We start from the raw sequence: 112,722 nt of genomic DNA on the forward strand, positions 1-112,722 counted from the left end.
AGCGGCAACAAGAACTGCGTCGGCCGGATGACCGGTCCCCCGAACGGCGGCTACGGCCTGCTGGAGGACCTCCCGGCGACCCTGACGGGCTACGAGACCTTCCTGCGCACAACGACGCAGGTCACCCACTCAGAGCGCGCCTGGTCCCGCCGAGGCACCGACAGCATCGTCTCCGTCCTCGTCACCCACACCACCACCGACCTCGCCGCCGACCCGGTCGAAGCCCTCCCCGCCGACGCCAAGGCCCTCACCCAGAAGGCGGCCGCCGAGTAGACAGCAAAAGACCCGGCTCGGTGCCACCGAGCCGGGTCCCGTTGCCTGGATCAACGAGCGACGGCCTGAACCTCCAGCACGCCGATGTTGGTGGTGTTGCTCTGCGGCGCCGGCTGCTGCGGGATCGCGCCCATGTTGGTGCCCTGGTACGACCAGGTCGCGTGCCATGTGGTGGTCGCCGTGACCGGTGTTGTCCCGCCGAGCGGGCTGGCCTTGGTGAACTGGATCGTGCACGGGTTGGACGCGCCCGGGGCGTACGGCGTACCCGGGCCGTTGCACGTGGTCGATCCGGCGCTCGGGGCCGACACGGTCAGGCTGGACAGCGCGGCGTCGACGCGGGCGGTCAGCGCACCTGCGGCGCTGTTCGCGGTCGCCTCGACGTACAGGTCCTTCTGCTGGTCCTTCAGCCAGACCCAGGTGTCCATGTTGACCAGCGTGGACGCGTCGCCGGCCCGCTTCGGGTTCCAGTCGAGCACCGGCTCGGGGATCGTCATCTCATCGGCGGCGACGTCGCGCAGCAGCTCCGGCGGAACCGGCGGCGCCGGCGGGGCCTGGCCGGCCGGGACGTAGACCGACTTGTGAGCGGCGAACCACTTGTCGGCGTACTCGAAGAACGAATCCAGGTCGTCGCCGAACGTCTCCGAGGAACACGAGCCGCCGTACCAGTGGCCCTTGTCGTCGTCCTTGTGCTGCTCGTATCCCGGGTACGGCGTGAAGGGTCCGTCGAGGTCACCACCGGTGTGATGCCAGTCTGCGTTGGCCTTCCCGCTGCTGACCCACTCGTAGTACTCCTTGCCGGTCATCCCGGGCGACATGTAGCACGGCGAGGGCACCGACACGGTCCGCGAGGCGGCGTGCCCGGCGCTCCCGCCCTTGACCCCGGTCCCCGTCACCGTGACGGTGATGGTCCCGCCCTCGGTGTGCGTCGTCGTCGGCGTGTGGCCGTACGCGAAGGCCGTGACCGGCGCGGCCAGGGCGAATCCCGCACCGCATCCGGCGATCGCGATCAGTGTGCGTAGCCTCAACATGATCCCTCACTCAGCGTGTATTCGGTGACTCTCCAGGTGCCGCCGGTCGCGGAGACGGTCGCGCGGGCCAGCATGGTCGGCATCTGTTGGACAGTGGCATCGACGTACTTGGTTCCGTCCGGCCGGATCATCACGACCTTGCGTTGGTCGAAGCACCCCTCGACCACCGCGGTGCTGGCACCTGCCTCGGCCTTGACGACCCGGACCACCAACGTGCCGCCGCCGCGTTCCTTCTTCTGCCGCTGTGTCTTGAGCAGGTCGCCCAGGGTCTTGACCACGGCCGGCGACGCCGTCGTGGACAGATCCGACGGCGCATTCTTCCCGCCCGCCATCGCCCCGAACGCCGCGTGCAGCTTGAGGAACTTGGTGACCGCGGGCTCCGTCTTGGCGTTGATCGTGGCGGATCGGCGCAGTACGAGAGTGAGGTCTCGGTACTTCGCCGACGCCTGCGTCGGTGCACTGGTCGGCTTCGACGCCGGAGCGGTGGGCGTCCCGGACGGGGTCGCCGTCGGCGTCGTGCTGGCCGGTGCGGTTTCGGTGACGGTCGGCAGGCCGCTGGTGTCGTCTCCGCCTCCACAGGCTGCCGGGAGCACCGCGAGCGGGGCCAGCAGCAGTACGGCCAGACGCGAGCGGACCACAGAAACCTCCGTCGATAGGCACAGAGCCGGGAACACGGTACCCGCTCAACGGTTCACCACGACGTGGGGGTTCAGCGGGCCGAACAGCCTCAGCGGTTGGGGACCTGGACCTCGATGACGCGGATGTTGGTGGTGCCGGGGGCCGGGTCGAGTTGTTCGGGGGTGTCGCCCCGGGGACCGCCGGGGTTGGAGGACCAGGTGGTGTGCCAGTTGGTCTTCGCGGTCACGGGGCTGGTGCCACCGCCGGCACTGGCCTGGTGGAAGGTGATGGCGCACTGGCCGGTGGCGCCGGGCGCGTACGGTACGCCGGCGTTCGGGCACGTGACGGTGTCGGCGTTCGGGGCCGAGACGGTCATGCCGGTCAGGTCCGCGTCCACTCGGGCCGAGATCCGGCCGACCATCGAGTTGACCGAGGCCTCGACGTAGTAGTTGGTGGTGCGGTCCGCGAGCCAGACCCAGGTGTCGAGGTTGACGAGGGTCGCGGCATCGCCGCTGTGCTTCGGGTTCCAGTCCAGCCGCGGTGCCGGCACGGTCAGGGCGTCGAAGGCGACGTTGCGCAGGATCTCCGGCGGCACCGGCGGGATCGGGGGCGTGCCACCGGCCGGTACGTAGACGCCGCGGTGCTCGGCGAACCAGGCGTCGGAGTACTTGAAGAAGGCGTCCAGGTCGTCACCGAAGGACTCCGACGAGCACATGCCGCCGTACCAGTGGCCCTTGTCGTCGTCCTTGTACTTCTCGTACCCCGGGTACGGATCGATCGTGTCACCGTTGGGTCCGCGGCCCATGGTGCCGCCGTTCTTGACCCATTCGTAGTAACCCTTGCCGGTCAGGCTCTGGATGTACGTGCACGGGACCGGCGTCGACACCGTCTGTGTCCCGCCCTGTCCGCCCGAACCACTACGGACCCCGGTCCCGGTGATCGTGATGCTGATGGTGTTGCCGCCGGCACCCGGTGTCGGCGTCGTGCGGTCGGCGAAGGCCGGCTGCGCCGCGGTCGCCACGCCCGCCACTCCGAGTGCGGTCAGGATCGCCAGTCGTCGGATCAACATGGTTCCGCCTTGAGGTTGTACTCGGTCACCTTCCAGACACCGGCGATGTTGCCCAGGATCACGCTCGCGCTGAGCTTGGGATCCTTCTTGGCGCCAGGTCCCATGTACGTCGTCCCGTTGGCCCGGACCAGCAGCGACTTCGACTGGTCGTAGCAGGTGTCCAATGCTGCGGCGGCAGCGCTCGTCCTGACCACCTTGGTGGTGACAGTGATCGCGCCACCGGCGCGCACCTTCTGGGTCTTCTGGCTCTGCAGGATGCTCCGGATGTCCTGCAGCGCGGCAGCCGCGCCCCAGGTCGCCAGGGCCGGATCCTCGACGTTCGTCGCCTGGGTCTTGTGCGAGGCACGCTCGAAGGCGTCGTACGCCTGCAGCGCCTGGGCGGCGGCGGCCGGCGGGGCCGGCTTGTGGTTGATGACGAGGGTCAGTGCACCGTACTTCTGGGTGCTGGTGGTCGGCACCGGCGTGGGCGTCGCAGCCGAGGCCGGTGTCGTGGCCGGGGTACTGCTCGAGGGACCGCTCGAATCCGCGCCCGCCTCCGGCAGGCCACCTGTGTCGTCCGATCCACCACAGGCTGCGGGCAGCACCATCATCGGCACCAGCAGCAGGGCAGCAAGCCGTGCGCGAACCACAGACACCTCCGACTATCCGGTCGCTCCGGACACCTTACCGTCGGAGAGGGCCAGCTCACTCGCCGATGCGGTCGATCACCAGTGGGGGCCGGTCGTACGACGCTGCGACCTCGATCGCGTCCGTCAGGGACTCGAGGGCGCGGTCGAAGCGGGTCGGGTCGTCGGTGTGGAGGGTGAGGAGCGGCTGCCCCTCGGTCACCTGGTCGCCGGGTTTGGCGTGGAGTTCGACACCGGCGACCGGGGAGACGGGGTCCTCCTTGCGGGCGCGGCCGGCACCGAGGCGCCACGCGGCCACGCCGATGCCGAGGGCATCGAGTTTGGACAGTACGCCGGTGGCCGGAGCCGGTACGACGTGTTGCTCGGGGGCGACCGGGAGTACGGCGGACGGGTCGCCGCCCTGGGCCGCGATCATCGTGCGCCAGACGTCCATCGCCGTACCGTCGCGGAGCTTCTCGGCCGGGTCCACGTCCGTGACGCCGGCCGCCGCGAGCATCTCGGCCGCCAGCGCGATCGTCAGCTCGACCACGTCCGATGGTCCGCCACCGGCGAGGACCTCGACGGACTCGCGGACCTCCAGCGCGTTGCCCGCGGTCAATCCGAGCGGCACCGACATGTCGGTGATCAGGGCAACGGTCCTCACACCGGCGTCCGTGCCCAGGGCAACCATGGTCTCGGCCAGCTCGCGGGCGTCGGCGAGCTCTTTCATGAAAGCACCGGAGCCGACCTTCACGTCCAGCACCAACGCACCGGTGCCTTCGGCGATCTTCTTGCTCATGATCGAGCTGGCGATCAGCGGGATCGCCTCCACCGTGCCGGTCACGTCCCGCAGCGCATACAGCTTCTTGTCCGCGGGCGCGAGGCCGTCTCCGGCGGCGCAGATCACCGCACCGACCTCGTCCAGCTGGCGCATCAGTTCGTCGTTCGACAGGGCCGCACGCCAGCCCGGGATGGACTCGAGCTTGTCCAGGGTGCCGCCGGTGTGGCCGAGGCCACGGCCGGACAGCTGCGGTACGGCGACGCCACACGCGGCCACGACAGGTGCCAGCGGCAACGTGATCTTGTCGCCCACGCCACCGGTCGAGTGCTTGTCCGCGGTCGGCCGGGAGAGTTTGGCGAAGTCCATCCGCTCGCCGGAGGCGATCATCGCGGCGGTCCAGCGGGCGATCTCGCGGCGGTTCATGCCGTTCAGCAGGATCGCCATCGCCAGCGCCGACATCTGCTCGTCCGCGACGTCGCCCCGGGTGTAGGCGTCGATCACCCAGTCGATCTGGCCGTCGCTCAGCTCGCCCTTGTCCCGCTTGGTGCGGATGACATCCACCGCGTCGAAGCTCACTACTTCTCCAGGTCCTCGGGCCCGAACGCGTCGGGCAACAGCTCACGCAGCGGCCGCGGCCCGGTCGGCGTCTCCAGCAACAGGTCGGGCCCGCCGTTCTCGTGCAGCAACTGGCGGCACCGTCCGCACGGCGTCAGCAGGTCGCCGTGCTGGTCCACGCAGGTGAACGCGACCAGCCGGCCGCCGCCGGTGCGGTGCAGCTCGGACACCAGCCCGCATTCGGCGCACAGGGCCAGTCCGTACGACGCGTTCTCGACGTTGCACCCGGCAACGATGCGCCCGTCGTCGACGTACGCCGCCGCTCCGACCGCGAAGCCGGAGTACGGCGCATAGGCACGGCCCATCACCTCGACAGCGATCGCCCGCAGCGCCGGCCAGTCGACATCCCCCGGCACGGCGCTAACCTGCCTGCCCGCGTCGATATCTCAACCCGTCGGCGGCCGGCATCCGGAGCCGCTGGGCGGCCAGCCCGAGCACCAGCAGGGTCGTCACGTACGGCGTCATCCGGGTGAAGTCGGCCGGCACCGTGTCGGTGGTGAAGAACCAGACCGCGAAGCCGACCCCGATCACCAGCGAGGTGGTGGCGGCGATCTTGAGCCCACGCCGGAACTGCAGGATCGCCACACCCAGCAGGATGATCGCGACCAGGATCAGCAGCGCGTGCACGGCCTCGCCACCGGCCCGGAGCTGGAGGGCGTCGGTGTAGCCGAACAGCACCGAACCCATCACCAGACCCCCGGGCCGCCAGTTGCCGAAGATCATCGCGGCCAGGCCGATGTAGCCACGGCCACCGGTCTGCCCGTTCTGGTAGATCCCGGACGAGACGAGCGCGATGAACGCACCGCCGGCCCCGGCGATCGCACCCGACGTCAGGACGGCGATGACCTTGTACCGGTAGACGTTGACGCCCAGGCTCTCCGCCGCCACCGGGCTCTCACCGCAGGACCGCAGCCGCAGGCCGAACCCCGTCCGCCACAGCAGCAGCGCGCTGCCGACGATCAGGATCACCGCCAGCACCGTCATGCTCGACAGCTCGGTGGTGACGGCGGCCACGAGTGAGGCCAGGTCGGAAATGATGAACCAGTGCTTGTCCTGCAGCGTGATCATCGCATCGGAGATCCCGGGCAGCGTGATCGACAGCGGGGCGTCCAGTGGTGGTGACTGGGTCGGGCCACCGCCGCGCAGGCCGGAGAACCAGGTATCGGCGAGGAAGGCGGCCGCGCCGAGCGCGATGATGTTGATCGCCACGCCGGATACGATGTGGTCGACCCCGAAGTACACCGTCGCGAGCGCGTGCAGGGCGGCCCCGATCATGCCGAAGACCATCGCGCCGACGATCCCGGCCCACGGGCCGTACCAGTAGCCGAAGTACCCGGCGCCGATGGTGCCCAGGATCATCATGCCCTCGAGGCCGATGTTGACCACGCCCGCGCGTTCCGACCACAGACCGGCCAGCGCCGCGAGCGCGATCGGGACCGATGCGTTGACCGTCTCGCGCATGGTGCCGGCCGAGTCGACCTCATTGGCGCCGGTGAGGACGCGGACCGCGGAGATCAGGACCAGGCCGACGAGCAGCCAGACCCAGATGCTGATCCGCCGCCGCGGCACGAGGGCCGCGGACGGGGCTCCGGCGGGCCGGAGCTCTTCGGGAGCCATCGTCATCGGGTCGCCTCCGGGGTCGCCTCGGACGGAGCCGAGGTACTGAGTTCCGCTGCCACCTGCCGCTGTTCCAGCGCGTTGCGGTACCGGCGGACCACCTCGTAGGCGATGACGACGGCGAGCACGATGACGCCCTGGCTGATCGCGACGATGTCCGGCGAGACCTGCGCATTGATCTCGAGCAGGTTGCTCTGCTCGGTCAGGTAGGAGAACAGCAGTGCGCCGAACGCGATGCCGATCGGGTTGTTCCGGCCGAGCAGTGCGACCGCGATGCCGGCGAAGCCGATCCCGGCCTGGAACGTGGTGCCGTAGCTGTGCGAGTTGCCGAACAGCAGCGGCAGCCCGATCAGGCCGGCCACCGCGCCCGAGATCATCAGCGAGACGACCACCATCCGCCGTACGTCGATGCCGCTGGCAACCGCCGCGCTGGCCGACGTACCGGTGGCCCGGAGAGCGAAGCCGAACTTCGACCGGTTCAGCAGGATGGCGTAGCCGATCCCGCCGAGGACGGCCAGCAGGGACAGGCCGAGCAGCTCGTTCGGGGCCCCGGACAACAGCTTGATGCCGCCCACCCAGCTGTCCCGCGGGATCTCCTCGGTGGCCAGGTTGCTACCGGTCGACACCCCGACTTTTCGGAGCATGTACGCCGTCAGCGAGACGGCGATCGCATTCAGCATGATCGTCGAGATCACTTCGCTGACGCCCCGGGTGACCTTCAGGACACCGGCGATGGACGCCCAGATCGCGCCGACCAGCATCGCCAGGATGATGGAGACGATCACGTTGATCGGCCCCGGCAACCAGCCCTGGGCGGCGAACACGGCGGCGGTGAAGACCGCCATCTGGTACTGGCCCTCGACGCCGATGTTGAACAGGTTCATCCGGAAGCCGATCGCGGCGGCCAGGCCGGACAGGTACAGGATCGAGGCGTTGTTCAGGATGTTGATGACGTTGCGCTCGGCCGGCACCGAGAAGATCGTGCTGAGGAAGCCGGAGACCGAACTGCCGGCCGCCAGCAGGATCAGGCAGGTGATCACCAGCGCGACGACGATCGCGAGCACCGGCGCGGCCAGCGCCAACGCGATCCGGCGCAGATCGAGCTTGCCCATCACTCCTCTTCTCCGGCACCGGTCATGGCCGAGCCGAGCTGCTCCGGGGTGACCGTGTCAGGATCGAATTCGCCGACCAGCCGGCCGCGCAGGATGACCTGGATCTGGTCCGACAGGCCGATCAGCTCGTCCAGGTCGGCGGAGATCAGCAGCACGGCCAGCCCCAGCCGGCGGGCGTCGCGGATGTGGTCCCAGATCGCCGCCTGCGCGCCGACGTCCACGCCCCGGGTGGGATGGGACGCGATCAGCAGGACCGGGTCGCCACTCATCTCCCGGCCGACGATGAACTTCTGCTGGTTGCCGCCGGACAGCGCCCGGGCGGTGGTCTCGATCGACGGCGTCCGGACGTCGAACTGGTCGACGATGCGCTGGCTGTCCTTGCGTGCGCCGCTCTTGTTGATCCACGGTCCGCGCACGGTCGGCGGCCGGTCCTGGTGACCGAGGATCCGGTTCTCCCAGAGCGGGAAGTCGAGCAGCAGGCCGTGCCGGTGGCGGTCCTCGGGGATGTATCCGATGCCGGCGTTGCGGCGGGCCGCCGTGGACCAGGTGGTGATGTCCTCGGTCCCGAGCAGGACCCGGCCCGAGGTGGCCGGACGGATTCCCATCACCAGCTCGACCAGTTCGGTCTGGCCGTTGCCCTCGACACCGGCGATGCCGAGCACCTCGCCGCGGTGGATCCGCAACGACACGTCATCGAGCAGGTTCCGCTCGCCCGCTCCGGCCAGCGTCACGTTCTCGACCGAGAGCTCGACGTCGTCGGTGACGGTCGAGTCCTCGGTGCTGGGTGAGGGCAGCTCCGAACCCACCATCAGCTCGGCCAACTGGCGGGCGGTCACGTCCTTCGGCTGGACGGCGGCGACCGTCGTACCGCGCCGCATCACAGTGACGCCGTCGGCGACCGCGAGGACCTCGTCCAGCTTGTGCGAAATGAACAGCAGCGTGTAGCCCTGCGCCTTCAGCTCGCGCAGGTTGCCGAACAGCGACTCGACCTCCTGCGGGACGAGGACGGCGGTCGGCTCGTCCAGGATGATGATCTTCGCGCCGCGGTACAGGACCTTGAGGATCTCGATCCGTTGCCGCTGGCCCACACCGAGGTCCTCGACCATGTCGTCGGGCGACAGGCCGAAGCCGTACGAGTCGGACAGTTCCTTGATCTTGGCCCGGGCCTTGTCGCCGATCCCGTACAGCTTCTCGCCGCCGAGGACAACGTTCTCCAGGACGGTCAGGTTGTCGGCCAGCATGAAGTGCTGGAACACCATCCCAACGCCGTGCTGGATGGCGTCGGCCGGCGAGTGCAGCACGACCTGGTCGCCGGCGATCTCGATCGTGCCCTCGTCCGGCTTCTGCACGCCGTACAGGATCTTCATCAACGTCGACTTGCCGGCGCCGTTCTCGCCCACCAGGGCGTGCACCGTGCCGGACCGGACCTCGATGTCGACGTCGTGATTGGCCACCACACCGGGAAAACTCTTGCCGATTCCCCTCAGCCGGACGGCCATCGTCTGAGTCATGGTGTCGATGTCACACGCTCCCAGGTCTTGCGGCGACCTCGTTGTCGCCGGGACGAGCCTCGGGCCCGGGCCGCAACGCTACCGCGTCACCGGCCCGAGCCCGAGGGTTTGACTCGTCAGAGTTTCGACGGCGCCTTGAGGTCTCCGGAGACCAGCTTCGCCTTGTACTCGTCGATCTTGGACGTCACGTCGTCGAGGAAGCCACCACTGGTCGCGTAGCCGACACCGTCGCGCTTGATGTCGTACAGGTCGTAGCCGGGCTTGGTGGTGCCGTCCTTGAACGCCTTAGCGAAGTCGAAGACGGCCACGTCGACCTTCTTCAGCGACGACGTCAGGATGTGCTTCTGCTGCTCCGGCGTCGCGGTCTGGTACTGGTCGGAGTCGACACCGATCGCCCAGATGCCGTCGGGCTTGGTGCTGACGACGTCGAACAGGCCGCCGCCGGACAGTCCGGAGGCGTGGAAGACGATGTCCGCTCCGGCGTCGTACAGCGCGGTGGCAGCGGTCTTCGCCCCACTCGGGTTCGCGAACGCCTTGTCGTCGCCCTTGTCGGACAGCCACTTCATGTCGACCTTGATGCTCGGGTCGACCGCGGCCACACCGGCCTTGTAACCGGCCGCGAACGGGTCGATGATCGGTCCCCGGGCACCGCCGATGAAGCCGACGTGCTTCGCCTTGGTCTTGAGACCGGCGGCGACACCGACCAGGAACGAGCCCTGCTCGACCGAGAACACCAGGTTGGTGATGTTCGGGCCCTCGGCGAAGCCGTCGACGACCGCGAACTTCTTGTCCGGGTACTCCTTGGCGACCTTGTTCACCTCTTCGGTGTAGACGAAGCCCACCGCCACGATCGGGTTGAAGCCCGCCTCGGCCAGGGTGCGCAGCCGCTCCTCCTTCGCGGAGTCGGGCTCCTGTGCGGACGCCTCGGACTCCTCACAGGTGGCGTCCAACTCGTCCAGGGACTTCTTCACACCGGCCGCGGCCAGGTCGTTGAAGGAGTGGTCGCCGCGGCCGCCGATGTCATACGCCAGGCCGATCTTGGGTCCCGCCCCCGACTTGTCGGCGCACAGCTCGTCACTGGTGGCAGCACCGCCGGTGTCTTCCTTCTTCGCGCAGCCCGCCACCAACAGCGCCACGGTGACGGCGAGCGCCGCCAGCTTCGTCGTGTGCCGCAAGATGCCTCCTCGATCCCTGATCGCCCCGTGCAGGCGTTCGCAGCGAAACGATAGACCCGGCGAGACCCCCCAGCCACTGACGATGCGTCACTGAAATGCTCGTTACTCAATCGTAGTTTCGGCTGTGACGCTGAGCCAGAACGCCGACGCGGCGGGTGAGGTGACGCTGACCGGATCGGTCCGGTGTCCGAGCCCGGGCCGTTGTTCCGCCGCTGCGATGCGAGAATTCGCCAATGACCATTTCGCAGCAGCTGCTGCTCAGCGACCTGCAGAGCCGTGTTGCCGCCGTTCGGGACGAGATCGTGACCGTGCGTCGCGACCTGCACGCGCATCCCGAACTCGGCTGGCACGAGGTGCGGACCACTGAGCTGATCCGGCAGCGGCTGGTGGCGGCCGGGCTGTCCCCGCAGGTGCTGCCGACGGGCACCGGTCTGATCTGCGACATCGGCTCCGGCGACACCTGTGTGGCGCTCCGCGCCGATATCGACGCACTGCCGGTGACGGAGGGTGTCGATTCCCCTTTTCGGTCGACGTACGAAGGCGTGGCGCACGCCTGCGGTCATGACGTCCACACCGCGATCCTGATCGGCGCTGCCGAGGTGCTCGCGCGGATGGCCGCCGACGGACTGCTGCCGCACCGCGTCCGGCTGATCTTCCAGCCGGCCGAGGAGGTCATGCCTGGCGGCGCGCTCGGTGTGATCGCGGCCGGCGGTCTGGAAGGGGTACGACGGATCTACGGCCTGCACTGTGATCCCCGGCTGCAGGTCGGACAGGTCGGACTCAGGGTCGGTGCGCTGACGGCAGCGTCCGACCGGGTGCTGGTCCGGCTGACCGGCGACGGCGGCCACACCTCCCGCCCGCACCTCACCGGCGATCTGGTCTACGCCTTGTCCACCCTGGTCACCGAGCTACCGGCCGCGTTGTCGCGCCGCGTCGACCCGCGGGCCGGCCTGTCGTTGGTCTGGGGCCGCATCACCGCCGGCTCGGCCGCGAACGCCATACCGTCCCGCGGTGAGGCCGAAGGCACCGTGCGGTGCCTGGACGTCAGCGCCTGGAAGCTGGCCGCCGACCTCATCCCCATCCTGGCCGAGCAGTTGATCGCTCCGTACGGCGTCGAGGTCAGCACCGAGGTCACGCACGGCGTACCCCCGGTCATGAACGACGCGGAAGCGATCGCGGTGTTCCAGCGCGCGGTCAGCGAAGCGGTCACGCCCGACGCGGTGGCCGCGACCGATCAGAGCCTGGGCGGCGAGGACTTCGCGTGGTACCTCGAGCATGTTCCGGGCGCGATGGCCCGGCTGGGAGTCCGTCCCCTCGGGGTCGACACGGCCGCCGACCTGCACACACCTGGGTTCACCGCGGACGAGGACGCCATCACCGTCGGGATGACGGTGCTGGCGTCCTGCGCCCTCTTGGACTGAAGGGTCAGCGGTTCGGAACCTGCACCTCGACAACCGGCACGTTGACGGTGGTCGAGTGATAGACCTCCGGCAGCGCTGCGCCGGAGCCGTCGTTGCCGGACCAGGTGCCGCCCCAGGTCGTGCTGGCGGTCACCGGCCAGCCGGCGCTCGACCGGTCGAACGAGATCGTGCAGGCCGAGCCCTCCGAAGCGCCCGCGCCGTACGCGTACTTGGCCTGGTTGACCGAGCACGACGTGGACCCGGCCGGCGAGGTGAACGCGACACCGTTGCTCTGCGCGTCGAGCGTCACCGTCGTGTTCCCGGCGGTGGCGGTCAGGTGCAGCTTGCCGTCGTCGGCGAGCGCGGTCGCCGGGTTGGTCACCCAGAACCAGGTCGGCACGTTCACCAGCGTGGCGCCGCCGTTGCGGCTGACCTTCGGGTTGCGGTCGATCGCCGGGTCGGTCAGCCCCTGCTGGGCAACGTCCCACAGCGACGTGGCGAGGTCCTCCGGCGCGACGTAAGGCTCCGGCACCTCCCCATCGACGAAGGCGGCCCAGCCGATACCGATCTCGGTGCCGTAGTAGTTGCCGCCGGACTTGGTGTAGCCCTCCTTGACGCCGCTGACACCCTCCTTGCACTGCAGCTGGTACCAGCGGTACTTCGCGCCGCCCTTGGCGGCGTCGGCCACCCGCTTCACCTCATCGGCCGACGGCATCGACAGCCGGCCGGCCGCGGCGTGGCCGCTCAGCAGCGGGATCGACTCGTCGTAGAACTTCTGGAAGCCGTCGGGCGTGGTCGCGTCGTTGCCGCCGATGTCCGGGTTGTGCAGCCGCCACCAGCAGGTGGGCTGTACGGCGATCGACGTACCGCCGCTCGGCACCACGGCACCGGAGTCGCTGGTGATCGTGACGCTGACGGAGATCTTGTAGCCACCGTCACCGGACTGCTCGAGTCCACCGCCGGCATGCGCCGGCGCGGCCGTGACCGCCGCCGCAGCAAGTCCCGCCAGGGCGGTGGCGAATACTGTGCGCTTCATGGCAAAACTCTCCCCAGTTCTGGTGGTACCACGCTATCGAGACGTGGGTTCAGACGTTCTATGACGCGGTTCGGTTGCGTCAACGGCACGGGTTGTCGCCACCGAACTTGATGGTCTTGACCAGCCAGACCTTCCCGCCGCCCAGTTGGAGCGTGCTGGTGATGTTGTAGAAGGGCTTCGGCGCGCCGATCGGCTTGCCCTTCGCATCCACGTCGACCGTGGTGTTCACCATGCAGGAGGTCAGCGTCGCGGCCGACCCGCGCGCGGTCACCTTGGGGACGTCCACCCACACCTCGCCGACAGTGTGCTGGCCGCGGCTGCGCAGTCCCGCGACGTCGGAGCGAACGGCGTTCAGCGCGTCGCCAGTGGCCGTCTTGCCCAGCGCGTCGAGGTCGACCTGGACCTTGTGGTACGCCGTCAGCCGGACCTCGATGTACTTGATGAACGCGTCCGCGGCCGCCTTGTCCGAGGTCGACGCGGCCACGACCTTGCGCCGGTGCACCGCGATCGTGTTCGGCGGCCCGCCGGTGGAAGACCCTGCGGTCGGGGAAGCAGTCGTGTCTTCCGGGGTCGTGCTTGCGCTGGTCGGCTGCCCGCTCGACTCGGGCCCCAAGGTCGGCAACCCGCCACCCTCGTCGTCGCTGGGTCCACAACCGGCGGACACCAGCAGTCCCAGCACCACCCCGACGACCGCCATACCTCGACGCCCCATCCCCAACCCCTCTCGACCCGCAGGTCCACTCAACGCTAGCGTTCGAGCGGACCTTATCGGCTCGGGTCAGAAAGTGTCAGCGGGGACGTAGACACCCCACACATCCCTGAGGGTGTTGCAGACCTCGCCCACGGTCGCTCGTGCCTTGAGCGCCTGTTTCATCGGGTAAAGGCAGTTGGCCTTGCCTTCGGCCGCCGTCTTCAGCGCGGCCAGGGCCTCGTCGACGGCCGGCTGGTCGCGTTCGGCCCGGAGCTTGGCCAGGCGTTCGACCTGCTGGGCCTCGATCGCGGGGTCGACCCGGAGCGGTTCGTACGGCTCTTCCTCGGCGATCCGGAACTTGTTCATCCCGACGACGACACGCTCGGCCGAGTCGATCTCCTGTGCGATCGCGTACGCCGACCGCTCGATCTCCTGTTTCTGGAAGCCCTTCTCGATCGCGGCGACCGCACCGCCGTACTCCTCGACCTGATCCATCAACTCGACCGCGGCCGCCTCCACCTCGTCGGTGAGCGACTCGACGACGTACGAGCCGGCGAACGGGTCGACGGTGGCGGTCACGTCGGTCTCGTAGGCGAGCACCTGCTGGGTGCGCAGCGCGAGCCGGGCCGCCTTCTCGGTCGGCAGCGCGATCGCCTCGTCGTACGAATTGGTGTGCAGAGACTGCGTCCCACCGAGTACGGCGGCCAGCCCCTGGATCGCCACCCGGACGAGATTCACCTCCGGCTGCTGCGCGGTCAGCTGTACGCCGGCCGTCTGGGTGTGGAACCGCAGCATCAGCGACTTGGGATTCTTGGCACCAAAGGAATCGCGCATCACCCGGGCCCAGATCCGCCGGGCGGCGCGGAACTTCGCCACCTCCTCGAGCAGCGTGGTCCGGGCGACGAAGAAGAACGACAGCCGGGGCGCGAACTCGTCCACGTCGAGGCCCGACGCGACCGCGGCCCGGACGTACTCGATCCCGTCCGCCAGCGTGAAGCCGATCTCCTGCGCGGGCGTCGCGCCGGCCTCGGCCATGTGGTAGCCGGAGATCGAGATCGTGTTCCAGCGCGGCAGTTCCGCCTTGCAGTAGGCGAAGATGTCGCTGATCAGCCGCAGCGACTCCTTCGGCGGATAGATGTAGGTGCCGCGGGCGATGTACTCCTTCAGTACGTCGTTCTGGATCGTGCCGGTGAGCTTGTCACCGGCGACCCCCTGCTCCTCGGCGACGAGTTGGTACAGCAGCAGGAGCACCGAGCCGGGGGCGTTGATGGTCATCGAGGTGGACACCTGGTCCAGCGGGATCCGGTCGAACAGCACCCGCATGTCGTCGATCGAGTCGATCGCCACCCCGACCTTGCCGACCTCGCCGTGCGCGATCGGAGCGTCGGAGTCGTAGCCCATCTGAGTGGGCAGGTCGAACGCGACCGACAGGCCCATGGTGCCGTGGTCGATCAGCTGGTGGTACCGCTGGTTCGACTCCGCCGCGGTGCCGAACCCGGCGTACTGGCGCATGGTCCACGGCCGCTCGGTGTACATCGTCGGGTACACACCCCGGGTGAACGGGTACTTCCCCGGCTCCCCCAGCTTGCCGCCCGGCTCGAACCCGTCCAGCACCTCCGGCCCGTACACCGGCGCGAACTCGAACCCCGACTCGCTGCGATGACTCATGCCCCCCACGGTAGGCCGAACCACGCTCCCACTGGTATGCACCGCGTGGGTGACATCGAGCACGACCTGTGACGACTCCCACAGTTGGCCGGGGCCGCACCGAACACCGCCGGCCGTCAACCTGAAGGACACTTCAAATCCGCGAACGCGTCGACAGGGAATCGACGCGGTGTCACGAAGGTGTCGCCGAGGGTTCATGCGCGATGGGGAACCTCACAGCTGTGAGGATCGTGATGGTGGCTGAAACCTTCCTGCCGCAGATCAATGGCGTGGCGAACACGGCTCGCCACGTCGCCGATCGGCTGCGCGCCCGCGGGCACGAGCTGCTGATCATTGCCCCCGGCCCCGGTCCGGACAGTTACGCCGACGTGCCCGTGATCCGGGCCCGCAGCTTCCGGACGCCCGGGTACAAGGAGTTCCCGGTCGGGCTGCCCGATCCGTCGATCGAGCGGGCGATGGCCGACTTCGACCCGGACCTGGTCCACCTCGCCTCGCCGTTCATCATCGGCGCCTACGGGCTGCGCGCGGCGCGCCGGCTCGGGCTGCCGACGGTGGCGATCTTCCAGACCGACATCGCCGGGTTCGCCCGCCAGTACCCCTGGTTCGCCGCCGCGGATCGTGGGATCTGGCGCTGGGTACGGCGTACCCACTCGCGAGCCGATCGCACCCTGGCACCGTCCACCGCGTCGGTGGAGGCGCTGGTACAGGGCGGCGTACCGCGGGTCCATCTGTGGGGTCGCGGCGTGAACCTGGACCTCTTCGACCCCGGTCACCGCGACGACAACTGGCGCCGGGAGATCTCTCCGGACGGCAAGCCGATCGTCGGGTACGTCGGCCGGCTGGCCGCGGAGAAGAAGGTCCGCCGGCTCGCCGAACTGACCGACCTGGACTGCCGGATCGTCGTCGTCGGCGACGGACCGGACCGCGCGTCGCTGGAACACTCCTTGCCCAGCGCAACCTTCCTCGGGATGCGCCGGGGCGCCGACCTGGCCTCGATCTTCGCCGGGCTGGACGTCTTCGTGCACACGGGGGAACACGAGACGTTCTGCCAGACGATCCAGGAGGCGCAGGCCTCCGGGGTGGCCACCGTCGGCCCGGCCGCGGGCGGCCCGCTCGATCTGATCCACCCGGGCGAGAACGGCCTGTTGTTCGAGCCCGGCCGGCCCGGATCGCTGCGGCAGGCGGTCAAGACGCTGCTCGATCACCCGACGGCTCGCGGCCGGATGGCCGCCGGCGGCCTCGAACGCGTGCAGTCCCGGACCTGGCCGGCGGTGGTCGACGATCTGGTCGACCGGCACTACGCCGAGGTCCTGCGCGAGGCGGCAGCCGTACGGCGGGTCGCATGAGCTCGCTGCGGATCGCCCAGCTGGCCAACTTCGTCGGGCCGACGTCCGGTGGAATGCGGACCGCGATCGAGCATCTCGGTCAGGGGTACGTCGAGGCCGGCGCCGAGCGGATCGTGATCACCCCGGGCGAACGGGACGTGGCGATCGACACCGAGTTCGGCACCGTGGTCCGGACCAAGGCCCTGAAGATCGCCGGCGGGTACCGGCTCATCACCGACCCGTGGAAGGTGATCGAGACGCTCGAGCGGTTCCGGCCGACCAGCGTGGAGATCTCGGACAAATCCACGCTGCTGCCGGTCGCCCGCTGGGCCCGCAAGAACGACATCGGCTCGGTTCTGTTCAGCCACGAACGCCTGGACGCGATGCTGTCGCTGTACACCGCCCGGCCACGGCGGCTCGGCGGCGAAGGGGCGCAGTACCGCCAAGGCGTCATCGCCGGCGTCGGCGCGCTCTACAAGATCCTCAGCCGCACATACGACGCGGTCGTGGTGACGTCGCGGTACGCCGCGGCCGAGTTCGACGAGGTGACGACGCCGCTGGTCCGGATCCCGCTCGGAGTCGACCTGGACACGTTCCACCCGTCCTTGGCCGAGCCGGTGGACGACGGCGTACTCAAGCTGGTCCACGCCGGCCGGCTGTCCCGTGAGAAGAGCCCGCACCTGGCAGTCGCCACCGCGGCCGAGCTGCATCGCCGCGGGGTGGACCTACGCATGGACGTCTACGGCTCGGGACCCCACCTGGACGAGCTGGTCGCGATCGCCGGTGACGCCCCGGTCGTCTTCCACGGGTACGTCGACGGCCGCCGGCGCCTGGCGACGCACCTGGCCGCGGCGGACATCGCATTGTCGGTCTGCCCCGGCGAGACCTTCGGCCTGGCTGTGCTAGAAGCCCTCGCCGCCGGTACGCCGGTCGTCACGGCGAACACCGGTGGAGCGCGCGAACTGGTCGACGAGTCCTGCGGTCGCTGGGCCTCGGCGAACCCGGTCGCCCTGGCGGACGCCGTACTCGAACTGGCGAAGCTGCCCGGCCGCAGAGCCGCGGCCCGTCGCCGGGCCGAGCTCTACGACTGGGACTCCTGCATCCGCCACATGCTGGCCCTCCACACCCGGCTGGGCCAGGGGCGCCTGGCCGCTTAGGTCAGGTGGTCGTAGTCGCCGCGGACCCAGGCGGCGTGGCGATCGGCCGATCGGCGTACGACGGCCTTCGCGTCGACCGGGATCGACGCGCCGAAGTTGTTGTAGAGCCGGTCGTACTCGAACGGGTCGAGCGCGCGGGCGACCCGGTCCACGACCGCGCCCGACAGCGGGATCCGGTTCGGGTAGCTGCGCATGAAGCTGACCGAGGTCCGGTCCGGGTTGGCGAAGATCGTGTCCCCGGACAGGATCACACCCTTGCCCTCGGCACCTTCCGTCCAGTGCACCACCGCGCTGCCCGGGAAATGCCCGCCCGGCTGGATCACGGTCACCCCGGGCAACGGGTTCAGCTTGCCCGACCAGGTCCGGATCACCGGGTCCTGCCGGGCCACCCACTCAGCGTCGGCCTCGGACACGTACACCGGCACGTCACCGAGCCGGTGGCTCCACTCGACCTGGACGCCGTACATGTGCGGGTGACTCGCGATGATCCCGGCCACCTCGCCCCGTTCGCGGATCCGCCGGACCGCGTCGTCGTCGACGTACCCGATCGGGTCCCAGAGAAGGCTGCCGTCCGGCGTCACCACCAGCATCGACTGCTGGCCGATCCCGGCCGGCGGCTTCGAGCGGACGCCGTACAGGTTCGGCTCCACCTCCTCGATGGTCACCTCGGTGCAGGCCGCGGCCAGTTCCTCCAGCGTGGTCCACTGCTGGCCGTCGGCCGGTACCCACTGCCGCTCGTCGGCGCAGATCGCGCAGACCTCCACTTGTTCGGAGTGCTCCACCGCACAGGTCGCGCAGATCCAGAAACTCACCGTGTTCTCCCCTCAGTCGGCCGACGCGACCGATCTCACACGCATCGCGATCGATGTCACATCTGTCAGTACATTTCACCTCAGGGACCGGGTCTAGCATCAAGAAGACCTGGTGTTCGCGACAAGGAGGATCTGGTGCCCAGCAAACCAGCCGGCACGCTGTATCGCGGCCGGGAGGGCATGTGGTCGTGGGTGGCGCACCGGATCACCGGCGTGGGGATCTTCCTCTTCCTGCTGGTGCACGTGCTCGACACCGCGCTGGTGCGGGTCTCCCCGGAGGCCTACAACGAGGTCATCGGCACCTACAAGAACCCGATCGTCGGCCTGCTCGAGGTCGGTCTGGTGGCGGCGATCCTGTTCCACGCGTTCAACGGCATCCGGCTGATCCTGGTGGACTTCTGGGCCAAGGGCCCGCGCTACCAGCGGCAGCTGATGATCGGCGTCGGGGTGATCTGGGTGGTGCTGTTCGTGCCGTTCGTGATCCGGCACCTGACCCACGTGTTCGGAGGCTGAGATGTCGGAGATCGCCGCACCCCGGTCCAGCTCGCGCTCCCGCTCGCTGAAGGGCGGCGGCCGCAACCGCTCCGGTCAGACCAACTTCGAGCTGTACAGCTGGCTGTTCATGCGGCTGTCCGGCCTGGCCCTGGTCGTCCTCGTGCTCGGCCACCTGTTCGTGAACCTGATGCTCGGCGGCGGCATCACCGCGCTGGACTTCGGGTTCGTGGCCGGCAAGTGGGCCAACCCGCTGTGGCAGGTCTGGGACCTGCTGATGCTGTGGCTGGCGATGTTGCACGGCACCAACGGGCTGCGCACGATCATCAACGACTACGCCGAGAAGGACCAGACCCGGTTCTGGCTCAAGGCCTTGCTGATCACGGCGGCGATCGTCATCGTCGTCCTCGGCACCCTGGTGATCTTCACGTTCGACCCCTGCCTCGACCCCAGCAGCACGCTGTCGGTCTGTAAGTAAGGACGTTATGCAACAGCATCGGTACGACGTGATCATCGTCGGCGCGGGTGGAGCGGGCATGCGCGCCGCCCTGGAGTCCAGCAAGCGGACCCGGACCGCGGTGCTCACCAAGCTCTATCCGACCCGGTCGCACACCGGCGCGGCCCAGGGCGGCATGTGCGCCGCGCTGGCCAACGTCGAGGAGGACAACTGGGAGTGGCACACCTTCGACACGGTCAAGGGTGGCGACTTCCTGGTCGACCAGGACGCGGCCGAGGTGATGTGCCGCGAGGCGGTCGACGCCGTACTCGACCTGGAGAAGATGGGCCTGCCGTTCAACCGGACCGCCGAGGGCAAGATCGACCAGCGGTTCTTCGGCGGCCACACCCGCAACCACGGTGAGGCCGTCGTCCGCCGGTCCTGCTTCGCGGCGGACCGCACCGGCCACATGATCCTGCAGACGCTGTACCAGCAGTGCATCAAGCAGAACGTCGAATTCTTCAACGAGTACTACGTTCTCGACCTGCTGATGACCGACGGCAAGGCCAGCGGTGTGGTCGCCTACGAGCTGGCCACCGGCGAGCTGCACGTGTTCTCGGGCAAGTCGGTGATCTTCGCCTCCGGTGGCTTCGGCAAGGTGTTCCGGACCACGTCCAACGCGCACACGCTGACCGGCGACGGAATGGGCATCGTCTGGCGCAAGGGCCTGCCGCTGGAAGACATGGAGTTCTTCCAGTTCCACCCGACCGGCCTGGCCGGCCTCGGCGTACTGCTGTCCGAGGCTGCGCGTGGCGAGGGCGGGATCCTGCGGAACAAGGACAACGAGCGGTTCATGGAGCGGTACGCCCCGACCGTGAAGGACCTGGCCCCGCGGGACATGGTCGCCCGGGCGATGGCCAACGAGGTCCGCGAGGGCCGCGGCTGCGGTCCGGACGGCGCGTACGTGATGCTCGACCTGACCCACCTGGAGCCCGCGCACATCGACGCGAAGCTGCCCGACATCACGGAGTTCGCCCGGACGTACCTGGGCGTCGAGCCGTACACCGAGCAGATCCCGGTGTTCCCGACCGCGCACTACGCGATGGGCGGCATCCCGACCAACATCAAGGGCGAGGCGCTGGCCACCAACGACGACGTGATCCCGGGTCTGTACGCCGCGGGTGAGGTCGCCTGCGTGTCCGTGCACGGCGCGAACCGCCTGGGCACGAACTCGCTGCTCGACATCAACGTGTTCGGCCGGCGGGCGGGTATCGCGGCCGCGGAGTACGCCGCCACCGCCGTCTTCGAGGAGTTGCCGGACAGCCCCTCGGCGTACGTCGTCGAACTGGTCGAAGGGCTGCGCAACTCCACCGGCGAGGAGCGGATCGCGGCGATCCGGTCCGACCTGCAGGCGACGATGGACCTGAACGCGCAGGTGTACCGGACCGAGGGTTCGCTGAAGCAGGCGCTGGTCGACATCGAGGCGCTCAAGCTGCGGTTCGCCTCGGTCGGCGTGCAGGACAAGGGCAAGCGGTTCAACACCGACCTGCTCGAGGCGGTCGAGCTCGGCTTCCTGCTCGACCTGGCCGAGGTGCTGGTGGTGTCCGCGCTGGCCCGCAAGGAGTCCCGCGGCGGTCACTTCCGGGAGGACTACGCCACCCGCGACGACGTCAACTTCATGCGGCACACGATGGCCTACCGCGAGCTCGATGCCGAAGGCAACGTGAACATCCGGCTGGACTACAAGCCGGTCGTGCAGACCCGCTACAAGCCGATGGAGCGCAAGTACTGATGGACGTCAAGGTCAAGATCCTGCGGTACAACCCGGAGGTCGTCGACGAGGCCGAGTGGAAGACCTACTCGGTCACGCTGCAGCCGACCGACCGGGTGCTGGACGCGCTGCACAAGATCAAGTGGGAGCAGGACGGCACGCTGACCTTCCGGCGGTCCTGTGGGCACGGCGTCTGCGGCTCGGACGCGATGCGGATCAACGGCCGCAACCGGCTGGCCTGCAAGACGCTGATCAAGGACCTGAACCCGGAGAAGGAGATCACCGTCGAGCCGATCAAGGGCCTGCCGGTGCTGAAGGACCTGGTCGTCGACATGGAGCCGTTCTTCGACGCGTACCGCGCGGTGATGCCGTTCCTGGTCACCAGCGGCCACGAGCCGACCCGGGAGCGGATCCAGTCGCAGGCCGACCGGGACCGCTTCGACGACACCACCAAGTGCATCCTCTGCGCCGCCTGTACGACGTCCTGCCCGGTGTTCTGGTCCGACGGCCAGTACTTCGGCCCGCAGGCGATCGTCGGCGCGCACCGGTTCATCTTCGACAGCCGCGACGAGGGCACCGAGCAGCGGCTGGAGATCCTGAACGACAAGGAAGGCGTCTGGCGCTGCCGGACCACCTTCAACTGCACCGACGCCTGCCCGCGCGGCATCGAGGTCACCAAGGCGATCCAGGAGGTCAAGCGCGCGCTGATCTTCCGCCGGGTGTGAGCTAGCTCACATTCACCAACCAACCTCTGTCCCCCATCCGTCGTGCTAGCTCACGGGTGCATGTGGGCGCCCTTGAGGGTCTTGTCGACGGCGTTCTTCGGCCCGTAGAGGGCGATCCCGACCAGGTCGAGTTCCTCGGTCGCAACCGCCTTCACGGCCGCCCGGTTGTCCCGATCGTTGCCAGTAGCAAACAGTTCCTGAGTGAACACCGAATGCTCGATCCCACGCTGCAACGCCCGCCGGTGTGCGGTCGCCATGAACTCCTTGGACCCCTCGAACACCAACACCGGCTGCCGAAACATCGGCAAGTACTTCACCCCATCGGCATCCTCATAAGGCTCCCCCACCACCTCAGCCCGAGTCCCCGCAATCCCGCTCACCAGGAACGCGGCCACATTCAACCGCTGCCAGACCGCCAAATCCTCCCGCAACAACACCGCAATCTTCGTCTCGAACCTGATCGGCTCATTCGCACTGTCCACACCCCCACAGTCCCGCCCCACCCGTCCCCCGGTCTTGTACGTTCTTCACCTGTACGACCGGCCCTGGCGCACTCGGTACGGCGAGCACGGCGCACTTCAGGTGGATCTCCAACCCTTGGAGTTGTCACGTCCTGCTGTTGCGGACACTCGTTGCCTAACGTCGACACATGCGCTGGTTGTCCCCTCGCATCACCTCGGTCGTGTGGACAGAGGGGGATGCGCCGCCGGAGACGGTGTCCTTTCGCGGGTGGTCAGCAGTACGGGGGGTTGGAGGTTACTGCGGTGGCTACTCGGAGGAAGAGGTTGAAGAGGCGGTAGAGGGTGAGCATGTCGGCTTCGACTGTGACGGTGCGGTCGTCGCGCCGGGCCACGCCGGGGAGGCCGGTCAGGTGAGAGGCGACGGACGCGGACTGCCAGCGGACGGTCAGGCGGCGGGTTGGGGACGGTGCGGCGACGGTTGGGAGAGCACGGAGCGCCTCGGTGGTGGTGGATTCGATCGCGGCGCGGGCCTCGAGGACCGGGACCAGTTGGGCGGCGAAGCGGTCCTTGGCTTGTTTGACGGCGACCGTGCGTACGCCGGCATCCCAAGCACTCATCTCCGCGCAGGCAGTGTCGTCACCAGTCAGCATCGCGACCGGTACGCCGTACGCCGCAGCCCCGGCGTGGAAGAGGCCGATCTCACCGGTGACCTGATCGTCGAGCCAGATGTCCTCGATCTCGTGGCCCATGAAGCTGTGGCTGAGAACGCCGAGCACCCCGGCTCGCGCGTGATACCCGACGCAGAGGACAGCGTCGTACGCGCTGGTGAGGCCCTCCATCATGCCCATCGGCTTCGGGCGGCCCTTGATCAGCGTGGCGCGCGGGTCGAGCAGGTCCGGCAGCAGGTTGCGCATCGGGCCGTGGGCGTCGTTGACCAGTACGGCGGTCGCACCGGCGGCGTACGCACCACGGATGGCGGCATTCACGTCCTCGGTCATCATCACCCGGCCACGCTCGTAGTCCCGGCCCGGCGGCTGGACGTCCTCCGCGTCGACCAGTCCGGTGATGCCCTCCATGTCCGCGCTGATGTAAGCCTTCACGGGACGCAAGCGTATGTTCTTGACTGTGAGCGGTGGCGCCGAGGTCAAGGCGTGGCGGCCCGAGCTGAGCGGCGTCGTCGAGGTCCTGCACGCGCACTTCCCCTCCCATGCGTACCCGAGCCACACGCACGACGCGTGGACCGTGCTGATCGTGGACGAGGGCGTCGTGAGGTACGACCTGGACCACCGCGAGCACGGGCTGGCCCAGGCACAGGTCTCACTGCTGCCGCCGAACGTCCCGCACGACGGCCGCTCGGTCCGGCCCGAGGGCTTCCGCAAGCGCGTGCTGTACCTGAAGCCCGAGCGGCTCGGCCGCGACCTGATCGGTGCGGCCGTGGACCAGCCCGAGTACGTCGACCCGCTGCTGCGGCACCGTTTGCACCAGTTGCACGGCGTACTGCTGGACGGACGGGAGGACCTGGAGGCGCAGAGCCGGCTGACGCTGATCGAGGAGCGGCTGCGGCAGCACCTGCAGCGGAACGTGCTCGACCCACCCGATCAGCGGGATCCGGGGATCGCGGCGCGGCTCCGCGACGTACTGGACGCGAACGTGCCGGCCGGGATCACGCTGGACGACGCGTCGAAGTTGGTGCATGCACATCCGGCGCATCTGGTCCGGGCGTTCAGCCGGGAGTTCGGGATGCCACCGCATCGATACCTGACCGGGCGGCGGGTCGACCTGGCCCGGCGCTACCTGCTCGATGGGCATCCGCCCGCGGACGTGGCGACGCTGGCCGGGTTCTACGACCAGTCCCACCTGAACCGGCACTTCCGCAAGATGCTCGGAGTGACGCCGGCGAGCTTCGTCAGGCGTTGACCTTCTGCTCCGCGCGGGAGGCCTTGTAGGCGCGGACACCCCAGGTGCCGAGCAGGGCGGCGATCAGCAGGTTGACCACGATCAGGATGGTGTGGGCGACGTAGTACCCGGTCGGACGGCCCTCGGTGGCGGCCAGGTTCTTGATGAACGTCACGTAGGTGACGACGTTCCAGACCGCGATGCCGAGCAGGACCAGCGCGTGCTTGCGTTCGAGTTTCACCGGTCCATTGTCCCTGGTCGTCGACAGTCCCCGAAGTCCGCCTTCGGCGAAGCGGGGCGGCCGCGCCTCACTCGGCCGCCCCGCCCGAGGGGCGAGCTCCTGTCATCGACCTTGGTTCATGGCCGGCGCGGCGGCAAGCGATCCAACTTACCCACGGGTCACATCAAGGGTTTCCCTGCGGGAGGCGGACCTGGGGCACTCATCAACCCGCCGAGAAGAGCGCAGATCCCACCTCGCTGAGCGTGGAGCCTCCGATGTCGCGAGCGTTGGTGAGTGCTGCGCGTCCGGCCGTGGCAGGCGACCATGCGGAGGAGCTGAGCCGGGCGGGCGGACTCAGCCGTGCGGGCGGTCCACCATGCGGAGGAGTTGGGTGCGGTTGGCGACGCCGAATCGGCGGTAGAGGCGGGTCAGTTGGGACTCGACGGCCTTGACCGACAGGTAGAGCGCGGCGGCGATCTCGCGGTTGGTGGAGCCGTCGCGGACCATGGCGACGATCTGCTGCTCGTTGTCGGTGAGTTCGGACGGCTGGCGGCTGCGGCTCGGGACGTCGAGGCGGGCCAGCTCGGTCTCGGCCACCTCGCGCCACGCGGGGGCGCCGTACGCCTCGAACTGCTCGATCGCGTCCAGGAACGCCGTCCGCGCGACCGATCGCCGGCGCGCCTGCCGGGCCACCCGCCCGCGGGTGAGCTCACACCGGGCCAGGTCCAGCGGGTAGACGCGATCGCCCGCCGTACCGATCGTCTCCTCGAGCAGATCGAGCGCCGCCGCCGGATCGCCCTGCTTCGCGACCAGCAACGCCTCCGACCGCGCCAGGCCGACCCGGATCACCGCACGATCCAGCGTCTCGGCCCGCGCCCGGATGTCCGCGATCAGCGCCGCCGCATCGTCCAACCGGCCCGCCGCGACCAGCGCCTCGGCGTAGTCCGCGTGCCACGGGATCACCGCCGGGTCGAACGGCATCGCCGCCTCACCCGAGTCCGCGATCGCGTCGAACGCCTCCACCGCCCGCTGCGGATCACCCGTCAGTACGCCGATCAGCCCGAGACTGGCCAGCGCCGGCCCGGTCCATTCGTCGTTGCCGACCAGGCGGACACCTTCCAGCGCCGCCTCCGCGAGCTGTCGGCCCATGGCCGCCGTACCGCCGGCCCACTCCGCGCGGCTGGCGATGATCATGCCGACCTCGGCCTCTTCGCCGATGTCCTGCATCAGCTGGTAGCACTCGTGACCGGCCGCGAGCGCATCCGCTCCACGCCCGCTGCGCTCGTAGATCGCGGTGGCTGAGATCAGCACCGACGCCAGCCACCGAATCGCGCCGCCGTCGCGCACCTCGTCGACGAGCGAGCTGATCGCCGTGATCGCCTCGTCGGTGCGGCCGCAGAACAACTCCCGCATCGCCGCCATCTGCCGGGCATTCACCACGGTCTTGGTGAGCGGCAGGTCGAGGGCAAGCTCGGCGGCCTGCTGCAGTAAAGCGTCCGCGGTCTGCTTCGCGTCCCGCGACATCAGCACCGAACTGGCCGCGCTCAACGCGTCCACCAGCGCCTCGGTGTCGCCGCTCTCCCGCGCCAGGCCCTCCGCAACCCGTGCGTCCTCCTGTGCCTCGTCCAGCCGGCGGTCGAAGTACTTGCTGTGGCTGCGCATGATCCGCACCCGAGCCTCGAGCCGCTGGTCCCCGACCGAGGCCTCGAACGCCTCGGTGAGGATCTCGCCGCGCCGATCCGGATCAGGCCACGCGGCATCCACGAGCAGCAACAGCGCCGGCACCTTGGTCTCCGGCGCAGTAGCAACCTGTACGGCGATACGCGCCATCTCAGCCGACTCCGCGAGATGCCCGGCGGCCGCGGCATCATCAGCGGCCCGGGTCAGGCGGCGAGCACGCTCGTCCGGCAGGCTGGACGGCGTGCGCTCGGCCGCCAGTCGCCACAGCGTCGCGGCGGCTCCCGGCGCACCCCGACCGGCAGCGACGGCAGCGGCCTCTTCGATGGCACCAGCCAGCTCCGCGTCGGCCTCCTGGGTGGCCAGGGCGCGGTGGGTCGCGTTCTCGACCGGCTCGCCGACCACTGCGGCCAGCTGAGCGTGGGCCTGACGACGAGCTGCCGAGGTGGCTTCGGCGTACACGAACTCCCGCAGCAACGGGTGCGCGAACCGCAGTCGCTCGGAAGACACGTCGATCAGCCCGAGCGACTCGGCCTCTGCCAGCTCGGTGTCGATCGGCCGACCGAGGGACTGCGCCAGCTGAGCCGTGGTCGGCCGCGGCGACGAGGCCGCGTGCAGCAAGAGCTCGTGCGCGGAGGCAGTCAGGTCGGACAGCCGGTCGCCGAGCAGTGTCTTGAGCCGGCTCGACACCGGAAGCGGATCGTTCGGCGAGACGCCTTGCGGATGCCGCAGTACGGCCCGGCCGAGCTCCAGCGCCATGAACGGGTTGCCGGCGCTCGCGGTGAAGATGCGGCGAGCCGTACGCACAGGCAGCGGGCTGGAGAGCCTCTGACGCAGCAGACCGAGCACATCCGGCTCGGTCAGCGGCGGAACCTCCAGCTGGAGCACCGGCTCCGGACAGGCCTCGGCCATCATCGGCAGGTCGCCGTCGGCCACCTGCTCGGTGGCGAGCATGTGTACGCCCTCGGACAGCCGGCGGGCGCAGAACGTCAGCACCTCCAGGCTGGACGGGTCCACCCACTGGATGTCGTCGACGACCAGCAGCACGGGCCCATTGGCCGCGAGGCGGCGCAGCACATGCAGTACGGCGAGGCGCACGGCCAGCTCGTCACGAACCGTGTCGGGGGCGCTGGCCTTCAGCAGGGCGACCTCGAGCGGCTGGCGGAGGTGGTCGGGCAGCACAGTCCAGGCCAGCTCGAGCTGGTTGGACAGCAGGTCGAGGAGGGTGACGTACGGGAGCCCGGCTTCGCTCTGGGATGGGGCGGCGCTCAGGACACGGCACCCAGCGCGGGTGCGGTCGGCGACCAAAGCGCGGCCGAGGGCTGACTTGCCGATCCCGGTCGGGCCGTAGAGCAGCACGCTGCCGCTGGTCTCGAGCTGCTTCTTCGCACGCTCGACCAGCCCGGCGCGCCCGACCAGCTCGTCGTCAGTCATCGATCCCACATACTCCTCGAAGGATTACCCTCGCCGATTATCACAGTCAATGACCGGACGACACGGCGAGTGTCACATGAGGAAACCATCCCGTCACCATCCTGTCACCCGACGCTGCCCAGATCCGAGCAGTCAGGCGGCACGATGGTGCCGGGGCACGGATCGCCCACCCCGACGTTGTAGACAAAGGACACGCCTGCGGCTGAGTACCTGGTCCGGTACCCAGCCGCAGGCGTGTCCAGCCGACGATCAGATCGATTCGAGGTCGCGCTCGATGGCGGCGAGCTCCTCCTCGGTGCCCTGGACCTTCGGCCCGGTGAACCAGTGCCGGGCCGAGGCGAACCAGTAGATCGCGGCGAAACCGAGCACGACCAGGACTGCGATCGGCGTGTAGTTGAACGTGCTGCCGCTGACCGGACTGACCTGGGGCAGCATGAACAGGATCGTGATGAACGCGACCCAGACGATCGCGATGATGCCGATCGGCTTGCTCCAGCGGCCCAGCGTCCACGGCCCGGGCTGGAAGCGGTCGCCCTGCAGCAGCCGGAGCAGCGTGGGCAGCACGTACGCGATGTACAGACCGATCACGGCGATCGAGGTCACGGCGGCGTACGCCGTCGCGTTCCACAGGTACGGCAGCCCGAGCACGAAGGCGCCGCCGGCCGCGAGCCAGATCGCGTTCGTGGGTGTCCGGGTCCGGTGGTTGATCCGGTGCCAGAACCTCGACCCGGGCAGCGCGCCGTCGCGGGAGAACGCGTAGATCATCCGCGAGTTCGCGGTCACCGACGACATCCCGCAGAACAACTGCGCACCGATCACGACCAGCAGCAGGATCTTCCCGAGCACCACGCCGGCCGCGTCGATGAAGATCTGCGCGGGCGGTACGCCGGTGCTGCTGTCGAGCGCACCGTCATAGCTCTGGATCGCGAACGTCAGCCCGATCAGCAGCACCCACCCGGCCGCGAGCGACACCAGGATCGACATCACGATGCCGCGCGGACCCGACCGGGCCGCGTCGTGGGTCTCCTCGGTCATGTGCGCGGAGGCGTCGTACCCGGTGAAGGTGTACTGCGCCAGCAGCAGGCCGAGGATGGCGACGTAGAAGGTGGAACTCCAGCCGGTGTTGTTGACGAAATGACCGAACACGAAGCTGGCCGACTGGTGGTGGTCCGGCGCGATCGCCAGCGCGCCGACGATGAACAGCACGCCGACGATGTGCCACCAGACGCTGATGTCGTTCAACCGCGCGACCAGCCGTACGCCGAACGAGTTCAGCAGCCCGTGCACGAGCAGGATCAGGCCGAACAGCAGGATGGTGTGGCCGGGTGTCGCGCTGAAGCCGAACTGTAGGTCGAGGAACGCGTTCAGGAAGAAGGCCGCACCGAAGTCGATGCCGGCGGTCACCGCGACCTGGCCGAGGAAGTTGAACCAGCCGGTGAACCAGGACCAGGCCGGGCCGTTCGACGGCGCGAGCTTGGCGGCCCAGTAGTACAGCCCGCCGGCGGTCGGGTAACTCGAGCACACCTCCGCCATCGCCAGTCCGACGAACAGGGTCATCAGTCCGACGAACGGCCAGCCCCAGACGATCATCACCGGGCCGCCGGTGTTCATCCCGAACCCGTACAGGGTCAGGCAGCCGGACAGGATCGAGATGATCGTGAACGACACCGCGAAGTTGGAGAACCCGGACATGGTCCGGGACAGTTCCTGGGCGTAGCCCAGTTGGTGCAGGCGTTGCTCGTCGTCGGTCGTGCCGGCGGGCTCGGTCTTGTCCTGGCTCACGGGGTCCTCCTCGGCGACGCGGCGGGCAGAACTCGAGAGGGCTAATGGTCTTCCCCTGGACCTTTGCCCAAGGTGACATCGGCACCACCGGCTGTCAAGGAGTCAGGCGAGAAACGCGCGCAGCAAGGTGGCGGTGCCGGACAGGTGCTCCTGCATGGCCTGCCGGGCGGCCGGCGGGTCGCCGGCCAGGATGGCCGCGACGATCGCCTCGTGCTGTTCGTTGGAGTGCCGCAGATTGCGTTCCAGCAAAGGGATCGCGTCGAGCAACTCGTTCAGCCGCATCCGGACGTCCGCGGTCGCCGACGTCAGTGACGGCGAGCCGGAGACCTCCGCGATCGCGAGATGCAGCCGCGAGTCGAAGCGGCGGTAGTCGGACAACTTGGCGCCCGATGTCTCCGCAAGACAACGCCGGAGGTGCTCCTGCTCGGCCTCGCTCAACGCACGCTCCGCCGCCGCTTCCGCTGCCCCGGTCTCCAAGGCGGAGCGCAGTACCAGGGCGTCCTCCAGCCCGTCGCCCAGTTCGCGGGCGAGCCGTTTGGCCGGCGTACGACGGGGTTTCGGCAACTGTGCGTTGACGAACGTGCCGCCGTACCGTCCGCGCCGGGACTCGACGTACCCGGCCTCGGTGAGCGCGTGGATCGCCTCGCGCAGGGTGACCCGGCTGACGTTCAGCCGGGCGGCCAGGTCGCGCTCGGACGGGAGCCGGTCGCCAGGCACGACGACGCCGAGCTTGATTGCCTGTAGCAACCTCTCGACGGTCTCCTCGAACGGGTTGCCGGTCCGGACCGGCCGGAACACCGCGTCGTCTGCCTGGGCAACCATGAGCACACCCTAGAGCGGAGTGACGTAGGCGGCCGAGATTCCGCCGTCCACGAGGAACGTGTTGGCGGTGATGAACGAAGAGTCGTCGCTGGCCAGGAAGGCGACCGCGGCCGCGATCTCCTCCGGCTCACCGAACCGGCCCATCGGCACGTGCACCAACCGCCGCTGCGCCCGCTCCGGGTCCTTCGCGAACAACTCGGTCAGCAGCGGTGTGTTCACCGGCCCCGGGCAGAGCGCGTTGACCCGGATCCCCTGCCGCGCGAACTCGACCCCGAGCTCACGGCTCATCGCCAGTACGCCGCCCTTCGACGCGGAGTACGAGATCTGCGAGGTCGCCGCGCCCATCACGGCGACGAACGACGCGGTGTTGATGATCGAGCCGCGGCCCTGTCGTTGCATATAAGGGATCGCGGCCTTGCAGCACAGGTACGCCGAGGTCAGGTTGACCTCCTGCACCCTGCGCCACGCCTCCAGTCCGGTGTCCAGGATCGACGCGTCCTCGGGCGGCGAGATGCCCGCGTTGTTGAACGCGATGTCCACGCTGCCGTACGTGTCGTAGGCCTGGCGGAACAGGTTCTCGACCGCGACCTGGTCGGTCACGTCGGTGGCCACGAACAGCCCGCCGACCTCGTCCGCGGCGGCCTTCCCGGCGGCCGGGTCGACATCGCCGATCACGACCTTGGCCCCTTCGGCGGCAAGGCGTCGTACCGTGGCCAGGCCGATCCCGCTCGCACCGCCGGTGACCACCGCGACCCGGCCCTCCAGCCGGTGTGCCTTGACATCCATTCAGTCCTCCGTGGAGATGAAAATGTTCTTGGTCTCGGTGAACGCGTCGAGCGCGTCCGGGCCGAGCTCACGGCCGAGCCCGGACTGCTTGTAGCCGCCGAACGGTGTGGAGTACCGCACCGACGAGTTCGAGTTGATCGAGAGGTTGCCCGCCTCGACACCACGGCCGACGCGCAGCGCACGACCGGTGTCACGCGTCCAGATCGAGCCGGACAGTCCGTACTCCGAATCGTTCGCGATCCGCACCGCGTCGGCCTCGTCCTCGAACGGGATCACCGCCACCACCGGCCCGAAGATCTCCTCCCGCACGGCCCGATCACTCGCGGGCGCAAGAACAGTCGGCGGAAACCAGAACCCAGGCCCGGTCGGCGCGGTCCCCTGGATCGCAGGATTGTCGACGTACGACGCGACCTGCTCGAGCTGAGCCCTGGAGATCAAAGGCCCCATCTCTGTCTGTGGATCGCTGGGGTCACCGACGCGGAACCCCTTCACCGCCGGCTCCAGCAACTCCAGGAACCGGTCGTACGCCGACCGCTCGACCAGGATCCGCGATCGCGCGCAGCAGTCCTGGCCGGCGTTGTCGAACACGCCGTACGGCGCCTGGGCCGCGGCCTTGTCCAGATCCGCATCCGCGAACACGATGTTGGCCGACTTCCCGCCGAGCTCCAGCGTCACCCGCTTCACCTGGTCCGCACAGCCGGCCATGATCTGCTTGCCGACCACGGTCGACCCGGTGAAGACCACCTTGCGAACGGCGGGATGCGTGACGAACCGTTGCCCGACCACCGTTCCCTTGCCCGGCACGACTTCGAACACGCCCGGGGGCAGTCCCGCCTCGAGCGCGAGCTCGCCGAGCCGGATCGCGGTCAGCGGGGTCAGCTCGGCCGGCTTCAGTACGACGGTGTTTCCGGCGGCCAAGGCGGGAGCGAAACCCCAGCCGGCGATCGGCATCGGAAAGTTCCACGGCACGATCACGCCGACCACGCCGAGCGGTTCCTGGAAAGTGATATCGATGCCTCCGGCAACGGGAATCTGCTGGCCGAACAGGCGTTCCGGGGCTGCCGAGTAGTAGGTCAGCACGTCGCGGACGTTGCCCGCTTCCCAGCGGGCGTTGCCGATGGTGTGACCGGCGTTCTCGATCTCCAACGCGGCAAGGTTCTCCAGGTCGGCGTCCACCGCGTCGGCGAAGCGGCGCAGCAGCCGGCCGCGATCCGCCGGGGCGACGTTTCGCCAAGTGTGGAAGGCCTCCGCGGCTCTGGCGATCGCCGCGTCCGTCTCCTGCTCAGTGGCCAAGGCGATGGTGCGAACCACTTTCTCGGTGGCCGGGTTGATCACGTCGTACGTCATGAACGGCTCCTCGCGGCGGCGATCAGGGCGGCGAACAGCCGCAGGTCGTCGAGGTTCTCCTCCGGGTGCGACTGCACGCCGACGACGAAACTGTGGTCCGGCGCCTCGGCCGCTTCGACGGTTCCGTCGCCGGCGCGGGCCGTGGGCGTGAGGCTCGGCGCCAGTACGTCGATGGCCTGGTGGTGGTAGCAGCGGACCTCGGTCTGCTCGCCCAGGATGCCGGCGGTGAGAGTGTCAGGCTCGACCTTGACCTCGGTGGTGCCGAACACCGCCGCCTCCGGTCGATGCGCCTCGTGCGCGACGACGTCCGGCAGGTGCTGATGCAGCGTCCCACCCAGCGTGACATTGAGCATCTGCAGGCCGCGGCAGATCGCCAGCAGCGGCAGATCCCGGTCGAGTGCGGCCTGGATCAGGACACGCTCGTGCTCATCCCGGCCCGGCCTGGTGTCGACCGTCTCCGGATGCGGCGTGGCGTCGTACGAGGCAGGGTCGACGTCGCAGCCACCGGAGACGATCAGGCCGTCGAGAACGTCGAGGACGCTCGGGTCGGTACCGACCGGCGGCAACAGCAGCGGTACGCCTCCGGCCGCGACGACGCCGTCGAGGTAGGCGCGCGGGAGGAGGGCGGCTTCGCGCTGCCAGATCCCCCAGGCGGCAGGCTCGAGGTACGTCGTGATGCCGATGCGGGGTCGTGACCTACAGGCGTTCGAAGCCACGGATGCGCTCCCAGTCGGTGACGGCGGCGTCGTACGCGTCGAGCTCGACGCGAGCGGCGTTGGCGTAGTGGTCGACCATCTCCTCGCCGAACGCGTCGCGGGCGATCTTCGAGCCGGTGAACAGCGCGGCCGCCTCGCGCAACGTGGCCGGCACGTGCTGCTTGCCGGAGTCGTACGCGTTGCCCTCCAGCAAGGGCTCGAGCTCCAGTTCGTTCTCGATCCCGTGCAGGCCGGCGGCGATGATCGCGGCGACGGCCAGGTACGGGTTCACGTCGCCGCCGGGGAGGCGGTTCTCCACCCGGAGCGAGTCGCCGTGGCCGACCACGCGGAGCGAGCAGGTCCGGTTGTCCAGGCCCCAGGCGACCGCCGTCGGCGCGAAACTGCCACGGACGAAGCGCTTGTAGGAGTTGATGTTCGGCGCGAGCAGGTAGGTGAACTCGGACAGGCAGGCGAGCTGACCGGCGATGAAGCGCTCCATCAACTCGGAGAACCCGTGCTCCCGATCACCCGCCAGTACGGCGTCTCCCGCGGCGGACCGGAAGCTCAGGTGGATGTGGCACGAGTTGCCCTCGCGTTCGTCGTACTTCGCCATGAACGTGAGGCTTTTGCCGTGTTTCGCCGCGATCTCCTTCGCACCCGTCTTGTAGATCGAGTGGTTGTCGCAGGTGACGAGCGCCTCGTCGTACCGGAAGGCGATCTCGTGCTGGCCGAAGTTGCATTCGCCCTTGGCGGACTCGACGTACAGGCCGGCGCCGGTCATGCCGTTGCGGATGTCGCGCAGCAGCGGTTCGACCCGGGAGGTGCCGAGGAGGGAGTAGTCGACGTTGTACTGGTTGCCCGGGACCAGGTCGCGGTAGCGCTTGTCCCAGGCCGATTCGAAGGTGTCGTCGAAGACCATGAACTCGAGCTCGGTGCCGACGTACGCCTTGAGACCCATGGCGGCGAGGCGGTCGAGTTGCGCGCGGAGGACCTGGCGTGGTGATGCGACCACCGGAGTGCCGTCGAGCCATTGCACGTCGCAGAGGACCATCGCGGTCCCTTCCAGCCACGGGATGAGTCTCAGCGTGTCCAGGTCGGGAGCCATCATCAGGTCGCCGTACCCACGCTCCCAGGACGACATGGCGTACCCGTCCACGGTGTTCATGTCGACGTCGACCGCCAGCAGGTAGTTGCACCCCTCGGTCCCGTGCCTCAGCACCTCCTCCAGGAAGTACCGCGCGCCACAGCGCTTCCCCTGCAACCGCCCCTGCATGTCCGTGATCGCCACCAGCACCGTGTCGACCCGCCCGGACCCGACCAGGTCCCGCAACTCCTGCACCCGAATCCTGCCAGCAGCCACGTCCACTCCTCGGATCTATTGGTCTGCCCCCAGTCCATTGACTCAAGCCCATGCGATCCTGTCAATGCTGTGGCCTGGCTGCGGCGCGGTGGTGCCGTGACACTTCGGGGTCTGGGCAGATGGCAGGACCGTGCGGAAAATCGGGGAATTCGGCCGCACCGCCCAAGCGGCCCGATCCTGGAGGACCGCTATGCGATCTTCGATACCTTCCCTGCCCCACCGCCCCGGTCGGTTCGTCACCCGCCCCCGCGCCCTGGCCGTTCTGCTGGCCGGTACGGCGCTCGCGTTCAGCCCACTCGGAGGTCAGGCGACCGCCCAACTGCCGGTCGACCAGGTCGGCAACCCGTGTCTCACCCCGGCCGACGGTCCCGCGGCCCGTGGTGGGTTCGGTGCCGACCACCGCGACCTGTCCGCGGCCGAGCAGCAGTCGATCGAGGCCAAGACCGCGCAGATCCTGAAGGCCAAGGCCGCCCGCGGCCTGACGCCGAAGGCCGGCACCCTGGCCGCGGCGAGCGTTCCGGTCTACTTCCACGTGATGCGCAGCAGCACCGGCGCCGGCGACGTCACCGCGACCCAGATCAACCAGCAGATTGCCGAACTGAACCAGGACTTCGCCGGTGGCGAGTCGTCGCAGGCCGCGAACACCGGCTTCACGTTCTACCTGGCCGGCACCGACCGGTTCAACAACAACACCTGGCATCGCGACGGCCAGAGCACGACGTACCGGTCACAAACGCGCAAGGGTGGCAAGAACGCCCTGAACATCTGGCTGGTCGACTTCTCCTACCTCGGCATCGCGACGTTCCCGTGGGACTACCAGAGCAGCCCGTCGATCGACGGCATCCGGGTGCAGTACAGCTCGCTGCCGGGTGGTTCGGCGACGAACTTCAACCTCGGCAAGACCGCGTCGCACGAGGCGGGCCACTGGTTCGGGCTGTACCACACCTTCCAGGGCGGCTGCACGAGCACGAACGACTCGGTGTCCGACACGCCGGCCCAGAGCAGCGCCAGCAGCGGCTGCCCGACCGGCCGGAACTCGTGTTCGCTGCCCGGTCTCGACCCGATCCACAACTACATGGATTACTCCTACGACTCCTGCTACAACCAGTTCACTCCCGGCCAGAGCAGCCGCATCAGCACCATGTGGACGGCCTACCGGGCGTGACGCAGGGACCCCAAGCCGTCTAGAGTGCCGCCGATGCGTTTGCTTCTGTCGGCCTGCGCAACCACCGCACTGGTGGTCGCCGGACCTCTGACAGCGACCGCCGCCGGCCAGGGCCCACAAGCCCCGGTCGGCGGCGACCTGCTGACCGCGAAGCCGACGGTCGTCGCCGACGGGGCGGCACCGCCGGCTGTCCAGGCATCGGCGTACGTGGTGGCCGACATCGATACCGGCGACGTACTGGTCGCGAAGGCGCCGCACGCGAAGCTGCGGCCCGCGAGCACGCTGAAGACCCTCACCGCCCTGGTTCTGCTGCCGCGGCTGAAGAAGACCGATCCGGTCGTCGGCACGGATGCCGACGCGGGCATCATCGGCAGCAAGGTCGGCGTCTATCCCGGACTGCGCTACACGGTCGACCTGCTGTTCCAGGGCATGTTCCTGGCCTCCGGGAACGACGCCGTGCACGCGCTGGCCGCCCATGACCAGGGCGGCATCCCGGCGACGATCCAGCGGATGAACCAGAAGGCCAAGGAGATCGGCGCGGACGACACCCACGTGACCGACCCGACCGGTCTGGACGCGGACGGTCAGTTCTCCAGCGCGTACGACCTGGCCCTGTTCGCCCAGGCGGGCCTGGCCCGGCCGGACTTCGCCAAGTACGCCTCGACCAAGTACACGGCCTTCCCGAACGCCGGGAAGGGCGGCACATACCAGGTCGCGAACCAGAACAAACTGCTGTTCAGCTACGACGGCGCCCTGGGCGTCAAGACCGGCTACACGACGCTGGCCCGCAACACGTTCATCGGCGCGGCCCGCCGCAACGGCCACACGCTGGTGGTGACGCTGATGAACGCACCGCACGGCGTCACCGAGGACGCGAGCAACCTGCTCACCTGGACCTTCAGGAACTACACCAAGCTCAACCCGGTCGGCACGCTGGTCAAACCGGCCGCGGCGGTGCCTCCGAAGGCCGAGACCGGCACCACCGAGGGCAAGATCACCACAGGGACCAGTACGGCGCACCCGCCGCGCAGCCGGACCGTGCTCAACCCCGGCCAGGCGGTCCAGTCGATCGCCTTCCGCGTCCCGGCCTGGGTGTACGCCGCCCCGCCCGTTCTCCTGCTCGGCCTGTTCCTCAGACGCCCCAAAGCACTCCGCAGACGCCGACATTAGCTAGCGGCGAAGCGTACGGGCCGCCTTGGCGAGCTGACTCACCAGAGTCACCGCGGTAATGCCCAGCACGGCCCCTGCGGCGACAGAGACCGTGTCCGCCTTCTTCTGAGGCACTGGCACTACCTTGTAGCGCTTCCCAGGCGGTCCGGGCAGGAGAGGCTCCTGCACGGACACCTCAGGCGGCAGTGGCTCCTCGGCGATCCTGAGGCGGCCCTCCTCGGACACCTCCCTGGCAGCGATGTCGAGGGTGGCTTCCTTCGCCCACGCCGCGACGACCATCAGGGCCCGGGTCATCAGGTAGATCCACACCAACAGCGCCAGCGGCAACGCCAGAGCGCCGTACGCCGCGTTGGTGCCGATGACATGGGTGACGTAGAGGTTGCCGAGCTTCTGGGCGAGGTAGTACAGGATGCCGCCGGCCAGCGCCGCGATCAGAGCGACCTTGCGCGGCAGCAGGATGCGCGGCAGCGCGGTCTGCAGATAGAGGAACAGGACCGCGCCGGCTCCGATGCCGACCACGATGCTGACCCCGTCGATGCCCCAGCTCGCCAGCCAGGACCCCTCCAGACCGGCGGCGTCCACGATGCGCGCCGACAGTCCGGTCAGGATCGAGGACGCGCTGGTGCTGATCAGGCCGATCACGCCGAGGCCGACGAGCGCGCCGACGTCCGCGAGCTTCAGCTTGACGAAGTTGCCGGGCTGGTCGTCCAACTCGTGCATGGACCGGATCGAGGCGCGCAGCGAGTCGATCCAGCCGAGCCCGGTGAACAGCAGACCGACGGCCGAGATGAGACCGATGGTGCCGGCGTGCGAGATCAGGGCCTCGACGTCGATCCGGTCGGCGATCCCGGGCAGGCTGTGCTCGAGGGTGTTCTTCAGCGCCTCGATCGCCTTCGGGCCGAGGAACGAGCCGACGATCGCCCCGGCCAGCACGATCAGTGGGAACAGCGACAGGAACGCGAAGAAACTCGTTGCCCCCGCCAACCGGTTGCCCCGGCGGTCGCCGTACCGCTGCCAGGCCCGCCAGACCTGCGTCCGGCTGAACCAGCGCCAGGCCTTCTTGATGCCGCCCATACTTCTCCTGTACCCCGGTAACGGAGTCTCAGCCTGCCAGGGGGAACGACCGTTGCGGGCGCCACACGCCGTCCGCGCCGTGTTCATACCGGCTGAAGGCGTCCACGTCGAACGCACAGTCGTACTCCGCCAGAGCGTCGTACGCGCGGTCCAGTGCGTCCTTGTCCAGGTCATGCGCCACCGTGACGTGCGGGTGGTACGGGAACCGCAGGTCCACCTGCAACGGCCCGGACCGGACCTGCGACTGCAGCACCTCGCAGGACGAGATGCCCTCGGCCAGTGGGACGAACACGACCGGGGAGATCGGCCGGAACGTCGCCGTACCGCGGAGCCGGATCCGGAAGCTCGGGAACCGGGCCGCGACCTCGAGCAGGTGGTCGTCGATGAGGGCGAGATCGGCCGCTTCCACCTCGGTCGGCGGCAGCAGGGTCACATGGGTGGGGATCGACGCGGCCATCGGATCACCGAACTCGGCGCGGAACTTCTGCAGCTCCGTGCCGTACGGCTCCGCGATCGGGATCGCGACACCGATCGTCGCCATCCGTGGCCCTACCGGCCCGACTCGCGGAGTGCCGGTCCGGGCACGAAGCCCAGCCGGTCGTACACCCGCTGCAGGGTCGGCTCGGTGACGGCGCGCGCCCGCTCCGCCCCGGCGGCCAGGATCGCGTCCAGCTGCGCCTTGTCGTCGAGATAGCCGAGTGTCTTCTCCCGGAACGGGGTGACGAACTCGACCACCACCTCGGCCAGGTCCTTCTTGAAGTCGCCGTACCCGCGGCCGGAGTACTCGTCCTCGAGCTCGCTGATCTTGCGGCCGGTGAGGGCGGAGTAGATGGTCAGCAGGTTGGCCACGCCGGCCTTGTTCTCCGGGTCGAAGACCACGTCCCGGCCGGAGTCGGTGACCGCGGAGCGGATCTTCTTCGCGCTCACCTTGGGGTCGTCCAGCAGGTCGATGATGCCGGCCGCCGACGAGCTCGACTTGCTCATCTTCGCGGTCGGGTCCTGCAGGTCCGCGATCTTCGCGGTCTCCTTGACGATGTGCGGCTCGGGCAGCCGGAAGGTCTTGCCGAAGCGGTGGTTGAACCGCTGCGCCAGGTCCCGGGTCAGCTCCAGGTGCTGGCGCTGGTCCTCGCCGACCGGGACCCGGTCGGCCTGGTAGATCAGGATGTCCGCGGCCTGCAGGATCGGGTACGTGAACAGGCCGACGGTCGCGCGGTCGGCGCCGCCCTTGGCGGACTTGTCCTTGAACTGCGTCATCCGGCTGGCCTCACCGAATCCGGTGATGCAGCCCAGCACCCAGCTCAGCTGGGAGTGCTCGGGCACGTGTGACTGGACGAACAGCGTCGACCGCTCCGGGTCGATCCCGGCCGCCAGCAACTGGGCGACCGAGCGGCGGGTCCGCTCCCGCAGTTGCTTCGGGTCGTACTCCACCGTGATCGCGTGCAGGTCCACCACGCAGTAGAACGCGTCGTGGTCGTCCTGCAGGGCCACCCACTGCCGCAACGCCCCGAGGTAGTTGCCGAAATGGAAGGAGTCCGCCGTCGGCTGGATCCCGGACAGCACCCGAGGGCGACGCTGGGAACCGGCTGCGGAGGGGTCAGACGCAGCAACAGACATACCCACGATTCTGCCAGCGCCCTCAGTCCACCCGGCACCGGGGCGGGTCTGCGGACTCATATACTCGCGACTATGACTTCGCGCACAGTGGTCGTCCTGCCCGGCGGCCAGTTCGGTCCCGCCTCGCCCCTTCCCATGTACGCCGGCGACGCCGCCGAGCAGCGGGGCGCAGACGTGATCCGCGTGTGGTGGGACGAGCCTGATCGGACTTTGACGCTGACCGACGACGAGCGCGGGCCGTGGGTCCTGCCGCAGGCGACGCGGGCGCTGGAAGGCACCGAGGGTGAGGTCCTGCTGATCGGGAAGTCACTCGGCAGTTATGCCTGTCACCTAGCCGCCGAGCGCGCTCTTCCGGCGGTGTGGCTGACTCCGAACCTGGGCAGCCCCTGGATGGTCGACGGGTTGCGCCGGTCCACTGCGCCGTTCCTGCTGGTCGGCGGTACGGCGGACAAGCTGTGGGATCCCGTCCTCGCGCGCGAACTCACGCCGTACCTGCTGGAGGTGCCGGACGCGGACCACGGGATGTACGTCCCGGGCCGGCTCGCCGCATCGGCCGCCGTCCTCGGGCAGGTGGCGACGGCGGTGGAGGACTTCCTCGACCAGGTCGTCTGGCGCTAGCCGTACCCGGCCAGGAGGTTGGTGCGAACTATTCCGTGCCAGACCTGCATCACTGACCCGTCACCGCCGTAGACCCACGACGTTGTGCACCGGCCGGCCACCGGCCACCAGTTGTAGCGGTCGAGTCGCCCGCCACCGTGTTGTTGTGGTCGGTCCGTGCCCGAGGTCGCGGCGGCATGGTGGCTACCTGGCGTCGGGGGGTCGGGGCGTCGGGGGCGGGGCGTTGGGGCGGTGAACAGGATCTGGGGGCCGTGAACAGGGCACGACCTGTTCACTGTCACGACAAGCTGTTCACGGGCCCGCCCCGAACACGCAAACCCCGACCGCAGCCCGTCGCGTCACGGGCGGACCCGCAGCACTCACCAACCACCCGCGAGCCAAGATCGCCACACTCACCCGGGACATGGAGATCGCCCGACAGGCAGGTTGGTGAGTGCGCCACGTCCGCACCCCGGCGAGTTCGCGCACCTCCCCAACCAGACCATCCCCGCATCGACCTGGCGGTCCCTGCTACCAACCTCATAATCGAGTACAGCCAGCGCGTCACCAGGACCAGCCGCGCGAGGCCAGCTCCCGCTCCTCGAGCCAGCGCTTCTCCTCGCTGCGCTCCAGCTCTGCCTCCCCCTGCACGCCGGCCAGCCGGCAGGCCTCGTCGAGCAGGTCGTCGTACGCCGCTTCCGCGGCCTTCAACCGGTGGGCTCGCGCGTAGATCCGGGGCGCGGTCTCGATCCGCCTGATCTCGCCGGCCAGATGGCCGAGCCGGGTCTGCAACCACAAGGTGTCGAACGGGTCGGCCTCAACACACGGGGGACGGCGAAGACGCCCGATCAAGCGCTCGATCGACAGCTGCAGCCACCGCCGCAGGCGCGACGGCCGTGGGTGCGGCAGCAAGGCGTCGAGCAGCGCACACAGAAACAAGAACAAGAACAGAACAGCCAACCACTCCATCACCCTCACTCCCTCTTCGAGGCTACGGCGAGCCACCGACAAGGGCGAGAGCTTTTTTGGTAGCCATCCCGGCTTCTTCGGGCGGGCGCTCCTCGTCTTCGAGGAGCGCCGCCCGGTCAGCACCAGGGCTGTGACTACTTCACGCCTCCGGCGGTGACGGAGACCTGCAGTTGGCGCTGGAAGATGATGTAGACCACCAGAACCGGCGCCACCGTGATGACCACGGCCGCGAACAGGGCGCCGAAGTCCACCGCGTAACCGGCTTGCGATGCGAACGAGGCCATGCCCTGCGAGAGCACGTAGTTCTTCGAGTCGGTGTTCAGGGCCACGGGGAGCAGGAACTGGTTCCACAACCCCAGGAAGTTGAAGATGGCGACCGACGCCATCCCCGGCCGCGCCATCGGCAACATCACCGAGAAGAACGAGCGCCACTCACCTGCCCCGTCGATCTGCGCCGCCTCGTAGACCTCGCCCGGCAGCGCCTTGAAGAAGCTGTGCAGGAAGAAGACGGTGAACGGCAGCGCGAACGCGACGTAGGTGATGATCAACCCGGGCAGGGTGTTGAGCAGCGCGAAGTTCTTCAGCACGAAGAACAGCGGCACGATCGCCAGGAAGACCGGGAACGTCAGCCCGGCCAGCATGGAGTAGTAGATCAGCCGGTTGCCGGGGAACGAGAACCTGGCCAGCACGTACGCACACATGGCACCGAGGATCATCACCAGCACCAGCGCGCAGCCGACGACGACCACCGTGTTCAGGAAGTACCGACCGATGCCGGCCGTCGTCCAGGCGCTGGCGTAGTTGCCGAAGCGCAGCTTGCCCGGCAGCGACAGTGGGTTGCCCAGGATCTCCTGTGTCGACTTGAACGAGGACAGCAGCGTCCACAGCAGCGGCAGGATCACCAGCAGCGACCACAGGATCAGCGCGATGTGGGCGGTCGTGGCCACGCCCTTGCCCTCCCGCGACCGCTTGCCGGGCGCGCGGGACGCGGCGACGAACTCGGCGCGATCGGCGGTTGTGGTTGTCATCGGCGTACCTTCCGCTCACGTCCGCCGGTCAGGGTGTTCACCAGGAAGACCAGGAACGCGAAGAGCATCGTCACCACGGCCAGGATCACGCCCATCGCCGTCGAGTAACCGAACTGCCCCTTGGTGAAGGCTGTGGTGAACAGTTGCTGGGGCATGACCAGGGTCGAGTTCTGCGGGCCGCCGCCGGGGTTCAGCGCCTGCATGTAGACGAAGGCGTCGAGGGCGGCGATGCCGAGATAGATGTACGCCGTCTGCACGTTGTCCCGGATCAGCGGCAGGATCAGCGACACCGCCGTACGGAACCGGCCGGCGCCGTCGATCCGGGCCGCCTCGAACACCTCGGGGTCGATCCCCCGGATGGCGGCGATGAACAGCACCATGTAGAAACCGACGAAGCCCCAGATCATCACGAACATCGACGCCGGCATCGCTGTCCGCGCGTCACCGAGCCACGCGTAGTTCTCGAACTGGTGCAGCCCGATCTTCGACAGTACGGCGTCCAGGATGCCGGAGCCCGGCGTGAAGACCTGGGCCCAGATCAGGCCGATCACGATCGCGGGGATCACGTACGGGAAGAACGAGACGATCCGGTAGAAGCCGGAGTTGCGCAGGCCGCGGACGGTCCCGGTGCCGGCGCCGCCGACCGTCACCAGCGTGGCCAGCGTCAGCGCCAGCACAATCGTCACCAGCGGCACGACGATCGCGAGCTCGACGTTGTTGCGGACGGCCTTCAGGAAGATGTCGTCGTGAAACAGCTTGACGTAGTTGTCGAAGCCCACGAAGTTCATCCCCGAGGTGAACCCGGACCAGTCGGTCAGCGAGTACCACAGCGCCTGCACGAACGGGGAGACCACGAAGATCACGAAGACCGCCAGCGGCAGGCCGAGGAACACGACCATGAAGCTGACCCGGTCGAAGGTCAGCGGCCGGCGCCGCCGGGGGGCGGGCCGTTTGGGCCCGCCCTCCGTCACGACATCTTGTGTCACGGTCACTTCGTGACCGGGATCTTCTTGACGGAGCTGTCGTTGCGCACCTTGTCGGTGATCTGCTGCAGGGCCTTCGTCAGTCCGGCCGCGTCGAGCTTGCCGGACAGGAACGAGTTCCAGACGACCAGCTGGTCGGGGTTCGTGCCGTACAGGGTGATGAACTGGTAGTCGAAGACGTTGGTGCCGGCCGCGTCCAGCATTGCGGTCTGCGACTGCAGGGCGGTGGAACCGAAGCCGTCCGCGGGCACCAGGCCCTTGACGATCGTCGGCGCCAGCCGCGTCTTGGCGAAGTTGGTCGCCGCCTCCTTGGACAGCATGGCCCGCAGGAGCTCCTTGCCGCCCGCGACGTTCTTGCCCTTCGCCGGGACGATGAACGGCTCGCCGGCCGCGCTGCGCAGCGCCTCGTACGGCAGCTTCGAGTCGGCGCTCAGCGTGGGCTCCGGGATGCCCTTCATGTCAAAACCCGCCTTGGTGGCCTTCTTCATCTCGTTCTCGATCCACGAGCCCGACGGGTAGAGGACGGCCTGCTGGTCGTTGCTCCACTTCGCCTGCGCCGCGGTGAACTGGGTGCCGGCGCCGCCGGGGACGAAGTACCCGTTCTTCACCATGGTCTCCATGGCCTTGAAGACGCCCTGGACCTGCGGCTTCGACCAGCAGTCGCCCTCGAGGTTGCCCAGCGACAGCCGGACGTCGTCGCCACCTTCCTTGATCGCCGAGTCGATGGCCAGCGTCTGGTAGTAGGTCGCGGCCTCCTTGCCCCAGACGAACAGGTACTTGCCCTTCGCCTTGGCCTTGGCGCCGAGGTCGAGCAGCTCGTCGTACGTCTTCGGCGGCGTCCACCCGTTCGCCTTGAACAGGCTGTCGGAGTACCACAGGCCGTAGAGGGTGAGCACGTAGTTGATCGCGAGGAACTTGTCGCCGTAGGTGCCGGGGGTCTTGACGCCCGCGTACAGCGTGTCGGCGATCTTCGTGCCCTCGTAGTTGTTGGCCTCGAAGACGTCGTCCAGCGGCGCCAGCTGGTCCAGGATCGTGTTGAAGCCGATCTGGTTCGCGCCGGAGTTGTCGATCAGGTCCGGCGGGTTGCCACCGACGAAGCGCGGCTGCAGCTGCTGGGCGATCTGGGTGGACGGGGCGACCTTGACCGTCGAACCCGCGTGCTTCTGCTGCACGATGTTGGCCGCGAACGTCACATAGTCGTAGCCGTACCCACCGTTGAAGATCACCGCGTCAACGGTGGACTTGTCCGTCATACCGAACGGGTTGTCCGCGGTCTTGTCGGCGCTCCCACTGCCGGAACCGCTGTCGTCGCTGCCGCCGGTGGCACAGGCGGCCAGCAGCGTGCTGCCGCCGGTCGCCAGCAAGGTGCCCACCGCTGCGCGCTGCAGGAACAGTCGCCGCGACAGGTTGTTGGGAGTAGTCATTGTCCCGCCTTCCAAGGAGTGTTTCACGCAGTACGCCGGATACGACCGGCGTACCTTGCTTCAAGGGCGTGGTTGTGTTCGTCGCCGCCCGGGATGTTCGCCGACAGGTACACCGGTGGAGTCTCACCGGCGTCGGTGAGCCTACGGAGCACCTCGGCCACCAGCATCTGCGCAATCAGGGCGGCTGTGATGGAGGACACGGCGCAGACCTTGCCCCCACCGCCGGGAAGGTCGAGCACGGAGTCGCCGAACGGCGCGTGGTTGTCGAGCACCACGTCCGCGCAGTCGATCAGCTTCTGGCCGGACGGATGGCGCGAGTCCATCCCACCGGTGTGCTGCAGCGAGGTGATCGCGATCAGCGGGTGGCCCTTCTCCTTCACCACGGTGGCGAACTCGACGATCGAGCCGTTCACCCCCGAGTTGGAGGCGATCACGAACAGGTCGTCTGGGTGCGGCTCGGCCAGGTCGTAGAGGCGGCGCGCGATCGACGGATCGCGCTCCAGTTCGCCGCCGCGCAGGACCTCGATCGATTCGCCGCCGAGCAGGACCAGATCGCGCAGCGCGATCCGGTTGGTCGCGATCAGGCCACCGGCGCGGCCGGCGATCTCCATCGCGAGCGCTTCGGAGTGGCCGGAGCCGAAGGCCTGGATCACCCCGTTCGCGCGTAATGCCTTGGTCATCAGGTCCGCGGCCTGCTGGATCGGGCCGTCGATCTGCTCGGTGACCGCGGTCATGATCGGCGTCAGCGCGCGAACATAGTCCTGCGCGCTCACTCCGCCGGTCTCCCCCGGGTTACTGCTGGCCATCAGCGGCCCCACCCCTCCACTAATGTGTTCGCTGCGACACTCCGGATGCCGACAAGTGCGCAAGTTTGCGGTTTGCTGGACAGAACTTTTCTCAACTGGCAGCTAAAGTCAAGGCTCATCTCCGTCTTCTCCTCAGATCGGGACCGTTGCGTGACCTTGTTCTCTTGTGCTTGCTAAAGGGCTCTTTTGAGCAGTTTGGAGCATTGCGTATGTCGGTCGAACGCCCGCTGCCAGAACCTGCGGACTCGGTGGTCCTGATGCCAGCTTCGGCACTGGTCCTGGGCGGCGACCTCGGCGGCACCTCCACCCGCATCGTCATCGCTGACCATGATGGCAACGTAGTGGGAAGAGGGGCCGCGGCCGGCGGGAATCCGACCAGCCACCCCGCAAGTGCGGCGGCCAACTTCGGCCAGGCACTTCACGCGGCACTGTCCGGCCTGGATCCGACCGCGGTCAAGGCCGCAGTGGTCGGCGCGGCGGGCGGATCGGCGCTGGGACGCCCGGATGTGAAGGCGCAGTTCGACGCCGCCTGGTCCGGCGTGGGGCTGGTCGTGGAGCCGGACTTCATCGGCGACCTGGAGGTCGCGTTCGCCTCCGGTACGGCTGAGCCTGACGGCACCGTGCTGATCGTCGGCACCGGCAGCAACGCCGGTCTGGTCCGCGATCACCAACTGGTCCGCACCGCGGGCGGCCATGGCTGGCTGCTGGGTGATGAGGGGTCCGGATTCTGGCTGGGCCGGGAGGCTGTGCGCAGTGTGCTGCTCGCTCTCGATCTCGGCGAGCCGATCGGGCTGCTCGGCGAGGCTGTGGTCCGGGCGATCCTGCCGGACCGCGACGAACAAACGATCACCTTGCGTGAGGGGTACGACGTACTGCGTGACGACCTGATCAGGACGGTGAACAGCAGGCCACCCGTCCTGCTCGCTGAGTTGGCGCGGACCGTGGTGACGGCGTACGAACGCAATGACGACACCGCACGGGCTCTGGTGAAACGCGCAGCCGAATTGCTCATTGAAACAGTGAGCCGGCTCACGACAACGTCGGACAAAGGCCCGATGGTCCTCGCGGGAAGTGTGGCCGGAGAAACATCACCGGTCGGCAAATTGATCCGGGAAAACATCCATCGGCAGTTCTCGGGTGAGGTCCTGACCGCTCGGGACGGGGTCGGCGGCGCCACCTGGCTGGCCCTCGGCGCCCTCGACCCCGCTCTCGCGACCCGGGAGAACCACACCCGGCTGGTCAGCTAGGGCGTGTCTGATGGTCCCGCGCCGAGTGCCGCACAGTAGGCGGGGGACCATCAGACACGCCCTTTAGTCGAAGACCGACACCGGGCGGACCTCGACCGCGCAGAACTCGGCCTCCGGGATGGTGGCGGCGATCTCCTCGGCGCGTTCCGGCGTGGCCACGTCGACGAGGAAGACGCCGGCGAGCTGTTCCTTGGCCTCGGAGTAGGGCCCGTCGGTGGTGGCGCGGACGCCCTTGCGGACCCGGACCACCTTGGTGGTGGCCGGTGGGTCGAGCGGGACGGCGTTGACCAGCTCGCCGGACTTGCCGAGCTCCTCGAGGAGGTTCTCGAGCTGCGCGGCCAGCGCGTCGCGGGCCTTCTTCGGCAGCGCCCGGCCTTCCTCGGTGTGCAGGAAGGACGGGTGCCCCCAGGTGATCGGGTTGCTGTGAATCAGCAGCAGGTACTTCATGACGGTTCCTTTCGGAGTCTGGGTGGATCTTCGCAGCAGAGGTCGGAGGCGGCCCGGAAGACTCGACATTTCGCGTTCGGGGCAGAGTTGCTGCCCCGAAATGTCGAGTCCTCCCGCGGCCCTCCGACGTACCGCTCGCCAAACCTCCACGGATCTAAGGTGAGCGACATGGACGAGATGGACTTCCGGCTGGCCGACGGGCGCACGCTGCATGTGTATGACAGCGCGCCTGGCGACGACGCCCGGCTGGCGGTGTTCTGGCACCACGGCACGCCGAACCTCGGTGTCCCGCCGGCGCCGCTGGCCGAAGCGGGCGAGTGGCTCGGGATCCGGTGGATCTCGTTCGACCGGCCCGGGTACGGCGGTTCGACCGCTGCGCCAGGGCGGACGATGGCGTCGGTCACCGCCGACCTGACCGCGGTAGCGGACTCCCTCGGCATCGGGACTTTCGCGCTGATGGGCTACTCGGGCGGCGGTTCGTACGCCCTCGGTGCCGCCGCGATCCTCGGCGACCGGGTAGAGGCAGTCACCACATTCGCCGCCATCGCGCCGTACGACGCCGCCGGGCTCGACTGGTACGACGGGATGATCCCGTCCGGTCTGGCGTCACTCCATGCCGCGGCGGCCGGCCGGGACGCAAAGGTGCGGCACGAGGCTTCCGGAGTCGAGTACGACCCGGAGTTCACCGCCAAGGACCTCGCGATGTTCGAGGGACCGTGGGGCTGGCTGGGCTCGGTGGCCGGCGACAAGTCGATGCCCAACGGTCCCGACGGCCTGATCGACGATGACTGCTCTTATGTAGTGCCCTGGGGGTGCGACCCGACCACCATCAGCGCGCCCACGCTGCTCTTCCACGGCCAGACCGACGGCATCATCCCCAGCTCACACGGTGCCTGGCTGGCCCGGCACATCCGCCCGGCCGCCCTCCGTCTCCTCCCCGGCGACGGCCACGTCTCTGTCCTGGCCCAGGCTGAGACCGGCCTGGAGTGGATCCGCGAACAGACCGGCTGACCCAGCTATTCCAAGCAATGGCTTGACATCTCATTCAGCTCGGCGCATATTCCAAGCATGTCTTTGGAGAATGAGCCGCGGCGGACGCGGCTGCTCGACGATCCGCTGGCGATCCGGGCGATGGCGCACCCGGTGCGGCTGGATCTGCAGGGGTTGCTGGGCCGGGAGGGGCCGATGACCGCGGCCGACGCGGCCCGGCGGCTCGGAATCAGCCAGGCACTGGCCTCACACCACCTGCGGCAACTGGCGAAGTACGACTTCGTCGAGCCCGCTCCCGGCAAGGACAACCGGGAGCGGCCGTGGCGGCTGGTGTCGACGTCACAGTCATGGCGCGAGGCAGCCCAGACTCCGGAAGGCGCTGCGGCGGCCGACGTACTCGAGCAACTGCTGGCCGAGCGTGCGCTGGAGTCACTCAGCAGGTGGCAGCAGCAGCGGCCGGTCGAGGACCCGATCTGGCGCGACCACTCCGGCATCGGGCAGAGCGGTGTCTACCTGACCGGCGAGGAGTTGGCCGAGCTCGTCGAGCAGATCAACGCCCTCGTGCAGCGGTACATCGACGAGCGGCCGATCGACGACAAGTCCACCCGTCCGGCCGGGAGCCGGCACGTCGCCATCACCCAGATCGTCACGATCACCCCCGAACCGACCGGTTCCGAAGAGGAGTAGCGATGAAGGACCTGTGGGGCGTCCTCGCGCGGCAACGCGACTATCGGCTGATGCTGAGCGCCGGGCTGATCTCTCTCACCGGCGACTGGCTGCTCCGCACCGGCCTGTCGTTCCAGGTGTACGTGCTGACCGGATCCACGCTCGCATCCGGCGGCCTGCTGCTGGCGTCGTTCGTACCACCGGTCCTGCTCGGCTCGCTGGCCGGCGTCTTCGTCGACCGCTGGGACCGGCGTACGACGATGATCGTGACGAACATCCTGAACGCCGTGGTCCTGCTTCCGCTCCTCGCGGTCCGCGACGAGGGCGCGATCTGGATCGTGTACTGCGTCGTGCTCGCACAGAGTTGCCTGCAACAGTTCTTCACCCCGGCCGAGCAGTCCCTCGTCCCGGCCCTGGTCGAGTCAGAGCAACTCGTGACCGCGAATGCCCTGAACAATCAGATCCGTGACATCGCCCGGCTCGTCGGCGCCGCACTCGGCGGTGTGCTCGCGGCCGTCGGCGGCCTGCCCCTGCTGGCGATCGCGGACGCGGTGACCTTCCTGGTCGCGGTCGCTCTCGTCGCCGGCATTCGCCACCGCACCACACGCCATCAAGAAGAACAGTCCGCGGAGGAAGCCGCCGAAGGAGCGATCAAGCGGCTGAAAGCGGAATGGACCGAAGGGCTCCGGCTGTGCGTCGGCAGTGCGGGGATGCGGCTGCTGTTCGGCTTCTGCGTCGTCACCGGTGTCGGCGAAGGCGTGATGAGCACACTGTTCGCGCCGTTCGTCAGTGCCGAGCTGGGCGGCGACGGGAAGGCGTACGGCCTGATCGTCTCGTCGCAGGCGATCGGCGGCATCATCGGCGGCCTGGTCGCCGCATCGGTCGGCTCACGGTTGCCTGCAGCAACAATGCTCGGGATCGGATCGCTGCTGTTCGGCCTGATCGACCTGATCCTGTTCTGCTACCCGCTCGTCTCGGACAGCCTGATCCCGGCGTTCGTCTGCATGATCGTCGTCGGCGTACCTGGTGCGTTCGCGATCGCCGGCCTGATGACGGTGCTGCAACGCCTCACCGAGGACCGCATCCGCGGCCGGGTCTTCGGCGCGATCGCCGCCGCCGAAGGCGTCGCCGTACTGGTCGGCATCGTGGCCGCCGGTGTCCTCGGTGACGCGGTCGGCATCATCCCGGTCCTCGTCTTCCAGGGACTCGGGTACGTCGTCGGCGGTCTGGTGATCGTCAGTCGGCGGCGGACGCTGGCTCCGCATCCGGAACCGGCTCACCGTCTGTCGGCTTGATCAGGTGCACCCGGACCCGGGCGACCCGGCGTCCGTCCATCGCCATCACGATCAGGTTGTGGTCGCCAACCTGGACCTCCTCGCCCGCGGCCGGCACCTTGCCGAGCCGCGCGGCGAGGAAGCCACCGACCGTCTCGTACGGGCCGTCCGGGAGCTCGAGGCCGGTCTCGTCGGCGAAGTCGTCCAGGTTGAGCAGGCCGTCGACCTCGATGTCGCCGCTGCGCAACCGGGTCGTCTCGACGGACTCCTCGTCGTACTCGTCCCGGATGTCGCCGATCAGCTCCTCGACCAGGTCCTCCAGCGTGACGATGCCCGCCGTACCGCCGTACTCGTCCAGCACGATCGCCAGGTGAGTACTGCGGCGGCGCATCTCCGTCAGCGTGGGCAGCAGTTTCGCGGTGTCCGGCAGCATCAGCACCTCACGCGCCAGGTCGCCGACCCGGACCGAGCGGGACGCGACCGCGGGGTCGAACAGGTCCCGGACGTGGACGAACCCGACGATGTCGTCGGCGGACCCGTTCATCACCGGGTACCGCGAGTGCGGCCGCTCGGCCGCGAACTTCACCGCCTTGTACGCCGGCATCTCCGCGTCCACGAAGTCCACCTCGGTGCGCGGGAGCATCAGCTCGCGCAACTGCCGGCCGCCGGCCTCGAACACGTCGTCGACGATCCGGCGTTCCTCCTCGCCGAGTGACTCGTGCCCGGAGACCAGGTCGCGCAACTCCTCGTCGGACATCACCTCACGGTTCGCGTTCGGGTCGCCGCCGAGCGCGCGGACCACCAGGTCGGTGGACTTGGACAGCAGCCAGATCACCGGGCGGGCGATCGAGGCGATCCGGTCGACCAGCGGGGCGAGGCCGAGGGCGAACGTCTCCGCCCGCTGGAGCGCGAGCCGCTTGGCCGCGAGCTCGCCGAGCACGATCGAGACGTAGGAGATGGCGATGGTGATCAGCACCAGGGCGGCCGTGTTCGCGACCGACTCGGGCAGGCCCAGCTTCTGCAGGTGCGGGGAGAGTGAGTCGGCCAGCGTCGCGCCACCGAAGGCGGCGGACAGGAAGCCCATCAGGGTCACGCCGATCTGGACCGCGGACAGGAACCGGTTCGGATTGGCGGCCACCTTGGCCACGATCTCGCCGCGCCGGCCGCGGTGCGACAGCGACTTGAGCTGACTCTCGCGCAGGGAGACCAGGGCCATCTCGGCTGCGGCGAAGACCCCACCGATCAGCACGAAGACAAGAATCAGGACGATATTGAGCAGCGTGTCGTTCATGGGTGGGAGTTCCTAGCGCCCTCTCGTCAGCTGCCGAGAGGGCGTTCGTTGGGCGTAGTCGTCCATTTACCTACCCTAGGGCATAACCCTCCACCCCCTGCGTGCTGCGCGGCACCCGGTGGCGCACCTCGCTGCACTGGAGCAACGGCCATGATGGCACCACATCAACGCCTTCGCTCCAGCACACCGAGCTACACCACCGGGCACCTGCTCGCGACTGCAGGGAATGGAGGGTTATGCCCACCGGTGGCAGGTCCAACGATGCATGTTCGAGTTTGTTGGTTTACGATGATTCCTGGCTGACCAGTGTCGGGGCGGCCGGGAGGGTCAATCGATGAACACACCGCGTGGCGCGCGCCGGACGGACACCAAGCTGTCCGACGGACGCGAGCTCATCTACTACGACCCGGCCGATGCGCCGGTGCGGGTTCCGCTGGCGGACACCCGCGGGCTGCCGGCACCACAGCCCCAGGTCGAGATGCGGACCGACCCGTTGACCGGCGACGTGATCACGTACGCGACCCACCGCAACACCCGGACCTACCTGCCGCCGGCCGACCAGTGCCCGCTGTGCGCGAGCAAGCCGGGCAACCCGACCGAGATCCCGGACCACGACTACAACGTCGCGGTGTTCGAGAACCGGTTCCCGTCCTTCGCCGGCCCGGGCCGCACCGAGGTGGTCTGCTTCACCAGCGACCACAACCAGTCCTTCACCAACCTGTCCCAGGGCCAGGCCCGGCTGGTCGTCGACACCTGGGCCGACCGGACCGCCGAGCTCGGCGCCCGCGACGACGTCGAACTGGTCTTCCCGTTCGAGAACCGCGGCCGCGAGATCGGCGTGACGCTGAGCCACCCGCACGGCCAGATCTACGCCTACCCGTTCCTGCCGCCGCGGATGCGCACCCTGATGACGCAGGCCCGCCGCCACCAGGAAGTTGCCGGCAGCAACCTGTTCGCCGACGTCCTGGCGGCCGAGCGCAAGGAGGGCACCCGGGTCATCGCCGAGAACGGCAACTGGACCGCGTTCGTGCCCGAGGCGGCCCGCTGGCCGGTCGAGGTGCACCTGTACCCGCACCGCCAGGTGGCCGGGATCGACGAGCTGTCGGTCGGCGAGCGCGACGACTTCGCCGAGCTGTACCTCGACGTACTGAGCCGCCTCGACGGTCTGTACGGCGACCCGCTGCCCTACATCGCCGCGTGGCACCAGGCCCCGGTCCGGATCGACCGCGAGCTCGGCTACCTTCACCTCGAGCTGTTGTCGATCCGCCGGGCCGCGGACAAGATCAAGTACCTGGCCGGCTCGGAGTCCGGGATGGGCGCGTTCATCAGCGACACCCGGCCCGAGGACGTGGCCGAGACCCTGCGGAAGGTTGGTTCGTGAGCTCGTTCGAGGACGTCTTCGGCACCACGCCGGACGGAAGCTGGCGCGCGCCGGGCCGGGTCAACCTGATCGGCGAACACACCGACTACAACGACGGTCTGGTGCTGCCGATCGCCCTGCCGAACCGGATCCTGGTGACCGCGTCGAAACGCGACGACGGCCGGATCCGGGTCGCCTCCACCGGGCATCGCGGCGTGATCCAGTTCGCCGTCGACGAGCTGGGACCGGGCTCGGTCGGCGACTGGGCGGCGTACCCGGCGGGTGCTGCTTGGATCCTGCGGGAGTCCGGTTACGCGATCGGCGGCGCGAACCTGCTGGTCGACTCCGACCTCCCTTCGGGCGCCGGTCTCTCCTCCTCCGCGGCACTGCTGTGTGCGACATCCGTCGCGCTCCTCGGCTTGCGCGACATCGACGTCGACCCCGGCGAGGTCGCGCGGCTGGCACAACGCGCCGAGAACCAGTACGTCGGTGCGCCGGTCGGACTGATGGACCAAATGGCGTCGATGTGCTGCACGGCCGGTCATGCCCTGTACTTCGACATCCGCGCGATGTCGACCGAGCAGATCCCGTTCGACCCGGCCGCCGACGACCTCGCCCTGCTGGTCGTGGATGTGAAGGCACCGCATCGGCACGTCGACGGTGAGTACGCCGCCCGCCGGAAGAGCTGCGAGCAGGCCGCGGCAGAACTCGGCGTACCGGCGTTGCGATCGATCGCGTTCGAGGAGCTCGCTGCGGCACTCGATCGTTTGCCCGACGACGTCGTACGGCGCCGCGTACGCCACGTGGTCACGGAGATCCGCCGCGTCGAGGACGCGGTCGCGCTGATGCACGCCGGCCGGTTGCGCGACGTCGGACCGTTGTTCACCGCATCGCACGCGTCACTGCGGGACGACTTCGAGATCACCGTGCCTGAGTTGGACGTCGCGGTCGACACTGCTCTCGCGGCCGGTGCGCTCGGTGCGCGGATGACCGGCGGCGGTTTCGGCGGCTGCATCATCGCGCTGACCGAGGCCGGTACGGCCGACTCGGTCCTGGCCGCGATCGAGAAAGCCTTTGCGGAGCACGGTTTCAACACCCCCAACGCCCTCGCCGCGACACCGTCGGCGGGAGCCTCGCGGGTCGGCTGAGGTGCCCGTTCGGGCATAAGGGCTGGGCAGCCGCCGCCCCCAGGCGTACGTTCTCGATAAGGGGAAATACACAGGGGGAAGTGAGGTGGGGGCAATGGCTCAGCCTTTGCCTGCGGGGAAGCTCAAGGTGGGGACCGGATGGCGTTACTCCAAAGGCGGTAAGCACGCCGCGTTCGACTACCCGGTCCCGACCGGTACGTCGGTCACCGCGGTGGCCGACGGCGTCGTACTGGCCTGTCACGACGGCGCGTCGAACGTGCCGAGCAGCAAGGTCGGCGCGGAATCCAACTGGGTGCTGCTCGGGATCGTCCACGGCGGCCGGAAGGCGTCGGTGCTGTTCCAGCACCTGTCTCCGGGGATCAACGTGAAGAAAGGCCAGAAGATCAAGGCCGGCGACCTGCTCGGCAAGTCGGGCAGCTCGGGCCATGCGACCGGTCCGCATCTGCACGTGGCGGCGATGTGGGGTCACCGGACCGCCGCCACCAGATACGACTATCTCCAAGACATCGGCGCCAGGGAGAAGGAGCCGAAGGGTACGGCGGCCAACGGGATCTGCATCTACCCGCCGTCACAGGTCTACACAGCGAGTAAGGAGGGGCCGCTGGCCTCGGGCGAAGTGTTCGTGAGCAAGCTGCACTTCGGTACGACGAACTCCGACAGCGTCAAGCGGCTCCAGTTCGTGCTGAACAACATCAAGCTCAAGGACGGCAAGAACCTCGGGCTGTCCGGGAACTACGACCTGGCCACGAAGAACGAGGCGACCAAGTGGCAGATCCAGAAGGACGGATGCCTGCCCGGCAGCGCGGCCGCCGACGGGAACATCGGTCCGAAGCAGGCCGGCAAGCTGTTCGGCCCGAAGTACACCATCAAGGCGTAGCCGTCGCCGCTCGCACCTCGCGCCGGATCAACGGCGCGGAGACGGCAGTGGCCGCCAGTTGGATCAGACCCATCACCAGGTAAGGAGTGCGCAGGTCGGTGCGGTGGGCGAGGAACCCCGCACCGACCGCACCCAGCGGTGCCGCGCAGAACGCGACCATCCGATAGACCGCGGTCACCCGGCCGAGCAGTTCCGCCGGTACGATGCGCTGCCGCACAGTGATCGAGACGACGTTCCACCAACTGCTGCCGAAGCCGAGGGCGACCGCGGCCACGGCGACCGGGGCCAGGCCGGACAGGACGCCGAAGCACACGATCGCCACGCCGCTGAGGAACAACGCCCCGATCAGGCTGGCGGAGGTCGAGAGCCGGCGGGACAACCGCGGCGCGACGAACGCACCGAGCACACCGCCGATCGCGTAGATGGCGACCAGCCAGCCGAAGCCGGCCTGCGGCAGGTGCAGTACTTCCAGGACGTACAGCACCAGGATCGCGACGATGCCGGCGCCGACCGCGTTCACGATCGTGAGCACCAGGCACAGTGTTCGCAGCAACTTGTGCTGCCAGAGATAGACGAGTCCTTCCTTCAGTTCGCGGCCGAGGTGGCGGTCGGCGTCGATGACGCGAGCCGGCGCGGACTTCCGGATGATCCAGACGAGTACCGCCGCGCCGGCGAACGAGACGGCGTTCAGCAGGATCGGCAGCCCGCGGCTGAGCACGAACAACGCCGCGCCCAGCGGCGGACCGATCAGGCTCGAAAGCAGCACGAGCGAGGCCTGGCTGTAGCCGTTCGCCCGTTCGAGTGAGGCCGGTACGACGACGTCGGTCACCACCACCGACGCGGCGTTGTCGAAGAACGGTGCGAGCAGACCGAGCAGGAACGCGGTCAGCAGCAGGAGCGGGATCGTCCCGAGGTCGAGCAGTACCACGACCGCGAACGCGCCGGCGACCACCGCCCGGATCGCGTCGACGATCCACATCGTCGTTGTCCGCCGCCAGCGGTCCACCATCACGCCGGAGATCAGGCCGAGCAGCAGCCAGCCGACGTTCGTGACCGCCTCGGTGAGCGAGACGATGCGGGGATCGCGGGTGATCGATGCGGCCAGCAACGGCAGCGCGCCGAACATGATCCCGTCACCGGCGAACGAGACGGCGCCAGCGGTCCAGAGAACCCAGTACGGCCTACCGAGCGGAGCCTCTCGGCTCCTTCTCATGACCTCACGAGGCGATGACCAGATCGCAGCCTGTGTCGCGCATGGCTTTGCGGGCTGCGGTGGACAGGCCGGAGTCGGTGACGATGACGTCCAGGTCCGACCAGGTGGCGAACGTACTCAGGCCGACGGTCCCCCACTTGGTGTGGTCCGCGACCACGACCACCTCGCGGCTCGCGCCGATGAAGGAGCGGTTGGTCTCGGCCTCCATCAGGTTCGGCGTACTCAGACCGTGCTCCGCGTCGACGCCGTGCGCGCCGAGGAACAGCAGGTCGAGATGCAACGACGCCAGCGCCGCCGTCGCGATCGGTCCGACCAGCGCATCGGACGGCGTACGAATGCCGCCGATCAGTACGACGGTGCGGTCGGAGCGGCTGTTGCCATGGAACACATCCGCGATCCGCGCCGAGTTCGTCACGACTGTGAGGTTCTCCACCCGGAGCAACTGACGGGCCAGCGCGTACGTCGTCGTACCAGCACCGATGCCGATCGCACTGTCCGGCTGCACCCGGCCGGCTGCCTCGGCCGCGATCGCCTGCTTGGCCGCGGACTCCTGCGTCAGCTTGGCGTCGAACCCGGGCTCGTGTGCACTCCGCAGCCCCACCGAGGTGGCGCCGCCGTGCACCTTGTGCAGCAGACCGCTCGAGTCGAGTGCGTCCAGATCGCGCCGGATCGTCATGTCGGACACGCCGAACCGGTCCACCAGCTCGGCCACGGTGATCGCGCCACGACTGTTGACCTCGGCAACGATCGTGGCCTGTCGCTGGGCGGCCAGCTGCCCTCCCCGGCCCTTCGGAGCCTCTGTTCCAGCTGCGTTCACCCCCACAGACTAGACGGAGAACGTGCCGCTGTCAGGGAAATGGCATTGCCGCGGCGATGCCACCTTGTCACCCTGAAGTATGCGATTTCCCGAGGATGTTCCGGTCCTGACCGATGGCGTGGTGACCCTGCGCGCGCACACGGCCGACGACATCGACTCCGTCTATCAGATGTGCCAGGACCCGGTGATGCAGCGGTGGACCACGATCCCGGTCCCCTACCTGCGCGAGCACGCGGTCAACTTCCTGACCGAACTCATCCCGGACGGCTGGCGTGAGGGCACCATGTGGGCCTGGGCGATCGAGTACGACGGCCGGTACGCCGGGACGATCGACCTGCGCGACGGTGAGGGCGGGGTCGGCGAGGTCGGGTTCGGTGTGACACCGGAGGTCCGCGGCGCCGGGGTGATGACCCGGGCACTGAAGCTGACCGTCCGGCACGCGTTCGACGTGCTCGGCTGGGACCGGGTGATCTGGCGGGCGTTCACCGGCAACTGGGCCTCGCGCCGGGTCGCCTGGAAGGCCGGCTTCCACGGCGTGGTCGTCGTACCAGGCGGTGGGAGGTCGCGTGGTGTCCGCGAGAACGAGTGGATCGCCTCGGTCGGGCGCGACGACGCGCTGGAGCCGCACGGCACCTGGTGGGATGTCGCCGTACTCGAAGGCAACGGTCTGCGGTTGCGCCCGTTCCAGCCGACGGACGCCGAGCGGATCGTCGAGGCGTGCAGCGACGAGCGGACGCAGTACTGGCTGGCCGACCTGCCGTCGCCGTACACGCTCGGGGACGCCCACGGATTCATGCGGAACCGGCGGGACAACCTGGCGTCCGGCGACGGGATCTCGTGGGCGATCGCCGACCAGGAGACCGACGAACTGCTGGGTTGCGTCAGCATGTTCGGGATGAGCACCCGGATGGACAAGACCGTGGGCGAGATCGGGTACTGGATGCATCCGTCCGCGCGCGGACGGAAGGTGATGTCGACCGCGGTCGGATTGCTGATCGACCACGCCTTCAAGCCCGTGGCCGAAGGCGGTCTGGGCCGGCGACGGCTGGTCCTGTTGGCTGCCGAGGGCAACAGCGCGTCGGCGCACGTTGCCGAGGTCAACGGCTTCACCCAGTTCGGCCGGATGCGGGAGGCAGCGGCACGCCGGGACGGGACGTACGTCGACCACCTCGGCTTCGACCTGCTGGCGTCCGAGCGGCTGCCGGACTGACCGCCGTACGGCCGGAATCGGACGGACCCAGGACTTGCGGACTCACCAGTCCGGACGGTAGTGGTCACCGCCCGAAATCGGCGGAGTACGGCCAGTTGGTGCCAGACCACACCGTTTCCCCTCGCCGTCTCGGCATCTGGCTGGTTGAATCGACGGGTGAGAGATCGTGAGGAGCTGGTCCGCCGCTGGCAGGCCGGGTGGTCCGTCTCGCGGGGCTGGACCACAGTGGAGGACGACAACGACGGCATTTTGACCGTCCGTGCGGGTGAGGAGAACCGCGCGATGGAGTACGTCGTCCTGGATGCCGACGACAAACCGGAACGCGTCGAACGCGCGGCCGAGCTGGCTCTGGCCGAGGGCGGTGGTCGCGGGGCCGGCTGGATCACGCTGGCCACCGACGACAAAGAGGCCCGGATCGAGCAGCTGGAGGATCTCGGGCTCGAGGTCCAGCAGGACCAGGACTGGCTGATGACGATCCAGTTGTCGGAGCAGCCGGCGCTGAAGCTGCACGAACGCTATGCCCTGCACACCGAGCTCGAGTCCGACCTGATCATCACCCGCGCCACGCTGCACGGCGGCGTGGTGTCGAGCGGGCGGATGGCAGTGGTCGGCGAGGACGCGGTCGCGGACCGGATCGAGACGGATCCGGCGCATCGGCGGCGTGGTCTCGGCAGTGCGGTGATGGCGTCGCTGGTCGAGACGGCCGCGGCCCAGGGAGCCAAACGCGGCATCCTGATCGCGTCCATCGACGGTCTGCGGCTGTACCGCAGCCTGGGCTGGAAGGTCGTGGCGGACATCATCATCGCCCGCTCTCGCTGACGTCGCGTTCAAACGCATGAGTTTGTCAAAGCTTCGTGAAGTGCGGCTCGGGCGAGGAGTCATGCCGTCGTGCCGTGGGCAAGGCTGCACACCATGACGAACCACAAACGGTCACTCGGTAGCGGAGTGGTCGGTCCCGTCCTCGCGTCTCTGTCCGCCCTGGTCCTGCTGATGGGTATCGGGTGGTTCGTGCTGCGGGACACCGGTTCGGGCAGGCCGACCAGCCAGGAGCAGCCGATCACCTCGGTCACCGACGACGCCTCGTCGACGCCGATCAGCCCGAGCACTCCGGCGTACACCCCGAGTCCGACGCCGACACCGCCGAAAGCGACACCGACGCGGCCGAAGACCAAGAGCCCGACGCCGACGCCGACCCGGAAGAGTACGGCGCCCAGCCGCGACGCCACCCGGAAGCCGTCGCCGAAACCGAGCCACACCTCTACTCCGAGGCCGACCAAGACGACGACGAAGCCGCCGTCCGGTGGGTCGGGCACCGCCGAGGCACAGGTGCTGTCGCTCACGAACAACGAGCGGGCGAAGGCCGGCTGCGGACCGCTGCGGATGAACAGCGCGCTGACGAAGGCCGCCGAGGCACACGCGTCCGACATGGTCGACAAGCACTACTTCGCGCATGACAGCCTGGACGGCCGCAGCCCGTTCGACCGGATGAAGGCGGCCGGCTACAGCGGTGGCGCGATGGCCGAGAACATTGCCGTCGGCTACTCCAGCGCCTCGGCCGTGGTGGAGGGCTGGATGAACAGCCCCGGCCACCGGCAGAACATCCTCAACTGCACCTACAAGTGGCTCGGCGTCGGGTATGACTCCGGGCAGGTCAAACCGGACTGGTCCAACGGCTCCTGGGTACAGGATTTCGGCGGCTGATCCGCGCTGTTCACATCGTTGCCACCGGCCCGTGGGCGAGCCGGTGGTAAATCGGTTTCCGTCAACCTTCAGGAATCGTTAAGAGGGATCGCGGATCTGTAACGGTGACCTATCCCATCGGTTAAGGTCACTGCCTGACACCAGGGGGGACCTGGCTGGACCCGAGGGGAACGACGAAGTACTCGGTACGACGGAAAAACGAAGAGGACTCGCCCACCCATGACGGATTCGCCTCCCCCCCGGCGACACCGCGGAACCCGACGCGCGCCCCGGCGTAGTCGCGGCCTGATCGGCCCGATCGTCAGCGCCCTGTCGGTTCTGCTCGCGATCGGCCCGGTGGTCTGGCTGATGTCTCGCGACAACTCCACGGTCCAGGACGCGACGAAGGTTCTGAACGTCTCCGAGGACACCCGGCAGGACTCCACCGGCGACGACGCCCGGCCGAAGACGCCGGGTCCTACCGTGACGAAGACCCTGCCGAACGGCGCCACCACCATCGTCACCCCGACTCTCGGTGCGGCCGCGTCGACCACGACGTCGTCGGACACGCCGCAGACCAGCGGCACCCCGAGCACTACCCCCACGGACGGCCTCACCACGCCGGCCGACCCGGTCACGACGGTGACGGTGACCCCGGCACCACCGCGGACCACGGGCCGACCGAAGCCGCGGCCGAGCCGCAGTATTCCGACCAGGACAGTCACCAAGGACCCGACGCCGAGCGACCCGTCGCGGCCGCCGTCCGGAGGTGGCGGCACCAACTCGCAGGAGCGTGATGTGCTCGACCTGACCAACCAGATCCGGCAGCAGCAGGGCTGCGGTCCGCTCCGGCTGGACAGTGCACTGGTCGAGGCGGCCGGTCGGCACGCATCCGACATGGTTCGCCGGCACTACATGGACCACACCACCCCCGACGGCCAGGATCCGGGCGACCGGATGGCGGCCGCCGGGTACCGCGGTTCCAGCTGGGGCGAGAACATCGCGGCCGGCTACTCCACCGCACAGAAGGTCGTCGCTGCGTGGATGCAGAGCGACGGGCACCGCAAGAACATCCTGAACTGCCGGTTCACCTCGATCGGCATCGGCTACGACTCGGGTCAGGTCCGGTCCGACTGGGGCCCGGGCAGCTGGGTCCAGGACTTCGGCCGGAGCTGAGGATTGTCATTGTGTGGAAAACACCGAGTGTGACGGAGATGTTGTCTCACAGTCACAATGTCCGGCCGGTTCACGGCCGGTCACTGCGGGTAGGTCCGTCCTTGTCATATCGCCGGTCCGTCCTGGGGGGATCCGGTGAGACGACTGACGAGGCACGTCTTGGGGACGAGACAGTGAAGGGAACAACGACATAATGTCCGAGTCCGGCGACAGCGGCCGGTACAAGCCACGCAGGAAGGCGACCCGCGCCTCCTCGCGAGCAGCCCGGTCCAACCGGTCCACCCCGGCGGAGAACACCACCCCGCCGGCCCCTCCCGAACCACCGCGCTACGCACCACGCCCGACCGACGACGCACCACTGTGGTCGGGCCCCGACACCACCCCGCAGTACGCCCCGCGCTCCTCCGGCTTCAACTCGCCCGAGTCGGGTTTCGGCGGGTCGTCACAGTCGGGGTTCGGCGGGTCGGGTACGCGCGCGGCCGGCGGCTCGCCTTCGTGGGTCACCCAGTCGACGGCCGGTGCGCCGGAGGACGAGGCGGCCGAGAGTGGAGCGCGACGTGCGGCCCGGCGGCCGGCGTCCTCGGACTCCCCGCAGTACAACGCGCGCCGGGTGGCAGCCCCCAGGGCCTCGTCCGAATCCAGCGGACGCACGGCCGGGACCGCCGCATCCGCCTGGGACTTCACCGCACCGGCGGAGTCCCGCGACCGCGGACAAGCCTCGGGTACTCCGGCCTCGGCGTGGGACTTCGCGTCGCAGGCCGAAGCGCGCGCCTCCGAACCGCCCGCGAGCACGGCCGCGTCCGCCTGGGACTTCACCAACCCCCACGAAGACCGGTCCGGAGGAACCCCCGCATCTGCCTGGGACTTCACGTCCCTAGCGGACTCGGCCAGCCCGAAGCCCACCGGTTCCAACGACACGACTGGCACGGACCCCAACGCGTGGCCCAGCACGACCGGGACGGAGTACAGCTCCCGCACGGCCGAACCCGGGACGGAGTACGGCTCTCGTACTGCGGGTCCTACCGGGATCGGGAACGAGTTCGGGACGCTGACCGCGACCGGGACCGCTCACCTCGGCACCAGCCCGCGGACCGGCTCCACCGCACTCGGCGGGTCGCGGACCGGGGCGACCGGACTTGGCGGTGCTACTGGGACTGCGGACACCACGAGCCGGCTGGGAGCCGGCGAGTCTGCGGGCCTTGGTACGACGGGAGCTGAGCTCGGCGCTCAGAGTGCGGCGGGGAGCAAGCGGACCGCCGACCGGGACGCGAGTCGTTCCGGCAGCGGGCGTCGTCTCGGCGGCGCCGCTTCCGGTGGTTCCGGTGGCGGGCGCGGCGGATCGCGGAGTGCGGCTCGTGCGGCGGCGGCCGGAAAGGCTTCGCGAGGACGGCGTTCGTTGATCGCGGTCGCGTCCGTGATCCTGGTGATCACCCCGATCTCCTGGATCCTGCTGCACCAGCCGCAGAACGACCAGGCCGACGCCTCGATCCCGATCGTCACCCGGACCGACGACACCTACATCACACCGACAACCAAACCGGTCGTCGCACCACCCACCCCATCGGCCAAGCCAACGGTCCCGCCCTCCGCGACCCCCACTCCGACGGATTCGACGACCCCCAGCACCACGCCGTCGACTACCAAGCCCACCGACCGGCCGACCGCGAGCCCGACCGAGGGCCGTACAACCACGGACCCCACCGCCACCCCCGACGATCGCCCCACCACGACGTCCCCGTCCAGCCCGCCCACGTCGACCCCGCCGCCACCGCCGGCGGATGACGGCAGCATGACCTCGGACGAGCTGGCGCTGTTCACGATGATCGACAACGCCCGCCAGAACAACGGTTGTGCGCCGCTCAAGCGCGACAGCAACATCACCAGCGGCGCTCGGAACGACGCGGAGAACAACGCCGACTCGGGTTCGGTCAACGACAGCAGCGGCTCGAAGAGCGAGGCAGGCGGCGATCGGTGGAGCGTCCAGGACGCCTATAACCAGATGATGTCGCAGAGCTCGAACACGGTCCTGAACTGCGGTCACAAGACGCTGGGTGTCGGCTACGGCTCGTCGCCGCACTGCACCAGCTTGCTGTGCGCCATCACCGGCAAGACCCCCCGGAACGCCTGGGTGGCTGACTTCTCGTAAGACGTACGCGTGCTTCCTGGGTGGTTGGTGCGACCATGTAAGAACGACTCATGGTCCACCAACCCTGCGGGAGGCCGGATGTACGGGGAACGTGATGATCTGGACCCAGCCCGGCCCGCGCACTTCGGAATCCCGCCGGATGCGCTCGCGGACGAGCGCCCGGATCCGCGGCCCGAGGAGGCACGGCGGATGGGCCTGAGCCGGCACACCGAGGAAGGCGCCGTCCTCTACTTCGCCTCGTCGCTGGACCGTGACAAGCCCCGGCACCGGATGATCGCCTGGATCCTCCTCATCACCTTCGCCGCCCCCGCCCTCTACATGCTCCTCCTCATCCTCTAGCCCGTCCGTCCGCTCGCCGACAACACGACCGAGGCGCTCGCCCGCGGCGGCGACCCCCTGAACATTTGAGGGGATATCCACCGATGTTGCCCCTTCTCCAGCCGTAATACGACGGGAGAAGGGGCAACTACAGGGGTTGTCCGTTCAAATGATCGGCGCGCGGGCAGGGCGGTGGTGCGTGCGGGGCAGGCGGGACAAGGCGGGGCAAGGCCGCGGGAAGGCGGGGCGGGAGCGTGGTGTCAGGCGGCGAAGTCCTGGCGGTGACGTTGGGGGGTTGTGCCGAGGATGGTGTGGAAGTGGTGGCGGAGGGCCGCGCTGCTGCCGAAGCCGCTCTCGGTGGCGATTCGTTCGACCGGGTGATCCGTGGTCTCAAGCAACAACCTGGCCCGGTCCAGCCGCTGCCTCAGTAGCCACGCCTGCCCGGAGCTACCGGTCCGCGCCCGGAACTGCCTGGTGAAGGTACGCCGCGACAGCGCAACCGCACCGGCCCATTCATCCAGCGACACCGGCTGATCCAGCCGCGCGCGAGCCCACAGCATCGCCTTCTCGATCACGTCGTCGCTCGGATCCGGCGGCACCGGGACCGGGATGTACTGCGCCTGTGAACCACTCCGATGCGGCGCGACCACAATGCTCCGCGCCAACTGCTCGGCCAACTCGACACCGTGGTGGCTGCGCACGAGATGCAGGCAGCAGTCGAGCGACGCGGCCGTCCCCGCCGACGTCAGCAGATCCCCCAGATCCGACCACAACACATCCGCGCGCACCCTGATCCCCGGGTACCGCTCCTGCAGCCGATCCGCCCACCCCCAGTGCGTCACGATCTCCCGCCCGTCCGCGATCCCACTGGCCGCAACCAGGAACGCACCGATGCACAGCCCGACCACAGTCGCCCCCCGCGCGTGCGCCCGCCGGATGGAGTCGAGCAGTACGGCGGAAGGTTCGCGATCCGGATCCCAGCTCGGCAGGATCACTACATCCGCCCGATCCATCACCTCGAGCCCGCGATCGACGGTGACCCCGAAGCCCGCGTTGGTCCGCAGCGGCCCCGGCTCCTCAGCACAGACCAGTACGTCGTACTGACCCTTCGCACCGTGGCGATCGCCGAGGACCAGGCAGGGCACGGACAGGTGGAACGGGCTCATCCCGTCGTACGCGAGGACGGCGACTGTACGCATGGAACCAGTATGGCCCGATCTTCAGGAACTGTGGCTCTCGGGCCAATGGTGGACCAGGCCGCCCCGCCGGAAAATCGAGGTATGAAGATCACGCACGTCGGCGGCCCGACCGCCCTGATCAGCCTCGGCGGGCTGAACCTGCTGACCGATCCCGCCTTCGACGAGCCGCAGGACTACGAGCTGCCAGGCGGGCGAGTGATGACCAAGCTGACCGGTCCGGCGGTGCCGGCCGCGGAGCTCGGGACGATCGATGCGGTCCTGTTGTCGCACGACCAGCACAAGGACAACCTGGACGACGCCGGCCGCGCGTTGCTGCCGTCGATCCCCACGGTCCTGTCGACTCCGGGCGCGGCCACCCGGATCCCCGGTGTCCACGGTCTCGCGAACTGGGAGCCGTTCGACCTGCAGCGACCGGACGGCGGCGTGCTGACGGTGACCGGCGTACCCGCGTTGCACGGTCCCGAGGGCGCGGAAGCGGTCACGGGAGTCGTCACCGGCTTCGTGCTCAGCGGCGAGGGTCTGCCGACCGCCTACGTGTCCGGCGACAACGCCTCGGTGGACTTGGTGAAGCAGATCGCCGATCGCTTCGGCCCGTTCGACGTCGCCGTCCTCTTCGCCGGCGGAGCGCGTACGACGCTCCTGGATGGAGCACCCCTGACGCTGACGACGGAGGCCGCGGTCGAGGCCGCGCACCTCCTCGACCCTGCGGTCATCGTGCCGGTCCACACCGAGGGCTGGGCACACTTCTCCGAAGGCCCCGACACGGTGATCGCGGCGTTCGCGGCCGCGGGACTGACCGATCGTCTGCGCGTCCTGGACCACGGCGTCGCGACAGCACTAACCGACGGCGTGTGATCTCCAGAACGACGTCAGGTCGGTCGAACTGACGGCCTGCGCCGCAGCCTTGAACTCGGCCGGGGTCGACACTCCGAACCAATGGTCGCGCGCGTAGGTCGTCAGCAGCCGCGCCATCGCCGGCGCCCCGACCAGCCGCTCCAGCTCATGCAACATGCACGAGCCGTAGGTGTAGACATAGGTCGCGTACGACGACCGATGCGCTCCCCAATAGGCCATCGAGCTACTGATTGCCACCGGCAACGGTCCGGGCCAGCACCCGGCCTGCTGATCGCCCGCGTGCAGATCAGTCGCGTACGTCGCGAAAGCCTCGTCCAGCCAGGGATCCGCGTACTCGTTGTTGCCGACGATCCCGTACCACCACTGGTGCGCCACCTCATGCACCGCCGGACTCGCGGGCGAGATCAGGAACACGAACCCGGGGTACTCCATCCCGCTGAAGCTCGTCCAGTGGTCGTTCAGCACCAGGTCGATCTCGCCGTACGGATACTCGCCGAACCGGCGCCCGAAGTCGTCGATCGCCGCGACTGCTTCGGTCCGGGTCTCCGCCACCGCCTCAGGACTGAGCAAGTCCGTCGCCCACGTGCGCACCTTGATGCCGCCGGGCGAGGTGGCCTCAGCGGTCCGGAACGGCCCGGCCGCCCAGGCGAAATCCCTGACCTGCTTGGCGATCGCGACACCGTCAATCAGCTCGCCGGTCGACGGTACGCCCAGCTGCCCCGGGTGCAGCAGCCGGACCTCGAAGTCCGCCGCCACCGTGTAGAAGCTCTCACCGATCCCGACATCCGGATCGAGATGCCAGCCGTCAGCGTCGCGCACGGCAAGCACCGGCAGCGCGTTGCCGAAGAAGCTGTACGCGCCCGACCGGCCGAACCGATCCTCGCGGTCCGGCGCAGTCATGGTGACGTCGAATCCGATCGTCGTCCGCTTCCCCGGCGCCAACGGCTCGGCCGGAACCACCTTGACCACAGTGCAGTCGGTCGTCGCCGTACCGCCGGAGAAGTTGCTCACGACAACCGAAGAGCATCCCCCGGCATTGCCCCACAGCCGCAGGTAGATCTCGGCCATCGGATCCGCCGACGTGTTCGTGAAGGTGACGCTCTCCCGCCCGGACCACGTCCTGCCCTCGGCGTTGCTGGTCAGCTCCACCTGGTACGACGGCGTCCGCGGAACCTCGGCATTCGCCGGGACCAGCAACGAAGCAGGGGCCAACAGCAACAACAGGATCCGGTACACGACTCCCCCTCGGGTCGGGTGGAGTCTCGGACGCTACCGCTCGGTCTGCGCCGGGTCCGTGCCTGCCGGGATCCATTCGTGTACCAAGATCTCATCACCCACGTGAAGGGTGCCCTCGGCAAGCACCGCGGCCTTCATGCCGAAGCTGACGCCGCCACCGTAGTCGGGCTGCCGCCGGTACGACGCCAGCGTCCGGGTCGGCTCCGGCCCGCGCTTCTCGCCGGTCGCCTGGTCCACGGTCGGAACCGCGCACCGGATCGAGCGGGCCGAGTACCCGATCTCGACCGAGCCCGCCGACATCCGCAGCACCTTGTCCTCGGTGTGCGGTTCGGACCAGCCGGCCACCACGACGTTCGGGCGGAAGCGGTTCATCGGGATCGCGTCGCCACCGCGCTCGACGACCCGCGCGTTCAGGCCGTCGAGTGACGACAGCGAGGTGATCATCAGCGCGTGCGCATCGCCGAACCCGGTCTGCCCCTGATGCACACCCCAGCCCGGCCGCTCGTGTTCGGGCGTGACCCGGACCAGCGCCGCCGGCTTGCCGAGCCGTTCGGTGAACCACTTGTCCGCGGCCGGGTCCTGGACGACGCCCTGGCCGAACCACTTCCCGAACAGGCTGACGTCACGCCGCTTGCCGTCGTACCGGACCCGGATCTCGAGGTCCGGTACGCCCGGGCCGGACAACCGGAGCGCGTCACCGTCGCTCAGGATCTCGGCCCGCAGCGATGCCATCGCGGGCAGGCTGCGCTGACTCAGGAAGGTGCCATCCGGCTCGACCAGCATGAAGTTCCGGTCGTGCCGGAGCCCGGTCGGCCCCACCTCGGCGTGCTCCACCGGCACACCGGACAGACCCTTCACCGGGTAGTACGCCAGAGCGGCGACCTTCGCAACGGACATTGGCCAAGCCTACCTTGACCCCTGTCACTTGCTCTGTTTGTTCATGTTGGATTATGTTTGATCGCGAGGAGGTCGCAATGCAGGATGTGGAAGCCTTCGCCGCGGCACTGCAGCGGGTACGACGACATGCCGGGCTGACGTACCGCGAACTGGCCGAGCGAGCACACTACTCACACGCGCACCTGGTCCGCGCGTCCGGCGGCAAGCAGCTGCCGACCTGGGAGGTGACGGCCGCCTTCCTGACCGGCTGTGGCGTACCGCCCGACCTGATGCCCGTCTGGCGGCGTCACTGGGAGACCGCGTGCCGCGATCCGCAAGACGTCCTCGGTCTGCTGCAGCTCGCCACCACACTCGAGGAGTTGGGCAGCGCTCTGGCCACGCTGGCTCGGCCACGATCGCTGCGGACTCTGGCCCGACTGACCGGTATCCCGCGCACCACTATCCAGGGTTGGCTGCAAGGCACCCGCCTGGCCGGCCGCGATCGACTCGACCACCTGGTGCGCGTGATCGGCGCGACGCCCGCCGAGCGCGCGGCGGTCGCGCAGGCCCTCGACCGGATCAGCTCCGGAAGGTCCCCGGCGGTGCCGGCGGCGTGACGAACCCCTCGGCGTCGACGAGTAGCGCCGCCTTCCCGGCCAGCTCGCTCAGCGGCATCACGTCGTACGGCGGCTGAGCCTTCCGGCCGGCCGCGGTCAGATCGGGCACGGACTGCGGTGACGCGACCAGAATGACGTTGCCGAACCCCTTGCCCCGCAGGACTTTCCGCTCGGCGAGCACGACGCCGTCGCCGAGGACCCCGCGGACGGTCGCGACGACCCGGCGGATGAACGGCAGGCCGGCCGACCCGTCGATCAAGTTCGCGACCAGTACGCCGGTCGGCCGCAGCACGCGCGCACATTCGGTGAAGAACTCGCTGGTGACCAGGTTCGCCGGGACCGCTTCGCGTTCGAACGCGTCCAGGATCAGCAGGTCCATCGAATCGTCGTACAACTGGGTGATCCCGGCCCGGCCGGTGACGGCGCGCACCTTGATACCGGAGCGCTTGGGCAGCGGCAGCGCCTCCCGGACGAACTCGGTCAGATCCTCGTCGGGTTCGAGGACGATCTGCCGCGACCGCGCCCGGGTGCCGGCGACGTACCTCGGCAGGCTCAGCGCCGCCCCACCGATATGGACGACCGCGACCGGCTGGCGCCGTGGCGCGACGGCGTCGACCACGTCGCCGATCCGGCGCATGTACTCGAACGACAGGTTGGTGGGGTCCGCAAGGTCGACCTGCGACTGCAGCGACCCGTCGACCCGCAGCACGAACGTCCCATCGGCGTCCGCCTCGACGGTCGCAATCCCGGATCCAACCTTGCGCTCCACCCACCCACCTTTTCACCCGAATGTGAGGAAGTCGGTCCCGCCCCAGCGTTGGTACCGAGCGCGTGGCTTGCTAGCGTCCGAAGCACACAGTCAAATCAGTTCGAGGAGCGTGTCGTGAGCACTACACCGGTGAAGGTGGCCGTTACCGGAGCCGCCGGGAATATCGGCTACAGCCTGCTGTTCCGGATCGCGAGCGGCGCGCTGCTCGGGCCGGACACTCCGGTCGAGCTGCGGCTGCTGGAGATCACCCCGGCCCTGAAGGCGCTCGAGGGTGTGGTGATGGAGCTCGACGACTCGGCGTTCCCGACCCTGGCCGGCATCGAGATCGGCGACGACCCGAACGCCGTCTTCGACGGCGTCAACGTCGCGCTGCTGGTGGGCGCGCGACCGCGCACCAAGGGGATGGAGCGCGGTGACCTGCTGGAGGCCAACGGCGCGATCTTCACCGTCCAGGGCAAGGCCCTGAACGACCACGCCGCGGACGACATCCGGATCACCGTGACCGGCAACCCGGCCAACACCAACGCGCTGATCGCGAAGAGCAACGCGCCGGACATCCCGGCCGAGCGGTTCTCGGCGCTGACCCGGCTGGACCACAACCGCGCGCTGGCGCAGCTGGCGAAGAAGACCGGTGCGCACACCACCGACATCAAGAAGCTGACGATCTGGGGCAACCACTCCGCGACGCAGTACCCGGACATCTTCCACGCCGAGGTGAGCGGCAAGAACGCGGTCGAGGTCGTCAACGACCAGGCGTGGCTGGAGAACGACTTCATCCCGACCACGCAGAAGCGCGGTGCGGCGATCATCGAGGCCCGCGGCGCGTCCTCGGCGGCGTCAGCGGCGGCCGCCACCATCGATCACACCCGCGACTGGCTGCGCGGCTCGGCCGACGGCGACTGGCTGTCGATGGCGGTCGTGTCCGACGGCTCGTACGGCGTCCCCGAGGGCCTGATCTCGTCGTTCCCCGTGACCACCAAGGACGGCAACTGGGAGATCGTCCAGGGCCTGGAGATCAACGACTTCTCCCGCGCCCGGATCGACGCCAGCACCACCGAGCTGGCCGAAGAGCGCGACGCGGTCCAGGCGCTCAACCTGCTCGGCTGACCCCCAGCACACAGAAGGCCCCCGGGAGCACGCATCTCCCGGGGGCCTTCCGCTGTCGTCAGCGCAGCGGGTACGCGCCGATCACGGTCTGGTCCGTAACGTTGCCTCCGGCATCGACCACGTGTGCCTTCAGCGACACGGACTTCGCACCGGCCGGCGTCGCGAAGATCGCCTTGTAGGTGCCCTTCCCGGTCGGTACGACGCCGGTCTGCTGCCAGGTCTTGCCGTCGTCACCGGACACCTGCAGCTCCAGCCTGCGGATCCCCGGCAGGTTCGCGCCGGCCTGTGCGTCGACGACCACCGGCAGCACCGTCACCGGCCTGCGCTCGGCCACGTTGTGACTGTCGACCGTCGGCTGGTACCGCACTCCGATCAGCGGCAGCAGCGTCTCCTTGGTCGTCGCGGCCGAGGAGAACGTCCAGCTGAAGTCCATCCGGGTCGTGAAGGTGGACCACGTCTGCCGCGTCAGCGACGACTCCAGCGTGTACGTCGCCTTGCCCGCGGGCAATCCGGTCACCTCGGCCGAGCCGAAGTACTGCGACTCGGCAACGACCTGACCGTCCCGGGTCAGCTTGCTGGACTCGGTGTCCGTCCGGGTGGCGCCGTTGTTGCCGTCGGCATCGGCCAGCGAGTACGCCGCGACCACCAGGTCGTTCTCGAACCGGCCGGCGTACGACGGACTGGTCGAGAAGGCCGCCGAGTTCAACCGCTGCTGGTACGACTTGCCGGCCTTGTACTCCTTGGCCGGCGACGTCAGCCGGGTGACCGTGACCGGGAACGGGTCCTCCGGATCCGTGCTCGGCACGACCTCGCTGATCTCCGAGCTCCAACTGGAAGGCTTGTCGTCGAGCAGGAGCTTCGTCGTCGCCGGGCTGTCGTACGGCAGCACGACCGCCCAGCCCCCGCTCGAGTGCGGCGCCGTACCGAACACGGCCCGGTCGACTTCGCGATCACTGGTGGCGTTGAAGGACTGGTTGACCACGGCCAGGTCCTTCGCCTCGACCTTGCGATCCAGCCCGGTCGGGTATCCGCCCGGCGTCGTGTCCATCACGCCGTACATGTACGGCGACTTGGCGAACGACCCGTCCGCGGACGGCTTCGCCCATTGCGAGGACACGTGGCCCGTCATCTGCTCCGGCGGCAGCGATTCACCCACCTGCGCGGTGTGCACTCCGTTGAAGTCCAGCAGCAGCACCGACGAGAGGAGGCTGCGCACCCCGTCAGCAGCCGTCCGGTCGTACCCGATGTCGGCTACCGCAACGGCCGCATCCGCTTGCGGGACAGTGACCTTGATGTCCCTGGTCGTCCGGGCATCCAGCACAACCGTGGTGGCCTTGGTCAGCTGAACGCTCGGCTGGACGAGGGCGTAGTAGTCACCGGTGTCACCACCCGGCTTCGGGACGAACTGGTCGCCCTGCACCGCGTACTCGCCCTTCTGCAACCGGATCTTCGCCGTACCGCTCGCGTCGTCGAGGAAGGTGAAGACATCGGTCTCGAGCCCGAACACCAGTCCGCTGACCGGCGCCGGCTTGCCGTCCGGACCGATCGCGTTGACCGTCAGGTCGTAGCTCTCCTTCTCCTTGTTGACACCGATCGCGGACACGACCGAGCTGTCGCCGGCGGTCGCGGTGACCCGGCCGGAGTAGCCGCCGTCGGGGCCGCTGTGGTTCGTGTTCGAGGTGGCCTGGACCGACGCGGTGCCGCCGGCGGCCACGGTGACGCTGTCCGCGCTGAGCTCGAGCGCACTCGCCGGGGCCGGGCTCCCGTCCGGACCGACCAGGGTCGAGGTCAGGGCGAGGGTCACCGGCTTGTCACCGAGGTTGCGGTAGGTCAGCGTCTTGGTGACCGGGGAGTCGTCGTTGTGCGGCCAGACCGCCGTACCGAACGAGAGGCTGCCAGGCTCGGAGATCACGCTCTGCTTGATGCCCTTGGCAACATCGATCCGGCCCGCGCCCTGCTCGAACGCGGTCTGGTCGGCGGCCGGCTTCGCGGACGCCATCAGCGCGCCCTTGAGCTCGGCGGCCTTCCAGTCCGGGTGTTGCTGCGCCAGCAGTGCGGCCGCGCCCGCGGTGTGCGGGGTGGCCATCGACGTACCGTCGAGCATCAGGTACTGGTCGCCGACCGGCGTACCGATGATCGCCTTCTTCGCCTTCGCCGCGACGATCGCGACACCGGGCGCGGTGACGTCGGGCTTGACCGCGCCGTCTCCGACCCGCGGACCGCGGCTGGAGAACTCGGCCAACTTGTCCTGCTTGTCGACCGCTCCGACGGTCAGCGCGGCGTCCGCACTGCCCGGCGAACCGACCGTGCTCTCAGTGGGGCCTTCGTTGCCTGCGGCAATGACGAACAGACTGCCGGTCTGCGCGGTCAGCCGGTTCACGGCCTCCTCGAGCGGATCGATCTCCGGGGTGTCGGTGCCACCGAGGCTGAGGTTGACGATCTTCGCCTTCACCTCGGTCGCGGCCCACTCCATCCCGCCGATGATCGCGGACTCGGTACAGCCGCCCTGCTCGCAGACCTTGCCGTCGTACAGCTTGGCGTCCGGCGCGACGCCCTTGTACTTGCCCGCCGACGCGGCCGCCGTACCGGCGATCGTCGAGGCGACGTGGGTGCCGTGGCCGACCAGGTCCTCGGCGGGTTCCTCGGTGAAGTTCTTCGCGCCCGCGACCTGGGTGGCCAGGTCCGGGTGGGAGGTGTCGATGCCGGTGTCGAGGACGGCGACCGAGATGCCCTTGCCGGTGTAGCCGGCCTGCCATGCGGCCGGTGCGCCGATCTGCGGCACCGACTGGTCCAGGCTGATCTCGCGCTTGCCGTCCAGCCAGATCTTGTCGACGCCGGCCGTCGAGCGGGTCGAGGTGACACCGGCCAGGAACGCACCGGCCTTCGCCTTGTCCACCTTCAGCGCCGCGCCGTTGACGACCGGCAGCTGGCGGGTCACCGTCGCACCGGGTGCGGTCGATCGCGTCTTCGCCTCACCGGCGTACGTCACGACCAGCGGGATCGCGCCGGTGGACTTGTCGTCGTACCCAGCCTTGATCAGGCCGGTGACGTCGAACAGCCGGCGGTCCAGGTGCCCCTGGGCGATCCGCTCGCGGACGTCCGACGGTACGACGTACAGGTGGTCCTTCACGCGCTGTGTGGAGAAGACTATGCCGCGACGGCCGGCGCCCGGCTCGACCGAGGCGCGACCCGGATCGCCGCCGTGCAAGGTGATCCGGTCACCGGTGACCAGCGTGACGCGCTGATCCGGTGTGGTGCCCTTCGCATGGCCCTTCGCCTTGGCGACCAGGGGATGTGGTGGTGCTGGAGTGGCTGATGCTTGTGCTGGGCCGGACAGCCCGAGACCCAAGGCAGCGATCGAGGCGACGGCGGCAACGCCGATCCGCCTCGATCGTGGTGTGGATACCACGATGGAGACCCTCCCGTTCGGTTGTCCTCACGACGGACCGATCAACCACGCCTCACGAAGCGGAGCCGATCAGCCACACACCGTTAGATGTCCGGACCGTACCGGATGGTTTCGCGAATCGGCTGCCGTGGCATCAACCTGCACGGCCGGTGCCCGATCGGGCACCGAGCGTCAGGCGGGCGGAGCAACCGAGGCGTCGGGCTGTCCGGACCGAAGCAGGGAGTCGGTAACGAATCCGTTCGCCTTGAGGTCCTCGACCAGCTCGTGGAGGAAGGCAACGGTCTCCGGCCGGCGGTCCTTCCTGGTGCCGACGGCCTGCCGGATCTCCATGAATCGTTGGTCGATCAGCCGCACCTCGGGGTGGCCGGCAACGAACCGCGCGATCGGCTGCCGGATCCCGGCCGCGGCCTCCAGACCTTCGGCGAGGAACACGTCGACACCTTCGTTGCCGCGGACGACAGTTGCGTTCCGCAACTCCCGGGTCAGGTAGAGGTCGTACGCCGACCCCCGCTTAACCCCGATGCGGACGCCCGGACTGTCCACCTCGTCGACGGTCGTCAGGGCCGACTCCCGCGGTACGGCGAACACTCCCTCGATGACGACGTACGGCGCGGTGAACGCGACCTCCGTGGCCCGCGCCGGATCGACGGCGAGGAAGCAGATGTCCGCCTGGCCGGTCGCCATCGCCTCGAACGACTTCCGCGCGGCGTCGAAACAGACCAGCTCCACCGGCACCTCGAGCCGCCGCCCGATCTCGCGGGCGATGTCCACCGTGACCCCGCCCGGCTGCTCGGGAGTCCCCTGCGCCAGCACCGGGTTCCCCAGGTTGATCGAGGCCCGCAACGCACCCGTAGGCGCCAGCTCCGCACGCACATCCGTCATGCCCGCGACCCTACGTGAGGTCCTTGCGGAAGAAGACGCGGTGCCGGTCCTCGACGGTCTCCCGGCCGGTTTCGACGTACCCGTGGCGCGGGTAGTAGGCGATGTTCTCGGTCATCGCGGCGTTGGTGTAGAGGGTGATCCGGTCGAAGCCGCGAGCCCTCGCCTCGGCTTCGGTGAAGGCCAGCAGAGCGGCGCCGATGCCGCGGCCCTGGGCGTCCGGCGAAACGGCGAGCACGTCCAGCAGCAGCGAGTCCGGTTCGTCCTCCAGCAACACGAGACCGGCGATGGGGTCTCCGGCCACCCAGACCTTGCCGGCCGCGATGGCCGCGCGGTAGTCCATCACCATCGGGATCGGGGCCACGCCCATCCGCGGGATGTAGCCCTCGAACGCGGTCTTCACGATCGTCGTGACCGCGTCCGCGTCGTCGTCCGTCGCGGGTCTGATCATCGGGGAATTCTAGGTCAGAGATTTTTTGGTAGAGACATTGTGTAAATCGTCGGAACAGTCCTACTGTGAGCGCACTTTGTCCCTTGAACCGCCAGGTGGGGAGTCGAATGAGACGTCGGAGTGTGGCGTTGCTGGTGGCGGCCGGGGTCGGGATGGCGGGCGTTGCCGCCGTACCGGCCGAGGCGCACGACAGCAAGCGGGTAGTGGGGTACTACACCAACTGGAGCGGGTACGACCGGAACTTCCTGGTCAGCGATCTGGTCAAGAACGGGTCGGCCGCGCGGCTGACCCAGATCAACTACGCCTTCGGCTTCGTCGACGCTGCCGGGAACTGCCTGAGCAGCGACGCGTGGGCCGACTACCAACGGCCGTTCAGCGCCGAGCAGAGCGTCGACGGCAAGGCCGACGAACCGGAGCAGGTGCTCAACGGCAACCTCAACCAGTTCAAGAAGCTCAAGAAGAAGTACCCGAAGCTGCGGATCAGCATCTCGCTCGGTGGCTGGACCGGCTCGAAGTACTTCTCCGACGCCGCACTCACGCCGGCCTCGCGGGCCGCGCACGTGAAGTCCTGTGTGGACATGTGGCTCAAGGGCAACCTGCCCGGCCTGCCCGCGGGTGCCGCCAAGGGTGTCTTCGACGGGATCGACCTCGACTGGGAGTGGCCCGGCAGCGAAGGCAACCCGGGCAACGTGATCCGGCCCGAGGACAAGCAGAACTTCACCGCGCTGGTGCACGAGTACCGCACGCAACTCGATCGGTTGTCCTGGCCGTTCAAGGGCCGCTACAACCTGACCGCGTTCCTGCCGGCGAACCCGACCATGATCGACAACGGGTTCGAGGTTCGCAAGCTGTTCAAGGATCTGACCTTCGGTACGACGCAGGGGTACGACTACCACGGCCCGTGGGAGCAACTGACGAACCAGCAGTCCGCGATCGACGGACCGAAGGGTGACCCGACCACACCGGAGTTCAGCTCGCAGGTGACGATCGACTCCTACCTGGCGCGGGGCGCACCGCGGAGCCAGCTGGTCATGGGCGTGCCGTTCTACTCTCACGGCTGGACCGGCGTGACGGATGCGAACCACGGTCTGTTCCAGCCGTCGACAGGTGCCGCACCGGGCACGTTCGAGCCCGGCACGGACGACTACCGCTATCTCAAGGCGCAACTGTCCAACTACACCGTCTACCGCGACAACAAGGCCGGCTTCGCCTGGATCTTCGACGGGACGACGTTCTGGACCTGGGACGACCCGGTCGAGATGAAGCGCAAGGCGCAGTACATCTCGAAGCGCGATCTGGGTGGCGCGATGATCTGGTCGCTCGACGGTGACACCGGAAATGGGGAGCTGATCTCGACGTTGCATCGTAATCTGCACTAGGTGGATCTGAACGCTCTCGTGGATCGGTTCGGTGCCGTCGGCGCCGAACCGATCCACCTCGGCAACTCCGAGGCGGTCGTCGTCCGGCTCGACCGCGGCCGGGAACACCTGTTCTACAAGGCCGGCCCGGGCGTCGACGACGAGGCCGACCGGCTCGCCTGGCTCGGCACGACCGGCTTCCCTTGCCCGAAGGTCGTTGACCGGGGCAACAACTGGCTGCTGACCAGCGAACTCCCCGGTCGGGATGCGTCCCAGCCGTGGCGCGGCCGCGACCGGCCCGCCGTGCTCACTGCGATCGCCGACGGCATCCGGCAGTTGCATGAGCTGACCGACTGCCCGTTCCTGTCGCCGTTCCCGGGTGAGCGGGAGGTGGTCACGCATGGCGACTGCGCGGCGCCGAACGTGTTCATCGACCCCGAGACCCTGCGCTTCACCGGCATCCTCGACCTCGACGGGCTGGGCCTCGGCGACCGCTACGTCGACCTCGCCTTGATGTACAAGAGCCTGTCCGGCGAGCTCAATCCGCAGTACGGCGGTCCTCCCGCGGCCCGGCGTTTCGTCGAGGCGTACGGCGGCGACCCGGACGACCCACGCATCCGCTACTACATCGACCTCGACAACTCCGGGGACTTCTGAGCCCGAAAGGCCCGCCGGTAGGCACTGGGCGTCGTCCGGACGGCGGTGTGGAAGCGGCGGCGCAGGTTGGTGGCCGACGAGAGGCCGACGCGGGTCGCGATCGTCTCGATCGGGAGGTCGGTTTCCTCCAGCAGGGCACGGGTCCGGGCGATCCGTTGCGCCAGCAGCCACTGCCCCGGAGCCACTCCGAGCTCGATCGCGAAGCGACGGGCGAGTGTCCGCGGTGACACGTTGAGCTGCGCGGCCAGATCGTCCACGGTGATCGGCTCGGCGAGTCGCTCGCCGACCCAGTCCAGCAACGCGCCCAGAGCATCGGGTGACTGTGGCCGGTCGTCGGTCCGGTACTGGACCTGGCCGCCCTCGCGATGCGGCGGCATCACCATCGTCCGCGCGATCTGAGCGGCGTACGCGGCACCGTGGTCGTTGCGGACGAGGTGGAGACACAGGTCGATCCCCGTGCCGGAGCCGGCGCTCGTCGCGATGTCGCCGTGGTCGATGTACAGGACGTCCGGATCGACCTGGACCGCGGGGAACTGCTGCTGCAGTACGTCGCATTGCCGCCAATGCGTGGTGATGCGGCGACCGTCGAGCAGACCGGTCGCGGCCAGCGCGAACGCGCCCGAGCAGATGCTCACCAGCCGGGCCCCACGCCGGTGTGCCCGACGCAGTGCGCGCAGTACCGCGTCGGACGGCATCCGGCCGACCGGCAGCCACCCCGGCACGACGATCGTGTCGGCCCGATCGAGTGCCAGCAGCCCGGACGTCACCAGCAGGTCGAACCCTCCGAGCGTCCGGACCGCGCCCGGCTGCTCGGTACACACGCCGAACCGGTACCGGTCGTTGCCGAACACCACGGCCGCGCAGCCCAGCTCGAAGCTCCCCTGCGGTGCCGACACCAGCGCGACGACCCGATGCGGACTCATGACAGAAAAGTACCTGAACGAGACTATCCAGACACTGGGGATATCCCTGTGGATATCTCAGGATCGATGACATGCAGAACTACGAATGGGCGTCGGTCGACGACGCACCCGCGCGTGAAGTGTTCGCCGGCATCACGTTGCGATCGCTCTGGACCAACGGAACGGCAGCGGCGTACGTGCTCCAGATGGAGCCCGGGTCGCACTGGGAAGGCATCGACGTCCACGACCCAGGACCGGAGGAGGTCTTCGTCGTCGACGGTGTGTTCAACGACGGGATCCGCGACTACCCGGCCGGTTCGTTCATCCACGCCCCGGCCGGGTCGTCCCATGTGCCGCAGTCGGAAAAGGGCTGCACCCTGTTCCTCTTCTACCCGGAGGGCTGACCTCAGGGCTTCTTGATCTGCTGCCCCGGAAGATGTCACCCGTGCTGAGCGATCCGGCGTAGAACGTTGCCTAGGGCAATGCTATTCGGTACTGCGCAGCTCGGTCGGGGCGCCGTGCACGGCGGGAATGCTGCCGAGCTTGCCGGACTGGAAGTCCTCGAAGGCCTGGACGACCTCGGCGCGGGTGTTCATCACGAACGGGCCGGCCATCGCGATCGGTTCGCGGATCGGGCGGCCGCCGATGATCAGGACGTCCAGGTTCGGCTCCGCCTGCGGTTGCGTCGTACTCGCCGCGGTCCGGATGGTGTCGCCCGGGCCGAAGACCGCCAGCTGGCCCTTGCGGAACGGGCGGTGCTCGGCGCCGACCGTGCCCTGACCGGCCAGGACGTAGACGAGTGCGTTGTAGTCCGGCTGCCACGGCAGCACCAGTTCGGCGCCCGGGCTCACGGTCGCGTGCACCAGCGTGATCGGCGTGTGGGTGGAGCCGGGGCCGTCATGGCCGTCGACCGAGCCCGCGATCACGCGGATCAGCGCGCCGCCGTCCTCCGTGGACAGCAGAGCGGCGTCACCGCCGCGGATGTCCTGGTAGCGCGGCGGCGCCCACTTCTGCACCTTCGGCAGGTTCACCCACAGCTGGATGCCGTGGAACAGGCCGCCGCTCAGCACCAAGTGCTCCGGCGGGGTCTCGATGTGCAGCAGCCCGCTGCCGGCGGTCATCCACTGGGTGTCGCCGTTCGAGATGACACCGCCACCACCGTTGGAGTCCTGGTGCTCCATGATCCCGTCGAGCATGTAGGTGACGGTCTCGAAGCCTCGGTGCGGGTGCCACGGCGTACCCTTCGGCTCACCCGGCGCGTACTCGACCTCGCCCATCTGGTCCATGTGGATGAAGGGGTCCAGGTCGCGGAGGTCCACGCCGGCGAACGCACGCCGTACCGGGAATCCCTCACCCTCGAAGCCGCTCGGCGCGGACGTCACCGACTTCACCGCGCGCTCATGCGCGACGGCCGGATCCGGCTGGTGAACGCGGGGCAGCACAGTGATGTCGTTGACGGTCACGGCGGGCATGGTGGTCTCCTCGCTGCTCAGTAGTTCAAGACTAAACTATCTTGCTGAACACGGGCAAGGGGGTAAGTGTTCCCGGTCATCCGCATGGCAGACTCGTGCCTTGTGACGGCGCAGATTCTGGACGGTAAGGCCACCGCGGCGGCGATCAAGGACGAGCTGAAGGTCCGGGTCGCGAAGCTGGCCGAGCAGGGCGTGGTGCCCGGGCTCGGCACGATCCTGGTCGGGGACGACCCGGGCAGCCGCGCGTACGTGGCCGGCAAGCACCGCGACTGCGCGGCGGTCGGGATCGCGTCGATCCAGGTCGAACTGCCGGACACCGCGACCCAGGACGAGATCACCGCGAAGGTCCGCGAGCTGAACGAGAACCCCGACTGCACCGGCTTCATCGTCCAGCTCCCGCTGCCCAAGCACGTCGACACGAACACGATCCTCGGCCTCATCGACCCGGCCAAGGACGCCGATGGCCTGCACCCGGTCAGCCTCGGCAAGCTCGTCCTCGGCCAGGACGGCCCGCTGCCGTGCACCCCGAAGGGCTGCGTCGAACTCCTCCGCCGGTACGACGTTCCGATCGCGGGCGCACACGTGGTCGTGATCGGCCGGGGTGTGACCGCCGGCCGGCCGATGGGGCTGCTGTTCACCCGCCGGAGCGAGAACGCCACCGTGACCCAGTGCCATACCGGGACCACCGACCTGGCGTCCGTCGTACGCACCGGCGACATCGTGATCGCGGCGGCCGGGTCGGCCGGGCTGATCACGGCCGACATGGTGAAGCCGGGCGCCGTACTGCTGGACGTCGGCACCAGCCGGAGCGCCGAGGGCAAGATCGTCGGCGACATCGAGGCCGCGGCCCGCGAGCAGGCTTCCTGGATCGCGCCGATGCCGGGCGGGATCGGCCCGATGACCCGGGCGATGCTGCTGACCAACGTGGTCGAGGCCGCCGAAGCGAGCCTGGCGCAGTGATCCGGACGGGACGGAACGAGAAGAGCGTGACGTGCTGATGGCGGGCGAGGCTCAGCGCAGCAGCGAATGGCCGTTGGTGCTCTCGCTCCTGGTCGCCCTGACCGGCCTGGTCGTCCTCACCTTCTACGACTGGCGCAACGGCGTACTGATCTTCGCCGGCGCCGTCATCCTGGCCGGCCTGCTCCGCGCCACCCTCTCCGACACCGCCGCCGGCCTCCTCCACGTCCGCGGCCGCATGTTCGACACCACCTTCCTCATAGCCGTCGGCGCCGCCATAACCGCCCTAGGCCTGATCGTCCCCAACTAACAGACCCGATTAGGGTGGTCTGGGTGAGCATGCTGGTCCGGCCTGCGACCCCCGCGGACGCACCGCGGGTCGTCGAGATCTATGTCGACTCCTGGAATGCGGGATTCACCGGTCTGATGGCGCCCATCGAAGCCGATGCGGGCCGGATCCAACGCTGGGCCGCCGACCTGGCCAGCGACCGCACCAACTGGTGGGTCGCCGAAGCCGACGGCACGGTCGCGGGCCTGGTCGGCATCGGCCCCAGCCGCGATCCGCTAGACCCACGCTTGGGCGAACTCGACACGATTGCTATCGATCCGGCGTACTGGCGAACCGGCGTCGGCACCACCCTCATGCACACCGCTCTGGACGCACTACGCGCTGCCTACCCCCAAGCGATCCTCTGGACACTCGCCAACTACCCCCAGGGCCAACGCTTCTACGAATCAACAGGTTGGTACGCCGACGGCACCACCCGCGACAACGGCCACCAGGTGATGTTCCGCCACGACCTCGACGGTGGTTAGTGCGATAAGCCCTGCAACTCAAGGAAAGGCGGGCGGGAGCACGCGTGGGGGGACCGTGCTCAGTGGAAGAAGTGGCGGGTGCCGGTGAAGTACATGGTGATGCCGGCTTTTTCTGCGGCTTCGATGGCGGCTTCGTCGCGGATGGAGCCGCCGGGCTGGACTACTGCTTTGACGCCACCCTCGATCAGCACCTCGAGCCCGTCCGGGAACGGGAAGAACGCGTCGGAGGCAGCCACGGAGCCGGTGGCGCGCTCACCTGCGCGGGAGACGGCGAGCCGGCAGGAGTCGACGCGGTTGACCTGGCCCATGCCGACGCCGACCGAGGCGCCGTCGGCTGCGAGCAGGATCGCGTTGGACTTGACCGCGCGGCACGCCTTCCACGCGAACGCGAGGTCGGCCAGCACCTCAGGCGACGCCGCGGAACCAGCCGCCAGCGTCCACGCCGACGGGTCGTCACCAGCAGCCTGGAACCGATCGACGTGCTGCATCAGCAACCCACCGCTGACCGCGCGCATCTCGACTGCATCGCCATCAGTCGGTGCGTCCGCGACCAGCAGCCGGATGTTCTTCTTGCCCTGAAGGATCTCGACAGCGCCATCCTCGAACGCCGGCGCGACGAGCACCTCGGTGAAGATCTCCGCGACCTGCTTGGCCAGGTCCACCGAGACCGGCCGGTTGGTCGCGATCACACCGCCGTACGCCGAGACCGGGTCGCACTCGTGGGCGCGCCGGTGAGCCTCGGCGATGTCCTTGCCGACCGCGATGCCGCACGGGTTCGCGTGCTTGATGATCGCGACAGCCGGCTCGCCGAAGTCATACGCCGTACGCCGGGCCGCGTCAGCGTCGACGTAGTTGTTGTACGACATCTCCTTGCCGTGCAACTGCTCCGCGGACGCGAGACCGCCACGACCGTTGGTGTACAGCGCCGCCGGCTGATGCGGGTTCTCGCCGTACCGCAGTACGGCGGCCTTCTCCCAGGTCGCACCGGCCCAGGCCGGGAACCCACTGCCGTCCGACGTGTCGGTGAGCACGCTGCCCATCCACGACGCGACCGCGACGTCGTACGACGCCGTGTGCACAAATGCGTCGACGGCGAGCCGCTGCCGCTCCTCCAGGCTGAACCCTCCGGCAGCCAGCGCCGCAACGATCTCCGGGTAGCGGGACGGCGAGACCACGACGGCAACGTTGGCGTGGTTCTTGGCCGCGCCACGGACCATCGACGGCCCACCGATGTCGATCTGCTCGATGCACTCGTCCGTCGACGCACCGGACGCAACGGTCTCGGTGAACGGGTAGAGGTTGCTCACCAGCAGGTCGAACGGCTCGACCCGCATCTCGGCCAACTGCTCGACGTGATCGGTCTTGCGTACGTCGGCCAGCAGCCCCGCGTGCACCATCGGGTGCAGTGTCTTGACCCGCCCGTCCAGGCACTCCGGGAATCCGGTCAGCTCCTCGACCTTCGTCACCGGTACGCCGGCCGCCGCGATCCGGGCCGCGGTGGAACCGGTCGACACCAGCTGGACGCCGGCCGCGGACAGTGCTGTCGCGAGCTCCTCCAGACCGGTCTTGTCGTAGACGCTGATCAGCGCCCGGCGGATCGGCCTGCGGTCGGTGCTCACTTCAGTCGAACCTTTCGTCCGGTGATGGTCCAACCGTCGCGCACCAGCCGGCCGACCCACTCCACCAGCTGGCGGCGTTCGACCTCCTTGATCCGCTCGGTCAGGGTTTCTTCGGTGTCGTCGTCCTCGACGGCTACGACGACCTGCGCGATGATCGGCCCGGTGTCGACGCCGCCGTCCACGAAGAACAGGGTCGCGCCGGCCACTTTCACGCCGTACTCGAGCGCGTCCCGCGGCCCGTGGATGCCGGGGAACGCGGGCAGCAGCGCGTTGTGGGTGTTGATGTACCGGTCGCCGAACGCGGCCAAGAAGTCGTCGCCGACGAGCTTCAGGAAGCCGGCCGACACGACCAGGTCGGGTTTGTGCTCGGACACCGACGCGGTCAGCGCACGGTCCCACTCGACCCGCTCGGCGTAGTCCTTCACCTTGTGCACGAAGGTCGGCACCCCGGCGGACGCGGCCCGGTCCAGCCCGGCGATCCCGTCCCGGTCGGCACCGACGCCGACGACGCGGGCGCCGTACGCCGGGTCGGCGCAGGCGTCCAGCAGGGCCTGCAGATTCGATCCCGATCCGGACACCAGCACGACAAGGCGTGCAGGGTCAGGGGTAGGCGCAACCGGGTCTGTCACGCCGCAAACCTTATCCCGCGGCGTCCACCTCGACGTCAGCCGGTCGGCGGGAGGCGATGACCGCGGCGGTGATCGACGCCCCGATCGCCATCCCTGCGGCCAGTACGCCGGCCGCCGGCAACGCGGCCGGGATCCCCACGGCCGACATCCGCCCAGGGCCGGCCGAGCCGCCCGACAGCGCCATCAGCAGGTAGAGCATCACGCCCGCGATCAGCGCCGCGATACCACCGCGGAGCGCAAAGGCGTCCCAGCCGAGCGCCTGCGCCTCCTCGTCCACCAGACCGCGCCGCACCACGACCAGTCCGGCCACCACACCAGCGATCAGCGGGACCACAGCGGTCAGTGCGAGCAGGTACGTCGGTGTCGCGCCATCCTCAGGTACGGCGGCCAGCAGCGGGAGCGCAGGCAGATTGCCGACGTCCACTCCGGTCGGGGCGATCGTCGTCCCCACGCCCAGCTGGAATCCGGGTCCGGCCAGGAACGAGACGACGTACAAGATCATGTTCGGCACCAGCATCAGGCAGATGGCGAACAGCACCACCGACCCGATCACACCGGCATCCAGCAGCTCGAGCATCCCGGTGATGCGAGAGAAGTGGATCGCGAGCAGTACGCCGTACAGCACCGAAGCGATCGCGATCACGGTCAGGACCGCGGCCGCCGCGGCCGGCACGGTGTCGCGGAGACCGATCGGTGTCGCGTCGGCGATGTCCGAGGCCGCACCGGACTCGACCAGTACGCCGAGGGTCCCGGCGACGAAGGCGATCGTCGCGGCACCGAGGAACGCCGCCAGCGGGTGCACCTTCAGCGACCCGTCCGCTGTGAGCAGCGCCACGATGAGCCCACCGAGGCCGTAGACGACGGCGAACACTCCGGACAGCAGGATCAGGTCCCCGGTCCGGTCGGCCGCGCTGTTCCTGGCCGCTGACTTGCCACCGCGGTAGAGACACCAGGCGAAGAACAACGTCAGACCGAGCGGTGCGATCGTGAGAGACCCGCCGCCGAGCGTCACACCGGCCTTGTGGGCAACCAGCCAGGCGGATGCGCCGGCGCGGAGTGCGCCGGAGGCGCCGCCGAACGTCGCGGCCAGCCAGCCGATCACGGCCACCGCAGCACACGTGAGCAGACCAGTCAGCAGGCAGGCTCCGGCCGAGAGCATCGCCGACAGGATTACCGGCTTGGTCGGGGCGACGACGTCGGACGGGGCGGGCCCGGGCGTCTGGTGTGGTCCGCCGTCACGGGCGCCCGGGCGGCTCAGCATGTCGGTCATCTGACTCCCATCGTCACCCTGGCGCGAGATGCCACTCGTTCTGACACGCCGGATATGGAAGACTTCGGCGCGCTTGCTCACGCTCGGTTCACCCCCGCTGGCCGGCGGGTAGCTGACTGTGGGCGACCGGGATCCACCGGGTACTGTCGGGTGGAATCAGTCAGGAGGTCGAGCTTTGGCCGGTTCCCACCGCGCACCGCGCGGCGGCGGTCGTGCCGCTGCCCGGGAGGCGCGCCGGCAGAAGGCGCGTAAGCGGAACCAGACGATCGCGGCCGGAATCGCGGTCGTTCTTCTGGTCGGAGGCGGCGGTGTTGCCGCTCTGAACGCGTTCGGCGGCGACAACTCACCCAGCGCGAACGCCGGCAGCGGAGCCTCCGACGACAAGTCCGCAGACTCGAAGGTGCTGACCGACGACAAGGCCCTGCTCGACGGCGCCACCGCGAAGCCGCTGGGCGCGACCGGGGCGTGGACGATCACCAAGACCGCCGACGGCAGCAGCGCGCCGGACCGCGCGTTCGCGTGCCAGTCCCAGCGGTTCGCCGACCCGGCCGGACTGCGCACCTGGGTCCGCACGTTCCAGAACGCGGCCACCAAGCAGACCGCCGTCCAGTACGTCGAGGTCTCGAACGACGCGGCCGCGGCCGGCAAGGCGTACAACTCGATCGTCGGCTGGCTCGGCCAGTGCAACTCCGAGAAGCAGACCCGGCTGTCCGCCAGCTACCTGACCACGGGCGTCGGTGAGCGCGGCTGGATCGCCGTCTTCGGACAGCCGTCCGGGACCAAGACGAAGTACAAGACCATCGCCGTCGCGGTCGCCGGTCAGGCGACGATGGTGCTGGAGCACGACACGATCGCCGGGACGCCGCCCCCGCCGAACGCCGTACTGACGGCCGCGGCCGCGGCCGCGAAGCGGATCTGCGCGCAGTCCGGCGGCTGCAGCAAGGCGGCACCGGTGGCGAAGCCGAGTCTGCTGCCGAGCACTGAGGCGCCGGGGTTCATGGCGCCGGTCGACCTGCCGGTGCTGGCCGAGATCGACAAGCCGTGGGTGAGTACCCCGGCGAAGACCGGCCCCGGTACTCAATGCGAGAACTTCGACCCGAAGAAGGCGAAGGCGACCAAGTACGGCTCGCAGACGTATCTGACCCCGGACGCGAAGGTGCCGACCGAGTTCGGCCTGGACGACACGGTGGCCAAGTTCGCGACCGCGAAGGCGGCGAGCACCTTCGTCGCCCAGATCCGCAAGAACGTCGACGGCTGCGGGAAGACCGTCTCGAACGCGAAGGTGGAATCGACCGGCGAGATCGCGACCAGCGTGATGAAGGGCGAGACCTGGGAAGCGTCGTTCGACACCGGTAGCGGGAACAAGTTCACCTACCGGATCGGCGTCGCGGTCTCCGGTGATCGCGCGGTCTACTTGCTGTTCCCGGTGCTGAAGGGCCTCGACGTCACCGACAGCGGCTTCCGGGAGACGCTGATCCGCGCCACCGAGCGCTCCGCCGCCTACAAGTAAGTCCCTGCAAACAAGTAGGGCCCCGGCAAACAGTAACGGGACCCACGGCCGAGGCCGCAGGTCCCGCTCGCTACCGCTGATGCTTACTTGGTCAGGCCCTGCATGATCTCGCGCATCAGGTTGGCGGTCTCGGTCGGCGTCTTGCCGACCTTCACGCCGACGGCCTCGAGGGCCTCCTGCTTCGCGGCCGCCGTACCGGACGAGCCGGACACGATCGCGCCGGCGTGGCCCATCGTCTTGCCCTCCGGCGCGGTGAAGCCCGCGACGTAACCGACGACCGGCTTGGTCACGTTCGCCTTGATGAACGCGGCCGCCCGCTCCTCGGCGTCACCACCGATCTCACCGATCATCACGATCGCATCGGTGTCGGGGTCGTTCTGGAACGCCTGCAGCGCGTCGATGTGCGTGGTCCCGATGATCGGGTCACCACCGATACCGATCGCGGTCGAGAACCCGAAGTCCCGCAGTTCGTACATCATCTGGTACGTCAGCGTGCCCGACTTCGACACCAGACCGATCCGGCCGGGACCCGCGATGTCGGCGGGAATGATGCCGGCGTTCGACTCGCCCGGGGTGATGATGCCGGGGCAGTTCGGGCCGATGATCCGGGTGGTGCCGGACGCCTGCGCGGCGGCGAAGAACGCGGCGGTGTCGTGCACCGGCACGCCCTCGGTGATCACCACGACCAGCGGTACGGCGGCCTCGACGGCCTCCAGTACCGCATCCTTGGTGAACTTCGGCGGCACGAAGATGACCGACACGTCCGCGCCGGTCTCCTTGACGGCGTCCGCGACAGTCCCGAACACCGGCACCGACTTGCCGTCAAAGTCCTGGCTCTGCCCCGCCTTGCGCGGGTTCACGCCGCCGACGATGTTGGTGCCCGAGGCAAGCATCCGGGTGGTGTGCTTGGTGCCTTCCGAGCCGGTCATGCCCTGGACGATGACCTTGCTGTCCTTGGTCAGGAAGATAGACATGTTCAGCGATCCCTTACTTCGCAGCCAGCTCGGCGGCCCGCTTGGCGGCGCCGTCCATCGTGTCGACCCGCTCCAGACCGGCCAGGCCGGCCTCGTCGAGGATGCGGCGGCCCTCCTCGGCGTTGTTGCCGTCCAGCCGGACGACCAGCGGCTTGGTGACGGCCTCGCCGCGGCTCGCGAGCAGCTCGAACGCCTGCACGATGCCGTTCGCGACCTCGTCACACGCGGTGATGCCACCGAAGACGTTGACGAACACACTCTCCACCTGCGGGTCGGAGATGATGATCTCCAGCCCGTTCGCCATCACCTCGGCGCTCGCACCGCCACCGATGTCGAGGAAGTTGGCCGGCTTCTGGCCACCGAACTCCTCACCGGCGTACGCAACGACGTCGAGCGTGGACATGACCAGACCGGCGCCGTTGCCGATGATGCCGACCGAGCCGTCCAGCTTCACGTAGTTCAGGCCCTTGGCCTTGGCCGCCGCTTCCAGCGGGTCCGCCGCCGAGACGTCCTCGAACTCGGCGTGGTCCGGGTGCCGGAAGTCCGCGTTCTCGTCCAGGGTGACCTTGCCGTCCAGCGCCTCGACGGTGCCGTCGGCGAGCTTGACCAGCGGGTTCACCTCGACCAGCGAGGCGTCCTCGGCAATGAAGACGTCGTACAACTTGACGATCTCCGGTACGACGGCGTCGATCACGTCGGCGGGGTACTTGGCCGCCGTGGCGATCTCACGCGCCTTCGCCTCGTCCACGCCGGTGCCCGGGTCGATCGAGATCTGCGCCACCGCGTCGGGATTGGTGTGCGCGACCTCCTCGATCTCCATGCCGCCGGCGGCCGAGGCGATGCAGAGGTAGTTGCGGTTGGCCCGGTCGACCAGGAAGGAGAAGTAGTACTCCTCGGCGATCGCCGCGGCCGGCACGATGTTCAGGATCTTGACGACGTGGCCCTTGATGTCCAGCCCGAGGATCTCGCGGGCCTTCTCCTCCGCCTCGTCCGGTGAGGAGGCGAGCTTGACGCCACCGGCCTTCCCGCGGCCACCGGTCTTGACCTGGGCCTTCACGACCACTCGGCCACCGATCTCCTCGGCCGCCGCGCGGGCTTCCTCCGGAGTGGTCACGACCGCACCCACGGTCGTCCGCACTCCGTGCTTGGCGAAGACCGTCTTCGCCTGGTATTCCATCAAGTCCACGACTGTGGTCCCTCTCTCGCACCTGTTCGAGTAGGCCGCGGCAGGCGGGCTGAACCCAATGGAGGGGCACGGTCGCCGGCGCGTTCCGTCGGCCTGAGACTAGCCACCGTGCCGGGCACGGCAACAGCCGGGGTACACGCTGAGACGACCGTCACAGGATTCTTCCCGGGCCGTGCCAGGCTGGGACGCATGACCGATCCAGCAACCAGACCAGCTGACGACTGGTGGCGTAGCGCCGTCGTCTACCAGGTGTACCCGCGATCCTTCGCCGACGCCAACGGTGACGGGACGGGTGACGTCAACGGCATCCGCGCCCGGCTGCCGTACCTCGCCGATCTCGGCATCGATGCGATCTGGATCAGCCCGTGGTACCCGTCCCCGCTGCTCGACGGCGGGTACGACGTGTCCGACTACCGCGACATCAACCCCGACTTCGGCACGCTGGCGGACGCGGACGCGCTGATCGCCGAGGCGCACGCGCTCGGTCTGCGGATCCTGATCGACCTGGTGCCGAACCACTGCTCCTGGGAACACCCGTGGTTCAAGGCCGCACTCGCGGCGGGCAAGGGCTCGCCGGAGCGGGACCTGTTCTGGTTCCGCGACGGCAAGGACGGTGGTCTGCCGCCGACCAACTGGCCGGCCGCGTTCGGTGGCGGCGCCTGGCAGCAGATCGACGACGGACAGTGGTACCTGCACCTGTTCGACATCTCCCAGCCGGACTGGAACTGGGACAACCCGACGGTGATCGAGGAGTTCGACGCGATCCTGCGGTTCTGGTTCGACCGCGGCATCGACGGGTTCCGGATCGACGTGGCCGACTCGATGGCCAAGGACCCCGCGCTGCCCGACGTACCGCTGCACAACGGGGAACCGACACGGGAGAAGTACGTCGGCAACCCGTTCTACGACCAGCCCGGGGTCCACACGATCCACCAGCGCTGGCGCGCGATCGCCGACGAGTACGCCGATACGCCGCAAGGACCGCGGGTGTTCGTGGCCGAGGCATGGCTGTCGCCGGCCGAGCGGCTGGCGCAGTACGTGCGGTCCAACGAACTGCATTCCGCGTTCAACTTCGACGTACTGCGGTGTGCGTGGGACGCGAAGGAGTTGCGGGAGGTCATCGACCACACCACGGAGAACCTGTGGGCGGTCGGCGCACCGGCGACCTGGGTACTGAGCAACCACGACACCATCCGGCATCGCACGCGGTACGGCCGGGACCAGCGGGACGCGTTGGAAGGTGCGGGCGTCGTACCGACCGATCTGGAGCTCGGCCGCGGCCGGGCCCGTGCCGCGGCGCTGCTCGAGCTCGCGCTGCCGGGTGGCGCGTACGTCTACCAGGGCGACGAGCTCGCGCTGCCCGAGGTCGAGAATCTGCCCGAGGACGTTCTCGACGACCCGACGTGGGAACGCTCCGGCCACACGGTCCGCGGCCGCGACGGCTGCCGCGTCCCGATCCCGTGGAGCGGTTCGGGGCCACCCTTCGGCTTCGGCCCCGGCACCGACCAGCCTTGGCTTCCCCAACCAGCCAACTGGTCAGCTCTGACTGCCGAGACGCAGGCCAACGACCCCGACAGCCACCTCAACCTCTACAAGGCCGCGTTGCGTATCCGTCGGTCACACCCAGCCCTCGGCGAAGGCCGCCTCACCTGGGACGACGAAGCCCCCGCCGGTGTCCTCTCCTTCACCCGCGATTCGTTCCGCTGCCTGGTGAACCTCAGCGACGTCCCCATCCCGCTCCCGCCGCACCAGCAACTCCTGCTGTCCAGCGAGCCTCTGACCGGCAACCGCCTACCCGTCGACGCCACTGCCTGGCTGCAGCTCTGACCGCACCACCGGGGGCCGGAGCCGCGGGTGCGGCTCCGGCCTTCGTGGTTGTCGTGCGCCTACTTCACGCCACCTGCCGTCAGGCCGGCGACGATGCGGCGCTGGAAGATCAGCACCGCGATCACGAGCGGGATCGTGACGATGACACCGGCCGCCATCTGGCTGCCGAACGGTTGGTCACGGCCCGACGTACCGGTGAACTGGGAGATGATCACGTTCGCGGTCTGGATCTCCTTCTTATTCACCATGCTCAGCGCGATCAGGAACTCGTTCCAGGCCGCGATGAACGTGATGATCGCGGTCGTGAACACACCCGGTGCGGCCAGCGGAAGGATGATCTTGCGGAACGCCTGGGCCGGCGTACACCCGTCGACCATGGCGGCCTGCTCGAGTTCTCGCGGCATCTGCCGGAAGAACGCGGTCAGGTTCCACACCGCCAGGGGCAGCGCGAACGACAGGCTGGGCACGATCATCGCCTGGTAGGTGTTGATCCAGTCGATGTCGCTGAACAGCTTCTTCAGCGGGATCACCAGCGAGATGCCGGGGAACATCGAGGTGGTGATGATGATCGCCAGGACGACGTTCTTGAATTTGAAGTCCAGCCGGGCCAGCGTGTACGCCGCGACCAGGCCGATGAGCAGGGTCAGGATCGTCACCGTGCCGGCCACGATCAGGCTGTTCAGCAGGCCGCGCCCGAACCCGGTGCCGGGCTTGAACACGTCGGTGAAGTTGTCCAGCGACCAGGTGGTCGGAATGATCGTGTTCTCGAACTGGTCGGTCGGCCGGCGCAGCGCCGACACGAGCATCCAGTAGAAGGGCGCCAGGCAGTAGAGCACGATGATCGCGATACCGAGCAGTGGCAGCCACCGCCGGTACCAGGGCGCCTCCGCCGCCTTGACGTTGACGACTCTCCTCGGAGCCTTCTCAGCTACAGCCATCACTGACCTCCTGGGATGGACATGCTGGCGGCCCCGGTGACCTCCGACGGAGCCTCCTGGAGACGACGCCGGTTACCACGGCCGCCGCCGTTCTTCCGGGCCGCCCGCGCCTCGCCGATCACGTCCGCACCGAGCAGCCGCACGAACACGTACGCGACCACCGCGACGTAGATGAACAGCAGAGTCGCGTACGCCGCCGCAGGCCCGTAGCGGGTCTGGTTGGCTTCCAGGTACGCCAGGATCGACAGCGTCTCGACCGACTCCTTGTTCGGGCCGACCAGGACGAACGGCAGGTCGAAGATGCGCAGCGTGTCGAGGATGCGGAACAGCACCGCGACCAGCAGCGCCGGCTTCACCAGCGGCAACGTGATCCGAGTGAACGTCTTCCAGGCGCTGGCGCCGTCCACCTTCGCCGCCTCGTAGACCTCGTCCGGAATCGTCTGCAGACCCGCCAGTACGAGTAGCCCGATGAACGGCGCCGTCTTCCAGGTGTCGGCGATGATCACCGACAGGACTGACTGCCAGCCCTCGGTGGACCACAGGATCTGGGTGCCCAGCATGGCGTTGGCGATGCCGTCGGCCTGGAAGATCCACTTCCACAGCAGCGCCGACACGACGGTCGGGATCGCCCACGGGACCAGGATGCTGGCCCGGACGATACCGCGGCCCTTGAACGCCTTGTGCATCACCAGTGCCATCGCGACACCGATGATCGTCTCCAGGACCACACAGGTGACGGTGAAGAACGTGGTGTTGTAGAAGGCGTTCCAGAATCGGTCCGCGGTCTCGCCATGGAAGATCGCGGAGTAGTTCTTGAGCCCGACGAACTCGGACCCCTGGACGACGAATCCGCTCTCGTCGATCCGCTGACCGCTCGTGTACAGCGACTCGCGCAGCGCCGACAGGATCGGGTAGACGACCACCAGGAGCAGCACGATCAGGGTCGGCGACAGCAGCAGTGCGGCCAGCCGCCCGGTGCCTTCGTTGAACGAGCTCCGCCGCGGCTTCTTGGTGGTCTTCTGCTTCGGTCGCTCTGCGACCGGGGCGGATGTACTCACCTCTGCCTCCTTCTCTCCGTCCGCCTTCCGGCGGGCGGTGACAGGCCGGGGCCGGCACGCAGCGTTGCCACTACGCGCCGGCCCCGCGATGGGTCATTGCGTGATGAGCGTGCTCAACTTGGTCTGCAGTCCGGTCAACGCGTCCTTCGGTGGCATCGTGCCGGTCATCGCGCCGTACGCCGCCTCCTGGATCGCGGTCGTCACGTCGCCGTACTTGACCACCTTCGGCCGCGACTTCGCGGACTCGATGGAGGCCTTCAGCGGGGCCAGGTACGGGAACTGCTTGTTCAGCGCCGCGTCGTCGTACAGCGACGCCCAGGTCGGTGCCTGCGAGGTCTTCTCGATGTTCGCCTTCTGGCGCTCCTCGCTGGACATGAACTTGATGAAGTCCGCCGCGGTCGCCTTGTTCTTGGCGAACTCCGAGATGGCGTAGTTGTGGCCACCCAGGGTGGACACGCCCTGGCCGGACATGCCCGGCAGCGGCGCGACCGCGAACTTGCCGTTGATCTTCGACGAACCGTCGGTCTTCTCCGCCAGCGCGTACACGTACGGCCAGTTGCGGTGGAAGATCAGCGAGCCTTCCTGGAACGCCCGGCGGCCCGGCTCCTCGGTGTAGGTGATCGAGGCCTTCGGGAACTCACCCGACTTCAGGCCGTCGACGAGGAAGTTCAGGCCCTCCAGCGCCTCCGGGGTGTCGACGTTCGGCTTGCCGTCGTCACCGACAACGACACCGCCCGCACCGTTGACGGCCTCGGAGAAGTTCACCGTGAGGCCTTCGTACTTCTCGAACTGACCCGCGTAGCAGCTCATCGTCTTGGCCTCGGGCAGCGCCTTGATCTTCGTGCAGGCGTCCTTCATCTCGGCCCAGGTCTTCGGCGGCTGGACGCCGGCCTTGTCCAGCAGATCCTTGCGGTAGTACAGCAGGCCACCGTCGGACGTGACCGGTACGGCGTACAGCTTGTCGCGGTACTTCGCCGTGTCCAGCGTCGACGGGAGCAGCTTGCCCAGGTCGGGGAACTGGTCCTGCGGCAGCTCGGTCACCCAACGGTTCGCGGCGAACTCAGCGGTCCAGACCACGTCGAGGTTGAGCACGCTGAACGCGTCGGACTTGATCTGCGCGTTCTGGATCATCTGCGCGCGCTGCTGGTCCGCGGACTCGGGCAGCTCCGACACAGTGACCTTCTCGTCCGGGTGCTGCGAGTTCCACGCCGCGACCTGGTTCGTCAGGTTCCCGGAGGTGTCCTTGCCGGTGGCAAACGTGATCGGACCGCGGCCTTCGAGCGCTGCGCCCCCGGACGAGCCGCTGTCACCGCTGCTCCCGTCGTCACCGCCACCACACGCGGACGCGAGCAGCACCAGGCTGCTGGCGACGGCCACGAACGCGGCCTTGCGTGTATGTGATCGTTCAAACCTCATCGTCTACCTGCCCTCTCCCGATGGGATATCACTTGGTCCTGCGTCGAACGGGTCATCGGCCCCCACCGCACCGTGTCCCCGCCTGTCCGGACAGTAACCGACATCGAGGGCCCTGTGTTCTGTGCCACACAGCCCGCCGCTGAACAGTCCGGAACGGACAGCCGCATGGCTGTATGCGACCGCGATTCGACAGCCCGCACAACCGGGTGCTTCTTAACGATTCGGTATTACCGGTTAGTAACCTGACTGAACACGCCGTGACTGTTCAGAACGACTCCGGGCAGTCGTCATCACGCTCCGGAGCGGATCGCCCGGGTCAGGCCGTCGTGGCGGACGCGTCGCCGACGTTCGCACGGACCCACTCGACGATCTCGGTGGTAGTCGCGCCGGGGGTGAAGATCTTGTGCACGCCGAGTTCGGCCAGCGGCTGCAGGTCGGCGTCCGGGATGATGCCGCCGCCGAACACCACGATGTCGTCGGCATCCCGCTCGGTGAGCAGTTCGCGGACCCGCTTGAACAGGGTCATGTGCGCCCCGGACAGCACCGACAGGCCGATCGCGTCGGCATCCTCCGCGATCGCGGTCTCGACGATCTGCTCCGGGGTCTGGTGCAGGCCGGTGTAGATGACCTCCATGCCGGCGTCTCGCAGCGCCCGCGCGACCACCTTCGCGCCACGGTCGTGGCCGTCCAGGCCAGGCTTGGCGACAACGACCCGGAGAGGACTCGTAGCAGGCATGTTCGCAGGCTATCCGGTCCGATCATCGCGGATAAGACACGAACGTGTGTGTTCCCCGCCACGCCAGGTGGGAACCGGTTACCTTGGAAGAGATCGGACCAATCGGGGGGTCTGGTTGTGTGAGGAGTCGCCGATGAGTGCCTGGCAGGACGAGGTACGTGGCGCAGTGGACGGACTGCTGTACGGCGCCCGGTCCGCACTCTCACCGCGGGTACTCCAGGGCGCCGCCGTCGAGATCGGTTGGCTCACCACCCATCTGGCGATGTACCCACTCGGCCTGGTCGGCAGCTCGGGCTCCCGCACCGAGCGACTCACCTTGACCGGCCTGACTCCAGCCCAGCGCAGCCTGCTGGTCAGCGACGTCAGAGCCGCCGGTACGCCGATCCTGCTCGCGCACGGGATCATCGACAACCACACCATCTTCGCGCTGATGCGCCGCCAGCTCGTGCGTCGCGGGTTCAGCAGCATCCACACGTTCTCGTACTCACCACTGACCCTGGACGTCCGTCGTACCGCGGAACGGATGGGCGAGGAGATCGAGGCGATCTGCGAGGCGTCCGGGTCGGACCAGATCCACGTGATCGGGCACAGCCTCGGCGGGCTGATCGCGCGGTACTACGTCCAGCGGCTCGGCGGGGATCAGCGGGTGCACACCTGCGTCACGCTCGGGACGCCGCATCAGGGCACCGTGGCGGCGCGACTGCTGCCGTGGCCGTTGGTGAAGCAGGTGCGGCCGGACAGCGACCTGATGGCCGAACTGGCCGAGCCGGCGCCCGGCTGCCGGACCAGGTTCGTCGCGTTCTACAGCGACGTCGACCAACTGATCGTGCCGCAGCGGCGGGCCCGGATCCGGCACACCGACCTGGTCGCGAGTAATCTGCGGATTCGCGGCGTGGGCCACCTGTCCCTGCCGTTCCACGGCGAGGTCGTGCATCGGATCACCGAGATGCTGGCCCACCTGGACGAGCAGGACGCCGACGCCGCAGGAACTGCCTGACAAGGCAGCTTTCCGGGCACCGACGGCGAATGCACGTGCAGCCGCTCATGCAAAAGTTTCGTGAAGGACGGGCCCGAAAGGGGGTGGCGGGGTTTGTGGCCTCGTGACCCATCCGTTATGGTGCATGAGCCCGCCGGGGGAATAAAACCTCCCGGAGGGTGCACAGCTTCAAGCCCCTCCTAGCCCCACCCCTAGCCCCTCCCCTGTGACCGAAAGGCCACGTTGTGTCCCAGCACCGTGCCGCGGGAGACCGCGTCACGCCCGGCAACGCTGCGCGCAATCCCGGCGCAGGACGTCACAGTGCCAAGCATCGCGTCGCCAGGCGTACCACCCCCAGCAGTACCCAGATCGTCGGTCTGACCGCGGCCCTGGCTGCGGCGGCAGGAGCTGTGGGATTCAGCCACAGCACCCTTGCCTCGCCGACGCAAGCCAACTCCGCGGTGAACCTGGCCGCGCTCAGCCTGGACAACGGCTCGATGTCCGGCATCACCACGGCCCGCATCCAGGCGCGTCAGCTCGCCACCCGTGACTCCTCCCGGGTCCAGCTGGCCGGCAACGACACGAACAAGAAGCAGGCCGCGGCCGCTCAGCTGGCCAAGGCCCGGGCGGCGAAGCTCACCGCGACCCAGGCGCTGACCAGCAAGCGCGCCTCCGCCCTCGCCAAGGCCAAGGCCGCGGCCGACGCGGCGGAGAAGAAGGCCCGCGAGTCCGCCACCCGCTGCGAGATCATGATCTCCGGGTACCACATCACCGCGACCTTCGGTCAGGGTGGCACCCGCTGGGCCCGTAACCACACCGGCACCGACTTCGCCGCCCCGATCGGCACCTCCATCCACACCGTGATGAAGGGCGTGGTGATCTTCGCCGACTGGGCCGGCGCGTACGGCCGCCAGGTCCAGGTCCGGCACGAGGACGGCACGGTCACCTGGTACAACCACATGTCGAAGTTCAGCGTCTCGGTCGGCGAGACCTTGTACGCCGGTGACCAGGTCGGCGCGGTTGGCGTGACCGGCAACACCACCGGTCCGCACCTGCACTTCGAGGTCCACCCGCACGGCGGCGAAGCGATCGACCCGATGCCGTGGCTGCGCGACCACTGCGGCCTGAACCCGTAAACCCTCAGACCTGACGCGGCGATCTGACTAAGCTGCTGAGCATGCGCCCGGCAGCCGGTGAGGTCCTGCACTTCTCCGAAGATCCGACCATCGAGGTCTTCCGGCCGCACGTCGCCAAGACGACGCGAGAGGCCACACCGTACGTCTGGGCCGTCGGCTATGACCGCGCCCCCGACTACTGGTTCCCCCGGCAGTGCCCCCGCGCGATGGCGTGGGTCGGGCCTGACACCACCCCTGACGACCGTGACCGCATCATCGGCGTCGGCTCCGGGACTCGCGTGCACGCGGTCGAGTACGGCTGGCTGGACGCAATGCGCTCCGTCGAGCTGTACGCCTACCGCCTGCCGGCCAAGCAGTTCGACGAGTTCGACGCGGCGTTCGTCGCGACCACGGAGGTCCGGCCGCTCGGTCCACCCGAACGCGTCGGCGACCTCTTCGAGCTGCACGACGAGGCCGGCATCCAGCTGCGCGTGCTGCCCCGCCTGCACGACTTCTGGGCGGAGACCACCACCAGCACCCTCGAGTGGAGCGGCATCCGGCTCCGCAACGCCCGCCCATGACGCCGTACGGCGAACTGGGCGAAGCGGCCTGGAATTGGGTGCTCGAGCAGGTGCAGTGGGACGACGACGGGCTTCCTGGAGGCGGAGGACAGGTACTACCCGGGCGCTGTGGCCAACGACGTCACGCTCGGAACTGGGGCGGCACTGATGGCCGCTCTGTGGGCACACCGCCGTGGTGAGAACGGCCGCCCGCTGGCCAATCGGGCCGCCGACCTCCTGCTGGGTGAGAAGGAGGAGTTGGCCACGGGGCTGAACTGGCAGTTCGTGTCGCGACGGTTCAAGACCGAGGACCCGATCGAGATGCCGAACTTCTCGCACGGACTGGCGGGCATCGCAGCGGTGCTTACAGTCGCCGGGGTCGAGCTGGAGCGGCCGGAGTTTGTCGACGCGGGACGGCGGGAGCCGGCGACGCGTTCCTGGATGCCTGGCACCGCGACGGCGATCGGCTGGACCTGGAGTTCGCCGTCCGGCTCGCGGATGCCGTCGTCGGGCGGGCGATCCATGATGGCGGGTCGGCGTACTGGCGGTTTGTGGAGCACAAGAACGAGGATCCGCTGCTACCTCCAGGGGTCGGCTGGATGCAGGGTGCGGCCGGGATCGCGGCGTACCTTTTCCGGATCGAGCGGGTGCTGGGCGGCGGTCGGGACGCTGTGGAGCGGATGGACAACTGGTGGGCGCTCAGACGGTGATGACCACCTTGGCCCGGGCGTGGCCGGTCTCGACGTGGCGGATCGCGTCGGCCGCGGCTGCGAGCGGGTAGGTCCGGTCGACCACCGGCATGAGCTTGCCGGCCTCGGCGAAGTCGCGAAGCGTCGCCAGATTGCCCCGGCTCGGGACCGCGTTGAAGAGTGTCACTCGCTGCGACACGAAGGGTGCTGACAACTTCCCTCTGACCATCAGGCCGACCGGCCCGAAGAGGCTGCCGCCGGTGAACAGCCCGCCCCCGGACAGGAGGAGGGTGCCGCGGCGAACCAGCGCCCGGCGAAGAGCCGTCAGGGACCGATTCCCGACGAGGTCGAGCAAGACGTCGTACTGCTGACGGGTCCGGCTGAAGTCGGTCTGCCGATAGTCGACGACGTCATCGGCGCCGAGTGACCGGACCAGGTCGACGTTCCCGGTGCCGCACACGCCGGTCACCTCCGCGCCGAGGGCCTTGCCGATCTGGACCGCGAACGTCCCCACGCCGCCCGACGCGCCGTTGATCAGCAGGCGCTGGCCGGGCTGGAGCTTCGCCGTGTCGCGCAGGCCGATCAGGGCGGTGTTCGCGGCCAGCGGGATCGCCGCGGCCTGCTCGTGGGTGAGGTTCGCGGGTTTGGTCTCGAACGATTGCGCGCGGACGGCGACGTACTCCGCGAAGGCTCCGGGCGCTTCGCCGTACACCTCGTCGCCGATCTGCACCCCGGTCACCGCGGGGCCGACCGCTTCGACGGTGCCGGCGAAGTCGGTGCCGCGGATCGGGACGTTGGGCCGGCGCCAGCCGAGATCGGCGGACGGGCGGGCGACGTACGGATCGCCGCGCAGCACGTGCCAGTCGCGGGCGTTGACCGACGCCGCACAGACCTTGACCAGCACCTCGCGATCGGCCGGGACCGGCCGGTCGACGTCGGTGAACTCCAGAACATCCGGCGATCCGTACCGGCGTTGAACGATGGCTTTCATCGCACCCACCCCAATTTCTTACGTCGTAAGGCTGCCTTACGGCGTAAGAAAATGCAAGAGGTCGCGGCCGCGGCGAGCTACTTGAGCCGGTCCAGACCGTCGAGGATCAGATCGAGGGAGAACTCGAACTCGGCCTGGTCGTCACACCAGCCGAGCGTCGACTCCGGGTCGTCGTGGGCGATCTCGGACAGCATGCCGACCAGGTTCGGCAGCTGATCCGCCAGGTCCGCGAGCATCCGGTCGGATTGGGCGACCGCGCCGGCGGACGGGTCGAACAGCTCCTGGGAGAACCCGAGCGCCCGGCTGCCGAGCGCGTGCAGGGCGTGGTGGGCAAGGTCGTACGAGAAGCCGCCGGACCGCATCAGACCGACCAGACGATCGTGGTACAGCACCACTGCCGGGCGCATCGTCGTACGACTCTCGAGGAGCCTTGGCGCCCAGGGATGCCGCAGCATGATCTGCCGGGCGGTCAGGATCCGCCGCCGCATCGCGGCCTTCCAGTCGCCCGGCTCACCGTCGGCGCGGTCGACGCTCTCGTTGAGCTCGGCCATCAGTACGTCGACGATGCCGTCGAACAGATCGTTCTTGTTCGCGACGTGGTAGTACAGCGACATGGCCTCGGCGCTGAGTGCTTCGCCGATCCGGCGCATCGTGACGGACTCCAGCCCGTCGGAGTCGGCGATCGCGACCGCGGCCCGCAGGACCCGGTCCCGGCTCAACGGGATCCGGGGTTCGGAGTTCGCCTGCACGGCCACGCGGATCCCCTTCCTACGCTTGATTCGTACAGCGTAAGGCAGGGTTCAGCGCTGCCAGACCTCGGCGGTGGTGAGGAAGGCGGACGAGCCGGGCTTGTCGGGCGAGCCGTCGACCTGGACGAAGCCGGGCACGGACGCGCCGCCGATCGAGACCGTCGCCGACCGGACTGGGGCGATCACCAGGCTGAGGCTGTGGTTGCCCTCGGCGAGCGGGAAGTCGTCGGTGGCGAACAGCCGCCGGTCCAGTACGCCGCCCATCTCGATCTGGATGTCAGCCGCCTTGGCGCTGAGTCCGTCGGCCAGATTCATCCGCACCTGGACCAGGTCACGCTCGACTGCGGGCTCGTGCCACGGCAGGCCCTGCACCTCGATGAACGAGCGAACGAAGTACCGCTCCAGCCAGGAGGCCAGATCGACGTCCTCCGACACCACCCGGACGATCCCGTCGAACCAGAGCACGACCGCCGTACCGGAGCCGCGGATGGACCAGTCGACCATCCAGATCGAGGCGTACGCCGTCACCTTGCCGTTCTCGTCGAACAGCCGCAGCCCAGGGTTGGCCCCCGCCAGGATGATCCGGCGGTTGCTACCAGCCGACGACTTGGACATGGGAGGACGCTTCCGGGAGGGGGCCGAAGAAGCCTTGATTGTCTCAATCTCCGGCTGGGACGCAATGTAAACGTCCAAAAGCTTGACGGGGATATGCCCGGGGCCGCTCAGATCTTCTCTACCGGCGCGTAGCGCAGCAACAACCGCTTCACACCCTCGGACCCGAAGTCGATGTCGGCCTGTGCCTGCTGGCCGTCGCCGCGCACCACCACGACTGTGCCCATCCCGAAGCTGTCGTGGACCACCCGGTCCCCCGGGTTCAGGCTGATCACGGGCTTGTCGGACGCGGTACGACGGGCCGGCTCGTAGCGACTGGGGATGCCGCTGCCGGTCGACGTCCCGGTGCCGGACCAGCGGGTGATGGCCGACTCGTCCCGGCGCCAGTCGAGCAGTTCGGCGGGGATCTCCTCCAGGAACCGCGACGGCGGGTTGTGCTGCGGCGCGCCGTACGCCGAACGGACCGCGGCCCGGGAGATCGCGAGCCGCTGCCGGGCCCGGGTGATGCCGACGTACGCGAGCCGGCGCTCCTCCTCGAGCTCCTTCATGTCGGTCAGCGACCGGGAGTGCGGGAAGACGCCGTCCTCCATGCCGGTCAGGAACACCACCGGGAACTCCAGGCCCTTCGCGGTGTGCAGGGTCATCAGCGTGACCACGCCACCGTCGTCGGCCGCGTCCGGGATCTGATCCGCGTCGGCGACCAGGGCGACCCGCTCCAAGAACGCCTGCAGGTCGGCGGCCTCACCTGCGGCAGTGCGCTCCTCGACGAACTCGCGGGCCACCGAGATGAACTCGTCCAGGTTCTCCAGCCGGGTCTCGTCCTGCGGATCCGTCGACTTCTGCAGCTCCTCGTAGTACCCGGAGCGGTGCAGCGCGACGTCCAGGATGTCGTCCGGCGGCGCGCCCGAGTCGACCATCGCGGTCAGCTCGTCGAGGATGTCGACGAAGGCCTGCACGGCGTTCACCGACCGCGAAGCCATCGCCGGCGCGTCCTGGGCCCGGCGCATCGCCTGCGCGAACGAGATCCGGTCCCGCGCGGCCAGCGACTCGATCGCCGCCTCGGCCCGGTCGCCGATGCCGCGCTTGGGCACGTTCATGATCCGGCGCAGCGAGACGGTGTCCTCCGGGTTCACCAGCACGCGCAGGTACGCGAGCGCGTCGCGAACCTCCTTGCGCTCGTAGAACCGGACGCCGCCGACGACCTTGTACGGATGGCCGGTCCGGATGAACACCTCTTCGAACACTCGCGACTGGGCGTTGGTCCGGTAGAACACGGCCACGTCGGACGGCTTCACCCCGTCGGCGTCGGTGAGCCGGTCGATCTCGTCGGCGACGAACTGCGCCTCGTCGTGCTCGTTGTCGGCGACGTACACCGCGATCTGCTCGCCCTGGCCCTGGTCGGACCACAGGTTCTTCGCCTTGCGGCCCTCGTTGCGGCTGATCACCGCGTTCGCCGCGGTCAGGATCGTCTGGGTGGAGCGGTAGTTCTGCTCCAGCAGGATCGTCTCGGCGTTGGTGAAGTCCTCCTCGAAGGCGAGGATGTTGCGGATCGTCGCACCGCGGAACGCGTAGATCGACTGGTCCGCGTCGCCGACCACCATCAGCTCCGCCGGCGGCGCGGTCGGGCCCATCCGGCCCGGCTCGTCCTCGCCGCAGAGCTCGCGGATCAGCGTGTACTGCGCGTGGTTGGTGTCCTGGTACTCGTCGACGAGGACGTGGCGGAACCGGCGGCGGTAGTACTCCCGGACCTCCGGGAAGGCCTGCAGCAGGTTGACCGTGGTCATCAGCAGGTCGTCGAAGTCCAGCGCGTTCGCCTGGGCCAGCCGCTCCTGGTAGATCCGGTAGCACTCGGCGTAGGTCTCCTCCAGGTGGTTGGAGGTCTTCGCCGCGGCGGTCTCGTGGTCGATCAACTCGTTCTTCTGGGTGCTGATCCAGTTCAGCACGGCCCGCGGGTTGTACCGCTTCACGTCCAGGTCGAGCTCGCGGCAGACCAGCGTCATCAGCCGGCGCGAGTCGGTGTCGTCGTAGATCGAGAACGTCGAGTTGATCCCGAACCGCTTGATGTCGCGACGCAGGATCCGCACACAGGACGAGTGGAACGTCGAGACCCACATCAGCTTCGCCCGCGGACCGACCAGGTCCACCACCCGCTCGCGCATCTCGGCGGCGGCCTTGTTGGTGAACGTGATCGCCAGGATGGATCCCGGATGCGCGTCGCGGGCCGCCAGCAGGTAGGCGATCCGCCGGGTCAGCACCCGGGTCTTGCCCGAGCCGGCGCCGGCGACCACCAGCAGTGGCTTGCCACCATGCACGACGGCGGCGCGCTGCTGCGGATTGAGCCCCTCGAGCAGCGAGTCCGGATCGGTCCGATGCGTCTTCGGCTCCTCCAGCGGCACCGGGAGCTCATCAGGCGAGAACAGCGTAGTCATCACCCAACACCTTAGGCGCTCCCGCCGACAGTTACCGAACGCCGGTTCGAATCGGGGGTCGGCGTTCGTGGTTGACACCACCCCACGGATGGGCCTTGGGTGGCATCGATGAGTGAGCGGGGATCGCATCCGGTGTTCGCGCGGATCTACGCGCGGATCCGTCCGGGCCTGGACGAGCACGGCGTGGCCGGGCACCGCAAGCGCCTGCTGGACGGACTGGCCGGCGAGATCGTCGAGATCGGCGCGGGCGACGGCGGGAACTTCGCTCACTACCCGGCCGAGGTGACCCGCGTGATCGCGGTCGAACCGGAACCGTATCTGCGCGCGAAGGCCGAACGGCAGGCCGCGCTCGCACACATCCGTGTCGAGGTCGTCAACGGTACGGCGGAACGCCTGCCGCTCGCGGACGGCTCGGTCGATGCCGTGGTGACCTCCCTGGTGCTGTGCTCCGTCCGAAACCAGGCGGTCGCGCTGGCCGAAGCCTTCCGCGCGCTGCGTCCGGGCGGCGAACTGCGCTTCTACGAGCATGTCGCCGCCGCACCCGGCCGGATGGAGACCGTTCAGAGGGTCCTCGACGCGACCATCTATCCGCGGGTGTCGGGCGGCTGCCACCTGCATCGGGACACGGCTGCCGCCATCACTACCGCCGGCTTCGGCATCACCGAGCTCGACCACTTCAAGTTTCCGCCCACTGGTTCCAACCCGGCCGCCCCGCACATCCTCGGCCGCGCCATCCGACCGGAGGACTCCTGATGGACAGGTCGCGGTTCGACGCTCTGATCGATCGCATCGAGGTCCTCTACGACGAGGACCGCCTCCGCGACGCCATCGACCTGCTCGACGCCGGGAGCCCCGGCCTCGAAGCCTGGGCCGCGGATCTGGCCCACATCAAGGCGTGCCTGCTGGCCGTCTCCGGCGACCCGGACGCGGCACTGCGCGTCCTGCAGGACGCGAGTGCGGCTGGTGCGTGGTGGCATCCGTCGATCCTCACCGACGACGACCTGGCCGCGCTGCGGGAACGGCCCGAGTTCCACCAACTGGTGGAGGTGTCGAAGGGCCGGGTCGCGGCAGATCCGCGACCGCCTGTGGTCCTGCTGCCCGACGGAGCGCCGGTGGGTGTGGTCGTGGCGTTGCACGGCGCGGGCCTGACAGCGGCACACTCCGCCCGGGAGTGGGCCGGCGTGCTGCCGCTGGATCACGCGTTGGTCTGCCTCGAGTCGTCACAGCGGATGTCGCCGATGTACCGCACGTGGCCGGACCGGGACCACGCGGTCGCAGACATCGCCCGTGCGCTCGGACAATTGCCCACCGAGCTGGACGGCGTACCGCCGATCGCCGCAGGGTTCTCGGCCGGGGGCCGGGTGGCTCTGGACTGGGCGCTCACCGCTGACCCGGTCGAGGTCGCCGGCGTCATCGTGATGGCGCCGGCGCTGCGCGAGCTTCCCACGACCGCGGCCGGATCGTTGTCTCCGGCATCAATCCTGATCGGCGCGGACGACGGGCTGGTGGAAACCGTCGACCAGGCCGCGGACCGCCTGACCGGCTTCGGTTGCACGGTCGAGCGACTGCCCGGCCTGGGACACGGCTTCCCGGCAGACTTCGCCGACCGGTTGGCCGAGCTCCTGCGTTAGGACAGCTGGCGGGTCAGATGGAGTTCGACCGGGATGGCAGCGCCTAGCCAGAGCATCTTGGCGGTGTGGTCGTCGCATGAGGTGATGCGAAGGCCGGGGACGCCTTCGATCGTGCCCTCGTAGTCCTTGGCTGCGAGGTGGGCGACAACGTGGGCGAGCTCGGGGCCGTCCAGCCACTCGACGCGAGCCAGGTTGTGGCGCGCCTGCCACATGTCGACCCACCCGGCCGGGTCCTCGCCGAACAGCGTCGTACGCAGGATGTCCGAAACCGCGCCGAGGAGCGTGGCGGACGGGGTGGCCATCAGCTCCAGCAGGAGGCGTTCCTGATCGGACAGATCGTCGGCCACCAGGATCGCGTTGTCGCCCAGATTCACCCGCAGGAGCCTGCCACAGGAACGGCTTTGCTCTGAGCAGACTTGCCGTCAGCAGAAAAACTGGGGTGGGCCGGTTCGCCCGGTCACTGTTGAGGACATGGCTGAAGACAACAAACCTCCGCTGTTCAACGAGACCACGCGGCAACGGCTGCTCGCGCAGCGGATCGTCGTCCTGGACGGACAGCTCGACGACGACAACGGGACGCTGCTGGCGACCCAGATGCTGACGCTCGCGGCCGAGGACCCGAAGACCGACATCGCCTTGTGGATCCATTCGCTCGGCGGTTCGGTGCCGTCGATGCTGGCGATCCGGGATGTGATGCGGCTGGTGCCGTGCGACGTGTCCACGCTGGCAATCGGGCTGGCCTGCAGTGCGGGGCAGTTCCTGCTGTCGGCCGGTACGCCGGGGAAGCGGTACGCACTGCGGCACGCGCGCGTCCTGATGCACCAGGGCTCGGCCGGCATCGGCGGGTCCGCGGTGGAGATCGAGATCCAGGCCAACGATCTGCGGCACATCCGCGACACCGTGCTGGCCCTGATCGCCGAGGACACCGGACAGTCGTTCGACACCGTGCACGAGGACTCCCTGCACGACCACTGGTACACCGCCGAACAGGCCCGCACGTACGGCTTCATCGACCACATCGTCGAGACCTTCGACCAAGTCATGCCCCAAGCAAAGGCGGCCGCGTGATGAGCACCTACACGATTCCCAATGTGATCGCTCAGCATCCGCGGGGCGAGCGGATCATGGACGTCTACTCGCACCTGCTCAGCGAACGCATCATCTATCTCGGTACGGCGATCGACGCAGGCGTGGCGAACGCGCTGATCGCGCAACTGCTGCACCTCGAGGCGGACAAGCCGGACCAGGAGATCAACCTCTACATCAACTGCGAGGGCGGCGACATGACCGCGATGCTCGCGATCTACGACACCATGCAGTACATCCAGGCACCGATCTCGACGTTGTGCGTCGGGCAGGCGATCGCGGCCGGCGCGGTCCTGCTGGCCGCAGGCGAGCAGGGGCGCCGGGCTCTCCTGCCGCACGCCCGCGTGGTCCTGCACCAGCCGGCCGCCCACGGTCAGGGCACCATCCCGGACCTGATCCTGCAGGCCGACGAGGTGGTCCGGGTGCGCGGACAGGTGGAGTCGATCCTCGCCGAGCACACCGGTCAGTCCATCGAGCGGCTGCGGCACGACACCGACCGGGACCACGTGCTGACCGCCCAAGAGGCCAAGGAGTACGGCATCGTCGACCAGGTGATCCAGCACCGGGTGTCAGTGGCCGCCTTCGCCTGAGGCCGTGGTCCCGGGCGACGTGGAGTCGGCTGCGGCGAGGACCGCGTCGGCGACAGCGGCGTGGTGAGCCATGTCGGCCTTCGGGCGCCCGAGCCGGTCGGTGAGGTATGCGTAAGCGATCCGCCGGTCCGGGTCCGCCCAGCCGACGCAGCAGTTGCTGCCGTTGTGCCCGAACGCGCGCGGGCTGCTCGTCGCGCCGAGGGAGGAGATGGCGTCCGGCAGGAACCGCGGGCCGCCGAGCTGGAAGCCCTGCGACCACCGGATCGGTGCCCGCACGGTCCGGTCCAGCTCGCCCTCGCTGGTCGGCTCCACCGCCACGGCCAGTGACTCCGGCCGCAACACCCGCCCGGCCGGTCCGACCCCGCCGTTCAACAGGGCCACGTAGAACGCAGCCAGATCCCGTGCGGTGGTGGAGATCCCTGCCGCCGGTACGACGGCCTCACGGGTACTGCGCCGGTTCAGGACCGACTGGATGAACGGTCCGGCCGGTCCGGACACCCGGACCGGGACATGCCGGGACCACTGGTCGGCAGGCAGCCCGAGATAGGTGTCGGCGACGCCCAGTGGTTCGAGGACGGAGCGCCGTACCAGCTCGTCGATCGGGAGACCGCTGCACCGGTGCGCGACCTCGCCGAGGATGAAGCCGAAGGCCAGCGGGCTGTACGCGACGGTGCCGAGCGGCCAGCGCGGTCCGGCTTCCTCGATCCGCTCCAGTGAGCGGTCCCAGTCCGCCATCGAGCGCACGTCTCCGAGGTACGACTTGCCCACGGTCAGGCCGGAGCGGTGTTGCAGTACCTGGCGGACCGTGATGTCCCGCTTGCCGTTGTGCGCGAACCCGGGCCAGTACGCCGCCACCGCGTCGTCCAGGTGGAGACGCCCGGACTCGACCAGCTGGTGGATCACGACGGCGATGTAGGGCTTGCCTGCCGAGAACAGCCAGAACAGCGCGTCGGGGGGACAGCCGAACGACAGGTCGACGGCCACCCGGCCGTCCTTGATCACACACAGCTGCGCGACGCCAGGACGGCCTCGGACCAGCTGGACCGCCTCGCCCAGCCGGTCGGCGTCCAGACCGGCGTCGCGCGGTGCGCAGTCGCCGCCGAAATCCATCGTCTTCACCTCCCCCTGTCAACCAGCTTGCCGCGCAGGACAAGTTAGGGTCGATCAGGTGAGCGTGCCTGAGGCGAATCCGCGTCCGGACAACGAGATCGAGCGGGTGCTGGTGGTGGTCGCCCATCCGGACGACATCGACTTCGGCGGCGCCGGCACGGTGGCGCTGTGGACCAAGGCCGGCATCGAGGTGCAGTACTGCATCGTCACCGACGGCCAGGCGGGGGGCTTCGAACCGGATCGTGACCGTGCCGAGATTCCCGCCGTACGGCGAGCCGAGCAGACCGCTGCCGCGCAGCATGTCGGCGTCCGGGACCTGCACTTCCTCGGCTACGTCGACGGCGCGGTCGAGCCGACGCTCGAGCTGACCCGCGACATCAGCCGCGTGATCCGCAAGGTCCGTCCGCAGCGCCTGCTCACCCAGTCACCGGAGCGGGTGTGGTCGCGCCTGCAGGTCTCGCACCCCGACCACCTGGCCGCGGCGGAGGCCACGGTCCGGGCGTTCTACCCGGCGGCCGGCAACCCGTACGCGTACCCGGACGTCGCCGAGGAAGCCTGGGACGTCGACGAGCTCTGGATGATGGACCACCCGGAGATCAACCACTACGTCGACATCACCGATACCTTCGACCAGAAGCTGGCGGCGTTGATGTCCCACACCAGCCAGCACCGCGACCCCGACGGCCTCCGCACCGGGATCCGGGCCCACTTCGCCCAGGTCGCCACCGGCGCGGGCATGCCGCCGAACCACTACGCCGAGGACTTCACGGTCGTCCGGCTGCGCTAATTCCTTTGCAGGCACGTCGCCGAGAAGACAGGGTGCGGCCATGACGATCAATCATTGGGTGGTTGGAGCAGGGCCCGCTGTGCTGCTGGTGCACGCCGGGGTGGCGGATGCGCGGATGTGGAGGCGGCAGGTCGACGAGCTGCGTGCGGACCACCGGGTGATCACGGTGGATCTGCGCGGGTACGGCGAGACTCCGCTCGACGCAGGGGCGAAGTACTCCGACGCGGGCGATCTGCTCGCGGTGCTCGACGAGGTCGGCGCCGAGTCGGTGGCCGCCGTCGGATCGTCGTACGGCGGGTACGTCGTGCAGCAGGTGGCGAGCCGGCAGCCGGAGCGATTCGACCGGCTGGTGCTGCTCTGTGCACCGACTGATGACGTGCACCCGACGGACGACCTGCGCGCGGTGTGGGCCGAGGAGAACGAGCTGATCGAGGCCGGCGACGTCGACGGCGCCACGGACCTGATGGTGCGGAGCTGGATCGGGCCGGAGGCAGACGACGACGCGCGGGAGCTGCTCCGGGCGATGCAGAAGCGGGCGTACGAGCTTCAGATCCCGGCGGGTGATGTCGACAACGAGGAGTACGCCGTCGAGCCGGAGAAGCTGACCATGCCGGTGCGGCTGATCACCGGTGCACACGACTTCCAGTTCTTCGCGGACTGCGCGACGTACCTGGCCGAACGGCTGCCCAACGTCGAGCGCATCGACCTGCCGTGGGCCGGGCACCTGCCGACGCTGGAGAGCCCCGGCGAGGCCGGGGCGCTCATCAGCTAGTCACTAACTACTTCAGTCGGCCAGGGCGCCCATCGGGTCCCAGGCCGGGAGCACGATCGGCTCGTCGTCGAGACGCGCCTGCAGCTCGGCCGGCAGGGCGGAGCGGCGGACCGCGATCTCGAAGACGTGCTCGGCGTACCACGAGTCGTTCATGGTCCAGAAGCCGCTGTCGGCCTTCTCGTCGCCCCAGCTGTTCTCGACCCGCCAGCGGCGCGGCTTGCCGTCGACCACGTCGACACCGGTGAACAGCATCGCGTGCGTCATCAGCGTCTCGTGGTGCACCAGCCGCTCGGCCTTGTCGAGCGAGAACTCGGTGTCGTAGACGGAGCCGTAGTCGTACAGCTTGGCGTCCCAGAAGCCGAGGTCGCCGCTCATCTGCTTGCCGACGTCGCAGCCGAACCAGACCGGCTCGCCGCCGACGATCGCGTCCTGGGTGAGCTGCTTCATCAGGTCGATCTCGACGTTCAGGTACACCACCGGCGGCGCGTCGATGACGTTGCCGAGGTAGTCGACGGTGAAGGTCTTGCCGACCGGGCTGGACTCGCGCGGGTCGTGCACCAGGCAGACGTACTCGTCGACCGGCAGCTGCACGTACGCCGCGGCGAACTCGGCCGGCGTGGTCCAGCCGTCACGGTGGAAGCCCTTGTCGCTGTCCTTCCACTGCCACAGGAACTTCTGCGGCGGCGTACCGAGGTGGATGCTCAGCACCCGGTGCACGGTGGTCAGGATCTCCTGCTTGCGGGCCCGCTGTGCCTCCTGGCCGTCCAGCGCCCGCAGGTCGCGCGCGCCCTGGCGCAGCAGCTTGCGGAGGATGTCGTTCATCTGCGCCGTCGCCGACGAACTCTCGGTCTCCGGCATCGCCGTCTTCGGCACCAGGCCGTGCTTGCGAACGAGCGCGACGAACATGTTCCACTGGCCGCCGTCACCGATCGGGTCGGACAGCAGGTGCGCGACGGTCCGGTCGTCGGCGTCCCGCCCGGCCGTCTCGATGATCGCCTCGAGGAAGAAGTTCGAGCGCTCGAACTTGTCCCAGAACAGGACGTAGTTCTGGGAGAACTCGAAGTCCTTGACGCCCAGCTTGCCGGCCGCACCGGCGCGGAGCAGGTTGAGTCCGGCGAACAGCCAGCAACGGCCGCTCTTCTTCTGGTTGGTCACCTTCCAGTCGTCCAGCAAGTTCGACACCGAGTGGTCGATCGAGGTGACGACCTGGCGGTCCAGGGCGATGGTGTTGACCGGCGTCTGCGTGATGGCGTTCTGCATGACCCGGTACTGCGGGTTCGATGCGAACTCCTTCTCGAAGAGCGCGAGCTGTTCGGCTGTGAGATTCCGCTCCATAGTTGTCGACGGTATAACAGCGACCAAGCCGATAGCGCATCCGCCGGGGTGGCGAATCAATGCCCTGTCCACAACCCGCCACTCGCGAGGCCTCGCGTTATGCTAAATGAAAACGACATTCAAATAAGGAGGACCGCAGATGCCCCGACGCCCGGCCCCGACCGGCAAGCGCAAGCCGAAGCAGAATCCGCTCGACCGCGACGGCATCACCTACATCGACTACAAGGACACCGCGCTGCTGCGCAAGTTCATCTCCGACCGCGGCAAGATCCGCTCCCGCCGCGTCACCGGTCTGTCGGTGCAGCAGCAGAAGCAGGTCGCCCGCGCGATCAAGAACGCCCGGGAGATGGCGCTCCTGCCCTACACCTCGGCCAACCGCTGACCGTCACCAACTGCTTGCCCTCGGCAATTACACCAGGGGTCAGACCAGGCGGCGGTCGGTGGCCCAGCGGGTCAGCTCGTGGCGGTTCGACAACTGCAGCTTGCGCAGTACCGAGGAGACGTGCGTCTCGACCGTCTTGACCGAGATGTACAGCTCCCGGGCGACCTCCTTGTAGGCGTAGCCGCGGGCGATCAGGCGCAGTACTTCGCGCTCGCGCTGGGAGAGCCGGTCCAGGTCCTCGTCGACCGAGGCGATGTCGATGGCGCCGGAGAAGGCGTCCAGCACGAAGCCGGCCAGCCGCGGTGAGAACACCGCGTCACCGTCGGCGACCCGGCTGATCGCGTCGACCAGTTCGGCGCCGCTGATGTTCTTGGTGACATAGCCGCGGGCGCCGGCCCGGATCACGCCGATCACGTCCTCGGCGGCGTCCGACACCGACAGCGCGAGGAACTTGATCTCCGGGTGCCGCTGGTGCACCTGCTTCATCACCTCGGTGCCACCACCACCGGGCAGGTGGACGTCGAGCAGCACCACGTCCGGCTCGGTCCCGACGATCGCCTTCACCGCGGTGTCGACGTCGGATCCCTCCCCGACGATGTCGACCGAGGCGCCGATCTCGCTGCGCACCCCGGCCCTGAACATGTCGTGATCGTCGACGACGACAACGCGCCTGTTGCTCATCTGTCCATCTCCAGTCGCACTTCGGTGCCTGTCTCCGGATCGGACCGCACCGTTGCGCGGCCGCCGTGCCGTTCCATTCTGCCCATCACACTGTGCCGCAGGCCGAGCCGGTCGTCCGGCACGCCGTCGACGTCGAATCCCTTGCCACGGTCCCGGACGAACATCTCCGCCCGGTCGCCGTCCACCTCGACGAACACGTCGATCTTGGCCGCACCGGAGTGCTTGGCCGCGTTCACCATCGACTCGCGCGCGGCCCGGACCATCGCCGACAGCCCTTCGGTCAGGTCGCAGTCGCCGACCGTGACCACCTCGACCGGAACCCCGTGCGAGTCCTCGACCTCGGCAGCGGCCCGCTTGGCGGCTCCCGACAGCGTCTGGTCGGTGTTGTCCTCCTCGTCGTACAGCCAGGACCGCAGTTCACGCTCCTGCGACCGCGCCAGGGTGGTGACGGCGCGCGGGTCGTTCGCCTGCTTCTGGATCAGCGCCAGCGTCTGCAGCACCGAGTCGTGCAGGTGCGCGGCCATGTCGGCGCGCTCCTGGGAGCGGATCCGCTCGGCCCGCTCGGTGTTCAGGTCCCGGGTCAGCCGGTGCACCCACGGCCCGGCGATGACGCCGATGCCGACCACCGCGAGCAGCAGAGCGATCAGTACGTCGCCGACCATCGAGAGCCGGCCGTTCTGCACCAGGAACACGGTCACCGCGGTCCCGAGCAGGATGAGGCCGATGCCGATCCGGATCAGCGACTTCCAGCCGCCCTTGCCGAGCAGGATGCCGAGGAACGAGAAGCGCCCGTAGTCGCGGGTCCAGGCGGCCTTCTGGCTCTCGTCCGCCTGCCGCCAGATCAGCGCGAGACCGGTGACGGCGAACACCAGCGGCCAGAACATCTTCCCTGCGATCCCGAGGCCGGCCACCTGCAGCAGGAGCAGCAGGCCGACACCGATCGCGACCAGGGCCGTCACCTGGCTCTTGCTCTTCTCCCGCCGACGCGCTTTGGCCTCTGTCACCGGTGGCGGCGTCTCGTCGGACCGCAGTCCGCTTCGGGTGTGTGCGGCCAGCCCCGGCGCCGCCGGCATCCCCGGGGTCGCGAGCGGCATCAGGAACCACAGCGCGGCGTAGATCAGGACGCCGAACCCACCGAACACGGTGGTGGCGATCAGCACGAGGCGTACGACGGTGTCCGAGACCCCGAGGTGGTCCGCGATCCCACCGGCCACACCGGCGATGATCCGGCCCTCGGTACGGCGGTAGGCGCGGCGTACCGGTGGTGCGTCCGCCGTCGGGCGGCCCTGCTGGCCTGGCCCGGCTTGCGCGGCCCCGGTCGGACCGGCGTACGGGCCCTGGCCGGAGTACGGCGGGCCGGAGTACGGCGGGATCTGTCCGGCGTAGGCGGCGTACGGGCCTTGGTACTGTCCAGGTCCTTGCGGTCCCCAGCCTTTGTACTGCCATTGGCCGTCGTTCTGCTGACCGGTTCCGGGCGCAGGCGGCTGCTCGGGTGGGGTCCCGGAAGTGGAGGACCCGCCCGACGGCGCGGCTGCGGCTGGATGACTCATCCCCACGATCGTCACACGCCGGAAGGGCCGACACCAGCAGGCTTGTCCCGGGCCGGCTCCTCAGCGGCGGTCCGCCAGGCTCAGGGTCGGCTCGGGGAGAACCCCGAGCAGGTGCTCGACTCCTGGCGACTCCGGGGGTGCTCAGGGGGGATCCCCGATGTTGTACCGCCGCCGGGCGAGCCAGTATCGATGACATGGAGCAGAACTCGAGCGGGCCCGGTGGGTTCGACCGCAGCCGCCTGCAGGACGTGCAGACGTGGCAGCGTAGCCGGTCGGACCGGATGGTGGCCGGTGTCTGCGGCGGGATCGGCCGCGCGCTGAACATCGACCCGGTGCTGATCCGCGTGGTGATGGCGGTCCTCATCATCAGCGGACCGGGGATCATCTTCTACATCGCCGCCTGGGTGCTGATGCCCGACGAGGGCAGCCAGCGCTCCGCGGCCCAGAGTCTGCTCGGCGACCGGGTCCGGCCGGACCACCCGTGGCTGTGGCCGGTCATCATCGGCATCTGTGTGTTCGTCGCCATCGCGATGATGTCGTCGTTCAACATCGGCCGGTTCGTCCCCGGGCCGCTGATCGTGCTCGCCGTGATCTGGCTGGTCGCGCGGCACCGCCGCAGGGATCGGCGCAGCCGGCGCGCAGGCTGGACCGGCCCGGGCATGCAGTGGCAGGGCGGCCAGCCGACCGCACCGCGTCCGCAGGACTCCACTGCGGCCAACCAGCAGCCGACGACCGGCACCTCGGCGTCCATGCCTCCCCAGAACGGCCCGCCGGCTCCCCCGACGGGTCCGTCGTCCTCGGCCACACAGAGACCCCAGGACCGCACCGTCGAACCGGTCCAGGCTGTGTGGACCGAGGACGACCCCC

General features: G+C 68.7%; 111 protein-coding genes (2 of these 111 cut by a window edge). 48 read left to right on the plus strand and 63 right to left on the minus strand.

Going from position 1 to position 112,722, the window contains the following annotated elements; translation table 11 throughout:
• On the plus strand, positions 1–273 hold the 3' end of the coding sequence (locus E0H75_RS29630) for a hypothetical protein (protein WP_131516972.1). It extends 339 nt beyond the left edge of the window; 273 of the gene's 612 nt are visible here — the last part of the coding sequence; the start codon falls outside the window, past its left edge; the stop codon is at positions 271–273.
• Positions 274–323: 50 nt separating this feature from the next.
• Here the strand turns inward: E0H75_RS29630 and E0H75_RS29635 are convergent, their stop codons facing one another.
• The 10 genes from E0H75_RS29635 to E0H75_RS29680 form a co-directional block, all read right to left on the minus strand.
• Positions 324–1,301 carry a hypothetical protein gene (locus E0H75_RS29635; protein ID WP_131516973.1) on the minus strand — a complete coding sequence of 326 codons (978 nt, stop codon included), beginning with the start codon at positions 1,299–1,301 and terminating at the stop codon, positions 324–326.
• Complete coding sequence (locus tag E0H75_RS29640; protein WP_131516974.1) at positions 1,295–1,939, minus strand: hypothetical protein; 645 nt, start codon at positions 1,937–1,939, stop codon at positions 1,295–1,297. Before E0H75_RS29640 ends, E0H75_RS29635 begins: the two co-directional genes overlap by 7 nt.
• Positions 1,940–2,028: 89 nt before the next feature.
• Positions 2,029–2,988: a hypothetical protein gene (locus E0H75_RS29645; RefSeq protein WP_131516975.1), complete on the minus strand. Its 960-nt coding sequence runs from the start codon at positions 2,986–2,988 to the stop codon at positions 2,029–2,031.
• Positions 2,982–3,617 carry a hypothetical protein gene (locus tag E0H75_RS29650; protein ID WP_131516976.1) on the minus strand — a complete coding sequence of 212 codons (636 nt, stop codon included), beginning with the start codon at positions 3,615–3,617 and terminating at the stop codon, positions 2,982–2,984. Before E0H75_RS29650 ends, E0H75_RS29645 begins: the two co-directional genes overlap by 7 nt.
• Positions 3,618–3,672: 55 nt before the next feature.
• Positions 3,673–4,950, minus strand: a complete 1,278-nt coding sequence (locus E0H75_RS29655; RefSeq protein ID WP_202873230.1) for a thymidine phosphorylase — start codon at positions 4,948–4,950, stop codon at positions 3,673–3,675.
• Positions 4,950–5,345 (minus strand): cytidine deaminase, encoded by a 396-nt coding sequence (locus E0H75_RS29660; RefSeq protein WP_131516977.1) that lies wholly within the window; start codon positions 5,343–5,345, stop codon positions 4,950–4,952. The genes E0H75_RS29655 and E0H75_RS29660 overlap by 1 nt, the downstream gene beginning before the upstream one ends.
• A 4-nt stretch (positions 5,346–5,349) precedes the next feature.
• Positions 5,350–6,612, minus strand: a complete 1,263-nt coding sequence (locus tag E0H75_RS29665) for an ABC transporter permease (RefSeq protein WP_131516978.1) — start codon at positions 6,610–6,612, stop codon at positions 5,350–5,352.
• Positions 6,609–7,718 (minus strand): ABC transporter permease, encoded by a 1,110-nt coding sequence (locus tag E0H75_RS29670; RefSeq protein WP_131516979.1) that lies wholly within the window; start codon positions 7,716–7,718, stop codon positions 6,609–6,611. The genes E0H75_RS29665 and E0H75_RS29670 overlap by 4 nt, the downstream gene beginning before the upstream one ends.
• On the minus strand, positions 7,718–9,229 hold the full coding sequence (locus E0H75_RS29675; protein WP_131516980.1) for an ABC transporter ATP-binding protein: 1,512 nt from the start codon (positions 9,227–9,229) through the stop codon (positions 7,718–7,720). Before E0H75_RS29675 ends, E0H75_RS29670 begins: the two co-directional genes overlap by 1 nt.
• A 116-nt stretch (positions 9,230–9,345) precedes the next feature.
• Positions 9,346–10,404, minus strand: a complete 1,059-nt coding sequence (locus E0H75_RS29680; RefSeq protein ID WP_131516981.1) for a BMP family lipoprotein — start codon at positions 10,402–10,404, stop codon at positions 9,346–9,348.
• A gap of 233 nt (positions 10,405–10,637) precedes the next feature.
• Between E0H75_RS29680 and E0H75_RS29685 the strand changes: the two genes are divergently transcribed.
• Positions 10,638–11,825: an amidohydrolase gene (locus E0H75_RS29685; protein ID WP_131516982.1), complete on the plus strand. Its 1,188-nt coding sequence runs from the start codon at positions 10,638–10,640 to the stop codon at positions 11,823–11,825.
• 4 nt (positions 11,826–11,829) lie between these two features.
• On the opposite strand, the gene E0H75_RS29690 is transcribed toward E0H75_RS29685, so the two are convergent.
• From E0H75_RS29690 to E0H75_RS29700, 3 genes are all read right to left on the minus strand, one after another.
• Entirely contained in the window at positions 11,830–12,840 is a 1,011-nt protein-coding gene (locus tag E0H75_RS29690) for a hypothetical protein (RefSeq protein ID WP_131516983.1), read from the minus strand.
• A 79-nt stretch (positions 12,841–12,919) separates the two neighbouring features.
• The gene (locus tag E0H75_RS29695; RefSeq protein WP_131516984.1) at positions 12,920–13,552 is read right to left on the minus strand and encodes a hypothetical protein; all 633 of its coding nucleotides are present in this window, start codon (positions 13,550–13,552) and stop codon (positions 12,920–12,922) included.
• A gap of 66 nt (positions 13,553–13,618) precedes the next feature.
• Positions 13,619–15,199, minus strand: a complete 1,581-nt coding sequence (locus tag E0H75_RS29700; protein WP_131516985.1) for an acyl-CoA mutase large subunit family protein — start codon at positions 15,197–15,199, stop codon at positions 13,619–13,621.
• A 233-nt stretch (positions 15,200–15,432) separates the two neighbouring features.
• Here E0H75_RS29700 and E0H75_RS29705 point away from each other — a divergent pair, with 233 nt between their 5' ends.
• On the plus strand, positions 15,433–16,545 hold the full coding sequence (locus tag E0H75_RS29705; protein WP_131516986.1) for a glycosyltransferase family 4 protein: 1,113 nt from the start codon (positions 15,433–15,435) through the stop codon (positions 16,543–16,545).
• Entirely contained in the window at positions 16,542–17,681 is a 1,140-nt protein-coding gene (locus tag E0H75_RS29710; RefSeq protein WP_131516987.1) for a glycosyltransferase, read from the plus strand. Before E0H75_RS29705 ends, E0H75_RS29710 begins: the two co-directional genes overlap by 4 nt.
• On the opposite strand, the gene E0H75_RS29715 is transcribed toward E0H75_RS29710, so the two are convergent.
• A complete protein-coding gene (locus E0H75_RS29715; protein WP_131516988.1) occupies positions 17,678–18,493 on the minus strand; it encodes an MBL fold metallo-hydrolase in 816 nt (271 codons plus the stop codon). The two genes, E0H75_RS29710 and E0H75_RS29715, sit on opposite strands and share 4 nt — an antisense overlap.
• A gap of 135 nt (positions 18,494–18,628) precedes the next feature.
• Between E0H75_RS29715 and sdhC the strand changes: the two genes are divergently transcribed.
• The 4 genes from sdhC to E0H75_RS29735 are packed head-to-tail and all read left to right on the plus strand — an operon-like array spanning position 18,629 to position 21,917.
• Positions 18,629–19,006, plus strand: coding sequence for a succinate dehydrogenase, cytochrome b556 subunit (gene sdhC / locus E0H75_RS29720; protein ID WP_131516989.1), 378 nt, complete (start codon positions 18,629–18,631; stop codon positions 19,004–19,006).
• Position 19,007: 1 nt separating this feature from the next.
• Entirely contained in the window at positions 19,008–19,463 is a 456-nt protein-coding gene (locus E0H75_RS29725) for a succinate dehydrogenase hydrophobic membrane anchor subunit (protein WP_131352856.1), read from the plus strand.
• Positions 19,464–19,470: 7 nt separating this feature from the next.
• Positions 19,471–21,213, plus strand: coding sequence for a succinate dehydrogenase flavoprotein subunit (sdhA, locus tag E0H75_RS29730; protein ID WP_131516990.1), 1,743 nt, complete (start codon positions 19,471–19,473; stop codon positions 21,211–21,213).
• Positions 21,213–21,917, plus strand: coding sequence for a succinate dehydrogenase iron-sulfur subunit (locus E0H75_RS29735; RefSeq protein WP_131516991.1), 705 nt, complete (start codon positions 21,213–21,215; stop codon positions 21,915–21,917). Before sdhA ends, E0H75_RS29735 begins: the two co-directional genes overlap by 1 nt.
• Before the next feature lie 50 nt (positions 21,918–21,967).
• Here the strand turns inward: E0H75_RS29735 and E0H75_RS29740 are convergent, their stop codons facing one another.
• Complete coding sequence (locus E0H75_RS29740; protein ID WP_131516992.1) at positions 21,968–22,399, minus strand: DUF2000 domain-containing protein; 432 nt, start codon at positions 22,397–22,399, stop codon at positions 21,968–21,970.
• Between the two features lie 251 nt (positions 22,400–22,650).
• On the minus strand, positions 22,651–23,478 hold the full coding sequence (locus tag E0H75_RS29745) for a M55 family metallopeptidase (protein ID WP_131516993.1): 828 nt from the start codon (positions 23,476–23,478) through the stop codon (positions 22,651–22,653).
• Positions 23,479–23,491: 13 nt separating this feature from the next.
• Between E0H75_RS29745 and E0H75_RS29750 the strand changes: the two genes are divergently transcribed.
• A complete protein-coding gene (locus E0H75_RS29750; RefSeq protein ID WP_131516994.1) occupies positions 23,492–24,295 on the plus strand; it encodes a helix-turn-helix transcriptional regulator in 804 nt (267 codons plus the stop codon).
• Here the strand turns inward: E0H75_RS29750 and E0H75_RS29755 are convergent.
• From E0H75_RS29755 to E0H75_RS29790, 8 genes are all read right to left on the minus strand, one after another.
• Complete coding sequence (locus E0H75_RS29755; protein ID WP_131516995.1) at positions 24,285–24,515, minus strand: SCO4848 family membrane protein; 231 nt, start codon at positions 24,513–24,515, stop codon at positions 24,285–24,287. The two genes, E0H75_RS29750 and E0H75_RS29755, sit on opposite strands and share 11 nt — an antisense overlap.
• A gap of 333 nt (positions 24,516–24,848) precedes the next feature.
• Entirely contained in the window at positions 24,849–27,605 is a 2,757-nt protein-coding gene (locus E0H75_RS29760) for a helix-turn-helix transcriptional regulator (RefSeq protein WP_131516996.1), read from the minus strand.
• Between the two features lie 249 nt (positions 27,606–27,854).
• On the minus strand, positions 27,855–29,387 hold the full coding sequence (locus E0H75_RS29765; RefSeq protein WP_238163345.1) for an amino acid permease: 1,533 nt from the start codon (positions 29,385–29,387) through the stop codon (positions 27,855–27,857).
• A gap of 102 nt (positions 29,388–29,489) precedes the next feature.
• Positions 29,490–30,209, minus strand: coding sequence for a FadR/GntR family transcriptional regulator (locus E0H75_RS29770; protein WP_131516997.1), 720 nt, complete (start codon positions 30,207–30,209; stop codon positions 29,490–29,492).
• 9 nt (positions 30,210–30,218) lie between these two features.
• The gene (locus tag E0H75_RS29775; RefSeq protein WP_131516998.1) at positions 30,219–30,995 is read right to left on the minus strand and encodes a 3-oxoacyl-ACP reductase; all 777 of its coding nucleotides are present in this window, start codon (positions 30,993–30,995) and stop codon (positions 30,219–30,221) included.
• Positions 30,996–32,342 carry an aldehyde dehydrogenase family protein gene (locus E0H75_RS29780; RefSeq protein ID WP_131516999.1) on the minus strand — a complete coding sequence of 449 codons (1,347 nt, stop codon included), beginning with the start codon at positions 32,340–32,342 and terminating at the stop codon, positions 30,996–30,998.
• Entirely contained in the window at positions 32,339–33,058 is a 720-nt protein-coding gene (locus E0H75_RS29785) for a gamma-glutamyl-gamma-aminobutyrate hydrolase family protein (RefSeq protein ID WP_131517000.1), read from the minus strand. Before E0H75_RS29785 ends, E0H75_RS29780 begins: the two co-directional genes overlap by 4 nt.
• Complete coding sequence (locus E0H75_RS29790) at positions 33,039–34,397, minus strand: glutamine synthetase family protein (protein ID WP_238163346.1); 1,359 nt, start codon at positions 34,395–34,397, stop codon at positions 33,039–33,041. The genes E0H75_RS29785 and E0H75_RS29790 overlap by 20 nt, the downstream gene beginning before the upstream one ends.
• Before the next feature lie 190 nt (positions 34,398–34,587).
• Between E0H75_RS29790 and E0H75_RS29795 the strand changes: the two genes are divergently transcribed.
• Together E0H75_RS29795 and E0H75_RS29800 are read left to right on the plus strand one after the other, a co-directional pair.
• Positions 34,588–35,562, plus strand: coding sequence for a zinc metalloprotease (locus E0H75_RS29795; protein WP_131517001.1), 975 nt, complete (start codon positions 34,588–34,590; stop codon positions 35,560–35,562).
• A 33-nt stretch (positions 35,563–35,595) separates the two neighbouring features.
• Complete coding sequence (locus E0H75_RS29800; protein WP_131517002.1) at positions 35,596–36,732, plus strand: D-alanyl-D-alanine carboxypeptidase family protein; 1,137 nt, start codon at positions 35,596–35,598, stop codon at positions 36,730–36,732.
• Here E0H75_RS29800 and E0H75_RS29805 read toward each other — a convergent pair whose 3' ends face one another.
• Genes E0H75_RS29805 through trpS form a run of 3 tightly spaced genes read right to left on the minus strand, consistent with a single transcriptional unit; the run spans position 36,733 to position 39,420 of the window.
• Entirely contained in the window at positions 36,733–37,806 is a 1,074-nt protein-coding gene (locus E0H75_RS29805) for a YihY/virulence factor BrkB family protein (protein WP_131517003.1), read from the minus strand.
• A gap of 28 nt (positions 37,807–37,834) precedes the next feature.
• Positions 37,835–38,347 (minus strand): 2'-5' RNA ligase family protein, encoded by a 513-nt coding sequence (locus E0H75_RS29810; RefSeq protein WP_131517004.1) that lies wholly within the window; start codon positions 38,345–38,347, stop codon positions 37,835–37,837.
• An 8-nt stretch (positions 38,348–38,355) separates the two neighbouring features.
• Entirely contained in the window at positions 38,356–39,420 is a 1,065-nt protein-coding gene (trpS, locus tag E0H75_RS29815) for a tryptophan--tRNA ligase (RefSeq protein WP_131517005.1), read from the minus strand.
• A gap of 72 nt (positions 39,421–39,492) precedes the next feature.
• On the opposite strand from trpS, the gene E0H75_RS29820 reads away from it, so the two are divergent.
• Positions 39,493–40,038 (plus strand): alpha/beta hydrolase, encoded by a 546-nt coding sequence (locus tag E0H75_RS29820; RefSeq protein WP_131517006.1) that lies wholly within the window; start codon positions 39,493–39,495, stop codon positions 40,036–40,038.
• A 543-nt stretch (positions 40,039–40,581) separates the two neighbouring features.
• Here the strand turns inward: E0H75_RS29820 and E0H75_RS29825 are convergent.
• The 5 genes from E0H75_RS29825 to E0H75_RS29845 form a co-directional block, all read right to left on the minus strand.
• On the minus strand, positions 40,582–40,986 hold the full coding sequence (locus E0H75_RS29825; protein ID WP_202873234.1) for a hypothetical protein: 405 nt from the start codon (positions 40,984–40,986) through the stop codon (positions 40,582–40,584).
• Between the two features lie 134 nt (positions 40,987–41,120).
• On the minus strand, positions 41,121–42,014 hold the full coding sequence (locus E0H75_RS29830) for a carbohydrate ABC transporter permease (RefSeq protein WP_131517007.1): 894 nt from the start codon (positions 42,012–42,014) through the stop codon (positions 41,121–41,123).
• Positions 42,011–42,985: a carbohydrate ABC transporter permease gene (locus E0H75_RS29835; RefSeq protein WP_238163347.1), complete on the minus strand. Its 975-nt coding sequence runs from the start codon at positions 42,983–42,985 to the stop codon at positions 42,011–42,013. Before E0H75_RS29835 ends, E0H75_RS29830 begins: the two co-directional genes overlap by 4 nt.
• A gap of 17 nt (positions 42,986–43,002) precedes the next feature.
• A complete protein-coding gene (ngcE, locus tag E0H75_RS29840; RefSeq protein ID WP_131517008.1) occupies positions 43,003–44,421 on the minus strand; it encodes an N-acetylglucosamine/diacetylchitobiose ABC transporter substrate-binding protein in 1,419 nt (472 codons plus the stop codon).
• A 23-nt stretch (positions 44,422–44,444) separates the two neighbouring features.
• On the minus strand, positions 44,445–45,227 hold the full coding sequence (locus E0H75_RS29845; RefSeq protein WP_131517009.1) for a sugar isomerase domain-containing protein: 783 nt from the start codon (positions 45,225–45,227) through the stop codon (positions 44,445–44,447).
• Between the two features lie 257 nt (positions 45,228–45,484).
• On the opposite strand from E0H75_RS29845, the gene E0H75_RS29850 reads away from it, so the two are divergent.
• Positions 45,485–46,474, plus strand: coding sequence for an N-acetylglucosamine kinase (locus tag E0H75_RS29850; protein WP_238163348.1), 990 nt, complete (start codon positions 45,485–45,487; stop codon positions 46,472–46,474).
• Positions 46,475–46,537: 63 nt separating this feature from the next.
• On the opposite strand, the gene E0H75_RS29855 is transcribed toward E0H75_RS29850, so the two are convergent.
• Positions 46,538–46,921, minus strand: a complete 384-nt coding sequence (locus E0H75_RS29855) for a YciI family protein (RefSeq protein WP_131517011.1) — start codon at positions 46,919–46,921, stop codon at positions 46,538–46,540.
• Positions 46,922–47,089: 168 nt separating this feature from the next.
• Between E0H75_RS29855 and E0H75_RS29860 the strand changes: the two genes are divergently transcribed.
• Genes E0H75_RS29860 through E0H75_RS29870 form a run of 3 tightly spaced genes read left to right on the plus strand, consistent with a single transcriptional unit; the run spans position 47,090 to position 49,872 of the window.
• Positions 47,090–47,932 carry an alpha/beta fold hydrolase gene (locus tag E0H75_RS29860; protein WP_131517012.1) on the plus strand — a complete coding sequence of 281 codons (843 nt, stop codon included), beginning with the start codon at positions 47,090–47,092 and terminating at the stop codon, positions 47,930–47,932.
• A gap of 57 nt (positions 47,933–47,989) precedes the next feature.
• Positions 47,990–48,598: a helix-turn-helix domain-containing protein gene (locus E0H75_RS29865; RefSeq protein WP_131517013.1), complete on the plus strand. Its 609-nt coding sequence runs from the start codon at positions 47,990–47,992 to the stop codon at positions 48,596–48,598.
• A 2-nt stretch (positions 48,599–48,600) separates the two neighbouring features.
• Positions 48,601–49,872: an MFS transporter gene (locus tag E0H75_RS29870; protein ID WP_131517014.1), complete on the plus strand. Its 1,272-nt coding sequence runs from the start codon at positions 48,601–48,603 to the stop codon at positions 49,870–49,872.
• Here E0H75_RS29870 and E0H75_RS29875 read toward each other — a convergent pair.
• Positions 49,814–51,142 carry a hemolysin family protein gene (locus E0H75_RS29875; RefSeq protein WP_131517015.1) on the minus strand — a complete coding sequence of 443 codons (1,329 nt, stop codon included), beginning with the start codon at positions 51,140–51,142 and terminating at the stop codon, positions 49,814–49,816. The genes E0H75_RS29870 and E0H75_RS29875 overlap by 59 nt on opposite strands.
• Positions 51,143–51,476: 334 nt before the next feature.
• Here E0H75_RS29875 and galT point away from each other — a divergent pair, with 334 nt between their 5' ends.
• From galT to E0H75_RS29890, 3 genes are all read left to right on the plus strand, one after another.
• The gene (gene galT / locus E0H75_RS29880; protein WP_131517016.1) at positions 51,477–52,523 is read left to right on the plus strand and encodes a galactose-1-phosphate uridylyltransferase; all 1,047 of its coding nucleotides are present in this window, start codon (positions 51,477–51,479) and stop codon (positions 52,521–52,523) included.
• Entirely contained in the window at positions 52,520–53,650 is a 1,131-nt protein-coding gene (gene galK / locus E0H75_RS29885; RefSeq protein ID WP_131517017.1) for a galactokinase, read from the plus strand. Before galT ends, galK begins: the two co-directional genes overlap by 4 nt.
• Positions 53,651–53,744: 94 nt before the next feature.
• Positions 53,745–54,527, plus strand: a complete 783-nt coding sequence (locus E0H75_RS29890; protein ID WP_131517018.1) for a M23 family metallopeptidase — start codon at positions 53,745–53,747, stop codon at positions 54,525–54,527.
• Here E0H75_RS29890 and E0H75_RS29895 read toward each other — a convergent pair.
• Both E0H75_RS29895 and E0H75_RS29900 read right to left on the minus strand, forming a co-directional pair.
• Positions 54,517–55,740: an MFS transporter gene (locus E0H75_RS29895; protein ID WP_131517019.1), complete on the minus strand. Its 1,224-nt coding sequence runs from the start codon at positions 55,738–55,740 to the stop codon at positions 54,517–54,519. The two genes, E0H75_RS29890 and E0H75_RS29895, sit on opposite strands and share 11 nt — an antisense overlap.
• A gap of 4 nt (positions 55,741–55,744) precedes the next feature.
• The gene (locus E0H75_RS29900) at positions 55,745–56,557 is read right to left on the minus strand and encodes a DeoR/GlpR family DNA-binding transcription regulator (protein ID WP_131352887.1); all 813 of its coding nucleotides are present in this window, start codon (positions 56,555–56,557) and stop codon (positions 55,745–55,747) included.
• 79 nt (positions 56,558–56,636) lie between these two features.
• On the opposite strand from E0H75_RS29900, the gene E0H75_RS29905 reads away from it, so the two are divergent.
• From E0H75_RS29905 to E0H75_RS29930, 6 genes are all read left to right on the plus strand, one after another.
• The gene (locus E0H75_RS29905) at positions 56,637–57,767 is read left to right on the plus strand and encodes a GNAT family N-acetyltransferase (protein WP_131517020.1); all 1,131 of its coding nucleotides are present in this window, start codon (positions 56,637–56,639) and stop codon (positions 57,765–57,767) included.
• Positions 57,768–57,923: 156 nt separating this feature from the next.
• Entirely contained in the window at positions 57,924–58,586 is a 663-nt protein-coding gene (locus tag E0H75_RS29910) for a GNAT family N-acetyltransferase (RefSeq protein ID WP_131352889.1), read from the plus strand.
• Positions 58,587–58,679: 93 nt separating this feature from the next.
• Entirely contained in the window at positions 58,680–59,468 is a 789-nt protein-coding gene (locus E0H75_RS29915) for a CAP domain-containing protein (protein WP_131517021.1), read from the plus strand.
• 219 nt (positions 59,469–59,687) lie between these two features.
• On the plus strand, positions 59,688–60,623 hold the full coding sequence (locus E0H75_RS29920) for a CAP domain-containing protein (protein WP_131517022.1): 936 nt from the start codon (positions 59,688–59,690) through the stop codon (positions 60,621–60,623).
• A 193-nt stretch (positions 60,624–60,816) separates the two neighbouring features.
• Positions 60,817–62,769 (plus strand): CAP domain-containing protein, encoded by a 1,953-nt coding sequence (locus E0H75_RS44325; RefSeq protein WP_238163349.1) that lies wholly within the window; start codon positions 60,817–60,819, stop codon positions 62,767–62,769.
• Positions 62,770–62,847: 78 nt separating this feature from the next.
• On the plus strand, positions 62,848–63,108 hold the full coding sequence (locus E0H75_RS29930; RefSeq protein ID WP_131352892.1) for a hypothetical protein: 261 nt from the start codon (positions 62,848–62,850) through the stop codon (positions 63,106–63,108).
• Between the two features lie 239 nt (positions 63,109–63,347).
• Here the strand turns inward: E0H75_RS29930 and E0H75_RS29935 are convergent, their stop codons facing one another.
• A complete protein-coding gene (locus E0H75_RS29935; RefSeq protein ID WP_131517023.1) occupies positions 63,348–64,286 on the minus strand; it encodes a GlxA family transcriptional regulator in 939 nt (312 codons plus the stop codon).
• 81 nt (positions 64,287–64,367) lie between these two features.
• Here E0H75_RS29935 and E0H75_RS29940 point away from each other — a divergent pair, with 81 nt between their 5' ends.
• Positions 64,368–65,141 (plus strand): MBL fold metallo-hydrolase, encoded by a 774-nt coding sequence (locus E0H75_RS29940; protein WP_131517024.1) that lies wholly within the window; start codon positions 64,368–64,370, stop codon positions 65,139–65,141.
• Here E0H75_RS29940 and E0H75_RS29945 read toward each other — a convergent pair.
• Positions 65,124–66,377, minus strand: a complete 1,254-nt coding sequence (locus tag E0H75_RS29945) for a M1 family metallopeptidase (RefSeq protein WP_131517025.1) — start codon at positions 66,375–66,377, stop codon at positions 65,124–65,126. The genes E0H75_RS29940 and E0H75_RS29945 overlap by 18 nt on opposite strands.
• 33 nt (positions 66,378–66,410) lie before the next feature.
• Positions 66,411–67,274, minus strand: coding sequence for an MOSC domain-containing protein (locus E0H75_RS29950; RefSeq protein WP_131517026.1), 864 nt, complete (start codon positions 67,272–67,274; stop codon positions 66,411–66,413).
• A gap of 77 nt (positions 67,275–67,351) precedes the next feature.
• Here E0H75_RS29950 and E0H75_RS29955 point away from each other — a divergent pair, with 77 nt between their 5' ends.
• A complete protein-coding gene (locus E0H75_RS29955) occupies positions 67,352–67,870 on the plus strand; it encodes a helix-turn-helix domain-containing protein (protein ID WP_165554108.1) in 519 nt (172 codons plus the stop codon).
• Here the strand turns inward: E0H75_RS29955 and E0H75_RS29960 are convergent.
• Complete coding sequence (locus tag E0H75_RS29960) at positions 67,833–68,639, minus strand: spermidine synthase (RefSeq protein WP_131517028.1); 807 nt, start codon at positions 68,637–68,639, stop codon at positions 67,833–67,835. The genes E0H75_RS29955 and E0H75_RS29960 overlap by 38 nt on opposite strands.
• 114 nt (positions 68,640–68,753) lie before the next feature.
• On the opposite strand from E0H75_RS29960, the gene E0H75_RS29965 reads away from it, so the two are divergent.
• Positions 68,754–69,746, plus strand: coding sequence for a malate dehydrogenase (locus tag E0H75_RS29965; RefSeq protein ID WP_131517029.1), 993 nt, complete (start codon positions 68,754–68,756; stop codon positions 69,744–69,746).
• Between the two features lie 58 nt (positions 69,747–69,804).
• Here the strand turns inward: E0H75_RS29965 and E0H75_RS29970 are convergent, their stop codons facing one another.
• The 3 genes from E0H75_RS29970 to E0H75_RS29980 all read right to left on the minus strand — a co-directional run bounded on the left by E0H75_RS29970 (position 69,805) and on the right by E0H75_RS29980 (position 74,485).
• Positions 69,805–73,155, minus strand: coding sequence for a S8 family serine peptidase (locus E0H75_RS29970; RefSeq protein ID WP_131517030.1), 3,351 nt, complete (start codon positions 73,153–73,155; stop codon positions 69,805–69,807).
• Between the two features lie 171 nt (positions 73,156–73,326).
• Positions 73,327–74,037, minus strand: coding sequence for a transporter substrate-binding domain-containing protein (locus E0H75_RS29975; protein WP_131517031.1), 711 nt, complete (start codon positions 74,035–74,037; stop codon positions 73,327–73,329).
• Between the two features lie 10 nt (positions 74,038–74,047).
• Positions 74,048–74,485, minus strand: coding sequence for a GNAT family N-acetyltransferase (locus E0H75_RS29980; protein WP_131517032.1), 438 nt, complete (start codon positions 74,483–74,485; stop codon positions 74,048–74,050).
• Between the two features lie 107 nt (positions 74,486–74,592).
• On the opposite strand from E0H75_RS29980, the gene E0H75_RS29985 reads away from it, so the two are divergent.
• Positions 74,593–75,864, plus strand: coding sequence for a glycoside hydrolase family 18 protein (locus tag E0H75_RS29985; RefSeq protein ID WP_131517033.1), 1,272 nt, complete (start codon positions 74,593–74,595; stop codon positions 75,862–75,864).
• Positions 75,865–76,500: a phosphotransferase gene (locus tag E0H75_RS29990; protein ID WP_131517034.1), complete on the plus strand. Its 636-nt coding sequence runs from the start codon at positions 75,865–75,867 to the stop codon at positions 76,498–76,500.
• On the opposite strand, the gene E0H75_RS29995 is transcribed toward E0H75_RS29990, so the two are convergent.
• Positions 76,467–77,423 carry a helix-turn-helix domain-containing protein gene (locus E0H75_RS29995; RefSeq protein WP_131517035.1) on the minus strand — a complete coding sequence of 319 codons (957 nt, stop codon included), beginning with the start codon at positions 77,421–77,423 and terminating at the stop codon, positions 76,467–76,469. The two genes, E0H75_RS29990 and E0H75_RS29995, sit on opposite strands and share 34 nt — an antisense overlap.
• A 71-nt stretch (positions 77,424–77,494) precedes the next feature.
• Between E0H75_RS29995 and E0H75_RS30000 the strand changes: the two genes are divergently transcribed.
• Positions 77,495–77,806, plus strand: coding sequence for a cupin domain-containing protein (locus E0H75_RS30000; RefSeq protein WP_131517036.1), 312 nt, complete (start codon positions 77,495–77,497; stop codon positions 77,804–77,806).
• Between the two features lie 81 nt (positions 77,807–77,887).
• Here the strand turns inward: E0H75_RS30000 and E0H75_RS30005 are convergent, their stop codons facing one another.
• Positions 77,888–78,874 carry a pirin family protein gene (locus E0H75_RS30005; protein WP_131517037.1) on the minus strand — a complete coding sequence of 329 codons (987 nt, stop codon included), beginning with the start codon at positions 78,872–78,874 and terminating at the stop codon, positions 77,888–77,890.
• A 102-nt stretch (positions 78,875–78,976) separates the two neighbouring features.
• Between E0H75_RS30005 and E0H75_RS30010 the strand changes: the two genes are divergently transcribed.
• Genes E0H75_RS30010 through E0H75_RS30020 form a run of 3 tightly spaced genes read left to right on the plus strand, consistent with a single transcriptional unit; the run spans position 78,977 to position 80,647 of the window.
• Positions 78,977–79,834, plus strand: coding sequence for a bifunctional methylenetetrahydrofolate dehydrogenase/methenyltetrahydrofolate cyclohydrolase (locus E0H75_RS30010; RefSeq protein WP_131517038.1), 858 nt, complete (start codon positions 78,977–78,979; stop codon positions 79,832–79,834).
• 37 nt (positions 79,835–79,871) lie between these two features.
• Positions 79,872–80,141, plus strand: coding sequence for a DUF3017 domain-containing protein (locus tag E0H75_RS30015; RefSeq protein ID WP_131517189.1), 270 nt, complete (start codon positions 79,872–79,874; stop codon positions 80,139–80,141).
• A 29-nt stretch (positions 80,142–80,170) separates the two neighbouring features.
• Entirely contained in the window at positions 80,171–80,647 is a 477-nt protein-coding gene (locus tag E0H75_RS30020; protein ID WP_238163357.1) for a GNAT family N-acetyltransferase, read from the plus strand.
• 59 nt (positions 80,648–80,706) lie between these two features.
• Here the strand turns inward: E0H75_RS30020 and purH are convergent, their stop codons facing one another.
• The 3 genes from purH to E0H75_RS30035 are packed head-to-tail and all read right to left on the minus strand — an operon-like array spanning position 80,707 to position 84,165.
• A complete protein-coding gene (gene purH / locus E0H75_RS30025; RefSeq protein WP_131517040.1) occupies positions 80,707–82,266 on the minus strand; it encodes a bifunctional phosphoribosylaminoimidazolecarboxamide formyltransferase/IMP cyclohydrolase in 1,560 nt (519 codons plus the stop codon).
• A complete protein-coding gene (gene purN, locus E0H75_RS30030; protein WP_131517041.1) occupies positions 82,263–82,895 on the minus strand; it encodes a phosphoribosylglycinamide formyltransferase in 633 nt (210 codons plus the stop codon). The genes purH and purN overlap by 4 nt, the downstream gene beginning before the upstream one ends.
• 10 nt (positions 82,896–82,905) lie before the next feature.
• Complete coding sequence (locus E0H75_RS30035; RefSeq protein WP_131517042.1) at positions 82,906–84,165, minus strand: cell division protein PerM; 1,260 nt, start codon at positions 84,163–84,165, stop codon at positions 82,906–82,908.
• Positions 84,166–84,340: 175 nt separating this feature from the next.
• On the opposite strand from E0H75_RS30035, the gene E0H75_RS30040 reads away from it, so the two are divergent.
• Entirely contained in the window at positions 84,341–85,675 is a 1,335-nt protein-coding gene (locus E0H75_RS30040; protein WP_131517043.1) for a hypothetical protein, read from the plus strand.
• 83 nt (positions 85,676–85,758) lie between these two features.
• On the opposite strand, the gene sucD is transcribed toward E0H75_RS30040, so the two are convergent.
• Complete coding sequence (gene sucD / locus E0H75_RS30045; RefSeq protein ID WP_131517044.1) at positions 85,759–86,649, minus strand: succinate--CoA ligase subunit alpha; 891 nt, start codon at positions 86,647–86,649, stop codon at positions 85,759–85,761.
• Positions 86,650–86,662: 13 nt separating this feature from the next.
• Positions 86,663–87,835 carry an ADP-forming succinate--CoA ligase subunit beta gene (sucC, locus tag E0H75_RS30050; protein WP_131517045.1) on the minus strand — a complete coding sequence of 391 codons (1,173 nt, stop codon included), beginning with the start codon at positions 87,833–87,835 and terminating at the stop codon, positions 86,663–86,665.
• A gap of 189 nt (positions 87,836–88,024) precedes the next feature.
• Between sucC and E0H75_RS30055 the strand changes: the two genes are divergently transcribed.
• Positions 88,025–89,662 (plus strand): glycoside hydrolase family 13 protein, encoded by a 1,638-nt coding sequence (locus E0H75_RS30055; RefSeq protein WP_131517046.1) that lies wholly within the window; start codon positions 88,025–88,027, stop codon positions 89,660–89,662.
• A 59-nt stretch (positions 89,663–89,721) separates the two neighbouring features.
• Here E0H75_RS30055 and E0H75_RS30060 read toward each other — a convergent pair whose 3' ends face one another.
• The 4 genes from E0H75_RS30060 to E0H75_RS30075 all read right to left on the minus strand — a co-directional run bounded on the left by E0H75_RS30060 (position 89,722) and on the right by E0H75_RS30075 (position 93,810).
• Positions 89,722–90,468: a carbohydrate ABC transporter permease gene (locus tag E0H75_RS30060; protein WP_420323309.1), complete on the minus strand. Its 747-nt coding sequence runs from the start codon at positions 90,466–90,468 to the stop codon at positions 89,722–89,724.
• A gap of 131 nt (positions 90,469–90,599) precedes the next feature.
• Positions 90,600–91,658 carry a carbohydrate ABC transporter permease gene (locus E0H75_RS30065; RefSeq protein ID WP_131517048.1) on the minus strand — a complete coding sequence of 353 codons (1,059 nt, stop codon included), beginning with the start codon at positions 91,656–91,658 and terminating at the stop codon, positions 90,600–90,602.
• A 93-nt stretch (positions 91,659–91,751) separates the two neighbouring features.
• Positions 91,752–93,074, minus strand: coding sequence for an ABC transporter substrate-binding protein (locus E0H75_RS30070; protein WP_131517049.1), 1,323 nt, complete (start codon positions 93,072–93,074; stop codon positions 91,752–91,754).
• A 316-nt stretch (positions 93,075–93,390) separates the two neighbouring features.
• On the minus strand, positions 93,391–93,810 hold the full coding sequence (locus E0H75_RS30075; RefSeq protein ID WP_131517050.1) for a coenzyme B12-dependent isobutyryl CoA mutase small subunit: 420 nt from the start codon (positions 93,808–93,810) through the stop codon (positions 93,391–93,393).
• Between the two features lie 133 nt (positions 93,811–93,943).
• Here E0H75_RS30075 and E0H75_RS30080 point away from each other — a divergent pair, with 133 nt between their 5' ends.
• The 4 genes from E0H75_RS30080 to E0H75_RS43255 all read left to right on the plus strand — a co-directional run bounded on the left by E0H75_RS30080 (position 93,944) and on the right by E0H75_RS43255 (position 97,171).
• Positions 93,944–94,807: an esterase/lipase family protein gene (locus E0H75_RS30080; RefSeq protein WP_131517051.1), complete on the plus strand. Its 864-nt coding sequence runs from the start codon at positions 93,944–93,946 to the stop codon at positions 94,805–94,807.
• A gap of 389 nt (positions 94,808–95,196) precedes the next feature.
• Complete coding sequence (locus E0H75_RS30085; protein WP_238163350.1) at positions 95,197–95,922, plus strand: M23 family metallopeptidase; 726 nt, start codon at positions 95,197–95,199, stop codon at positions 95,920–95,922.
• Between the two features lie 41 nt (positions 95,923–95,963).
• The gene (locus tag E0H75_RS30090) at positions 95,964–96,482 is read left to right on the plus strand and encodes a DUF6886 family protein (protein WP_131517052.1); all 519 of its coding nucleotides are present in this window, start codon (positions 95,964–95,966) and stop codon (positions 96,480–96,482) included.
• Positions 96,483–97,012: 530 nt separating this feature from the next.
• Entirely contained in the window at positions 97,013–97,171 is a 159-nt protein-coding gene (locus E0H75_RS43255; RefSeq protein WP_165554110.1) for a hypothetical protein, read from the plus strand.
• Here E0H75_RS43255 and E0H75_RS30095 read toward each other — a convergent pair.
• The 4 genes from E0H75_RS30095 to pcrA form a co-directional block, all read right to left on the minus strand.
• Positions 97,161–98,141, minus strand: coding sequence for an NAD(P)-dependent alcohol dehydrogenase (locus tag E0H75_RS30095; protein ID WP_131517053.1), 981 nt, complete (start codon positions 98,139–98,141; stop codon positions 97,161–97,163). The genes E0H75_RS43255 and E0H75_RS30095 overlap by 11 nt on opposite strands.
• Before the next feature lie 77 nt (positions 98,142–98,218).
• Complete coding sequence (locus tag E0H75_RS30100) at positions 98,219–98,896, minus strand: TetR/AcrR family transcriptional regulator (RefSeq protein WP_202873235.1); 678 nt, start codon at positions 98,894–98,896, stop codon at positions 98,219–98,221.
• 45 nt (positions 98,897–98,941) lie between these two features.
• Positions 98,942–99,505 carry a hypothetical protein gene (locus E0H75_RS30105; protein WP_131517054.1) on the minus strand — a complete coding sequence of 188 codons (564 nt, stop codon included), beginning with the start codon at positions 99,503–99,505 and terminating at the stop codon, positions 98,942–98,944.
• Between the two features lie 107 nt (positions 99,506–99,612).
• The gene (gene pcrA, locus E0H75_RS30110) at positions 99,613–101,931 is read right to left on the minus strand and encodes a DNA helicase PcrA (protein ID WP_131517055.1); all 2,319 of its coding nucleotides are present in this window, start codon (positions 101,929–101,931) and stop codon (positions 99,613–99,615) included.
• Between the two features lie 108 nt (positions 101,932–102,039).
• Between pcrA and E0H75_RS30115 the strand changes: the two genes are divergently transcribed.
• Complete coding sequence (locus E0H75_RS30115) at positions 102,040–102,684, plus strand: class I SAM-dependent methyltransferase (RefSeq protein ID WP_131517056.1); 645 nt, start codon at positions 102,040–102,042, stop codon at positions 102,682–102,684.
• The gene (locus tag E0H75_RS30120) at positions 102,684–103,562 is read left to right on the plus strand and encodes an alpha/beta hydrolase (RefSeq protein ID WP_131517057.1); all 879 of its coding nucleotides are present in this window, start codon (positions 102,684–102,686) and stop codon (positions 103,560–103,562) included. The genes E0H75_RS30115 and E0H75_RS30120 overlap by 1 nt, the downstream gene beginning before the upstream one ends.
• Here the strand turns inward: E0H75_RS30120 and E0H75_RS30125 are convergent.
• Entirely contained in the window at positions 103,559–103,936 is a 378-nt protein-coding gene (locus tag E0H75_RS30125) for a hypothetical protein (RefSeq protein WP_131517058.1), read from the minus strand. The two genes, E0H75_RS30120 and E0H75_RS30125, sit on opposite strands and share 4 nt — an antisense overlap.
• 97 nt (positions 103,937–104,033) lie before the next feature.
• Here E0H75_RS30125 and E0H75_RS30130 point away from each other — a divergent pair, with 97 nt between their 5' ends.
• Both E0H75_RS30130 and E0H75_RS30135 read left to right on the plus strand, forming a co-directional pair.
• Positions 104,034–104,630 (plus strand): ClpP family protease, encoded by a 597-nt coding sequence (locus tag E0H75_RS30130; RefSeq protein ID WP_131517059.1) that lies wholly within the window; start codon positions 104,034–104,036, stop codon positions 104,628–104,630.
• A complete protein-coding gene (locus E0H75_RS30135; protein WP_131517060.1) occupies positions 104,630–105,238 on the plus strand; it encodes a ClpP family protease in 609 nt (202 codons plus the stop codon). The genes E0H75_RS30130 and E0H75_RS30135 overlap by 1 nt, the downstream gene beginning before the upstream one ends.
• Here the strand turns inward: E0H75_RS30135 and E0H75_RS30140 are convergent.
• Positions 105,218–106,348, minus strand: coding sequence for a serine hydrolase domain-containing protein (locus E0H75_RS30140; protein ID WP_131517061.1), 1,131 nt, complete (start codon positions 106,346–106,348; stop codon positions 105,218–105,220). The genes E0H75_RS30135 and E0H75_RS30140 overlap by 21 nt on opposite strands.
• Before the next feature lie 58 nt (positions 106,349–106,406).
• On the opposite strand from E0H75_RS30140, the gene E0H75_RS30145 reads away from it, so the two are divergent.
• Both E0H75_RS30145 and E0H75_RS30150 read left to right on the plus strand, forming a co-directional pair.
• Complete coding sequence (locus E0H75_RS30145; protein WP_238163351.1) at positions 106,407–107,135, plus strand: PIG-L deacetylase family protein; 729 nt, start codon at positions 106,407–106,409, stop codon at positions 107,133–107,135.
• A gap of 40 nt (positions 107,136–107,175) precedes the next feature.
• Positions 107,176–107,907, plus strand: a complete 732-nt coding sequence (locus E0H75_RS30150) for an alpha/beta fold hydrolase (RefSeq protein ID WP_131517062.1) — start codon at positions 107,176–107,178, stop codon at positions 107,905–107,907.
• 12 nt (positions 107,908–107,919) lie between these two features.
• Here E0H75_RS30150 and E0H75_RS30155 read toward each other — a convergent pair whose 3' ends face one another.
• The gene (locus tag E0H75_RS30155; RefSeq protein WP_131517063.1) at positions 107,920–109,242 is read right to left on the minus strand and encodes a C1 family peptidase; all 1,323 of its coding nucleotides are present in this window, start codon (positions 109,240–109,242) and stop codon (positions 107,920–107,922) included.
• Positions 109,243–109,381: 139 nt separating this feature from the next.
• Between E0H75_RS30155 and rpsR the strand changes: the two genes are divergently transcribed.
• Positions 109,382–109,624, plus strand: a complete 243-nt coding sequence (gene rpsR / locus E0H75_RS30160) for a 30S ribosomal protein S18 (RefSeq protein ID WP_131352936.1) — start codon at positions 109,382–109,384, stop codon at positions 109,622–109,624.
• Positions 109,625–109,663: 39 nt separating this feature from the next.
• On the opposite strand, the gene E0H75_RS30165 is transcribed toward rpsR, so the two are convergent.
• Positions 109,664–110,305, minus strand: coding sequence for a response regulator (locus tag E0H75_RS30165; RefSeq protein ID WP_131517064.1), 642 nt, complete (start codon positions 110,303–110,305; stop codon positions 109,664–109,666).
• Entirely contained in the window at positions 110,302–111,855 is a 1,554-nt protein-coding gene (locus E0H75_RS30170) for a PspC domain-containing protein (protein WP_131517065.1), read from the minus strand. The genes E0H75_RS30165 and E0H75_RS30170 overlap by 4 nt, the downstream gene beginning before the upstream one ends.
• Before the next feature lie 194 nt (positions 111,856–112,049).
• On the opposite strand from E0H75_RS30170, the gene E0H75_RS30175 reads away from it, so the two are divergent.
• Positions 112,050–112,722, plus strand: the 5' portion of a protein-coding gene (locus E0H75_RS30175; RefSeq protein WP_131517066.1) for a PspC domain-containing protein. It continues 671 nt past the right edge of the window; 673 of the gene's 1,344 nt are visible here — the first part of the coding sequence; it begins with the start codon at positions 112,050–112,052; its stop codon lies off the right edge, out of view.

The sequence above is a fragment of the Kribbella capetownensis genome (genome assembly GCF_004331485.1).
GTDB lineage: Bacteria > Actinomycetota > Actinomycetes > Propionibacteriales > Kribbellaceae > Kribbella > Kribbella capetownensis.

Excerpts from the sequence above, each read along its gene's own strand:
- E0H75_RS30075 (WP_131517050.1), bottom strand. The coding sequence starts at position 93,810 with ATGCCTGCTACGAGTCCTCTCCGGGTCGTTGTCGCCAAGCCTGGCCTG.
- E0H75_RS29645 (WP_131516975.1), bottom strand. The coding sequence starts at position 2,988 with ATGTTGATCCGACGACTGGCGATCCTGACCGCACTCGGAGTGGCGGGC.
- E0H75_RS29935 (WP_131517023.1), bottom strand. The coding sequence starts at position 64,286 with ATGCGTACAGTCGCCGTCCTCGCGTACGACGGGATGAGCCCGTTCCAC.
- E0H75_RS30165 (WP_131517064.1), bottom strand. The coding sequence starts at position 110,305 with ATGAGCAACAGGCGCGTTGTCGTCGTCGACGATCACGACATGTTCAGG.
- E0H75_RS29760 (WP_131516996.1), bottom strand. The coding sequence starts at position 27,605 with ATGACTGACGACGAGCTGGTCGGGCGCGCCGGGCTGGTCGAGCGTGCG.
- E0H75_RS29985 (WP_131517033.1), top strand. The coding sequence starts at position 74,593 with ATGAGACGTCGGAGTGTGGCGTTGCTGGTGGCGGCCGGGGTCGGGATG.
- E0H75_RS30020 (WP_238163357.1), top strand. The coding sequence starts at position 80,171 with ATGCTGGTCCGGCCTGCGACCCCCGCGGACGCACCGCGGGTCGTCGAG.
- E0H75_RS29850 (WP_238163348.1), top strand. The coding sequence starts at position 45,485 with ATGCCAGCTTCGGCACTGGTCCTGGGCGGCGACCTCGGCGGCACCTCC.
- E0H75_RS30080 (WP_131517051.1), top strand. The coding sequence starts at position 93,944 with ATGAGTGCCTGGCAGGACGAGGTACGTGGCGCAGTGGACGGACTGCTG.
- E0H75_RS29670 (WP_131516979.1), bottom strand. The coding sequence starts at position 7,718 with ATGGGCAAGCTCGATCTGCGCCGGATCGCGTTGGCGCTGGCCGCGCCG.
- E0H75_RS29770 (WP_131516997.1), bottom strand. The coding sequence starts at position 30,209 with ATGGTTGCCCAGGCAGACGACGCGGTGTTCCGGCCGGTCCGGACCGGC.
- E0H75_RS29725 (WP_131352856.1), top strand. The coding sequence starts at position 19,008 with ATGTCGGAGATCGCCGCACCCCGGTCCAGCTCGCGCTCCCGCTCGCTG.
- E0H75_RS30070 (WP_131517049.1), bottom strand. The coding sequence starts at position 93,074 with ATGAGGTTTGAACGATCACATACACGCAAGGCCGCGTTCGTGGCCGTC.
- galT (WP_131517016.1), top strand. The coding sequence starts at position 51,477 with ATGAACACACCGCGTGGCGCGCGCCGGACGGACACCAAGCTGTCCGAC.
- E0H75_RS29795 (WP_131517001.1), top strand. The coding sequence starts at position 34,588 with ATGCGATCTTCGATACCTTCCCTGCCCCACCGCCCCGGTCGGTTCGTC.
- E0H75_RS29705 (WP_131516986.1), top strand. The coding sequence starts at position 15,433 with ATGGTGGCTGAAACCTTCCTGCCGCAGATCAATGGCGTGGCGAACACG.
- E0H75_RS29920 (WP_131517022.1), top strand. The coding sequence starts at position 59,688 with ATGACGGATTCGCCTCCCCCCCGGCGACACCGCGGAACCCGACGCGCG.
- E0H75_RS30130 (WP_131517059.1), top strand. The coding sequence starts at position 104,034 with ATGGCTGAAGACAACAAACCTCCGCTGTTCAACGAGACCACGCGGCAA.
- E0H75_RS30150 (WP_131517062.1), top strand. The coding sequence starts at position 107,176 with ATGACGATCAATCATTGGGTGGTTGGAGCAGGGCCCGCTGTGCTGCTG.
- E0H75_RS29930 (WP_131352892.1), top strand. The coding sequence starts at position 62,848 with ATGTACGGGGAACGTGATGATCTGGACCCAGCCCGGCCCGCGCACTTC.
- E0H75_RS29690 (WP_131516983.1), bottom strand. The coding sequence starts at position 12,840 with ATGAAGCGCACAGTATTCGCCACCGCCCTGGCGGGACTTGCTGCGGCG.
- trpS (WP_131517005.1), bottom strand. The coding sequence starts at position 39,420 with ATGTCTGTTGCTGCGTCTGACCCCTCCGCAGCCGGTTCCCAGCGTCGC.
- E0H75_RS29855 (WP_131517011.1), bottom strand. The coding sequence starts at position 46,921 with ATGAAGTACCTGCTGCTGATTCACAGCAACCCGATCACCTGGGGGCAC.
- E0H75_RS29775 (WP_131516998.1), bottom strand. The coding sequence starts at position 30,995 with ATGGATGTCAAGGCACACCGGCTGGAGGGCCGGGTCGCGGTGGTCACC.
- E0H75_RS29805 (WP_131517003.1), bottom strand. The coding sequence starts at position 37,806 with ATGGGCGGCATCAAGAAGGCCTGGCGCTGGTTCAGCCGGACGCAGGTC.
- E0H75_RS29700 (WP_131516985.1), bottom strand. The coding sequence starts at position 15,199 with ATGAGTCATCGCAGCGAGTCGGGGTTCGAGTTCGCGCCGGTGTACGGG.
- E0H75_RS29780 (WP_131516999.1), bottom strand. The coding sequence starts at position 32,342 with ATGACGTACGACGTGATCAACCCGGCCACCGAGAAAGTGGTTCGCACC.
- E0H75_RS29810 (WP_131517004.1), bottom strand. The coding sequence starts at position 38,347 with ATGGCGACGATCGGTGTCGCGATCCCGATCGCGGAGCCGTACGGCACG.
- E0H75_RS29685 (WP_131516982.1), top strand. The coding sequence starts at position 10,638 with ATGACCATTTCGCAGCAGCTGCTGCTCAGCGACCTGCAGAGCCGTGTT.
- E0H75_RS30035 (WP_131517042.1), bottom strand. The coding sequence starts at position 84,165 with ATGACCGACATGCTGAGCCGCCCGGGCGCCCGTGACGGCGGACCACAC.
- E0H75_RS30105 (WP_131517054.1), bottom strand. The coding sequence starts at position 99,505 with ATGTCCAAGTCGTCGGCTGGTAGCAACCGCCGGATCATCCTGGCGGGG.
- E0H75_RS29735 (WP_131516991.1), top strand. The coding sequence starts at position 21,213 with ATGGACGTCAAGGTCAAGATCCTGCGGTACAACCCGGAGGTCGTCGAC.
- E0H75_RS30095 (WP_131517053.1), bottom strand. The coding sequence starts at position 98,141 with ATGAAAGCCATCGTTCAACGCCGGTACGGATCGCCGGATGTTCTGGAG.
- E0H75_RS44325 (WP_238163349.1), top strand. The coding sequence starts at position 60,817 with ATGTCCGAGTCCGGCGACAGCGGCCGGTACAAGCCACGCAGGAAGGCG.
- E0H75_RS30115 (WP_131517056.1), top strand. The coding sequence starts at position 102,040 with ATGAGTGAGCGGGGATCGCATCCGGTGTTCGCGCGGATCTACGCGCGG.
- E0H75_RS29905 (WP_131517020.1), top strand. The coding sequence starts at position 56,637 with ATGCGATTTCCCGAGGATGTTCCGGTCCTGACCGATGGCGTGGTGACC.
- E0H75_RS29695 (WP_131516984.1), bottom strand. The coding sequence starts at position 13,552 with ATGGGGCGTCGAGGTATGGCGGTCGTCGGGGTGGTGCTGGGACTGCTG.
- E0H75_RS29950 (WP_131517026.1), bottom strand. The coding sequence starts at position 67,274 with ATGTCCGTTGCGAAGGTCGCCGCTCTGGCGTACTACCCGGTGAAGGGT.
- E0H75_RS30090 (WP_131517052.1), top strand. The coding sequence starts at position 95,964 with ATGCGCCCGGCAGCCGGTGAGGTCCTGCACTTCTCCGAAGATCCGACC.
- E0H75_RS29860 (WP_131517012.1), top strand. The coding sequence starts at position 47,090 with ATGGACGAGATGGACTTCCGGCTGGCCGACGGGCGCACGCTGCATGTG.
- E0H75_RS29710 (WP_131516987.1), top strand. The coding sequence starts at position 16,542 with ATGAGCTCGCTGCGGATCGCCCAGCTGGCCAACTTCGTCGGGCCGACG.
- E0H75_RS29830 (WP_131517007.1), bottom strand. The coding sequence starts at position 42,014 with ATGACAACCACAACCGCCGATCGCGCCGAGTTCGTCGCCGCGTCCCGC.
- E0H75_RS29980 (WP_131517032.1), bottom strand. The coding sequence starts at position 74,485 with ATGATCAGACCCGCGACGGACGACGACGCGGACGCGGTCACGACGATC.
- E0H75_RS30120 (WP_131517057.1), top strand. The coding sequence starts at position 102,684 with ATGGACAGGTCGCGGTTCGACGCTCTGATCGATCGCATCGAGGTCCTC.
- E0H75_RS29820 (WP_131517006.1), top strand. The coding sequence starts at position 39,493 with ATGACTTCGCGCACAGTGGTCGTCCTGCCCGGCGGCCAGTTCGGTCCC.
- E0H75_RS29875 (WP_131517015.1), bottom strand. The coding sequence starts at position 51,142 with ATGAACGACACGCTGCTCAATATCGTCCTGATTCTTGTCTTCGTGCTG.
- rpsR (WP_131352936.1), top strand. The coding sequence starts at position 109,382 with ATGCCCCGACGCCCGGCCCCGACCGGCAAGCGCAAGCCGAAGCAGAAT.
- E0H75_RS29995 (WP_131517035.1), bottom strand. The coding sequence starts at position 77,423 with ATGAGTCCGCATCGGGTCGTCGCGCTGGTGTCGGCACCGCAGGGGAGC.
- E0H75_RS30055 (WP_131517046.1), top strand. The coding sequence starts at position 88,025 with ATGACCGATCCAGCAACCAGACCAGCTGACGACTGGTGGCGTAGCGCC.
- E0H75_RS29635 (WP_131516973.1), bottom strand. The coding sequence starts at position 1,301 with ATGTTGAGGCTACGCACACTGATCGCGATCGCCGGATGCGGTGCGGGA.
- E0H75_RS29940 (WP_131517024.1), top strand. The coding sequence starts at position 64,368 with ATGAAGATCACGCACGTCGGCGGCCCGACCGCCCTGATCAGCCTCGGC.
- pcrA (WP_131517055.1), bottom strand. The coding sequence starts at position 101,931 with ATGACTACGCTGTTCTCGCCTGATGAGCTCCCGGTGCCGCTGGAGGAG.
- E0H75_RS30060 (WP_420323309.1), bottom strand. The coding sequence starts at position 90,468 with ATGCTCGTGTCGGCGCTGCGCCGGCCGACCGACCAGTTCGAGAACACG.
- sucD (WP_131517044.1), bottom strand. The coding sequence starts at position 86,649 with ATGTCTATCTTCCTGACCAAGGACAGCAAGGTCATCGTCCAGGGCATG.
- E0H75_RS30005 (WP_131517037.1), bottom strand. The coding sequence starts at position 78,874 with ATGCCCGCCGTGACCGTCAACGACATCACTGTGCTGCCCCGCGTTCAC.
- E0H75_RS29915 (WP_131517021.1), top strand. The coding sequence starts at position 58,680 with ATGACGAACCACAAACGGTCACTCGGTAGCGGAGTGGTCGGTCCCGTC.
- E0H75_RS30015 (WP_131517189.1), top strand. The coding sequence starts at position 79,872 with ATGGCGGGCGAGGCTCAGCGCAGCAGCGAATGGCCGTTGGTGCTCTCG.
- E0H75_RS29895 (WP_131517019.1), bottom strand. The coding sequence starts at position 55,740 with ATGAGAAGGAGCCGAGAGGCTCCGCTCGGTAGGCCGTACTGGGTTCTC.
- E0H75_RS30000 (WP_131517036.1), top strand. The coding sequence starts at position 77,495 with ATGCAGAACTACGAATGGGCGTCGGTCGACGACGCACCCGCGCGTGAA.
- ngcE (WP_131517008.1), bottom strand. The coding sequence starts at position 44,421 with ATGACTACTCCCAACAACCTGTCGCGGCGACTGTTCCTGCAGCGCGCA.
- E0H75_RS29865 (WP_131517013.1), top strand. The coding sequence starts at position 47,990 with ATGTCTTTGGAGAATGAGCCGCGGCGGACGCGGCTGCTCGACGATCCG.
- E0H75_RS30135 (WP_131517060.1), top strand. The coding sequence starts at position 104,630 with ATGAGCACCTACACGATTCCCAATGTGATCGCTCAGCATCCGCGGGGC.
- E0H75_RS29675 (WP_131516980.1), bottom strand. The coding sequence starts at position 9,229 with ATGACTCAGACGATGGCCGTCCGGCTGAGGGGAATCGGCAAGAGTTTT.
- E0H75_RS30155 (WP_131517063.1), bottom strand. The coding sequence starts at position 109,242 with ATGGAGCGGAATCTCACAGCCGAACAGCTCGCGCTCTTCGAGAAGGAG.
- E0H75_RS29665 (WP_131516978.1), bottom strand. The coding sequence starts at position 6,612 with ATGACGATGGCTCCCGAAGAGCTCCGGCCCGCCGGAGCCCCGTCCGCG.
- E0H75_RS30140 (WP_131517061.1), bottom strand. The coding sequence starts at position 106,348 with ATGGATTTCGGCGGCGACTGCGCACCGCGCGACGCCGGTCTGGACGCC.
- E0H75_RS29825 (WP_202873234.1), bottom strand. The coding sequence starts at position 40,986 with ATGGAGTGGTTGGCTGTTCTGTTCTTGTTCTTGTTTCTGTGTGCGCTG.
- E0H75_RS29845 (WP_131517009.1), bottom strand. The coding sequence starts at position 45,227 with ATGGCCAGCAGTAACCCGGGGGAGACCGGCGGAGTGAGCGCGCAGGAC.
- E0H75_RS30170 (WP_131517065.1), bottom strand. The coding sequence starts at position 111,855 with ATGAGTCATCCAGCCGCAGCCGCGCCGTCGGGCGGGTCCTCCACTTCC.
- E0H75_RS29870 (WP_131517014.1), top strand. The coding sequence starts at position 48,601 with ATGAAGGACCTGTGGGGCGTCCTCGCGCGGCAACGCGACTATCGGCTG.
- E0H75_RS29890 (WP_131517018.1), top strand. The coding sequence starts at position 53,745 with ATGGCTCAGCCTTTGCCTGCGGGGAAGCTCAAGGTGGGGACCGGATGG.
- E0H75_RS29800 (WP_131517002.1), top strand. The coding sequence starts at position 35,596 with ATGCGTTTGCTTCTGTCGGCCTGCGCAACCACCGCACTGGTGGTCGCC.
- sdhA (WP_131516990.1), top strand. The coding sequence starts at position 19,471 with ATGCAACAGCATCGGTACGACGTGATCATCGTCGGCGCGGGTGGAGCG.
- E0H75_RS29750 (WP_131516994.1), top strand. The coding sequence starts at position 23,492 with ATGTTCTTGACTGTGAGCGGTGGCGCCGAGGTCAAGGCGTGGCGGCCC.
- E0H75_RS29975 (WP_131517031.1), bottom strand. The coding sequence starts at position 74,037 with ATGACGGATGTGCGTGCGGAGCTGGCGCCTACGGGTGCGTTGCGGGCC.
- E0H75_RS29955 (WP_165554108.1), top strand. The coding sequence starts at position 67,352 with ATGCAGGATGTGGAAGCCTTCGCCGCGGCACTGCAGCGGGTACGACGA.